This is a genomic window from Bradyrhizobium iriomotense (assembly GCF_018130765.1).
GTDB classification, from domain to species: domain Bacteria; phylum Pseudomonadota; class Alphaproteobacteria; order Rhizobiales; family Xanthobacteraceae; genus Bradyrhizobium; species Bradyrhizobium iriomotense_A.
Genome location: NZ_JAFCJZ010000022.1, coordinates 1 through 111,164, shown reverse-complemented (window position 1 = coordinate 111,164; position 111,164 = coordinate 1). Strand labels below are relative to the sequence as shown.

The 111,164-nt window shown below is 64.9% G+C and carries 112 protein-coding genes and 2 pseudogenes (1 of these 114 running past the window's edge); 43 read left to right on the top strand and 71 right to left on the bottom strand.

Features of this window, described 5'->3' with window-relative positions:
* Window positions 1–796, top strand: partial view of a carbohydrate ABC transporter permease gene (locus tag JQ635_RS30625; RefSeq protein ID WP_246929963.1) — the 3' portion only. The gene continues 47 nt to the left of window position 1, outside the view; only the last 796 of its 843 coding nucleotides appear in the window; the start codon falls outside the window, past its left edge; its stop codon occupies window positions 794–796.
* A 5-nt stretch (window positions 797–801) separates the two neighbouring features.
* Here JQ635_RS30625 and JQ635_RS30620 read toward each other — a convergent pair whose 3' ends face one another.
* Entirely contained in the window at window positions 802–1,695 is an 894-nt protein-coding gene (locus tag JQ635_RS30620; protein WP_211413514.1) for a LysR family transcriptional regulator, read from the bottom strand.
* A 361-nt stretch (window positions 1,696–2,056) separates the two neighbouring features.
* Between JQ635_RS30620 and JQ635_RS30615 the strand changes: the two genes are divergently transcribed.
* Both JQ635_RS30615 and JQ635_RS30610 read left to right on the top strand, forming a co-directional pair.
* On the top strand, window positions 2,057–3,064 hold the full coding sequence (locus JQ635_RS30615; protein ID WP_211413513.1) for an alpha/beta fold hydrolase: 1,008 nt from the start codon (window positions 2,057–2,059) through the stop codon (window positions 3,062–3,064).
* A gap of 149 nt (window positions 3,065–3,213) precedes the next feature.
* Window positions 3,214–4,569, top strand: a complete 1,356-nt coding sequence (locus JQ635_RS30610; protein ID WP_211413512.1) for an esterase-like activity of phytase family protein — start codon at window positions 3,214–3,216, stop codon at window positions 4,567–4,569.
* Window positions 4,570–4,783: 214 nt separating this feature from the next.
* Here the strand turns inward: JQ635_RS30610 and JQ635_RS30605 are convergent, their stop codons facing one another.
* From JQ635_RS30605 to JQ635_RS30580, 6 genes are all read right to left on the bottom strand, one after another.
* Window positions 4,784–5,617 carry an energy transducer TonB family protein gene (locus tag JQ635_RS30605; protein ID WP_211413511.1) on the bottom strand — a complete coding sequence of 278 codons (834 nt, stop codon included), beginning with the start codon at window positions 5,615–5,617 and terminating at the stop codon, window positions 4,784–4,786.
* Window positions 5,617–6,063 carry a TonB system transport protein ExbD gene (gene exbD / locus JQ635_RS30600; protein WP_211413510.1) on the bottom strand — a complete coding sequence of 149 codons (447 nt, stop codon included), beginning with the start codon at window positions 6,061–6,063 and terminating at the stop codon, window positions 5,617–5,619. Before exbD ends, JQ635_RS30605 begins: the two co-directional genes overlap by 1 nt.
* Before the next feature lie 3 nt (window positions 6,064–6,066).
* On the bottom strand, window positions 6,067–6,843 hold the full coding sequence (gene exbB, locus JQ635_RS30595) for a tonB-system energizer ExbB (protein WP_211413509.1): 777 nt from the start codon (window positions 6,841–6,843) through the stop codon (window positions 6,067–6,069).
* A 25-nt stretch (window positions 6,844–6,868) separates the two neighbouring features.
* Window positions 6,869–7,372 carry a heme utilization cystosolic carrier protein HutX gene (gene hutX / locus JQ635_RS30590; protein ID WP_211413508.1) on the bottom strand — a complete coding sequence of 168 codons (504 nt, stop codon included), beginning with the start codon at window positions 7,370–7,372 and terminating at the stop codon, window positions 6,869–6,871.
* 21 nt (window positions 7,373–7,393) lie between these two features.
* A complete protein-coding gene (locus JQ635_RS30585) occupies window positions 7,394–7,729 on the bottom strand; it encodes an antibiotic biosynthesis monooxygenase family protein (protein WP_211413507.1) in 336 nt (111 codons plus the stop codon).
* 98 nt (window positions 7,730–7,827) lie between these two features.
* Window positions 7,828–10,170, bottom strand: a complete 2,343-nt coding sequence (locus JQ635_RS30580; RefSeq protein ID WP_211413506.1) for a TonB-dependent hemoglobin/transferrin/lactoferrin family receptor — start codon at window positions 10,168–10,170, stop codon at window positions 7,828–7,830.
* A 261-nt stretch (window positions 10,171–10,431) separates the two neighbouring features.
* Here JQ635_RS30580 and JQ635_RS39080 point away from each other — a divergent pair.
* The 4 genes and pseudogenes from JQ635_RS39080 to JQ635_RS30560 all read left to right on the top strand — a co-directional run.
* A pseudogene (locus JQ635_RS39080) lies at window positions 10,432–10,635 on the top strand (hemin uptake protein HemP); the annotation flags it as partial.
* Window positions 10,636–10,645: 10 nt separating this feature from the next.
* Entirely contained in the window at window positions 10,646–11,596 is a 951-nt protein-coding gene (locus JQ635_RS30570) for a heme/hemin ABC transporter substrate-binding protein (RefSeq protein WP_211413505.1), read from the top strand.
* Window positions 11,593–12,684 carry a FecCD family ABC transporter permease gene (locus JQ635_RS30565; RefSeq protein WP_211413504.1) on the top strand — a complete coding sequence of 364 codons (1,092 nt, stop codon included), beginning with the start codon at window positions 11,593–11,595 and terminating at the stop codon, window positions 12,682–12,684. Before JQ635_RS30570 ends, JQ635_RS30565 begins: the two co-directional genes overlap by 4 nt.
* Window positions 12,681–13,481, top strand: coding sequence for a heme ABC transporter ATP-binding protein (locus tag JQ635_RS30560; protein WP_211413503.1), 801 nt, complete (start codon window positions 12,681–12,683; stop codon window positions 13,479–13,481). Before JQ635_RS30565 ends, JQ635_RS30560 begins: the two co-directional genes overlap by 4 nt.
* 167 nt (window positions 13,482–13,648) lie before the next feature.
* Here JQ635_RS30560 and JQ635_RS30555 read toward each other — a convergent pair whose 3' ends face one another.
* Both JQ635_RS30555 and JQ635_RS30550 read right to left on the bottom strand, forming a co-directional pair.
* Entirely contained in the window at window positions 13,649–15,325 is a 1,677-nt protein-coding gene (locus tag JQ635_RS30555) for a mucoidy inhibitor MuiA family protein (protein ID WP_211413502.1), read from the bottom strand.
* A 171-nt stretch (window positions 15,326–15,496) separates the two neighbouring features.
* Window positions 15,497–16,117, bottom strand: coding sequence for a response regulator transcription factor (locus tag JQ635_RS30550; protein ID WP_211413501.1), 621 nt, complete (start codon window positions 16,115–16,117; stop codon window positions 15,497–15,499).
* Window positions 16,118–16,317: 200 nt separating this feature from the next.
* Here JQ635_RS30550 and JQ635_RS30545 point away from each other — a divergent pair, with 200 nt between their 5' ends.
* Window positions 16,318–17,355, top strand: a complete 1,038-nt coding sequence (locus JQ635_RS30545; protein ID WP_211413500.1) for an AraC family transcriptional regulator — start codon at window positions 16,318–16,320, stop codon at window positions 17,353–17,355.
* 8 nt (window positions 17,356–17,363) lie between these two features.
* Here JQ635_RS30545 and JQ635_RS30540 read toward each other — a convergent pair whose 3' ends face one another.
* Both JQ635_RS30540 and JQ635_RS30535 read right to left on the bottom strand, forming a co-directional pair.
* Complete coding sequence (locus JQ635_RS30540) at window positions 17,364–17,681, bottom strand: antibiotic biosynthesis monooxygenase family protein (RefSeq protein ID WP_211413499.1); 318 nt, start codon at window positions 17,679–17,681, stop codon at window positions 17,364–17,366.
* A 105-nt stretch (window positions 17,682–17,786) separates the two neighbouring features.
* Window positions 17,787–18,998, bottom strand: coding sequence for an NnrS family protein (locus JQ635_RS30535; protein WP_211413498.1), 1,212 nt, complete (start codon window positions 18,996–18,998; stop codon window positions 17,787–17,789).
* A gap of 129 nt (window positions 18,999–19,127) precedes the next feature.
* Between JQ635_RS30535 and JQ635_RS30530 the strand changes: the two genes are divergently transcribed.
* On the top strand, window positions 19,128–19,838 hold the full coding sequence (locus JQ635_RS30530) for a Crp/Fnr family transcriptional regulator (protein ID WP_211413497.1): 711 nt from the start codon (window positions 19,128–19,130) through the stop codon (window positions 19,836–19,838).
* Window positions 19,839–19,944: 106 nt separating this feature from the next.
* On the opposite strand, the gene JQ635_RS30525 is transcribed toward JQ635_RS30530, so the two are convergent.
* Both JQ635_RS30525 and hemN read right to left on the bottom strand, forming a co-directional pair.
* Complete coding sequence (locus JQ635_RS30525) at window positions 19,945–20,142, bottom strand: DUF1858 domain-containing protein (RefSeq protein ID WP_011089822.1); 198 nt, start codon at window positions 20,140–20,142, stop codon at window positions 19,945–19,947.
* Between the two features lie 265 nt (window positions 20,143–20,407).
* Complete coding sequence (gene hemN / locus JQ635_RS30520; protein WP_211413496.1) at window positions 20,408–21,760, bottom strand: oxygen-independent coproporphyrinogen III oxidase; 1,353 nt, start codon at window positions 21,758–21,760, stop codon at window positions 20,408–20,410.
* 159 nt (window positions 21,761–21,919) lie between these two features.
* Between hemN and JQ635_RS30515 the strand changes: the two genes are divergently transcribed.
* The 3 genes from JQ635_RS30515 (at window position 21,920) to JQ635_RS30505 (ending at window position 24,389) form a co-directional block, all read left to right on the top strand.
* Window positions 21,920–22,126, top strand: a complete 207-nt coding sequence (locus JQ635_RS30515; protein WP_211413495.1) for a hypothetical protein — start codon at window positions 21,920–21,922, stop codon at window positions 22,124–22,126.
* Between the two features lie 239 nt (window positions 22,127–22,365).
* Window positions 22,366–23,460 (top strand): copper-containing nitrite reductase, encoded by a 1,095-nt coding sequence (gene nirK / locus JQ635_RS30510; protein WP_211413494.1) that lies wholly within the window; start codon window positions 22,366–22,368, stop codon window positions 23,458–23,460.
* 53 nt (window positions 23,461–23,513) lie between these two features.
* The gene (locus JQ635_RS30505; protein WP_211413493.1) at window positions 23,514–24,389 is read left to right on the top strand and encodes an SUMF1/EgtB/PvdO family nonheme iron enzyme; all 876 of its coding nucleotides are present in this window, start codon (window positions 23,514–23,516) and stop codon (window positions 24,387–24,389) included.
* 91 nt (window positions 24,390–24,480) lie between these two features.
* Here JQ635_RS30505 and JQ635_RS30500 read toward each other — a convergent pair whose 3' ends face one another.
* From JQ635_RS30500 to JQ635_RS30490, 3 genes are all read right to left on the bottom strand, one after another.
* Entirely contained in the window at window positions 24,481–25,116 is a 636-nt protein-coding gene (locus tag JQ635_RS30500) for a GNAT family N-acetyltransferase (protein ID WP_211413492.1), read from the bottom strand.
* Window positions 25,117–25,137: 21 nt separating this feature from the next.
* Window positions 25,138–25,788: a 3-oxoacid CoA-transferase subunit B gene (locus JQ635_RS30495; RefSeq protein ID WP_211413491.1), complete on the bottom strand. Its 651-nt coding sequence runs from the start codon at window positions 25,786–25,788 to the stop codon at window positions 25,138–25,140.
* A gap of 68 nt (window positions 25,789–25,856) precedes the next feature.
* Window positions 25,857–26,564, bottom strand: coding sequence for a CoA transferase subunit A (locus JQ635_RS30490; protein WP_080139270.1), 708 nt, complete (start codon window positions 26,562–26,564; stop codon window positions 25,857–25,859).
* Between the two features lie 356 nt (window positions 26,565–26,920).
* Here JQ635_RS30490 and JQ635_RS30485 point away from each other — a divergent pair, with 356 nt between their 5' ends.
* From JQ635_RS30485 to JQ635_RS30465, 5 genes are all read left to right on the top strand, one after another.
* Complete coding sequence (locus JQ635_RS30485) at window positions 26,921–28,849, top strand: AsmA family protein (protein ID WP_211413552.1); 1,929 nt, start codon at window positions 26,921–26,923, stop codon at window positions 28,847–28,849.
* Between the two features lie 221 nt (window positions 28,850–29,070).
* On the top strand, window positions 29,071–30,456 hold the full coding sequence (locus JQ635_RS30480; RefSeq protein WP_211413490.1) for an ABC transporter substrate-binding protein: 1,386 nt from the start codon (window positions 29,071–29,073) through the stop codon (window positions 30,454–30,456).
* A gap of 97 nt (window positions 30,457–30,553) precedes the next feature.
* Complete coding sequence (locus JQ635_RS30475; protein WP_211413489.1) at window positions 30,554–31,426, top strand: carbohydrate ABC transporter permease; 873 nt, start codon at window positions 30,554–30,556, stop codon at window positions 31,424–31,426.
* Entirely contained in the window at window positions 31,423–32,274 is an 852-nt protein-coding gene (locus tag JQ635_RS30470; RefSeq protein WP_018641536.1) for a carbohydrate ABC transporter permease, read from the top strand. The genes JQ635_RS30475 and JQ635_RS30470 overlap by 4 nt, the downstream gene beginning before the upstream one ends.
* A 116-nt stretch (window positions 32,275–32,390) precedes the next feature.
* A complete protein-coding gene (locus JQ635_RS30465; protein WP_211413488.1) occupies window positions 32,391–33,383 on the top strand; it encodes a hypothetical protein in 993 nt (330 codons plus the stop codon).
* Here the strand turns inward: JQ635_RS30465 and JQ635_RS30460 are convergent, their stop codons facing one another.
* From JQ635_RS30460 to JQ635_RS30440, 5 genes are all read right to left on the bottom strand, one after another.
* Window positions 33,384–35,411 carry a methyl-accepting chemotaxis protein gene (locus tag JQ635_RS30460; protein ID WP_211413487.1) on the bottom strand — a complete coding sequence of 676 codons (2,028 nt, stop codon included), beginning with the start codon at window positions 35,409–35,411 and terminating at the stop codon, window positions 33,384–33,386. It abuts the gene before it with no gap.
* A 14-nt stretch (window positions 35,412–35,425) separates the two neighbouring features.
* On the bottom strand, window positions 35,426–36,409 hold the full coding sequence (locus JQ635_RS30455; protein ID WP_433996581.1) for a TRAP transporter substrate-binding protein: 984 nt from the start codon (window positions 36,407–36,409) through the stop codon (window positions 35,426–35,428).
* A gap of 98 nt (window positions 36,410–36,507) precedes the next feature.
* Window positions 36,508–37,320: an ABC transporter permease gene (locus JQ635_RS30450; RefSeq protein ID WP_211413486.1), complete on the bottom strand. Its 813-nt coding sequence runs from the start codon at window positions 37,318–37,320 to the stop codon at window positions 36,508–36,510.
* 4 nt (window positions 37,321–37,324) lie between these two features.
* Window positions 37,325–38,239, bottom strand: coding sequence for an ABC transporter permease (locus JQ635_RS30445; protein WP_211413485.1), 915 nt, complete (start codon window positions 38,237–38,239; stop codon window positions 37,325–37,327).
* On the bottom strand, window positions 38,236–39,408 hold the full coding sequence (locus JQ635_RS30440; protein ID WP_211413484.1) for an ABC transporter ATP-binding protein: 1,173 nt from the start codon (window positions 39,406–39,408) through the stop codon (window positions 38,236–38,238). The genes JQ635_RS30445 and JQ635_RS30440 overlap by 4 nt, the downstream gene beginning before the upstream one ends.
* Window positions 39,409–39,531: 123 nt before the next feature.
* Here JQ635_RS30440 and JQ635_RS30435 point away from each other — a divergent pair, with 123 nt between their 5' ends.
* Together JQ635_RS30435 and JQ635_RS30430 are read left to right on the top strand one after the other, a co-directional pair.
* Window positions 39,532–39,762 carry a hypothetical protein gene (locus tag JQ635_RS30435; protein ID WP_211413483.1) on the top strand — a complete coding sequence of 77 codons (231 nt, stop codon included), beginning with the start codon at window positions 39,532–39,534 and terminating at the stop codon, window positions 39,760–39,762.
* Window positions 39,759–40,061: a type II toxin-antitoxin system RelE/ParE family toxin gene (locus tag JQ635_RS30430; RefSeq protein ID WP_211413482.1), complete on the top strand. Its 303-nt coding sequence runs from the start codon at window positions 39,759–39,761 to the stop codon at window positions 40,059–40,061. Before JQ635_RS30435 ends, JQ635_RS30430 begins: the two co-directional genes overlap by 4 nt.
* Here JQ635_RS30430 and JQ635_RS30425 read toward each other — a convergent pair.
* On the bottom strand, window positions 40,058–41,518 hold the full coding sequence (locus JQ635_RS30425) for a glycerol-3-phosphate dehydrogenase (RefSeq protein WP_211413481.1): 1,461 nt from the start codon (window positions 41,516–41,518) through the stop codon (window positions 40,058–40,060). The two genes, JQ635_RS30430 and JQ635_RS30425, sit on opposite strands and share 4 nt — an antisense overlap.
* A 133-nt stretch (window positions 41,519–41,651) precedes the next feature.
* Window positions 41,652–44,339, bottom strand: coding sequence for a sensor domain-containing protein (locus JQ635_RS30420; RefSeq protein ID WP_211413480.1), 2,688 nt, complete (start codon window positions 44,337–44,339; stop codon window positions 41,652–41,654).
* 202 nt (window positions 44,340–44,541) lie between these two features.
* Between JQ635_RS30420 and JQ635_RS30415 the strand changes: the two genes are divergently transcribed.
* Entirely contained in the window at window positions 44,542–45,645 is a 1,104-nt protein-coding gene (locus JQ635_RS30415) for an NAD(P)/FAD-dependent oxidoreductase (protein WP_211413479.1), read from the top strand.
* Window positions 45,646–45,758: 113 nt separating this feature from the next.
* On the opposite strand, the gene JQ635_RS30410 is transcribed toward JQ635_RS30415, so the two are convergent.
* Window positions 45,759–45,938: a YdcH family protein gene (locus JQ635_RS30410; RefSeq protein ID WP_211413478.1), complete on the bottom strand. Its 180-nt coding sequence runs from the start codon at window positions 45,936–45,938 to the stop codon at window positions 45,759–45,761.
* Between the two features lie 329 nt (window positions 45,939–46,267).
* On the opposite strand from JQ635_RS30410, the gene JQ635_RS30405 reads away from it, so the two are divergent.
* From JQ635_RS30405 to JQ635_RS30395, 3 genes are all read left to right on the top strand, one after another.
* On the top strand, window positions 46,268–46,474 hold the full coding sequence (locus JQ635_RS30405; RefSeq protein WP_018641547.1) for a YdcH family protein: 207 nt from the start codon (window positions 46,268–46,270) through the stop codon (window positions 46,472–46,474).
* Window positions 46,475–46,642: 168 nt separating this feature from the next.
* The gene (locus JQ635_RS30400; RefSeq protein ID WP_018641548.1) at window positions 46,643–46,861 is read left to right on the top strand and encodes a hypothetical protein; all 219 of its coding nucleotides are present in this window, start codon (window positions 46,643–46,645) and stop codon (window positions 46,859–46,861) included.
* Between the two features lie 144 nt (window positions 46,862–47,005).
* A complete protein-coding gene (locus JQ635_RS30395; protein WP_018641549.1) occupies window positions 47,006–47,257 on the top strand; it encodes a hypothetical protein in 252 nt (83 codons plus the stop codon).
* A 2-nt stretch (window positions 47,258–47,259) separates the two neighbouring features.
* Here JQ635_RS30395 and JQ635_RS30390 read toward each other — a convergent pair whose 3' ends face one another.
* The gene (locus JQ635_RS30390) at window positions 47,260–47,961 is read right to left on the bottom strand and encodes a GGDEF domain-containing protein (protein WP_211413477.1); all 702 of its coding nucleotides are present in this window, start codon (window positions 47,959–47,961) and stop codon (window positions 47,260–47,262) included.
* 142 nt (window positions 47,962–48,103) lie between these two features.
* On the opposite strand from JQ635_RS30390, the gene purE reads away from it, so the two are divergent.
* Entirely contained in the window at window positions 48,104–48,592 is a 489-nt protein-coding gene (gene purE, locus JQ635_RS30385; RefSeq protein ID WP_211413476.1) for a 5-(carboxyamino)imidazole ribonucleotide mutase, read from the top strand.
* Window positions 48,589–49,695: a 5-(carboxyamino)imidazole ribonucleotide synthase gene (locus JQ635_RS30380; RefSeq protein WP_211413475.1), complete on the top strand. Its 1,107-nt coding sequence runs from the start codon at window positions 48,589–48,591 to the stop codon at window positions 49,693–49,695. Before purE ends, JQ635_RS30380 begins: the two co-directional genes overlap by 4 nt.
* A gap of 35 nt (window positions 49,696–49,730) precedes the next feature.
* Here JQ635_RS30380 and aqpZ read toward each other — a convergent pair whose 3' ends face one another.
* The gene (gene aqpZ / locus JQ635_RS30375) at window positions 49,731–50,453 is read right to left on the bottom strand and encodes an aquaporin Z (RefSeq protein ID WP_211413474.1); all 723 of its coding nucleotides are present in this window, start codon (window positions 50,451–50,453) and stop codon (window positions 49,731–49,733) included.
* 260 nt (window positions 50,454–50,713) lie between these two features.
* Between aqpZ and rpsU the strand changes: the two genes are divergently transcribed.
* Together rpsU and JQ635_RS30365 are read left to right on the top strand one after the other, a co-directional pair.
* Complete coding sequence (gene rpsU, locus JQ635_RS30370) at window positions 50,714–51,010, top strand: 30S ribosomal protein S21 (RefSeq protein ID WP_027545547.1); 297 nt, start codon at window positions 50,714–50,716, stop codon at window positions 51,008–51,010.
* 126 nt (window positions 51,011–51,136) lie between these two features.
* Window positions 51,137–51,787, top strand: coding sequence for a tetratricopeptide repeat protein (locus JQ635_RS30365; RefSeq protein WP_211413473.1), 651 nt, complete (start codon window positions 51,137–51,139; stop codon window positions 51,785–51,787).
* A gap of 43 nt (window positions 51,788–51,830) precedes the next feature.
* Here the strand turns inward: JQ635_RS30365 and JQ635_RS30360 are convergent, their stop codons facing one another.
* From JQ635_RS30360 to JQ635_RS30300, 13 genes are all read right to left on the bottom strand, one after another.
* Window positions 51,831–52,742, bottom strand: coding sequence for a hypothetical protein (locus JQ635_RS30360; protein ID WP_211413472.1), 912 nt, complete (start codon window positions 52,740–52,742; stop codon window positions 51,831–51,833).
* An 88-nt stretch (window positions 52,743–52,830) separates the two neighbouring features.
* On the bottom strand, window positions 52,831–53,115 hold the full coding sequence (locus JQ635_RS30355) for a cupin domain-containing protein (protein ID WP_211413471.1): 285 nt from the start codon (window positions 53,113–53,115) through the stop codon (window positions 52,831–52,833).
* Between the two features lie 91 nt (window positions 53,116–53,206).
* On the bottom strand, window positions 53,207–54,304 hold the full coding sequence (locus tag JQ635_RS30350) for a calcium:proton antiporter (RefSeq protein ID WP_211413470.1): 1,098 nt from the start codon (window positions 54,302–54,304) through the stop codon (window positions 53,207–53,209).
* 49 nt (window positions 54,305–54,353) lie between these two features.
* Window positions 54,354–55,832, bottom strand: coding sequence for a sodium:proton antiporter (locus JQ635_RS30345; protein WP_211413469.1), 1,479 nt, complete (start codon window positions 55,830–55,832; stop codon window positions 54,354–54,356).
* Window positions 55,786–56,583: an alpha/beta hydrolase gene (locus tag JQ635_RS30340; RefSeq protein WP_211413468.1), complete on the bottom strand. Its 798-nt coding sequence runs from the start codon at window positions 56,581–56,583 to the stop codon at window positions 55,786–55,788. The genes JQ635_RS30345 and JQ635_RS30340 overlap by 47 nt, the downstream gene beginning before the upstream one ends.
* Window positions 56,584–56,605: 22 nt before the next feature.
* Window positions 56,606–56,776, bottom strand: coding sequence for a hypothetical protein (locus JQ635_RS30335; protein WP_211413467.1), 171 nt, complete (start codon window positions 56,774–56,776; stop codon window positions 56,606–56,608).
* A gap of 13 nt (window positions 56,777–56,789) precedes the next feature.
* Window positions 56,790–58,190 carry an NAD(P)(+) transhydrogenase (Re/Si-specific) subunit beta gene (locus tag JQ635_RS30330; RefSeq protein ID WP_211413466.1) on the bottom strand — a complete coding sequence of 467 codons (1,401 nt, stop codon included), beginning with the start codon at window positions 58,188–58,190 and terminating at the stop codon, window positions 56,790–56,792.
* Window positions 58,191–58,229: 39 nt separating this feature from the next.
* Window positions 58,230–58,547 (bottom strand): proton-translocating transhydrogenase family protein, encoded by a 318-nt coding sequence (locus JQ635_RS30325; protein ID WP_014492434.1) that lies wholly within the window; start codon window positions 58,545–58,547, stop codon window positions 58,230–58,232.
* 11 nt (window positions 58,548–58,558) lie between these two features.
* Window positions 58,559–59,686 carry a Re/Si-specific NAD(P)(+) transhydrogenase subunit alpha gene (locus JQ635_RS30320; protein ID WP_211413465.1) on the bottom strand — a complete coding sequence of 376 codons (1,128 nt, stop codon included), beginning with the start codon at window positions 59,684–59,686 and terminating at the stop codon, window positions 58,559–58,561.
* A gap of 138 nt (window positions 59,687–59,824) precedes the next feature.
* A complete protein-coding gene (locus tag JQ635_RS30315; protein WP_008136857.1) occupies window positions 59,825–59,977 on the bottom strand; it encodes an aa3-type cytochrome c oxidase subunit IV in 153 nt (50 codons plus the stop codon).
* A gap of 97 nt (window positions 59,978–60,074) precedes the next feature.
* A complete protein-coding gene (locus tag JQ635_RS30310; protein WP_211413464.1) occupies window positions 60,075–60,461 on the bottom strand; it encodes a type II toxin-antitoxin system death-on-curing family toxin in 387 nt (128 codons plus the stop codon).
* Window positions 60,458–60,724: an AbrB/MazE/SpoVT family DNA-binding domain-containing protein gene (locus JQ635_RS30305; protein ID WP_211413463.1), complete on the bottom strand. Its 267-nt coding sequence runs from the start codon at window positions 60,722–60,724 to the stop codon at window positions 60,458–60,460. The genes JQ635_RS30310 and JQ635_RS30305 overlap by 4 nt, the downstream gene beginning before the upstream one ends.
* 77 nt (window positions 60,725–60,801) lie before the next feature.
* Window positions 60,802–62,694 carry a M3 family oligoendopeptidase gene (locus JQ635_RS30300; RefSeq protein WP_211413462.1) on the bottom strand — a complete coding sequence of 631 codons (1,893 nt, stop codon included), beginning with the start codon at window positions 62,692–62,694 and terminating at the stop codon, window positions 60,802–60,804.
* Between the two features lie 127 nt (window positions 62,695–62,821).
* Between JQ635_RS30300 and JQ635_RS30295 the strand changes: the two genes are divergently transcribed.
* The 3 genes from JQ635_RS30295 (at window position 62,822) to JQ635_RS30285 (ending at window position 68,755) form a co-directional block, all read left to right on the top strand.
* Complete coding sequence (locus JQ635_RS30295; protein ID WP_211413461.1) at window positions 62,822–64,318, top strand: sigma-54-dependent transcriptional regulator; 1,497 nt, start codon at window positions 62,822–62,824, stop codon at window positions 64,316–64,318.
* Window positions 64,319–64,667: 349 nt separating this feature from the next.
* The gene (locus tag JQ635_RS30290) at window positions 64,668–66,860 is read left to right on the top strand and encodes a L,D-transpeptidase family protein (RefSeq protein WP_211413460.1); all 2,193 of its coding nucleotides are present in this window, start codon (window positions 64,668–64,670) and stop codon (window positions 66,858–66,860) included.
* Between the two features lie 272 nt (window positions 66,861–67,132).
* Window positions 67,133–68,755 carry a DUF882 domain-containing protein gene (locus JQ635_RS30285; protein ID WP_211413459.1) on the top strand — a complete coding sequence of 541 codons (1,623 nt, stop codon included), beginning with the start codon at window positions 67,133–67,135 and terminating at the stop codon, window positions 68,753–68,755.
* Window positions 68,756–68,878: 123 nt separating this feature from the next.
* Here the strand turns inward: JQ635_RS30285 and JQ635_RS30280 are convergent, their stop codons facing one another.
* From JQ635_RS30280 to JQ635_RS30265, 4 genes are all read right to left on the bottom strand, one after another.
* Window positions 68,879–69,313 carry a DUF1801 domain-containing protein gene (locus tag JQ635_RS30280; RefSeq protein ID WP_211413458.1) on the bottom strand — a complete coding sequence of 145 codons (435 nt, stop codon included), beginning with the start codon at window positions 69,311–69,313 and terminating at the stop codon, window positions 68,879–68,881.
* 47 nt (window positions 69,314–69,360) lie between these two features.
* The gene (locus JQ635_RS30275; RefSeq protein WP_211413457.1) at window positions 69,361–71,127 is read right to left on the bottom strand and encodes an adenylate/guanylate cyclase domain-containing protein; all 1,767 of its coding nucleotides are present in this window, start codon (window positions 71,125–71,127) and stop codon (window positions 69,361–69,363) included.
* Between the two features lie 117 nt (window positions 71,128–71,244).
* Window positions 71,245–71,517 carry a DUF2312 domain-containing protein gene (locus JQ635_RS30270; RefSeq protein WP_097659825.1) on the bottom strand — a complete coding sequence of 91 codons (273 nt, stop codon included), beginning with the start codon at window positions 71,515–71,517 and terminating at the stop codon, window positions 71,245–71,247.
* A 198-nt stretch (window positions 71,518–71,715) separates the two neighbouring features.
* A complete protein-coding gene (locus JQ635_RS30265; protein ID WP_183244176.1) occupies window positions 71,716–72,021 on the bottom strand; it encodes a DUF1244 domain-containing protein in 306 nt (101 codons plus the stop codon).
* 167 nt (window positions 72,022–72,188) lie between these two features.
* On the opposite strand from JQ635_RS30265, the gene JQ635_RS30260 reads away from it, so the two are divergent.
* Entirely contained in the window at window positions 72,189–72,770 is a 582-nt protein-coding gene (locus JQ635_RS30260) for a DUF1036 domain-containing protein (RefSeq protein WP_211413456.1), read from the top strand.
* The gene (gene pyk / locus JQ635_RS30255; RefSeq protein ID WP_211413455.1) at window positions 72,767–74,203 is read left to right on the top strand and encodes a pyruvate kinase; all 1,437 of its coding nucleotides are present in this window, start codon (window positions 72,767–72,769) and stop codon (window positions 74,201–74,203) included. The genes JQ635_RS30260 and pyk overlap by 4 nt, the downstream gene beginning before the upstream one ends.
* A 150-nt stretch (window positions 74,204–74,353) precedes the next feature.
* Here pyk and JQ635_RS30250 read toward each other — a convergent pair whose 3' ends face one another.
* Window positions 74,354–75,034 carry a TetR/AcrR family transcriptional regulator gene (locus JQ635_RS30250; RefSeq protein ID WP_063694085.1) on the bottom strand — a complete coding sequence of 227 codons (681 nt, stop codon included), beginning with the start codon at window positions 75,032–75,034 and terminating at the stop codon, window positions 74,354–74,356.
* A gap of 325 nt (window positions 75,035–75,359) precedes the next feature.
* Between JQ635_RS30250 and JQ635_RS30245 the strand changes: the two genes are divergently transcribed.
* Window positions 75,360–76,343: a phosphatase PAP2 family protein gene (locus JQ635_RS30245; protein WP_211413454.1), complete on the top strand. Its 984-nt coding sequence runs from the start codon at window positions 75,360–75,362 to the stop codon at window positions 76,341–76,343.
* Between the two features lie 290 nt (window positions 76,344–76,633).
* Here the strand turns inward: JQ635_RS30245 and JQ635_RS30240 are convergent, their stop codons facing one another.
* Window positions 76,634–76,798: a Flp family type IVb pilin gene (locus JQ635_RS30240; RefSeq protein ID WP_018641576.1), complete on the bottom strand. Its 165-nt coding sequence runs from the start codon at window positions 76,796–76,798 to the stop codon at window positions 76,634–76,636.
* 290 nt (window positions 76,799–77,088) lie between these two features.
* On the opposite strand from JQ635_RS30240, the gene JQ635_RS30235 reads away from it, so the two are divergent.
* The gene (locus tag JQ635_RS30235; protein WP_211413453.1) at window positions 77,089–78,579 is read left to right on the top strand and encodes a hypothetical protein; all 1,491 of its coding nucleotides are present in this window, start codon (window positions 77,089–77,091) and stop codon (window positions 78,577–78,579) included.
* 99 nt (window positions 78,580–78,678) lie between these two features.
* Here JQ635_RS30235 and JQ635_RS30230 read toward each other — a convergent pair whose 3' ends face one another.
* Complete coding sequence (locus JQ635_RS30230) at window positions 78,679–79,608, bottom strand: hypothetical protein (protein WP_211413452.1); 930 nt, start codon at window positions 79,606–79,608, stop codon at window positions 78,679–78,681.
* Between the two features lie 608 nt (window positions 79,609–80,216).
* Entirely contained in the window at window positions 80,217–80,537 is a 321-nt protein-coding gene (locus tag JQ635_RS30225) for a BA14K family protein (protein ID WP_211413451.1), read from the bottom strand.
* A gap of 269 nt (window positions 80,538–80,806) precedes the next feature.
* Here JQ635_RS30225 and JQ635_RS30220 point away from each other — a divergent pair, with 269 nt between their 5' ends.
* A complete protein-coding gene (locus tag JQ635_RS30220; protein WP_211413450.1) occupies window positions 80,807–81,673 on the top strand; it encodes an alpha/beta fold hydrolase in 867 nt (288 codons plus the stop codon).
* A gap of 242 nt (window positions 81,674–81,915) precedes the next feature.
* On the opposite strand, the gene ftsH is transcribed toward JQ635_RS30220, so the two are convergent.
* The 10 genes from ftsH to tolQ all read right to left on the bottom strand — a co-directional run bounded on the left by ftsH (window position 81,916) and on the right by tolQ (window position 94,321).
* Window positions 81,916–83,841 (bottom strand): ATP-dependent zinc metalloprotease FtsH, encoded by a 1,926-nt coding sequence (gene ftsH, locus JQ635_RS30215; RefSeq protein WP_097659839.1) that lies wholly within the window; start codon window positions 83,839–83,841, stop codon window positions 81,916–81,918.
* A gap of 294 nt (window positions 83,842–84,135) precedes the next feature.
* Window positions 84,136–85,221 carry a tRNA lysidine(34) synthetase TilS gene (gene tilS / locus JQ635_RS30210; RefSeq protein WP_211413449.1) on the bottom strand — a complete coding sequence of 362 codons (1,086 nt, stop codon included), beginning with the start codon at window positions 85,219–85,221 and terminating at the stop codon, window positions 84,136–84,138.
* A gap of 64 nt (window positions 85,222–85,285) precedes the next feature.
* Window positions 85,286–86,347 (bottom strand): tol-pal system protein YbgF, encoded by a 1,062-nt coding sequence (gene ybgF, locus JQ635_RS30205; RefSeq protein ID WP_211413448.1) that lies wholly within the window; start codon window positions 86,345–86,347, stop codon window positions 85,286–85,288.
* A 189-nt stretch (window positions 86,348–86,536) separates the two neighbouring features.
* Window positions 86,537–87,025 carry a peptidoglycan-associated lipoprotein Pal gene (gene pal / locus JQ635_RS30200; RefSeq protein ID WP_024337630.1) on the bottom strand — a complete coding sequence of 163 codons (489 nt, stop codon included), beginning with the start codon at window positions 87,023–87,025 and terminating at the stop codon, window positions 86,537–86,539.
* A 251-nt stretch (window positions 87,026–87,276) separates the two neighbouring features.
* Entirely contained in the window at window positions 87,277–88,002 is a 726-nt protein-coding gene (locus JQ635_RS30195; RefSeq protein WP_211413447.1) for an N-acyl amino acid synthase FeeM domain-containing protein, read from the bottom strand.
* Between the two features lie 178 nt (window positions 88,003–88,180).
* The gene (locus tag JQ635_RS30190) at window positions 88,181–90,514 is read right to left on the bottom strand and encodes a putative bifunctional diguanylate cyclase/phosphodiesterase (RefSeq protein WP_211413446.1); all 2,334 of its coding nucleotides are present in this window, start codon (window positions 90,512–90,514) and stop codon (window positions 88,181–88,183) included.
* A gap of 236 nt (window positions 90,515–90,750) precedes the next feature.
* Entirely contained in the window at window positions 90,751–92,103 is a 1,353-nt protein-coding gene (gene tolB / locus JQ635_RS30185; RefSeq protein ID WP_211413550.1) for a Tol-Pal system beta propeller repeat protein TolB, read from the bottom strand.
* Window positions 92,104–92,144: 41 nt separating this feature from the next.
* Window positions 92,145–93,104, bottom strand: a complete 960-nt coding sequence (locus JQ635_RS30180; protein ID WP_211413445.1) for a protein TolA — start codon at window positions 93,102–93,104, stop codon at window positions 92,145–92,147.
* A 4-nt stretch (window positions 93,105–93,108) separates the two neighbouring features.
* Window positions 93,109–93,561, bottom strand: a complete 453-nt coding sequence (gene tolR, locus JQ635_RS30175) for a protein TolR (protein ID WP_027545581.1) — start codon at window positions 93,559–93,561, stop codon at window positions 93,109–93,111.
* Window positions 93,562–93,604: 43 nt separating this feature from the next.
* Window positions 93,605–94,321 (bottom strand): protein TolQ, encoded by a 717-nt coding sequence (gene tolQ / locus JQ635_RS30170; RefSeq protein WP_018641591.1) that lies wholly within the window; start codon window positions 94,319–94,321, stop codon window positions 93,605–93,607.
* Window positions 94,322–95,063: 742 nt separating this feature from the next.
* Here tolQ and ggt point away from each other — a divergent pair.
* Both ggt and JQ635_RS30160 read left to right on the top strand, forming a co-directional pair.
* Window positions 95,064–96,800 carry a gamma-glutamyltransferase gene (ggt, locus tag JQ635_RS30165; protein ID WP_211413444.1) on the top strand — a complete coding sequence of 579 codons (1,737 nt, stop codon included), beginning with the start codon at window positions 95,064–95,066 and terminating at the stop codon, window positions 96,798–96,800.
* A 274-nt stretch (window positions 96,801–97,074) separates the two neighbouring features.
* Window positions 97,075–97,362 carry a hypothetical protein gene (locus JQ635_RS30160; protein ID WP_211413443.1) on the top strand — a complete coding sequence of 96 codons (288 nt, stop codon included), beginning with the start codon at window positions 97,075–97,077 and terminating at the stop codon, window positions 97,360–97,362.
* A 24-nt stretch (window positions 97,363–97,386) separates the two neighbouring features.
* On the opposite strand, the gene JQ635_RS30155 is transcribed toward JQ635_RS30160, so the two are convergent.
* Together JQ635_RS30155 and JQ635_RS30150 are read right to left on the bottom strand one after the other, a co-directional pair.
* Window positions 97,387–98,097: an SDR family NAD(P)-dependent oxidoreductase gene (locus JQ635_RS30155; protein WP_211413442.1), complete on the bottom strand. Its 711-nt coding sequence runs from the start codon at window positions 98,095–98,097 to the stop codon at window positions 97,387–97,389.
* Window positions 98,098–98,121: 24 nt separating this feature from the next.
* A complete protein-coding gene (locus JQ635_RS30150) occupies window positions 98,122–98,889 on the bottom strand; it encodes a serine O-acetyltransferase (RefSeq protein ID WP_211413441.1) in 768 nt (255 codons plus the stop codon).
* A gap of 297 nt (window positions 98,890–99,186) precedes the next feature.
* Between JQ635_RS30150 and JQ635_RS30145 the strand changes: the two genes are divergently transcribed.
* On the top strand, window positions 99,187–100,350 hold the full coding sequence (locus JQ635_RS30145; protein WP_211413440.1) for an acyl-CoA desaturase: 1,164 nt from the start codon (window positions 99,187–99,189) through the stop codon (window positions 100,348–100,350).
* On the opposite strand, the gene JQ635_RS30140 is transcribed toward JQ635_RS30145, so the two are convergent.
* From JQ635_RS30140 to JQ635_RS30105, 8 genes and pseudogenes are all read right to left on the bottom strand, one after another.
* Window positions 100,337–100,492, bottom strand: a complete 156-nt coding sequence (locus JQ635_RS30140) for a hypothetical protein (RefSeq protein WP_211413439.1) — start codon at window positions 100,490–100,492, stop codon at window positions 100,337–100,339. The genes JQ635_RS30145 and JQ635_RS30140 overlap by 14 nt on opposite strands.
* Window positions 100,489–100,746, bottom strand: a complete 258-nt coding sequence (locus tag JQ635_RS30135; protein ID WP_211413438.1) for a hypothetical protein — start codon at window positions 100,744–100,746, stop codon at window positions 100,489–100,491. The genes JQ635_RS30140 and JQ635_RS30135 overlap by 4 nt, the downstream gene beginning before the upstream one ends.
* 66 nt (window positions 100,747–100,812) lie before the next feature.
* Window positions 100,813–100,980, bottom strand: a complete 168-nt coding sequence (locus tag JQ635_RS30130) for a hypothetical protein (protein WP_211413437.1) — start codon at window positions 100,978–100,980, stop codon at window positions 100,813–100,815.
* 194 nt (window positions 100,981–101,174) lie between these two features.
* Window positions 101,175–101,669: a DUF2852 domain-containing protein gene (locus JQ635_RS30125; RefSeq protein WP_211413436.1), complete on the bottom strand. Its 495-nt coding sequence runs from the start codon at window positions 101,667–101,669 to the stop codon at window positions 101,175–101,177.
* A gap of 121 nt (window positions 101,670–101,790) precedes the next feature.
* Complete coding sequence (locus tag JQ635_RS30120) at window positions 101,791–102,540, bottom strand: TetR/AcrR family transcriptional regulator (protein ID WP_211413435.1); 750 nt, start codon at window positions 102,538–102,540, stop codon at window positions 101,791–101,793.
* A gap of 127 nt (window positions 102,541–102,667) precedes the next feature.
* On the bottom strand, window positions 102,668–103,033 hold the full coding sequence (locus JQ635_RS30115; RefSeq protein WP_211413434.1) for a YciI family protein: 366 nt from the start codon (window positions 103,031–103,033) through the stop codon (window positions 102,668–102,670).
* A 55-nt stretch (window positions 103,034–103,088) separates the two neighbouring features.
* On the bottom strand, window positions 103,089–103,493 hold the full coding sequence (locus tag JQ635_RS30110) for a YciI family protein (RefSeq protein ID WP_211413433.1): 405 nt from the start codon (window positions 103,491–103,493) through the stop codon (window positions 103,089–103,091).
* A 124-nt stretch (window positions 103,494–103,617) separates the two neighbouring features.
* Window positions 103,618–103,982: pseudogene (locus JQ635_RS30105) on the bottom strand (nuclear transport factor 2 family protein).
* A 250-nt stretch (window positions 103,983–104,232) separates the two neighbouring features.
* Between JQ635_RS30105 and JQ635_RS30100 the strand changes: the two are divergent.
* From JQ635_RS30100 to JQ635_RS30085, 4 genes are all read left to right on the top strand, one after another.
* On the top strand, window positions 104,233–105,021 hold the full coding sequence (locus JQ635_RS30100; RefSeq protein ID WP_211413432.1) for an SDR family NAD(P)-dependent oxidoreductase: 789 nt from the start codon (window positions 104,233–104,235) through the stop codon (window positions 105,019–105,021).
* Between the two features lie 164 nt (window positions 105,022–105,185).
* The gene (locus JQ635_RS30095) at window positions 105,186–105,623 is read left to right on the top strand and encodes a hypothetical protein (protein ID WP_211413431.1); all 438 of its coding nucleotides are present in this window, start codon (window positions 105,186–105,188) and stop codon (window positions 105,621–105,623) included.
* A gap of 271 nt (window positions 105,624–105,894) precedes the next feature.
* Complete coding sequence (locus JQ635_RS30090; RefSeq protein WP_211413430.1) at window positions 105,895–106,239, top strand: hypothetical protein; 345 nt, start codon at window positions 105,895–105,897, stop codon at window positions 106,237–106,239.
* A gap of 427 nt (window positions 106,240–106,666) precedes the next feature.
* Window positions 106,667–107,017, top strand: coding sequence for a hypothetical protein (locus JQ635_RS30085; RefSeq protein ID WP_211413429.1), 351 nt, complete (start codon window positions 106,667–106,669; stop codon window positions 107,015–107,017).
* Window positions 107,018–107,123: 106 nt separating this feature from the next.
* On the opposite strand, the gene JQ635_RS30080 is transcribed toward JQ635_RS30085, so the two are convergent.
* The 4 genes from JQ635_RS30080 to JQ635_RS30065 all read right to left on the bottom strand — a co-directional run bounded on the left by JQ635_RS30080 (window position 107,124) and on the right by JQ635_RS30065 (window position 109,932).
* Window positions 107,124–107,537: a VOC family protein gene (locus JQ635_RS30080; RefSeq protein WP_211413428.1), complete on the bottom strand. Its 414-nt coding sequence runs from the start codon at window positions 107,535–107,537 to the stop codon at window positions 107,124–107,126.
* Between the two features lie 34 nt (window positions 107,538–107,571).
* Window positions 107,572–108,111: an SRPBCC family protein gene (locus JQ635_RS30075; protein ID WP_211413427.1), complete on the bottom strand. Its 540-nt coding sequence runs from the start codon at window positions 108,109–108,111 to the stop codon at window positions 107,572–107,574.
* 169 nt (window positions 108,112–108,280) lie between these two features.
* A complete protein-coding gene (locus JQ635_RS30070; RefSeq protein WP_211413426.1) occupies window positions 108,281–109,567 on the bottom strand; it encodes an RNA polymerase sigma factor in 1,287 nt (428 codons plus the stop codon).
* Window positions 109,564–109,932 carry a YciI family protein gene (locus JQ635_RS30065; protein WP_211413425.1) on the bottom strand — a complete coding sequence of 123 codons (369 nt, stop codon included), beginning with the start codon at window positions 109,930–109,932 and terminating at the stop codon, window positions 109,564–109,566. Before JQ635_RS30065 ends, JQ635_RS30070 begins: the two co-directional genes overlap by 4 nt.
* 144 nt (window positions 109,933–110,076) lie before the next feature.
* On the opposite strand from JQ635_RS30065, the gene JQ635_RS30060 reads away from it, so the two are divergent.
* Window positions 110,077–111,042, top strand: coding sequence for a 2-hydroxyacid dehydrogenase (locus JQ635_RS30060; protein WP_211413424.1), 966 nt, complete (start codon window positions 110,077–110,079; stop codon window positions 111,040–111,042).
* Window positions 111,043–111,164: the final 122 nt, after the last annotated feature.

Here is a 111,164-nt window from a genome sequence, read left to right as displayed (position 1 = left end):
GCTCGGCTGCTTCGTGCTGATCCTGCTGTTCCCGTTCTACTGGATGGCGATCACCTCGTTCAAGCCGAACGCGGAACTGATGAACTACAAAGACCACAATCCGTTCTGGATCTCCTCGCCGACGCTCGCCCACATCAAGCATCTGTTGTTCGACACCGCCTATCCACGCTGGCTCAAGACGACGATGCTCGTCGCGATCGGCTCGACCACGCTGTCGCTAATCGCGTCTACGCTGGCGGCCTACGCGATCGAACGCCTGCGTTTCCGCGGCAGTCCCTATGTCGGCCTCGGCATTTATCTGGCCTATCTCGTACCGCCGTCGATCCTGTTCATTCCGCTCGCCACCGTCGTGGTGCAGTTCGGCCTGTTCGACTCGCCGCTGGCGCTGATCCTGGTCTATCCGACCTTCCTGGTGCCGTTCTGCACCTGGCTCCTGATCGGCTATTTCAAGTCGATCCCCTACGAGCTCGAGGAATGCGCGCTGGTCGACGGCGCCACGCGGCTCCAGATCCTGCGCCGGATCACGCTGCCGCTGGCGGTGCCCGGCCTGATCTCGGCCGGCATCTTCTCCTTCACGCTGTCCTGGAACGAGTTCATCTACGCACTCGCCTTCATCCAGAGCGGCGCCAACAAGACCGTGCCGGTCGCGATCCTGACCGAGCTCGTCACCGGCGACGTCTACCAATGGGGTGCGCTGATGGCGGGCTCGCTGCTCGGCTCGCTGCCGGTCGCGATCTTCTACTCGCTGTTCGTGGACTATTACGTGTCCTCGCTCACCGGCGCGGTGAAGGAGTAACAGAACTAGGCAAGCCGAGCCTTGAGGCGCGGGGTGGCCCAATCCAGAAAGGCGCGGAGCTTGAGCGGCGCAGGCTTTCGCTCTGCATAGACGAAATGCACCGGCCAGGGCTCCTGCTCGAATTCCTCCAGCATGAGGACAACCTTGCCGGCACGCCGCGCGTCCTCCATCTTGTAGGACATCACGCGCGCGATGCCGGCACCTGCGACGGCAGCTTCGACCGCGGCCTCCGAATCGCTCACCGTCAATCTCGATCGTATCGGCACCGTGACTTCGCTGCCGTCCATGACGAACTTCCAGCTCTTCTGCGCCGCATGGCTGTCGACGCCGATACAATCGTGCGAAGCGAGATCGGCGGGCTCGTTCGGATGCCCCCGCTTCGCGAGGTATCCGGGACTGGCGCAGAGCACGAACCGGACCGAGCCAACCCGGGTCGCGATCAGGTTGCTGTCCGGCAGACTGCCGATCCGAATCGACACATCGATATTCTCGTCGACGGTGTTGACGATGCGGTCGGTGAGGACGAGCCGCAGCGCGATCTCGGGATAAGCCTCCATGAACTCGAGCGCGATCGGCAGAAGGTGCATGTGGCCCAGTCCCCACGGCGACGTGACCGCGAGATCGCCCCTCGGACTTCTGTACTCGCCGGAGACCTCCCTCTCGGCATCGTCCACCTGCTCGATGATCCGCTTGCAGGCCTCGATATAGGATCGCCCCGCATCGGTCAGCGTCATCTGGCGCGACGACCTCTGAAACAGCTGGGCGTTCAGCCGCGCCTCCAGCTCGGCAACCGTTCGGCTGACTGTTGCGACCGGCATATGGAGGCGCCGGGAGGCTGCCGAGAAGCTTCCTGTATCATTGACGGCGATGATCACCGACATCGCCTCCAGCCGGTCCATCAGACGCGTCTTTCCGTAACCTGAGAAGTAGCTTCTCGATCATATGGACTGATCCCGCCGGTCGCAATCGGTTACCCGAAGCTTGCTGCGGATTTGGAATGGGACGGCTGGAAGCTTGCCTGGAAAACGATCAACCGACGAATGCCGGACAGCATTCGGCTGCTCGCAATTGCGGCACCTCGGCCTGACGCGCGAAGGCAGCGTGGAATTGGATCTGCCTTCGGCATCCCCTGGCGCACCGACCACAAGCCCGCCGATCACACGGCCGCCGGCTGCATTGACAGCCGTCATCGCAGAATCCAGCGCCGGGCTCGCGGCGACCGACGAATACAATTATCACCGATTTGACTGGGAGATCGACATGACCACCGAGAACATCACACGCCCATCAGCCGGCCTCGATCGCCGACACCTCATCCTTGGCCTATCCGGAGTTGCCGTTGCTGCGGCTGCGCCGGCTGCCGCGGCAAAGCCGCAACGCGATCGCTCCGAAAGCGGCGGCGGCTATCCGGTCACGTACCATCGGACCAAGACCGTCGACGGCATCAAGATCTTCTATCGCGAAGCCGGGCCGAAGGATGCGCCCGTGGTGCTGCTGCTGCACGGTTTTCCGACCTCCTCCCACATGTTCCGCAACCTGATTCCGGCTCTGGCGGATCGGTATCACGTGATCGCTCCCGATTATCCCGGCTACGGCCAGAGCGACATGCCGCCGCGGGCGTCATTCAAGTACACGTTCGATCGCTTCGGCGAGCTCGTCGACGGCCTGCTCGACCAGCTCGGCGTCAAGCGCTACGCGATGTATGTCATGGATTACGGTGCCCCGGTCGGCTGGCGGCTAGCGCTGAAGCATCCCGAGCGCATCAGCGGCCTCATCGTTCAGAACGGCAACGCCTACGATGAAGGATTGAAGGAGTTCTGGAATCCGATCAAGCAATACTGGGCCGACGGCTCCGACGCGAGCCGTCAGGCGCTGATGAAGCTGTTGACGCTGGAGACGACTAAATTTCAGTACACCGACGGCATGTCGGACGCGAGCCGGATCTCGCCCGACAACTGGATCCATGATCAGGCGCTGCTGGACCGGCCGGGCAACAACGACGTTCAGCTCGACATGTTCTACGACTATCGAACCAATTTGCCGCTGTATCCGGCGGTGCAGGCCTACTTCCGCAAGCACAAGCCGCCGACGCTGATCGTCTGGGGCAAGAACGATTTCATCTTTCCCGCCGACGGTGCCCATCCCTACAAGCGCGACCTGCCCCAGGTGGAATTTCATCTGATCAACTCCGGTCATTTCCTGCTCGAGGACAGGTTCGACGAGGTCACTCCCCTGATCCGCGATTTCCTGGCCCGCAAGATCGCCTAACCTTGTCGGATTTCGCGAGGTCGCCGCGCCGGCGGCTACCCTCGCGAGATTCGATCGGGGGCGGGAGAGAGCTGCGGCGTTTGGCCCGGTTTCACAAAACTGCAATAGGCCATCCGCATAACGCGTGCATCCGCCAACAGGAGACGCACATGCGCGCGACTTTTCTCAGCACCGTCGCAACGATCATTCTCACCGCGAGCACCGCGCTCGCGCAGAGCGAGGGCGAATTCCCGGCCAAGCTCGCCGGCCACGTGGTGATGCCGGCCGCCACCTTCATCGACGCGCCGGCGGATGCGCCCGCCGATCTCAAGACCTCGGGCAAGTACACGACCGGCAAGCGCATCGACGCGCTCGGCACCGTCATGGGCAAGTCCTATGAGCGTCCGACCGGCGTGTCGCTGCCGTTCAAGGGCCAGCCGCTGCAGGGCCATTCCGGCATCAAGCACATGCCCGACGGCAGCTACTGGGTGATCACCGACAACGGCATGGGCGCGCGCGCCAACTCGCCGGATTCGATGCTGTATCTCAACCGCTACAAGATGGACTGGGCGAACGGCAAGATCGAGCGCCTGGAGACCGTCTTCCTGCACGATCCCGACAGACGCGTCCCCTTCCGCATCGTGCATGAGGACACCCAGAAGCGTTACCTCACCGGCTCGGACTTCGACACCGAGGGCTTCCAGATCATCGGTGATGTCTTCTGGATCGGTGACGAGTTCGGCCCCTACATCCTGAAGGCCGACAAGACGGGAAAAATCCTCGGCGTGTTCGAGACGGTTGCCGACGGCAAGCCGGTGCGCTCGCCGGACAACTGGGCGGTGGCTACCCCGGGTGCCCCGGGCGCGACCTACACCAACGTCAATCTCCGCCGCTCCAAGGGCTATGAGGGCTTCGCCGCGTCGAAGGACGGAAAATTCCTCTACGGCCTGCTCGAGGGGCCGCTGTGGGATGCCGACAAGAAGGATTGGGAGAAGGTCGACGGCAAGGAAGCCTCCCGCATCCTCGAATTCGACGTCGCTGCCGAGAAGTTCACCGGCCGCTACTGGCAATATGTGTTCGAGCAGAACGGCAACGCCATCGGCGACTTCAACATGATCGATCAGGCCTCCGGCCTCATCATCGAGCGCGACAATGGCGAAGGCACCGCCGACAAGGCCTGCCCGCAAGGCCAGCGCGGCGAGAACTGCTTTCCTGATCTCGCCAAGTTCAAGCGCATCTACAAGATCGAGCTGACGGACGCCAATGTCGGCAAGCCCGTGCGCAAGATCGGCTATATCGACCTGATGAAGATCAGGGATCCCGACAAGAAGGCGAGGAAGCCGCTCAATGACGGTGTCTACACCTTCCCGTTCTTCACCATCGAGAACGTCGACCGCGTCGACGACACCCACATCATCGTCGGCAACGACAACAACCTGCCGTTCTCCTCCAGCCGCGATCCCAACAAGGCCGATGACGACGAGTTCATGCTGCTCGAAGTCGCGGACTTCCTGAAGGCGAAGTAAGACGACGCTCTCTCTTCTCCCTCTCCCCGCTCTTACGGGGGCGCGACGAGCTTCGCTCGCGCTGAGAGGGTTGGGGTGAGGGGCTGCTTCAACGATCACGGTAAGAGACGGACTCGCGGAGAGTCCCCCTCACCCGGATTGCGCTGGACGATGCTCCGCATCGCCAGGTGCAATCCGACCTCTCCCCGCAAGCGGGGCGAGGTGAAGAAGGCCGCTACCGGATCGAGAACGAGACCGGCACGGTGAAGCTCATCGTGGCATGCGTGATGTCGGGTGGAAACGCCGGAAAGGGCTGCGCCCGGCGGACCATCGCCATGGTCTCGGCGTCGAGTGCCGAATAGCCGGACGAACCGGCAAGACGGCTGCCGAGAACCTGCCCGCTGCGACTGAGTGTGAAGCTCAGCCGCGCGACGCCGTTCTCGCCGGCGGCTTTCGAGGCCGGCGGATATTGCTTGAAGCGCTGCAGATGCGCCGCCACCATCTGGTTATAGGACGCGATCGCTGCCGCCGATGCGCCCGCGCTCACGGCCGATGCGGCCGGAGCCTGCCGCTCCGCGCGCGCCGAGGCCGTGGTGCGTGGGGCCGGCGTCGTGTGGCTCGGCTTCTTCGCCTCGGGACGAACCACCTTCGGCTTGACCGGCTCGGGCCTGGTTTCGGCGACGACCTTGGCGGGCTCCGCCTCCGCCTGCTTCAGCTTCTGCTCGGGCGGCGCAACGACCTCCGGCTTGTCCTGCGGGGGCGTGGGCGCAATGGTCTCGTCGACTGCCTGCGGCGCCGCCTGATCCGGCGGCGAGGCGTCCGCCTGCTCCATCACCGGCCCCGGCGCGAGGTCGAGCGGCGTCGATTGCGGCGCCGAGGTGACCGGGGACATGTCGACCATGATCGCCGGCAGGCTGACGCCCTGCTCCGGCTGCGTCCTGAGCCAGCTCATCGCAAGCAGCGCAGCGGCAACATGCAACGCCATGATCACGCCCGCCGATACGCCCCAGCGCGCGGTTTCACGCTCGCCAATTGGCTCGTGCAGGGCAAACGCGTTCGCGGCGGCCATCAGCTGCGTCCGTCGAGGCCGACGAGAGCGACCTTGAGATAGCCGGCGTTGCGCAGGGTGTTCATCACCTCCATCAGGTCGCCATAGGAGACAGCCTTGTCGGCGCGGAGATAGATGCGCTCGTCCTTGCGACCCTTGGTGGCAGCATCGAGCGAGGTGCTGAGCGCATCGCGACCTATGACGTCCTCGCCGACAGCAATCGAGAGGTCCGGCTTCACGGTGACGAAGACCGGCTTGTCCGGCCGCGGCGCCGGCTCGGCGGCAGTTGCCGGCAACTCGACGCCGATGTCGACGGTGGCGAGTGGGGCTGCCACCATGAAGATGATCAGCAGCACCAGCATCACGTCGATGAACGGCGTGACGTTGATCTCATGGGTGACGTCGAGATCGTCAAGGTCGCCGCGCTTGCGCGGCGATCCGGTGCGTGCGCCGAGCTTCGCAGCCATGGCCTACTCCGCCGCCCGCGCCAGGCGGAACTCCCTGTGATCACGCTGCCGGCTGACCAGCAGCATCAGCTGCGCCGAGGCGTCGCCGAGCAGCGCCCGATAGTTGGCGATACCGCGGACGAGATGATTGTAGATCACCACCGCGGGAATCGCGGCGACGAGGCCGAGCGCGGTGGCAAGCAGCGCCTCCGCAATGCCGGGCGCGACCACGGCGAGGCTCGTGGTGTGGCTCTCGGAGATGCCGATGAACGAGTTCATGATGCCCCAGACCGTGCCGAACAGGCCGACGAAGGGTGCGGTGGCGCCGATGGTCGCGAGCACGCCGGTGCCGCGCGCGATCTGCCGGGACATCGCCGCCTCAACCCGCTCCAGCCGCAGCGCCACCCGCTCCTGAAGACCGTCATCGATGATGCCGCCGGAGAGCTCCGCCTCCTTCGCGCAGGACTGGATGAGCTGGGCGACGGCATCGTGTGCGTCTCCAGTCCGCTCCGCCGCCTCCGCCAGCTTCATCCGCCCCTCGAGCGCCCGCGTCCGCTGCACGGCGAGCGCGCTCTTGCGGCGCAGCTCGATGGTCTTGGCGAGCCACACCGTCCACGTCACCAGCGAGGCGATGGCGAGCCCGACCATCACCGCCTTCACGACGTTGTCGGCACCGAGAAACATGCCCCAGGGCGACAGATTGCGCGGCAGCAACGCCTCATCGATGGCGAAGGCCGGCGCCGGTGCGAGCGCCAGCGCGATGGTTAGGATCACGTGCCGAAGCCTGGACCTGCTTTGCATCCTGATCTCCCGACAGAAAAAGAAGCTACGCCGCGATCCGGTCTGCGAGCTGACGGAACCGCTCCAGCTGGTCGCTGCGCAGCGCGCGAGTCTCGTCGCGACCGACGAACACCTTGAACATGATGCCGCCGTCGGCATTGACGAAGGCGATGAAGGCCGAGGTCTTGCCCATGAGGGGCCGCTCGACGAACGCAACGGCCGCGCAACGCTCGTGGCGGAGATGACCGTGCAATCCCTTGGGCTGCATCAGGTTGAAATAGCCGCGGCCGATCTCGCCCGCCGGCACTGCCCCGGTGAACTCGAAGATCGCGTCATCGGTGTGGACGATCAGCGTCACCTCGCCCCATTCCGCGATGTCCTGCATGGCGGCGGCGAAATGCTCGCCGCCTCCGACGCGCACCATGGACGACGGCAGCGCCTCGATCACCGCGCGCGGCGTAACCTTGCGCTCGCGCGCAACGTCCTCGATCACTGCACCGGGATTGTCGGCCATATGCGCTCTGAGATCGGCGAGATCCTTGCTCAGCATGCCTGGTCCTCCGCTAGCCGCTCAGGCAGCCGCGCTCGCCTTGCGCTCGGTCATGATGACCTCGAAGCCTTCGAACTTGGGGTGGCCGAGATAGAGGCTTTCGCCGGTCTTGTTGTCGGCGCGCGCATGCGCGCGGCGGAATTCGTCTGAGCGGGTCCAGGCCTCGAAGGCCGCCTTGTCGACCCACACCGTGTGCGAGGAATACAGCGTGTGGTCCTCGGCGACCGGCCCTTTGAGCAGATGGAATTCGACGAAGCCCGCCATGCTGCCGAGATAGGATTCGCGGGTGCGCCAGACAGTCTCGAAAGCCGCTTCCGAGCCGAGCTTCACCTGGAAACGATTCATTGCGATGAACATAAAAGTCTCTCCTTGCTATCAAGACGAAAACGCGCCGAAGCCGCGCTGGAGCATCAGCGCGGCCCGGCGGAAGTTATGGTGTTGCGGCGCCTTCCGGCTTACGCACCTCCGAAGTGGATCTTCATGCCGGCCTTGTAGACCCGGCCCGGTCCCGGGCTCGTCCACAGCACGTCGTTCTGCGACGTGCCGTCGGTCGAATTGCCGGGAATGGCGTAAGGCCGGTAGTACTGGTTCAGGAGATTGTCGATCGAGGCCGAGAACACGATATCCCTGGTCGCGTTGTAGGTCAGGTACAGGTTGACCAGGTCGTACCCGGTCGACGGGATATAGTTGGCGGGCACGTCGTTGTTCGGACCGTACGAGGCCCACTGCGCCGACAGGATCAGGGTGCGATCGAGCAGGCGGACACCGCCGGTCGTGACGACCTTGGTCGGGGTGATGGTCGCGAGCCCGATATTGGTCTGGACGTTCTTGCCCTTGATGTAGTGACCGGCGACGCCGATGAACCAGTCGCCGGCATCGTACATCGTCTCCGCCTCGAAACCCTCGATGCGGGCCTGTGCGATGTTCTGGTACTGGTAGAACTGGCTGAACGAGCCGAACGGCGGCACCGGGACCGGCGCCGAGGCGACGAGATCGATGTAGTCGGAGACGTCGTTGCGGAACAGGTTGATCTTGCCGCGGAACGAGTCGTTTGCGCTGAAGATGTTGTCGTACTTCAGATTGAAGCCGACTTCCTTGTTCTTGCCGACCTCGGGACGAAGGTTGGGGTTGGGCAGGAAGCAGAACAGGCCTGTCGTGCCATCCGGGCAGTTGAAGAAAGCAGGGCTGCCGCCAGTCGCATGCGCACCATTGATCACGGTCTCCGTGATCGACGGGGCGCGATAGCCTTCGGCATAGCTGACATAGGGCTGGAAGCCCGGGACCGGCGTGACACCGAGGGTTATCTTCGGCGAGAAGCGGTCGCCGCCCGTATTCGTCGTGCCCGACTGCAGATTGTAGCGGTCATAACGGATCGCGCTGACCGCCTCGAACCAGGTGCTGTAATTCTGCTTCAACTGAACGAAGCCGCCGGAAACAGTGCGGATACCGCTCGGCGTCGTGATGTTGGAATTGCCCCGGCTGTCGGTCGTGATCACGTCGTCCTGGAACGCATCGACCCCGTAGGTCACGGCATTGCGCCAGTCGCCGACATTGAAGCGCGTGGTGTTGTTGGCGTCGAAGCCGACGGTATTGAGCGTATAACCACGCTTGTCGCCGACGCAGCCGGAGATGTTGTTGCCGACATTGCCGGTGCCGCAATAGGCCGCGCCCGATGTCGAATAGTGATAGGTCTTGGTCTGGTCGTTGTCGACGCGATTGCCGTAGACCGACACGTGCGAGTCGAACAGATTGTCGCTCGGCAGCGAGTAGTTCCAGGTCAGCGTGCCGGTGTAGTTCTTGGCGTCGGACGCATAGACCGATGAGCCCTGATAGAGCGCGCGCTGTGCCGCGGTTGCCACCGGGCCGCGATTGAGCTGGCCGATATCGTATTGATAGTCCTGGAACACGGCGCCGAACTTGACCTCGTGACCGAGGGCCGGCCGCACCGTGAGCTTCATCAGCCCGGCCTCGACCTGGTTGCCGGTGTTGCCGATCTCGGTGCCGTTGCCGTCCTTGTAATTACCTTGCGTGCGGTAGACCGCGCCGCCGAAGATATCGACGTCGGGCGTGGCACGCACGCCGCCGAACACCGAGCCGAGGCCGCGATTGTTGTTGGTGCCGTAGGTGCCCGAGAGATCGACGCCCCAGCGCTCGCCGGGACGCAGCACGTCGTTGATGTCCTTGGTGCGGAACGAGACCAGGCCGCCGATCGCGCCGGAGCCATAGATGTTGGCGGTCGGACCGCGCACCACGTCGACGCCGCCGATCAATTCAGGATCGAGGAAGAACGAGCCGTTGGCGTTGTGGCCGGTGCGCTGGTAGTTCTGCCGCGCGCCGTCGACGACGACAGCGACGCGGCCGAAATCCTGCAAGCCGCGGATGTTGATGACCGTCGCGGGATCGTCACCGCGCTCCTGGAACGACACGCCGGGCACGGCATAGAAGATGTCCGACAGCCGGTTGGGCTGGAGCCCCTGGATCTGGTCGAGCGAAATCGAGCTGACGGGCGCGAGTGCATCGATCGCACGCTCCTTGGTCTTGGTTGCGGCGACCGTGATGGTGTCGAGCACCTGAACAGGCGCGGTGCTGCCCGCCTGGGCGCGGGCGTTCAGGGTTTCAGGCGTCGCTTGCTGTGCGGCTTGCGGCTTGGCCTGCTTGCGCTTGGCCTGCTTCGGTGACGCGTTTTCGGCCTGCGGCGATGCGGTCTGCGCAAAGCCGCTTGCCGGCATCACTGCCGCAATTGAAACCACCGACGCGCCCAAAATCAGGGCGCGCGAATACCTAGCCCCGTCAGCCATATCAGCCCCAGCCTGCACTTCACTTTAATTTTGTTGTCGTCTGGCTGGCGTGCGCCGCACGACGCGGCGACTGGCTGGCTGAATTTCTCAAGGCGCGGACATGCCGCCCGCTGCCATATTTGGTTACGTGGCAACACTCTGACGGTCAATGACCGCAGGTTGCAGTTTATATCAATTGTAAATTGCCGCCGTTGGAATGCGCCTGACGCCGCCTATACAAGCAGGCAGCCTCTGAATTTACGAAAGCGCATCACACCCATTATGTCGGCAACATCAGGAGACAATAGCGGCGATGCGGCAGGGCCGGCACAAGGTCCTTCTGCAACAACGAGAACTCTCACCATGCGCGGAAGCCGGATCGACAGCCGCGAGCTGTTTGCGCATGAGCGCGAGATCATCATCGCTCATGGCGAGGACAGCTATCGCCTTCGACTGACCTCGCAAAACAAGCTGATCCTGACGGAAGTAACCTGCAATGACATTTTGTCGCACCCTCGCAAACCTCGTGCTATCAGGCACCATCGCGCTTGCGTCCAGCGCGCATGCCGCCGGCATCACGGTCCATGATGCGCGCAATCGCGACGTCACTGTTGCCGACTTTGCCCGCACGGTCTCGATCGGCGGCGCCATCACCGAGATCCTCTACGCGCTCGGGCTGGAAAGCAGGCTGGTCGGCGTCGACACCACGAGCCTTTATCCCGCGGCGGCGCTGCACGACAAACCCAATGTCGGCTACATGCGCCAGATCTCGGCCGAGGGCGTGCTCGGTCTCAACCCGACGCTGATCCTGGCGATCCAGGGCTCGGGCCCGCGCGAGACCATGGACGTGCTGGAGACGGCGAAGGTGCCGCTGGTGCTGGTGCCAGAGACCTTCTCCGAGGACGGCCTGATCGAGAAGATCAAGCTGGTCGGCCATGCCATGGGTGTCGATGCGCGCGCCGAATGCCTCAGCGCCGCCGTCGGTGCCGATCTCGCCCAGCTCCGCGCGCTGCGCACCAAGGTGACGAGGCCGGTGCGCGTGATGTTCGTGATGTCGCTCCAGAACGGGCGCGCCATGGTGGCCGGCCACAAGACCGCAGCCGACGAGATCATCCAGCTTGCCGGCGCGGCCAACGCCGTCGGCGATTACGACGGCTACAAGGTCATCGGCGACGAGGCGATCGTGGCCGCAAAGCCGGACGTCGTGCTGTCGATCGAGCGCGGCAAGGATTCGCTGCAGGCCGATGCAGTCTACACGCATCCCGGCTTTGCGCTGACCCCGGTCGCGGCCAGCAAGAGCTTCATCACGATGGACGGGCTCTATCTGCTCGGCTTCGGGCCGCGCACGGCCGCGGCGGCGCGCGATCTCTCGGTCAAGCTGTATCCGGCCTTGGCCGATGGCGGCGCATTCACGTCGGCTCTGTCGGCGGCGAATTGCCGGCAATGAGCGTGGCGATCGGGACCGAGGCACGGAGCCTGCGGCGAAGCGCAGGGCGGCGGTCCGCATCGTTCGCGATCCCCCTTCTGCTTGCGGCACTGGTCGCCACCGCCGTCGTCGCCCTTACGGTCGGCGCAGCCGGCATTCCCCTCTCCCGGCTGCCTGCTGCGCTCGGCTTCACCGGCAACACGACCGCCGATGCCATGACGGTGCGTGACCAGCTCGTGCTGTGGTCGATCCGCATCCCCCGCATTGCCGCGACCGCGATGGTCGGCGGGCTGTTGGCGGCGGCCGGCGCGATCATGCAGGGGCTGTTCCGCAATCCGCTCGCCGACCCCGCTCTCGTCGGCGTCTCCAGCGGCGGCGCGCTCGCCGCCGCGAGCGCGATCGTCTTCACGGATTCACGCTTCGGCGGGGCGCTGCACTTCCTCCAGACCGAGCTGTTGCCGCTCGCCGCCTTCGCGGGCTCGCTGGCAACGACCGCCATTCTCTACGGCATCTCCAGCCGCTCGGGACGGACCTCGATCGCGATCTTCCTGCTTGCCGGCGTCGCCATCACCGCGATCGCCAACGCCGGCATCGGGCTCTTGGTGTTCATCGCCGACGACCGTCAGCTCCGCGACATCACGTTCTGGATGCTCGGCTCGATGAGCGGCGCGACCTGGACCAAGGCCGCCGTGCTCGCGCCGGTCCTTGTTATCGGACTCGCAGCTTGCGCCTTCATCGCCCGCGGTCTCGATCTGCTGGTGCTCGGCGAGGCCGACGCCTTCCACGGCGGGGTCGATGTCGAGCGCCTGAAGCGAATCTCGATCGTCATGGTCTCCGCCATGACCGGCGTTGCCGTGTCGATCAGCGGCGTGATCGGCTTCGTCGGCATCGTCGTGCCGCATCTGCTGCGGCTCGTCATCGGGCCCGCGCATCGCCTGCTGCTTCCGGCTTCCGTGCTGCTCGGCGCGATCCTGATGGTTGGCGCCGACACGCTGGCGCGCACCATCGTGACGCCCGCGGAAATGCCGATCGGCATTTTGACCGCCGCCGTGGGCGCGCCGGTCTTCCTCGGCATCCTGCTGCGGCAGCGCGGGCTGGCCGCGCTATGAGCACAGTGATCGAGGCGACATCTCTTAGCAAGCGCGCCGGCCGCGCCACGCTGCTCAACGGCGTCGGCCTGACGGTTGCGGCCGGCGAGATGGTCGCCATCATCGGCCCGAACGGCGCCGGCAAGTCGACGCTGCTGCGGCTGCTCTCCGGCGACCTCCGTCCGAGCCAGGGCGAGGTGTGGCTGAAGCAGCGCGACATCAAAAGCTACACGCCGCGCGAGCTTGCCGCGCGCCGCGCGATGCTGTCCCAGCATATCAACGTCACCTTCCCCTTCACGGTCGAGGAAATCGTGCTGATGGGCGCCGGCGAGCGCAGCCCACACGAGGCAGGCCGGCTTGTCGACGCCGCGCTGGACGAGGTGGGCCTGGCGCATTTCCGCGAACGGCAATTGCCGACGCTGTCGGGCGGCGAGCAGCAGCGCGCCCATTTCGCCCGCGTGCTGGTGCAGCTCGCCTGCGGCGAAGCCGAGCGTGGACCCGGGCTTTTGCTGCTGGACGAGCCGACCTCGAGCCTCGACCTGCGCCACCAGATCGACCTCGTCGAAGCCGCGCGCCGCCGTGCGGCCGGCGGCACCGCCGTCGTCGCGATCCTGCACGACCTCAATCTCGCGATCCGCTTCGCCGACCGGCTGGTCGTGCTGAGCGGCGGCAGGCTCGCCGTCGACGGCCCGCGCGCGGAAGTCGTCACCCGCGAGATCATCCGCGATATCTTCGAAATCGACGCCGTCGTCCATCAGGCCGACGGCGTGCCGTATGTGCTGCCGCAGTCGATGCGGGCGGTTGAGACCGGAATTTAGCCAGCACTGCTTCTGCGAAGGCGGCGCGCTCCCTCCCCCGCTTGCGGGGGAGGGGTGGGGAGAGGGTGTCGCCGCAACGGGACAATCCCCTAGAGGAAAGAGCCCTCACCCCAGCCCTCTCCCGCAAGCGGGAGAGGGAGCGCACTTCCCTTGTGGCGCGACCGGCCCTACCCCGCCGGCACAATCACCATGCTCTTGTCCTTCGGCCAGCGGATGCGCCAGGCGAAGTTGATGTCCCGGGCTTCACCCGGCTTGGCGTCGAACGACCATTCCAGCACGCCGCGCTTGTCGCGGATGTTGCTGGCGGTCGGCTGCGTGCTCGACGGCAGCATCTCGACGACGATGTCCTCGTTCTCGCTGACCGGCAGCTGGTCCTCGATCGCAACCTTGATCGGGAAGTCGTGGCCGTTGCGGATCGTGGTCTTGAACGAACGCTCGTCGGTCTTCGACGTCGTGACCAAGAGGCCCGCCGAGCCTTCGTTGCGCTTGAGCACGGCGCGCTCGATCTTGATCTTGTCGTCGGCACCGAAGCCGAGCCGCACGATGTCGTCCTTGGCCGAGGCAGAAATCTTGCCGCGGCCGACGAAGACGCCGTCGCGATAGATCGCGACCTTGCCCGGCAACAGCGTGGTGTCGTCGGTCTGCTTGAAGCTGGCTTCGAGGAAGGCGGTGGGATCCATCACCGGTGCCGCGCGCACCGCGAGATCGGCGGGCACGCTCATCGAGGCGATGCGCAAGCTCTTGGCGCCCTCGGCGGCGCCGAGGCTGACGCGGCCGGGGATTTTGAACGTCGCCTGGAAGTCGCCGATCTCGGCAACGGCCTGCTGCTCGTCGGCGCGCTCGCGCAGCTCACCCGCCTCGGCGGCCTTGGACATGGGCTCGTACGAGCGCTGCCGAACAATTGGCGCAGGCCGCGCCAGATCCGAGGCCGTGCCGAGCGCCATGGGCCTCGGCGGTTGCGGATATTGCGCGACCAACGAGTTCAGCTCCGGCGCGCTGCCGCCTCGGCTGATGCGGACGGTGGAGACGCCCAGCGTCACGTTCGACCAGTCCTCGCCAGTCGATTGCGTGATCTCGGCGCGGCGGACCAGCTCGAGCTGCGGCTTGCGGTCCTTGGCGCCGGTGTCGAGCCGGGCGTCATAGAGCGGCAGCCAGCGCGCATTGCGCACATTATAAGTCACCCGCAGCGTCGCCTTGGTCGCGGCGGTCGCCGCGATGTCCATGCGGACCTCGAGCTTGCTCGGCGGCTTGGCCTTGCGTTCGACATCGAGCTGGGCGATCTGCCGGTCGATCTCGCGCATCTTGCGCGTGGCGTCACGGATTGCGGTATCGGCGCTCGAAATTTCCTCGCCGACAGCAGCAAAGGCCGTGCGCCATTCGGCAATCGGCCGCGCCTCGCCCTTCTCGCCGATGCCCACGGGGGACGCTTCCGCAAAATGCTCCGCAAACTTGCGCCGTGCATTGGCCGAGTCGATCGCGCCCTGCAGGTCGGCGCGCTGGTCGTTCAGCGCCTCGATGCGCTTGTCCAGCTCGGGCAGATTGACCGGCGCAGCACGCGGCGGCCGCGCGTCAATCGTGCCGATGGTGAGTTTTGTGCCCCCCTCCCCCTCGACGCGGATGGAGGACGTATCGAGACCGAGCGGAAAGTCCTTGGCCACCAGCGTCGAGTCACCGGACGGCAAATCGACCGTGATGACGCGGGTGACGGTGGCGCCATCGGGGTAAACGGTGACGGTGTCGATCGCCGAATTGGCGTCCAGATCGGCGGCCCATGACGGCGACGACGCCGCCATGGTCACAAGAACCAGGCTCGTCGTTGCCAAACATCTTGCGGTGATGCGCATAAAGTCCCTCCTGCCGTATCGCCGCGCCGCCAGCCGGACGCGCGATCAAAATGCCTCGCCAACATGGTTGGACGCGGCAGCGAAGGAACTGGTTCGATTGGGGTTTCCGTGGGGCGCCGCTGCGGCGGCACCATGGCCACGGAACGTATCATCGCCCCGCGGCGGAGGCCGTCAAACCTGAGCGGGCGAGCCCTGGCCGAAGATGCGGCGGAGCAGATCGGTCACGTTCTTGGCGCCGGCCTTCTTCAGGATGCTGGCGCGGTAGCCTTCGACCGTCCTTGCGCTCAGATGCATGCGGCGGGCGATCTCCTTGTTGGTGAGACCGGCGGCAAGATGCTCGAGCACGTCGCCTTCGCGCCCGGTCAGGGGCTCGCAGCCGGGCAGCCAACGCTGCCGGTTCGCGCCGGGCTGCGCGACCTCGTCGATGGCGGCATCGATCCGGCCAACAATGTCGTGGGTGCGGAACGGCTTCTCGATGAAGTCGGTCGCGCCGCTCTTGATCGCGTCGACCGCCATGGCGATGCTGCCGTTCGCCGACGTCACCAGGACCGGCGCCATGCAATTCTCCTCGCGCAGCCGCTTGAGCACGTCGAGGGCCGAGCGATCCGGCGGCATCTCCAGCAGCACACAGGCCGGCATCCGCGCCTTGGCCTCCGAGAGCAGGGACGCCCCGTCGGCGAAGCAGATCACGTTATAGGCGCTCTGTTGGAGCGCGATGGAAAGTTGTTCGCGGGAGGCGGCGTCAGTGTCGATGACGAATACCTCGCCCTTGGAAAGCATGTTTCCCGGCATATCCCGATCCAGCAATGTCTTGGTCAAATGGTCCGAGACGGCCGGGGGCCCCGTCGCGCCCCGCCGTCATACGCACGGCATTCACGCCCGTGCTTCGGTTTCCCTTATGTATGTTCCATCCTGTTCCCGGATTTGACGGATCGGGACAGAAACTTTACATTTCGGGACATCTGCGGGAATGGCTGACAGGAACGGTTCGCATGACCGACCTCATTCGCAGCGCAGGCTTGAGCTATTACCCGGAGGTCGCCCGGTCAGTTGGGCTCGACCCCAGGCAGATGATGCGCAAGGTCAGGCTGCCGCTGGCCGTGCTGGATAAGCCCGATACGCCGATTGCAGTGACCAGCCTGCGCCGTCTGCTCGAATTGTCGGCAGAGGCGTCGGGTGCCGAAGATTTTGGCCTGCGCCTCGCCGAGCGCGGCGGGCTCACCAATTTCGGCGCGGTTGGCCTGATCGTGCGCGAACAAGCGACCGTCGGTGAAGCCATCAAAGCGTTCTCGCGCTTCATCCATGTCCATCACGACGGCATGAAGCTCGACGTCACCAGCGACAAGCAGACGGTGAAAGTCACGCTGCACCTGCGCGGCCGGCAGCCGACCGCGCCGCGGCAATCGATCGATATGGCGCTCGGCAGCGTTCACCGCATCATCCAGTCGCTGTTCGGCAGCGATTGGCGGCCGCAGGAAGTACGCCTGCACTATCCGCCACCGCACGATCGCAAGCGCTACCGCGACTTCTTCGGCTGCCGGGTGACCTTCAATGCGGATGACGATTCGATCCTGCTGTCGGCGCACGACATGGAGCGCCGCATCCCGAGCGCGCATCCCCTCATCGCCAATTACCTGCGCAAGCGGATCGAGGCGATCGAAACGCGGCCGGCAAGCTGGGAGGAGAAGGTCGACGAAGTCGTGCGGACCCTGCTCGCCAGCGGCGATTGCACGGTCGAGCGCGTGGCCGAGCATCTCGCCTGCACTCGCCGCACCATCCATCGCCACCTCGCTGCATCAGGCACCAGCTTCTCGGCCATCCTCGACGCGCAGCGCGCCGATCTCGTGATCCAGCTGATCGACGATCCCGACCGGCCGCTGGCCGATATCGCCGCGCAGCTCGGCTTCTCCGCGCAAAGCGCGATGGCGCGGTGGTTCCGTGGTCGCTTCGGCTGCACCATCACCGCATGGCGCAAGGGCATGCGGCCGCTGGCAAAGCCGGACACCGTCCCCTCGGCGACTGCGGCCTAGCACTCAAATCATGCGTGCTCGAAGGGGCCGACCTCGCGGATGACCTTGCAAATCTGCAGGAGGCCGCTGGCATAGAATTCGGCATGCCCCCGTTTCATCGCCTCGATATGTTCCGGATGAGTGCGCCAGGCTTCGAGTGCCGCCTCGGACGCAAAGCGAAACACGGTCAGCTCCTCGCCATCGTCGGCCTTGAACGACTTGATCGACAGAAAGCCCGGAAGACTGCTGACAATGTTGTACATGCGCCCGCCCAGTCGATCGTATTCCTCAAGCGAGACGCCATCTCGCAAATTCAGGCCGCCAATCACAACGACTTCGCCGATCATTTTCGATCCATTCCTCAATCGCGTTTCCACGCCAGGCTGACAGCAGGCGTACCTCGACTGATAGTTTCGGATCGATGACGGCACTTGTTACGCCGGCACCATAATTTAGCGTGCCGGGGCCGGCACGCCCATGATGGCGAGCGCGCGCCAGCGGCTGCCGGCGAGCAGCGGGCCGAATGCGACGGCAAAGCCGAGGAATGCCGCAACCCAGCCGAAGGCCGCGACGTGCAGCAGCACGTCGCTATGCGCGGGCACGACCACTGCGCAGACCCGCGCCAGCGCCGCGACCACGATCGCGACATAGATGGCTTGCGTCGCCGGGGACGCCGTCAGCGCCTGCCCGGTGTGACCGAGGCTCGCACGCGTCATCACCGCGAGCGTCATGGTTCCGGCCGCGCCGGCCATCCAGGCATGAATGCCGGCGCTCGGCGGCAGTTCGCCGAAGGCGGCCAGGGCATTCAGGATGAAGCCGAATGGCACGAAGACGTAACCGACATGCAGGATCAGCAGCAGCCGCTCGCGCGTGGTGCGGTCGCCGGCCCAGCGTGCAAGCCGAACCAGATGCAGCACGCCGACCACGGCCATCACAGCGCCGGTGATCATGTTCAGCGGTGCCACGATCCACGCGATCAGCGCCAGCGCGCTCAATCCGATCACCACGCCGTCAAAACGTCCGAACGGCACCGGCAGGCGTCCGGGATTGAACTTGACCAGCCAGTTGCGGGTGAAGCTCGGAATGATGCGGCCGCCAATCAGCGCGATCAGCAGCATCACGACACTGACGCCGACGCGGATGCTGACATCGGCCGCGCCTTGGTAATGCGCTTCGAGATGGAAGCCGACATTGCCGGCCAGCAGCATGAGCACCAGCACCACCACCGGCAGGTTGCGCCAGTTGCCGCCCGCGATGATCTCGCGCGTCGCAGCGGCGACGACCAGCGCCAGGAAGGCCGCGTCGATGCCAAGCGCGAAGGCCCATCCGATATCGGCCGACAAGGTCACTGCAAGGCGTCCGGCCAGCCAGACCACCAGCAGCGCGCCGAGCGAGGTCCCCTGGATCGGCAGCCGCCCGGTCCAGTTCGGGATCGCCGTGAACAGGAACCCGGTGATGACAGCCGGCAGGAAGCCGTAGAGCATCTCGTGGACGTGCCAGTCGCGGGGCGCGAAGGCTGAGGTCACCGACAATTCACCGTAGAATATCGGCAGCCAGGCCAGAATCGACAGCCCGGCCTGGATCGCGGCGAGCAGGAAAAAGGGCCGAAAACTGTTCGCAAACAGCGGCCAGCCCGCAAAATTGCGGGATCGGGCGCCAGCCATGGGGCAACTCCTGTCAATTCAGACTGTTGCTTGGAAAAATACTGCCGTCCCGGGCGGCCGGTTTTGCGCTATCGCAAATTGCAGGACGATTGCAGGTGCCATCACACTCCGGAGCGCCAAGGAGGCAGAATGGCCAAGGTCGACACATCGCTGGTTGCGCATTTGCCGCTGTTTGCCGGGGTCACGCCGGAAGCCCTGGACGAGATCCTGCGCGAGGCCCGTTCGGCGCGCTACCCGAAGAACACCGCCATCTTCGAGCAGGGCGCAGACGCGCAGTCGTTCTTCCTGCTGCTGCACGGCCATGTCCGCGCGGCCAAGACCACCCCGACCGGCGAGCAGATCGTGGTGCGCTATGTCGCCCCCGGCGAGACGTTCGGGCTCGCGATGGCGATCGGCGCCGCGCGCTATCCCGCAACCGCGATGGCGGTCGACGACAGCGTGGTGCTGATCTGGCCGACCTCGGCCTGGCCGCGGCTGGTCGAGCGGTTTCCCTCGCTCGCCGCCAATACGCTGCAGACCGTCGGCACGCGGCTGCAGGAGAGCCACACCCGCATCCTGGAAATGTCGACCCAGCAGGTCGAGCAGCGCATTGCTCATGCGCTGCTGCGCCTCGCCAAACAGTCCGGCAAGAAGCTCGACCAGGGTATCGAGATCGACTTCCCGATCAGCCGCCAGGACATTGCGCAGATGACCGGCACCACGCTGCACACCGTGAGCCGCATTCTCAGCGGCTGGGAGAGCCAGGGTCTCGTCGAGAGCGGCCGTCAGCGCATCATCCTGCGCGAACCGCACAAGATCGTCGTGCTGGCGGAACGGACTCCCGACAGCGGCGCGGCGTGAGCGCCGCTCCGCTGTCTCAAGATAGGGGTGAGGGCGCTTCCGCTTACGGCAGAAGCTCAACCCTCACCCGGGAATCCGCACGCGCCCGCGCGAACTCCGGATCGTCTCACGCCGGCACGCAGTCGCAGAGTGCGGCGAGGAATTTGTCGCGGTCGATGCCGTGCTCGCGGCAGGCGTCTTCCACCGTGTGGAAGGTTGCGATCGGGCAGCCGACGCAGGCCAGCCTGAAAGCAAGAAACACGCGGATCGTGTGCGGCGCCGTGCGCATGATGTCATCGACCAGATCGTCGGATCCAAAAGGCATGGACAACTCCGTTCCGAAACGACGATAGCGGAGCGGACGTCGGTTTCTTTGTTGGAGCGCAAGCTGTTGCCAGTTCCTCAGCGCGTCATTCCGGGCGCGCGCAGCGCGAGCCCGGAATCCATCGTGCGACGGATGACGTACAGAAATGGATTCCGGGCTCGCGCCATCCAAGTCGGCTATTGCCGACTTGGATCTTCAAATTTGCCGAGCCCGGGTAAACCCGAGTTCGGGTGGCGCGCCCCGGAATGACAAAAAGAGCGAGTGTCTACACCGCCCTGCTGTGCAGCTGCTTTCCCGGATCCAGATGCGCGTCGAACGCGGCGGCGACGCTGCGGACCAGGAAGCGCGAGTCGTTCGCGACTGCGAGGCGGTCGCCGTCCAGCCTGACGACGCCGTCCGAGATCAGCGGCTCCAGACGCGACGCCGATTTCAGCATCGCGCCGGCCTCGACTCCATGGCGCGCGCAGATGTCGCCGAGATCGGCGCTGAACTCGCACATGATGCGCTCGATGATGTCGGCGCGCAGCCGGTCGTCGTCGGTGAGCCCGTAGCCCTTGGCGGTGGCGAGGCGGCCGCTGGTGATGCTTTGCGCATAGGCGCCGATCTGCACCTCGTTCTGCACATAGCCTTGCGGCAAGTGCCCGATGGCGCTGGCGCCGAAGCCGAGCAGAACCTCACCCTTGTCGGTGGTATAGCCCTGGAAATTGCGCCGCAGGGTCCGGTCCTCGAAGGCCACGGCCATGGCGTCGTCGGGTCGGGCGAAATGATCGAGCCCGATCTGGACGTAACCGGCCTCCTTCAGCGCATTGGCGATCGCGCAGGCCTGGTCGTGACGCGCAAGGCCGTCGGGCAGCACCGCCTCGTTGATCATGCGCTGATGCTTCTTGAAAGCCGGCACGTGCGCATAGCCGAACACCGAGAAGCGGTCGGGCGCGAGCGCGAGGCTGCGCCGCACCGTGTCCAGGCACGAGGCGACGGTCTGATGCGGCAGCCCGTAGATCAGGTCGAAATTGACTCCTGCGATGCCCGCACGCCGGAGCATCTCGACGACGGACGCCGTCTGCTCAAAACTCTGCACGCGATTGATCGCGCGCTGCACGACGGGATCGAAACTCTGCACCCCCAGGCTGGCGCGGTTGACGCCGGAGAGCCGCATGGCCTCGACCATGTCGGCGGTCAGCGTTCTCGGGTCGATCTCGACCGCGATCTCCGCCGACGGCAGCACGAAGAACGCCTGGCGCATCGCCGCCATCAACTCGGCAAAGGCCTCCGGCGCCATGATCGTCGGCGTCCCGCCGCCGAAATGGATATGCTCGACCTTGATGCGGCGGCCGATGGTTTCGGCGACCTGCGCGATCTCGCTGCGCAGCGTCCGCTGGTACGCCGCGATCAGCTCGTCGCGGCGCACGATCTGGGTATGGCAACCGCAATACCAGCACATCTCGCGGCAGAACGGCACGTGCAGATAGAGCGACGCGCTGGCTCCCGAGGGAAGCTCGGACAGCCACCGGGCATAGGTATCGGCGCCAATGGCCGGCGAGAAGTGCGGCGCGGTCGGATAGCTCGTGTAGCGCGGCAGTCTCTCTTCGCCATAGCTCGCTGCGAGATCGAATCTCATATCTTACCCATTCGTAAATCAATGCCGCGGTGTGGCGCGGCAAATCCTGGATGGCATTAGATTACCCGTTTCCGGACGAGCGACCTTGCGCTCGCTCAAAGTTCGGGCGCCGGATTTGGCCGATGATGACGTTTAATCATCGCTCCCTGGAGATAGGCCATGGCGTCGTTTGCGCTCGATCTCGTTCTCTGGCTCGCCGACATTCGCGGCCATATCCCGCGCTTCGACGATTTCCGTCCAGTCCCTGTTGCGCCCGCAACCGGTGCCGGCCACCTCGCACGGGTCCTGGCGCTCATGGCTGCCGTCTTCGCCGCGCTGTCGCTCGCGGTCTGGGGCACGGTCTGGGTGGCGATACACCTGCTCTGATCGGGTGCATCCATCCGTTCGCGAACGAATGCAGCTGAACATGCGAACGATTTGCCGCTTGCGCGGCTGACTCAGCGCGACATCATATCCCTCGCATCATCGATGCGGCTTCGGCGCACCTCTTAAGGGATTTGCCGGAGGCGAATCCGGCAGAAGCTTGTCGCAGCGCAAACACTCTTGCCGCAACAGGCGCACACTGCATCCGTCATCAAGACCATTTCAGATGAAGGATGCTTCCAATGTTCACCCGCAGAGCCGCATTGATCAGCGCCGCCGCGACCGCCCTGATGCTGGCGACACCTGCCCTGGCTGCCGACGATCTCAAACTGCCGCGTCAAAAGGTCGAGCTGGTTGCTCCGCCGTTCGTGCACGCGCACGAGCAGGCAACCAAGCAGGGCCCCAAGATCATCGAGTTCAAGCTCACGATCGAGGAGAAGAAGGTCGTCATCGACGAGAAGGGCACCACCTTCCAGGCGATGACCTTCAACGGCTCGATGCCGGGCCCGCTGATGGTCGTGCATGAGGGCGACTACGTCGAGACGACGCTGGTCAATCCTGCGACCAACACCATGCCGCACAACATCGACTTCCATTCCGCGACCGGTGCGCTCGGCGGCGGCGCGCTCACCCTGATCAATCCCGGCGAGCAGGTCGTGCTGCGCTGGAAGGCGACCAAGACCGGCGTGTTCGTCTATCACTGCGCGCCGGGCGGCCCGATGATCCCCTGGCACGTCGTCTCCGGCATGAACGGCGCCGTGATGGTGCTGCCGCGCGAGGGACTAAACGACGGTAAGGGCCACGCGCTGAAGTATGATAAGGTCTACTATATCGGCGAGCAGGACATGTACGTGCCGCGCGACGAGAAGGGCAACTTCAAGTCCTACGACTCGCCGGGCGAGGCGTTCACCGAGACCGAAGAGGTGATGAAGAAGCTGACGCCCTCCCACGTCGTGTTCAACGGCAAGGTCGGCGCACTCACCGGCAAGAACGCGCTGACCGCCAATGTCGGCGAGAACGTGCTGATCGTGCACTCGCAGGCCAATCGCGACAGCCGTCCGCACCTGATCGGCGGCCATGGCGACTATGTCTGGGAGACCGGCAAGTTCGGCAATGCGCCCGAGGTCGGGCTCGAGACCTGGTTCATCCGGGGCGGCTCGGCGGGAGCTGCGTTGTACAAATTCCAACAGCCCGGCATCTACGCCTATGTCACGCACAACCTGATCGAGGCCGCCGATCTCGGCGCCACCGCGCACTTCAAGGTCGAAGGCAAGTGGAACGACGATCTGATGATGCAGGTGAAGGCGCCTGCGGAAATACCGGCCGCCACCAACTAGACACGACAAGGGGCCGGCGAACAACCGGCCCCTTCTTCTTTCGGGGAACGACCATGCTGATCGCATTCAAGCTGAAACTGGCGCTCGCCTGCGCGGCCGGACTTGCGGGACCGCTGGCCGTTGCGCCTCTGGTTTCCGAGATGAGGACGCAGGGCGCGCAAGGCGAGCCCGCGATCATCGAAATCGCTGCCGGCAGCTTCTCCTATCGCGAGGCCGGCGATTTCACCCGTGCCGGGAAGCAGGCCGAAGCACCGCTGCGCGCATTGCGCTTCGACAGGCCGCTTCACATCATGCGCGAGCAGGTCTCCTCCTCCGACTATCAGCTCTGCGTGCAGGACGGCGCATGCCGCGCTCTCGACCGCGACGTCATGGTCGCGCCCGACCGCCCTGTCGTGCAGGTGAACTGGCACGACGCCGAGGCCTATGCCGGCTGGCTCTCACGCAAGACCGGCAAGCACTACCGCCTGCCGAGCGACGAGGAATGGGCATTCGCCGCAGGCGCCCGGTTTAGGGATGACGGCGTGGCAGTGGACGCAGACGATCCCTCAAAACGCTGGATCAGCCGCTATGAGCGTGAGTCCGAGCGCGACCTCTCCGACACGACGGCCTATCCGTTCGGCAAGTTCGGCGTGAACGAGCACGGCATCGAGGATCTCGCCGGCAATGTCTGGGAGTGGACTTCGACCTGCTTTGTGCGCTCGCGGACCGACGAGGCCGGCAAGGCCGGCCGGCCGACCGTGAATTGCGGCGTGCGCATCGCGGAAGGCGCGCACCGCGCCTATGTCACCGACTTCATCCGCGACGCCCGCGCCGGCGGCTGCGCGCAGGGCGTGCCGCCCGCCAATCTCGGCTTCCGCCTGGTGCGGGAGGAGCGGACGTGGATGGCGAACGTGTCGGCGCGCTGGGGCAAGGTGTGGGTGAGGTCGTAGCCAAGACCAAGGGCCATGTAGCCCGGGTGAGCGAAGCGACACCCTGGAAAGTAGACCCGCATGTCGCTTCGCTCATGCGGGCTACAGCATATCACATCGCGCGCGCAAACATGCGAAAACCCGGCGCGCCGATGATCGCCTCGAAGGCAGGATCGCGCTTCTCTTCCGCAAAGGCAAAACCGGCCTTGGCATAGGCGCGCTCGGCGGGCTCGTTGCCGATCAGGAACGATATCGTCGCCCGTTTGAATCCGGCCGCCCGCCCCTGATCCAGCGCGTGCGCGAGCAGTGCCTGCACGAGACCACGGCCGCCATAGGCTGGATCGGTCGCGACATGCTCGATCATCCAGTCGCCCTCGCCGCCCTGAACCCAGCAGCCGCGCGTGTAGGTGCCGCGTCGGCGGATGGCGTCGAGCTCTGACGCAGCGAGCCCGGTTTCGGCTGCGACTTCCTCGAGCGCGCGCCAGGCCGCGGGACCGGTGCCGGCCGCAGGCACGGCGCAGAGCGCCGCGCCCGGCTCACCCTCGACCTCTGCGATCCAGAACTGCGAGATGTGCCACATCGACACCGCGCGCGCTGTTGCGACGCGCGCGATGAAGTCCAGGCACTGGGCTTCGGGCCAGGCGAGCGCAACGTCAAACCAGCCGCGCGGCCGGTAACCGCGCATCGATCGCAGGATAGTCTTGGCGATGAAGCCCACGTCTTCGGGACGCGCAGACCGTATCGTCATGCGCGCCCCATTCCCGAAGCCTTACGTATTCTTCAGCGCGACGCGGAATTCGGCTTCGGTCTTGGACTTGACCTCGTCGAGCGTGACACCGTCGGCGAGTTCGATCAGGGCCATGCCGCCGTCGCCGTGCTTGTCGATGGTGAAGACGGCAAGATCGGTGACGACCATGTCGACCACGCGCTCGCCGGTCAGCGGCAGGTTGCACTTCTTCAGGAGCTTGGCGCCGTCCTTGGCCGAATGCTCCATCACCACCACGACGCGCTTGACGCCGGCGACGAGATCCATCGCGCCGCCCATGCCCTTGACCATCTTGCCGGGGATCATCCAGTTGGCGAGGTCGCCGTTCTGGGCCACCTGCATCGCGCCGAGGATCGACAGATCCATGTGGCCGCCGCGGATCATGCCGAAGGAATCCGCGCTCGAGAAATACGAGGTCGAGGGCAGCTCGCTGACGGTCTGCTTGCCGGCGTTGATCAGGTCCGCGTCCACCTCGTCCTCATAGGGGAACGGGCCCATGCCGAGCATGCCGTTCTCGCTCTGCAAGGAGACGTCCATGCCGTCGGGGATGAAGTTCGAGACCAGCGTCGGAATGCCGATGCCGAGATTGACGTAGTAGCCGTCACGCAATTCCTTTGCGGCGCGCGCAGCCATCTGTTCACGGGTCCAGGCCATTGTTGAGCTCCAGTCGATTCTCTAGCGGCGCATGATCTGATCGGAAAACCGGTGTCCACTTTTCCGGATCATGCGCTCGGGCGCGGGCGGGTGTTGCGGAATTCGATGCGCTTCTTGGCCGTGCCGACCTCGACGATGCGCTTCACGAAGATGCCGGGCGTATGGATGTGGTCGGGATTGAGTTCACCGGCCGGAACCAGATGCTCGACCTCGGCCACCGTGATCTTGGCGGCGGTCGCCATCATCGGGTTAAAGTTGCGCGCGGTCTTGCGATAGATGAGGTTGCCGGCGGTGTCGCCCTTCCAGGCGTGGACGATGGCGAGGTCGGCGAACAGGCCGCGCTCCATCAGGTACTTCTCGCCGTCGAACTCCTTCACTTCCTTGCCTTCGGCAATCAGCGTGCCGACGCCGGTCTTGGTGTAGAAGGCCGGGATGCCGGCGCCGCCGGCGCGGATGCGCTCGGCCAGCGTGCCCTGCGGGTTGAATTCGAGTTCCAGCTCGCCAGCGAGGAATTGCTGGGCGAACAGCTTGTTCTCGCCCACATAGGACGAGATCATCTTCTTGATCTGCCGGGTTTCCAGGAGGCGGCTGAGCCCGATGCCGTCGACGCCGGCATTGTTGGAGACGACCGTCAGCCCCTTGACGCCGGAATCGCGGATTGCGTCCGACAGCTCCTCGGCAATGCCGCAGAGGCCGAAGCCCCCCGACATGATCATCATGTTGTCCTTCAGAATGCCGTCGAGCGCCGACTTGGCGTCGGGATAGACCTTGTTCATGCAAAAAACCTCGACTGAACCTTCGGCTTGCAGCCGTCGCGCCTTATTGGCGGCGATTATTAGGCGAAATCCTCCAAAGCCGTCAATGATACGGGGGTTCTCGGCTCCGCGGAGCGGTGGTAGAAGCTGCCCACGCCGTGGGCAGAACCGCCCGCGGCCTTGAAAGCGACAAGAAAACCCATCAAGTTGCGGCACTTAACGCAACAGGACTTGTAACCTAACAAGACTTGTAACCTGACAAAACTTGTAGCCTAACAAACCCTGTAGCCTAACAAACCTTGGGCGTGGGGCGCGCAGGTCTCCCGGCCCGCCCTTCTGGATCCAACAACCAACCCGATCAGGACATGCCATTGACCATGGCCCAAGGAATGAAGCGCCTCGGGACGCCGATCGCGGCGCTGCTCGGCGTCGCGCTGATCGCCCTGATCGCGACCTCATGGCTCATCAACCGCGACGCGCTGCGCAAGGCCGTGGAGGCGCAGATCCGCGACGTCACGGGCCTTGAGCTCAATGTCGCGGGCAGCATCGACATTTCGGTGCTGCCGGCGAGCTACATCTCCTTCCATGACGTCGGCCTGAAGGGTGGCGGCACCAGCGATCCCGCGCTCCACGTCGACGTGCTCACCGCCAATCTGCGGCTGCTGCCGCTGCTGCTGCAGCGGTTCGAGATCGCCGACCTGACGCTGCTCAGGCCGCGCATCCATATCAGCCTCAAGCCGGACGGCGAGAGCAACTGGACGCCCTTCATCCAGACCATTGCGCGCACCATGAAGCCCGGGGCCGACAACCAGGTGTCGTTCTCCGAGATCAGGATCCAGGACGGCGTACTCAATTACGAGGACGCCGCAACCCACGCCACCGAGAAGTTCGAGGACATCGACCTGTCGCTGGCCTGGCCGTCGATCTCGCGCTCCTTTGCCGCGACGGGACAGTTCGACTGGCGCGGCGAGCGCGTCGACGGCTCGATCAGCTTTTCCGATTTCGTCGCCGCCCTCTCCGGCGACCGGTCCGGCCTGAAGGCGCGGATCGCCAGCGCGCCGCTCAAGCTTGCCTTCGACGGCAGCGTCGCCAACCGCACCAGCCCGATGATGGAGGGCACCCTCACCATCGACAGCCCGTCCTTGCGCAACGCGCTGCGCTGGACCGGACAGCCACAGCCGGCCAGCGGCGGCTTCGGCCGCTTCGCGCTGAAAGCGCGCGCCAATGTGGTGGGCGCCTCGATCGCGCTCACCAATGTCAATGTCGAGCTCGACGGCAACACCGCCGAGGGCGTCATGACCTACGCCAATAACGGCCGGCAGACGCTGCAGGCGACGCTCGCCGCCGACGCGCTCGACTTCACACCTTATATCTCGACCTTCCGCCTGCTCGCGAGCGGCGCCCGCGACTGGAACAGGCAGCTGTTCGATCTCAACGGGCTGTCGACCACCGACCTCGACATGCGCCTGTCGGCGGCGCGGCTGACCGTCGGACCGACGAAGCTCGGCCGCACCGCGATCGGCGCCAATTTGCGCAACGGCACGCTGGCGCTCTCGGTCGGCGAAGCCCAGGTCTATGGCGGCATCGCCAAGGGCTCGTTCGGCATCGCGCGCGCCGACAGCGTCGCCGACATCAAGGCGCAGTTTCAATTCACCGACGTCGACCTGCAGGCCTGCGCCACCGAGCTGTTCGGCCTCAACAAGCTGTCCGGCCGCGGCAACATCAACGTCTCCCTCCTTGCCTCCGGCTCGAGCCCGTTCGGCCTCGTGCAGTCGCTCGACGGCAGCGCCACTGTCACCGGGCATGACGGCGCCATCGCGGGCTTCAACGCCGAGCAGCTCCTGAAGCGGCTGGAGCGGCGGCCGCTGTCGGGCGGCGGCAATTTCCGCAGCGGCTCGACCCCTTACGACAAGCTCACCATCGCGGTGAAATTCTCCGACGGCATCGCCACCGCCGAAGACATCCGCGTCGAAGGGCCCGCGGCGAAGATCACGCTCACCGGCACCGCATCGGTGCCGACGCGCGAATACGACATGAAGGGCGTGGCGAGCCTCAACAGTGCGTCGGGCTTCGAATTGCCCTTCGTGGTGCAGGGGCCCTGGGATGATCCCCTGATCTTCCCCGATCCGGAAAGCCTGATCCGCCGCTCGCCGGCTTCTGCCCCCCTGCTCGACATGCTCAAGGACCGCAAGGGCAGCGATGCCGTGCGCTCCGCGATCGAGCGCATCACCGGCGCAGGCAAGCGTCCCGCACCGGCGGAATCGCCGACGGCGGAGAACGCCAAGGAAGGCGCGAAGTCGAACTAAGGTGAAGTCCAACTGAGGACGGCGATCATCACGCGCAGGCCGACCATCACGAATTGATCCGGCTGAATTGATGCGGCGATTGGATCGATGCCTGCATTGTGCATCTCCTCGGACCCGACACCCTACGACCTGGGTCCGACAAGATGCGTTGATCGCGCTACCATCCTGCGCTAGTGTTTTTTTGACCGGTTAAAAACACCGGCCGTTTGAGGGAGAAAAACGTGAGATCCAAGGTTATTGGCGCAGTGTCACTGGCGGTCGCTGCGGTTGGGCTGTTCGCGGTCACCGCACCTGCCTTTGCACAGCAGAAGACGATTACGGTCTGGTGGGGCAAGGGCTTCTATCGCTCCGAAGACGACGCGCTGATCGATACGATCAAGAAATTCGAAGCCAAGACCGGCATCAAGGTCGAATTGTCGCAATACGCGATCCAGGACATGATTCCGAAGACGGTGGCAGCCCTCGATGCCGGCACCGTGCCCGATGTGGCCTATTCCGATTCCTATGACGTGCAGGCCCAGGGCAAGTGGGCCTATGAGGGCAAGCTCGAGGACCTCACGGACGTCATGCAGCCGATCAAGGACCGGTTCGTGCAGAACACGCTGGACGCCTCGATCCTCTATAACGACGTCACCAAGAAGAAGGCCTATTACGGCTTCCCGCTGAAGCAGCAGAGCATGCACGTCCAGATCTGGAACGACATGCTGGAGAAGGCCGGCTTCAAGCAGAGCGACATCCCGAACGACTGGACGGGCTACTGGACGTTCTGGTGCGACAAGGTGCAGCCGGCGATCCGCAAGGCCACCGGCCAGCGCATCTACGCCGTCGGCCAGCCGATGGGCGTGGAATCCACCGACGCCTTCCAGTCGTTCTACACCTTCATGGACGCCTACCACGTCAAGCTGGTCGACGACGACGGCAAGCTCCTGGTCGACGATCCCACGGTTCGCGAGAACCTGATCAAGGCGATGAAGGACTACACCGACACCTATATCAAGGGTTGCACGCCGCCCTCCTCGACGACCTGGAAGGACCCCGACAACAACGTCGCCTTCCACAACAAGACCATCGTGATGACCCACAACTTCACGATCTCGATCGCGGCGAAGTGGTTCGAGGACTCCCAGAACCAGGCCCTGACCCAGGAGCAGCGCGACGCCGGCAAGAAGGCCTATGAGCAGGACATCATCACGGCGTCCTTCCCGAAGGGGCCGGACGGCTCGACCATCCGCTACCGCTCCGACGTCAAGACCGGGCTGATCTTCACCGCGGCCAAGAACAAGGCCGAGGCCAAGCAGTTCATCAGCTTCCTGCTCCAGGAAGAGAACGTTCGTCCCTATATCGAGGGCGCTCTCGGCCGCTGGTTCCCGGTGACGAAGGAAAGCCAGGAAAGCCCGTTCTGGCAGGCTGACAAGCACCGCAAGGCCGTCTACGCGCAGTTCAAGGGCGGCACCGCGGCGTTCGACTTCACCAAGAACTGGAAGTTCACGATTCTGAACAACGAGAACGTCTGGGCCAAGGCGATGAACCGCGTCGTCAGCGAGAAGGTCCCCGTCGACAAGGCCGTCGACGAACTGATCGCCCGCATCAAGCAGGTCGCAGGCTAAGTGTTGCCCGCCCTCTCCCCGTTCTGACGGGGAGAGGTGAAACGCTAACACCGGCCGCCTCGTGCGGCCGGAAGTCCTTTTTAAAGAGTCCGAAAGAATGGCGATCACGCTCTCTGGCGATCAGGCACTCCCCGGCCCGCCCCTGTCGTCGCGGCTGACCCCGGCGCAGGTCTGGGGCATCATTCTGCTCGCGCCCTATCTGCTCGTTTTCCTTGCCTTCGTCGTCTATCCCGTCTGCTACGGGCTGTGGCTGGCGCGGGCTCCCGCGAACTATGTCGCGCTGTACAACGATCCGATCTTTGCGCGCGCTGCGGTCAACACGCTGATCTTCCTGGTCATTGGCATCAACATCAAGATGCTGATCGCGCTGCTCCTGTCCGGCTTCTTCGCGCAGCAGCGCACCTGGATCAAATGGCTCTCGGTGATCTTCATCCTGCCCTGGGCGGTGCCGTCGATCCCGACCATCCTGTCGGTGCGCTTCATGCTCAATCCCGAGTGGGGCGTCATCAACCACCTCATCTTCTCCTTCACCGGCGATGACGGCCCGAACTGGCTGAACGACCCGACCGTGGCGCTCAGCATGGCGATCGGCGTTCATATCTGGAAGTCGCTACCGTTCTGGACGCTGATCCTGATCACCGGACGCCTTGCGATCTCGCACGACCTGTTCGAGGCTGCCGAGGTGGACGGCGCGAGTTTGTGGCAGAAATTCCGCTACATCACCTGGCCGTCGATGCAGACGCTCTACGTGACCTGCACGCTGCTCTCGATGATCTGGACGCTGGGCGACTTCAACAGCGTCTACCTGCTCACCGGCGGTGGTCCGGCCGACCTCACCCACGTGCTGTCGACGCTCGGTATCCGCTATCTCCGGCTCGACCAGCTCTCGCTCGCGATGGCCTCCATCGTCTGCGCGATGCCGTTCGTCCTGCCGCTCGTGTACTTCATGATGAAACGGTTGTCGCGATGAAGCTTCCCTCTCTCCGTGACGTCGCGACGGAAGCGCGGCTGCTCCTGATCGGCATTCCCGTCTTCCTGTGGACGATGATCCCGATCTACCACATGTTCCTGTTCGCGATCTCGCCGAAGGAGGACGCGTTCTCGGGCAAGCTGTGGCCGGACCATCCGACGCTGCACAACTTCGAGATCGTGTTCAAGCAGCAGCATTACTTCCTGCGCGACTTCTACGTCCAGTTCTGGAATTCGACGCTGATCGCAGCGGCCGTCGGCGTGCTGACGCTGTTCATCGCTACGGCTGCGGCGTTCTCGATCTCGCGGCTGAAGGTGCCGGGCGGGCGCATGGTGCTGAATCTCGCGCTCTTCACCTATTTCATCCCCGCAGCGTTCCTCGCGGTGCCGATGTATCGCACCATGGGCAATTACGGCCTGCTCAACAATCACTGGTCGCTGATCCTGGCCATGGTGACGATCGCCAGCCCCTATGCGATCTGGGTGCTCAAGCAGGCTTCCGACAAGCTGCCGGTCGAGCTCGATGAAGCCGCGGTCATGGACGGCGCCACCACGCTGCAGATCTTCCGCCTGGTCTATCTGCCGCTGATGATGCCCTCGCTGGTCGCGATCGGCACCTATGCGGTGCTGCTGGCCTGGAACGAATATCTCTACGCGTTCCTGCTGCTCTCGAACGACCGTGAGATCACCCTCCCCGTCGCGCTCGGCAACTTCCTCGCCGCCGACGACTCGCCGTGGGAACTGCTCATGACCACCGGCTTCATCTACGCGCTGCCGCCGGCCGCGGTCTACTACGCCTTCCGCCGCTACATGGTGGGCGGGCTCACGGCGGGCGCGGTGAAGTCCTGACGCGAGAGGACGCGTCGGGTCGCCGCAAGCACAGCGCTTGAGCGACGACGCGAGCAATTGCGGGTTGTCTGCGCCTGCTCTAACCTCCGTGCCCCAATGTTCCGGGGCACGGCAGCATGCGCAGCAACGACGCGATCCATCTCGGCCTGATGCTGCTGGCGCTCGCGGCGGCCTATCTGGTGCCGTTCGAGCTGTTGCTGCTGGCCTATGTCGTGCTCGGCCCGGCACATTATTTCACCGAGATCTCCTGGCTGCATGATCGCAGCTACTATCTGCCTCACCGCGGGATTGCGGTGGTCCTGGCCATCGTCGCCGTGGTCGCGGCGCTGATCGACAACGCCTCGTGGTTCGGCTTCGCCATGTGGGGCGCGCTGGTCGTCTGCGCCATGCTGGCGGCGACCGCCACGGCGATCGAGAGCATGCTGCTGTTCATGGTGGCGATCGCCCTGTCCGCGATCATGTATTCGAGCGGATCGTCGCTCGCCGTCATCGGCATCCTGATTCCGACGCTCATCCACGTCTCGCTGTTCACGCTGATCTTCATGGTGCTCGGCGCCTATCGGTCCGGCAGCCGCGTGCAGGCTGGGCTGGTGGTGATCTACCTCGTCGCAATCGCCACGATCCTGCTGCTGCCACCGGCCGCCGAAATCCGGATCGCGAGCTTCGCCCGCGTCGGGCAGGATTATTTCGGCAATGTCGGCCCGGCACTTAGCCGGCTGTTCGGCGTGCCCGGCCTCGTGCTCGACACCAGGCTGACCAGCCTGCTCGCCTTCGTCTACACCTATCACTACCTCAACTGGTTCATCAAAGCCGACGTGATCCGCTGGACCGCGGTGCCGAAGGCGCGGCTGGCGGCGATGGCCGCCGCCAGCGCGGCGTCCACCGCGCTCTATTTCTACGACTATGCGTTCGGCTTCACCTTCCTGCTGGCGCTCAGCCTGATCCACATCCTGCTGGAGTTTCCGCTCAACAGCCTCGCGCTGCGCCAGCTCGGATCCGCCATCCAGGACACAGTGCGCGCACGCTACGCCGGGCCCGTCGCGGTCACCGCGACGCGGTCGCGCTCGACAGGCACAAAAGCCTCGAAACGAGCTCCCCGGTCGCGCTGATCACCCCGCCTTGCGCACGGTCTGCAGGAATTCCGCGACGTCCTTCTTGAGCGCGCGTGCCTGATCCTGCAAGGCCGAGGCGGCCGTCAGTGCGGCTTCGGCACCGGCATCGGTCTCGCCGGCCACGGTGCGGACGGCGCCGACCTGGTCGGTCACCGCCGCTGTCCCGTTCGCGGCCTGCTCGACATTGCGCGCGATCTCGCTGGTTGCTGCTCCCTGCTCCTCGACGGCTGAGGCAATCGTCGTCGCGATCTCCGTCATCTCGGCGATGGTTCTGCCGATCTGGCCGATCGCAGCAACCGACTGTCCGGTCGAGCCCTGGATCTCGGCGACGAGCCCTGCGATCTCCTCGGTGGCGCGCCCAGTCTGGGTTGCGAGGCTCTTCACCTCGTTGGCGACCACGGCAAAACCCTTGCCGGCATCGCCGGCCCGCGCGGATTCGATCGTGGCGTTGAGCGCAAGGAGGTTGGTCTGGCTCGCGATCGCCTGGATCAGCTGGACCACCGTACCGATCCGCTCGGCTGAATCCGACAGCGCCCGCATCAGCGCTTCGGTCCGTGAGGCCTCCTCCTTGGCCTGATCCGATACCGATACGGAGCGCGCGACCTGGCTGGAAATTTCCTTGATCGAGGCGGCGAGCTGATGCGTCGCGGCCGCAACGGTCTGCACATTCGAGGACGCCTGGGCCGACGTCGCGGCGACCTGCTCGGCAAGCGAGCGCCCGCGCTCGGCGACGCGGGCGAGGCTTCCGGCGCTCTGTCCCATCTCCTCGGCGCGGCTTGAGACGCCGCCAATGACGCCCTCCATGCCGCGATCGAAGCGGTCGGCGAGCTGCGTCATCATCGCCGCGCGTTCCGTCTCGGCCGCGGCGCGCTGCGCGGCAGACTCCTGCTCCATGCGCCGGACGGTCTGCGCGTTCTGACGGAACACCTCGACGGCGCCGGCCATGTGACCAATTTCGTCGCCGCGCCCGCCGCCCGGGATCGCCTCATCGAGCTCACCCGCCGCGAGGCTCTGCATGCGCAAAGTCATCTGGCCGATGGGGCGCGACACGCTGCGTCCAATCAGCCAGGCCAGCAATGCGCCGAGAACGAGCGCGAACGCGGCCACCGTAAACACGAGATTGCGGGTTTGCTCGACCGATCCAGCCGTCAGCCGGCTCTGCTCGGTGCGCGTGGCGCCAAGGGCCCGGCTGATCTCGGCCGCCTTGGCGTCGATCGCGCTGCTGGATTTGACGAGATCGGCCTGCGCCTTGCGCAGTTCGCCCATCGCGGCTGACAGCTGCGTCAGCGTCGCCGATTGATCGGCGAGCACCTTCTTCAGAGCCGCGATCAGATTCTTCAGTCGCGGCGCCTCGACATCGGCGATCTCTGCCTCGCTATCGGCCACCGCGGCCAGCGCATAGCCGATCGTCATCCCGGCATCGTCGGCGTCGACCTGCGCCTGGGTGATGGTGAAACGCAGCACCGAGACGCGCATCGCATCCACCGTCCCGGCCAGGCGCAGCGGCTGGAGCAGACGGTCGGGCTGGTTGGCAAGCGCGACATTGATCGCGCCGACGTCGAGGCCTGCCGAGGCGCCGAGGGCCTCGCTCTTGGTGCTTGCGGTGCGCAGACGATCGACGGCGGCGGCGACCGCCGTGAAGGATTTTCGGTAGGTCCCGAGCGCATCCACCAGCGCGCTGCGACCGGCGGCAATCGCCGGCAGGCGGGCGAATTGCTGATCGACCTGATCGAAGGTCTGGCCAAAGCCGTCGATCGCCTTCATGGCGCTATCGCGGTCGCCGATATTGCGCGTGCGGATGAATTTCTCGACGGTGACATTCGACGAGAGCAGCGCTGCGTGCACCCTCGCCATGCCGGCATCGCCATCGGCGCTGGTGACAAGCTCTCCGACGGTGCCACCGATCTCGGACAGCCGCATGACGGCAAGCAGCGCCAGCACGCAGAGGAAACCCAGGACCAGCGCGAAGCCGCCGAAGATGCGCGGGCGGATGCCGATGCGCGACAGAAGCAATGACAGGTTCATGATGTTTCCCGCGATTACGGCGTAGCCCGGATCCGGGCGAGCAGATCCTTGCCGAAGCGCTTCTCGAATTCGGGCTCCAGCGGCTTCACGGCATCGATGAAGGGTTGGCGATCAACCTTCTCGATGATCTCCATGCCGGCCTTGCGCAGCTCCTCGAGCTTCTTTGTCTCCTCCGCGACGCCACTCTGCCAGGTCGCCTCCGCACCAGCCTTGGCTGCGGCGATGATGGCGGCCTGGTCGGCGGGCTTCAGGGCCTGGAACACCTCGCGATTGGCGACGAAAGCGATCGGTGCGAAGAAATGCCCGGTCAGGCTAGCGTATTTCTGCACCTCCTCGAGATGGCTGGTGGCAATCGTCATGACAGGGTTCTCCTGCCCGTCGATGCGGCCATCCTTCAGCGCGGAGTACACCTGCGTAAACTCCATCGGCACGACCTCGGCGCCCAGCGCCTTGAAGGTCATCTGATAGACCTCGTTGGGCAGGACGCGGATCTTCAGGCCGCGGAGGTCCGCGGGAGAATGAATCGGCCGCTTCGAGTTGGTGACGTTGCGAAAGCCCTGCTTGCCGATCGCGAGCAGCACCAGCCCCTTGTCGGCGAAATGCTTGGCGAACAGCGCGCCGACCGGCCCCTCTGCAACCGCCTTGGCTTGCGCAGCATCGCGGAACAGGAACGGCACGTCGAATACGCCGAATTCCGGAACGGTGGAGCTGACGACCGAGCCCGACAGCGTCGCCATGTCGACCACACCACTGCGCATCGCGGCAAGGATCGCCGTCTCGCTGCCCAGCGCGTTGCCAGAGCGTTCATCGAGGATGATGCGGCCCTGTGCGAGCTCGGCGAGCTTGCGGCGAAATTCGTCGGAGCCGATCTGCTGAGGCGACTGCGGCGAGCCATTGTACAGCAGCGACACCATCTGCGTCGCACCGGCCGACGGTCGAACAGCAAGACAGAGTAACGCCAGAACAGTGCTGGCCACACCAATATAAAGCCGCTTCATCGCCCCTCTTCCCCAAGCGAGGCGACGATAGCCAGATAAGCTATATGAATTGTTAACTATGTCGGGTGCCTAAGCACCATACATGGCATGTCGGACGACTACAGCGGCGCCGCGCTCTCGCCCTGCGAACTCGACAGTTTTGAGGCCAGCGAGGCGATGACGATCACGACCGCGATCAGGGCGATCACCAGCGTGCAGATCGCGTTGATCTCGGGCTTCACCCCGAGCCGCACCTCCGAATAGATCCGGATCGGCAGTGTCGCCGAGCCGGGGCCGGTGGTGAAGCTCGCGATCACGAGATCGTCGAGCGACAGCGTGAAGGCCAGCATCCAGCCGGCGACGATCGCGGGCGCGATCAGCGGCAGGGTGACGGCGACGAAGGCGCGGACGGGGTCGCAGCCGAGGTCCATCGCCGCCTCCTCCAACGAGCGGTCGAGCGAGCCGAGACGGGACTGCACGACCACGGCGACGAAGCACATCGTCAGTGTGGTGTGGGCGATCGTCACCGTCCAGAAGCCGCGCTCGGCGTTCAGCGCAACGAACAACAGCAACAGCGACAAGCCCGTGATCACCTCCGGCATCACCAGCGGCGCATAGAGCATGCCGGAGAACAGGGTGCGGCCGCGGAACCGCTCGCCGCGCGACAGCGCCACCGCTGCGAGCGTGCCGAGCAGCGTGGCGATGGTCGCGGAGGAGACCGCGACTCGCAGGCTCATCCAGACCGCCTCGATCATGGCGCGGTCGTTGAAGAGTTCGCGATACCAGCGCAGCGACCAGCCGCCCCACACCGTCACCAGCCGCGAGGCGTTGAAGGAGTAGAGAACGAGAATGAGGATCGGCAGGTAAAGGAATGCCAGCCCCAGCGCCAGCGAGGCGATGTTGAAGCGGGACAGGCGGGAGACCTTGCGCATCGCCCTACCTTCCCTGTTCGAGTTGCCGCTTCTGCAGCCGCTCGTACAGCAGCAGCGGCACCAGCAGCACCACCAGCAGCACGATGGCCGCGGCGGAGGCGACCGGCCAGTCCTTGTTGGTGAAGAATTCGAGCCACAGGGTCTGGCCGATCATCAGCGAATTGGAGCCGGCCAAGAGATCGGGGATCACAAACTCGCCGACGATGGGGATGAAGCACAGCAGCACGCCGGCACCGACGCCGGGCAGCGACAGCGGAAAGGTCACGAGCCAGAACACCTGCCAGGGCGGCGCGCCGAGATCAGAGGCCGCCTCCTCCAGCACCGGCTCCATCTTGGCGAGCGTCGCGTAGAGCGGCAGGATCATGAACGGCAGGTAGGAATAGACGATACCGAGATACATTGCAGTGTCGGTGGAGAGCCACACCACGGGCTGGCTGACCAGATGCAGCGCCAGCAGGATCTGGTTGAGCAGGCCGTCGTGCTGGAGGATGTTGATCCAGGCATAGATGCGGATCAGGAACGAGGTCCAGAACGGCACGATCACCAGCACCATCGCCACCGCTTGCCAGCGTTTTGGCAAGCGCGCCATGCCATAGGCGATGGGATAGCCGATCAGGAGCAGCAGCGCAGTGGCCGTCACTGCGACGGTAAGGCTGCGGACATAGGCGAACACATAGATGTCGTCGGAGCCGAGCAGTTTGAAATTGTCGATCGAGAGCGCTGCAAAGGCCGCCTTGAGCGCGTCCCATCCTGCAGCCAGATCGAACACCGGCTCGTAAGGCGGCTGCGCGATCGCGGTCTGCGACAGGCTGATCTTGAGCACGAAGGCGAACGGCACCAGGAAGAACAGCCCCATCCAGACGTAGGGTGCAATCGCAGCGAAGCGCGCCGGTCGCGCGAAGATACGGCGGGAGCTCATGACGGCAGCACCACGCAATCGTCGGGCGTGAACCAGGCGACGACATGCTGGTTCAGGCTGTAGGCGTCGACGTCGATGCGTGCGCTGTTGGCCACGGAGGCCTGCAGCATCCCGCCGGTATCGAGCTTCACCTTGTAGGTGGTGGTGCCGCCGAGATAGCAGATGTCGGCGATGACGCCGTCGAGGGTGTTGATCGCCGTCTCGCGACCGGCCTCGCTCGCGGGAGCGCGGCGCGAGAGCTTGACCTTCTCGGGGCGGATCGCCACTGAAAATCTTCCCGCGCCGACCGGCTCGCGCGGCTCGGCCACCACCAGCGCACCCGCGTCACGCGTGCCAATGACCAGACGATGACCGTCGCGCAATTTGGACTCGCCGTCGAACAGATTGATGTCGCCGACGAACTCCGCGATCCAGCGCGAGCGCGGTGCCTCGTAGAGTTCGCGGGGGCTCGCGACCTGGGCGAGCTTGCCTGATTTCATCACCCCGATCCGGCTCGCCATCGTCATCGCCTCCTCCTGGTCGTGGGTGACGATGATGAAGGTCATGCCGAGCCGGCGCTGCAGCTCCATCAGCTCGCCTTGCGTGTTTTCGCGCAACTTCTTGTCCAGCGCGGCAAGCGGCTCGTCGAGCAGCAGGAGCTGCGGCCGGCGCGCCAGAGCGCGCGCCAGCGCCACGCGCTGGCGCTGGCCGCCGGAGAGCTGGTCGGGCTTGCGCTTTTCCAGCCCTTCGAGCTTCACCAGCGCGACCATTTCCGCAACGCGCGTGGCGATGTCGGCGCGCGCCATGCCGGCACGCTTCAGGCCGAAGGCGATGTTGTCGCGCACCGACAGATGCGGAAACAGCGCGTAATTCTGGAACATCATGTTGATCGGACGCTCATGCGGCAGCGCCTGCGCGATATCCTTGCCGCCGAGCAGAATGCGTCCCTCGTCCGGCGCCTCGAAGCCGGCGAGCATGCGCAGCAGCGTGGTCTTGCCGCAGCCGCTGGGACCCAGCAGCGCAAAGAACTCGCCGGCCTTGATGTCGAGCGACACGCCGTCCACGGCCCGGAACGTCCCAAAGGCCTTGGCGACGCCCTCGATGCGCAACAGCGGTCCCCCCGCCGCGGGATATGCATCTCCGCCAGCCGCTTCAGCCGCGACGTCCGTTCCGGGTAACTCTTCCGCCATAGTCCCTGCCAACCCCGATTCCGCCGCACGCTAGCGGCCGATTGGCCTTTGCTCAACCGGTTCGGGGAAGATCGTCGCAATTTGGCCTTCATGCGCGGCATCAAAGGGCGTATGATTCACGACATGACCAAGCTGCTGGATCAAGCCCTGGAGATCGCGCGCAGTCTGCCCTCGGACGCGCAGGACGATATTGCCCGGATCGTACTTCAGCTCGCAGGCGCCGATGCGACGCCCCTAGTCGTCCTATCGGATGATGAAAGATCAGCAATTGCCGCATCCAAGGCGGCGGCTAAACGTGGGGAATTCGCAACCGAGGCTCAAGTCCGAGCGACTTGGGCCAAACACGGCCTGTGAATATTCGCTACACGCTTCCGGCGCTCGCCGACCTCGATTCCATTCTGACCTACATTGCTGAAGCGTCTCCTCAGGGAGCGGCACGCGTCCAAAAGCGCATTCAGGACGTTATCGGTCTGCTGCTCGCACATCCCGAGATCGGTCTACGAACTGACGATCCGGATATCCGGAGATTGACTACAACGCCCTACCCGTTTCTCGTCTTTTACGAGATCGGGGCTCAGGAGATCATCATCCATGCTATCCGCCATGGGGCTCGCGATCCCGGAGGGATGCCGGGTGCGCGAGATCCCGACTAGCTCACATTCGCCATGAACGCGGCCAGCGCGTCACGGTCCGCCGCAGGCATTGTCAGGCCGAGCTTGGAGCGGCGCCACAAGACATCGTCCGGAAAGCGCGCCCATTCGTGGGTCATCAGGTAGCGCACCTCCGCGCCGGTCAGCTGGGGTCCGAAGGCCGGACCGAGCTCCTGACGGCTCTTGGCCTCGCCGAGCACCGCCGGCAATCGCGAGCCATAGGCGGCAACCAGGCGCTGGGCCTCTGGCTCCGACAGAAAGCGCCAGCGGTCGCGCGCGAGGTCGACCTCGGTGTCGAAACGGTCCCAGGCGAAGTCTCCACCTGGTAACGCCGCGCCGGCGGTGCAGGGCGGCGACATCGGATAGAACGGGGTCAGCTTCGTCACCGCCCGTTCCGCACGGAGGCGCGACGTGGTGACGTCGCCGCCGAACATCGTGAGCAGCGGCGCCTTGCGCCGGCGCGCATGGAACAGCGTCGTGCCCTCGCGCCCGCGCGCGGACGCCAGCGCCAGGTTGACGCCGGAGACGGTGCGGACCACGTCGGTCGGGGCAATGCGTTCGCGGAAATAGCGGCTGGCGGCCTCGCAGAGATAGCTGATGTCGGCGCCGGGCATCGCGACGATGGCGGGATCGCCGGTGAAAGCATGGGTGACCGTCCCGATCAGCGTGAAGTCGCGCTCGAACGGCCGGGCGAAGATCAGCCGCCCGTCATTGTGCTGGAAGACGTAGACGTTTTCAGAATCGAACAGCCGCGGCACGACGATCTGGCTCATCTGCATGGCCACCATCGCCGGCTGCGGCTGCCGCAGCACGGTGTCCGCGACCATCGAGGTCCAGGCGCCGGTGGCGTTGGCCAGCGCCCGCGCCGTGACGATACGGCGATAGCCGCGATCGACCACAGCGAGCCGCCAGGTATCGGTTCGATCGGCACGGACGCAGCGCGCCCCGGTCCGGATCGCAGCGCCACGTTCGGCGGCATCCAGCGCCGTCAGCACGACCAGGCGGGAATCGTCGACGACGCAGTCGGTATATTCGAAGGCCATGCCGAAGGGACGTTTCAGTGCGTTGCCGACCGGATGATGCGTGATGTCGAGGGTCGCAGACGGCGGCAAGCCGCCCCGGTTCGTGAGGCCGTCATAGACATACAGGCCGGCGCGCAAGAGCCATGGCGGACGCTCCTCGGAATGGGCGGGGATCACGAAGCGCATCGGCCGGACCAGGTGCGGCGCGATCCGGAGCCAGATCCGGCGCTCGGCGAGCGCCCGGCGCACCCGCCAGAAGCCACGGCGCTCCAGCACCGAAAGGTCGCCGTGAATCAGCCGCGGTGTCGCCGACGACGCAGCGCCGGCGAGATCACCCTGCTCGAACAGAATCACGCGCAAGCCGCGGCCAGCCGCATCGCGCGCAAGGCTGACACCGTTCAGGCCGCCGCCGATGATCGCAAGATCGTAATCCGACATGAAACCGTCGAGAGGGAGCGAAGCTCACCATCCCTAGAGCCATTTCCGTTCCGATGAAATCGGAACGGCTCCAGATTTTTGTTTCGTCGCGTTTTCTTCGCGCGAACGGCTATCCGCTTCGCCCAGAAGCGCTCTAGCCGGTCTTGAGCGCAAGCTCCATGGCTTCAGCACGGCCGACGAGATCGGCATATTTGCCGATCGGCAAGGGCTTGCCGAGCAGATAGCCCTGCACGCCGTCGCAGCCCTCCTTGGCGAGGAAGCCAAGCTGCTCGACCGTTTCGACGCCTTCCGCGATGATCGACATTTCGAGGCCGTGGCCGAGATCGATCACGGCACGGACGATCGCCGCCGATTGCGGGTTGCGACCGAGGTTGATGATGAAGGCGCGGTCGATCTTGATCTTGTCGAACGGGAACGCCTGGAGATAGCTCAGCGAGGAATAGCCGCTGCCGAAATCGTCCATCGAGATGCGCACGCCCAGCGCCTTCAGCCGGCGCAGCAGCGCAAGGCCCCGGTCGAAATCCTCGATCAGCACGCCTTCGGTGATCTCGAGCTCGAGCCGGCCGGGCGCAAGGCCCGTCTCGATCAGGATCGAATGGACGAGGCCAACCACGTCGCCGTGCATGAACTGCGCCGGCGACAAATTGACCGCGACCTGGAGCGGCTTCGGCCAGGACGCCGCCTCGCGGCAGGCCTCACGCAGGATCCACTCGCCCATCTCGACGATCAGGCCGCTCTCCTCGGCGATCGGGATGAATTCGGCCGGCGAGACCTGGCCGCGCACCGGATGCTGCCAGCGCGCCAGCGCCTCGAAGCCGATGATCTCGCTCTCGGCGACGCTGTGGCCCGCGGCTCCCTGCGGCTGGAAGGCGAGCGAGAGCTCGCCGTTCTTGATCGCCATCGAGAGGTCCTGGTGCAGCACGCGGCGATCGCGGATCTGCTGGTCCATCTCCGGCTGGTAGAGGCTGATCGTGCCGCGCGATTTCTGCTTGGCGCGGAACAGCGCCGCGCCGGCATTGGCGAGCAGCGAGGCGCCATCGGCCCCGTTGTGCGGGAAGATCGACATGCCGGTGGTGACGCCGGCGCGGACCGGCCGGCCGTCGATCTGGAACTCCTGCGCGACGGCTTCGCCGATCTGCTGCGCCAGTGCGAGACCCGATTCCGGCTGCTTGCCGTCGATGATCAGGCCGAACTCGTCGCCGGACAGGCGCGCCACCACGCCGCCTCGGGCGGAGTCCTGGAGCCGCTGGGCCACCTCGATCAGGAGCTTGTCGCCGAGCGCATGGCCGAAGACGTCGTTGACCTCCTTGAGCCCGTCGAGGTCGACGCAGAGCACGGCGAACTCCTCGCCGGTGCCTTCGCAGGCCTCGATCATCTGGGTCAGCGCCTGCAGGAAGGCGGCGCGGTTCGGCAGATCGGTGAGACCGTCATGATAGGCCATGTGCGCCATGCGCGACTCGGTCTGCCGGCGGTCGGTGACGTCTTCATGGGTCTTGATCAGATATTGCGGCTCGCCGGCATCGCTGAGCACCGTGGCGCGGCGGGTCAGGAACAGCCGCAGGCCGTCCTTGGTGGAGATCGGATGCTCCTCGGTGATCATCCCGCGTTTCTTGATCGCTGCCTCGTCGCGCGCGATGATCAGCTTGGCTTCCTTGGGATTGAAGATGTCGGACGCGGTCAGGCCCGTGGCTTCCTCGCGCCGGCGGTTGAGGATCGTCTCGGCGCTGCGGTTGGCGAGCAGATAGCGGCCGTCCTTGACCTGCTCCACGATCAGCGCGACCGGAATATTGTCGACCACGAGCTCGAGGAATTTCTTGGTGCTTTCCAGCTCCTGCGACAGCGATCGGCGGTCGGTGATGTCCTCGAACACCAGCAGCAGGAATTCGGGCCTGTTGCTCTCGTTGCGGACCACGATCCGGATCGAGGCGACCATACGCCGCTCGCCGCCGCGGTCGACCTCGAATTCATTGCGGAACTGACCATCCGGCGCCTCCAGCGCCGCCCGGTCGGCCGCCTCGATGCTCGCCGCCGAGCTCGGTGCAAACAGCTCCCGCGCATTCCTGCCGACGGCGCAGTCCCGCGACAGTCCCCAGAACCGCTCATAGGCGCTGTTCGCGAAGATGTAGCAACCGTCGTCGATGTTCTTGGCGGCCACGCAGGCCGGCACATGGTCAAGCACCGATTCCAGGAATTGCTTGGTGGAGGCGAGCTGCCGCGACAGCTTGCGCTGCTCGCTGACGTCGAGATGAGTCGCGACCGATCCGCCGTTCGGCAGGATGAAATATTTCACCAGGATGGCGCGGCCATCAGGCAGTTCCGTGATCAGGCCGTTGAGGCTCGCGGCCTTCTCGTAGAACTCGTCGTCGGAAGCACCGCCAAGCACGCCGCGCTTGCGTCGCAGATCGAGGAGTTCGTGGCCGTTCATGTCGACCCAGAGATCCGACCGCGACAGGCCGTAGATGTCGAGATAGCGGTCGTTGCAGAAGATGATGCGCCGCTGCGCATCCGTCATGACCACGCCCTGGTTGAGATTGTTCATGGCGGAGGAGACGAAGGCATTGCGCCGCAATTGTAACCGCCTCGTCCGACGCAGCGCCGAATGGACCCACAACGCGACGGCGGCCAGGAACGCGCAGACGACGATTCCCGCGATCAGGACTTCCCAAATCAGGTTGGGATCGAGCTGGCCGAGATAGCTCGGCGGGGCGAGGCTGTCCGACAGCGCAAAGGCGCGCGCAGGCGCGACCGCGCCGGCCAGGCACAGGACGGCCTGCACAGCAATCGGAAGCGTGCCGCCCACGTGCCAGTTCTTCTCAGCCATCAGCCACCCGCGATTTCAACGTCGGATTGTCTGGCCTCTCCGGTTTGGATCGGGTAAACGCCTGTACGCGCAACAGAAAAATGTGACGCCAAACACGGCAATTGCCCTGACATGATAAATGCTTCCTTAACGGAAACCGGCCCCGCGGCCTCGTTCCCGGGACCAACGCCACCGGCGCTTCCAGCGGACGTCCTGCACAACCATGGATAAGGTCGACTGCATTGTCATCGGAGCCGGCGTGGTCGGGCTTGCGGTGGCCCGGAAGCTCGCCCAGGCCGGGCGCGAGGTCATCGTGCTCGAGGAGGCCGAGGCCATCGGCACCATCACCTCCTCGCGCAACAGCGAGGTGATCCATGCCGGCATCTACTACCGCGCCGGAAGCTGGATGGCGCGGATGTGCGTCAGTGGCAAGCACGCGCTCTACCGCTACTGCGGCGAGCGCGGCATCCCCCACAAGAATTGCGGCAAGCTGATCGTCGCGACCAACGCGAAGGAAACCGAGAAGCTACAATCGATCAAGGCGCACGCCGAGGCCAACGGCGTGCTCGACATGCAGCTGCTCACGGGCGAGGCCGCACGCGCGCTGGAGCCGGCCCTCGCCTGTGACGCCGCGCTGCTCTCGCCCTCGACCGGCATCATCGACAGCCACGCCTACATGCTCTCGCTGCGCGGCGAGGCCGAGGAAGCCGGCGCGGCCTTCGCGTTTCATACCCCGCTGATCCGCGCCAAGGCGGCGGCCGGCGTGATCGAGGTCGAGGCTGGTGGCGAGGCGCCGATGACGCTGCAATGCAGCCTCCTCGTCAACGCTGCGGGCCTCTCGGCGACGACGGTCGCGCGCAATATCGATGGCATGCCGCTGGACCGGATTCCGCCGGCCTATCTCGCCAAGGGAAACTACTTCAGCTGCAACGCCAAAGCGCCATTCTCGCGCCTGATCTATCCAGTGCCCGAGCCCGGCGGATTAGGGGTGCATCTGACGCTGGACATGGCGGGGCAGGCGCGTTTCGGGCCCGACGTCGAATGGATCGAGACGATCAACTACGAAGTCGATCCGTCACGCGCCGAGCGCTTCTACCCGGCGATCCGCAAATACTGGCCGACGCTGCCCGACGGCGCGTTGATGCCGAGTTATTCAGGCATCCGCCCGAAGATCGTGCCGCCGGCCGTCGCCACGCAGGATTTCTTGATGCAGGGCCCGCGCGACCATGGCGTCGCGGGTCTGATCAACCTGTTCGGAATCGAATCGCCGGGACTGACGTCCTCGCTCGCGATCGCCGATCACGTCGCCGAGCTCGCAGACATCTAGGCCACGCGCAACGATGATTGCGCGGGGTCTCGCACCTTGCAGCAGGGATGAGCGCAAAGGCTCTCATCCCTGCCTGAAAGGGTACGATCAACTCAACACTGTTACGGGGGTTACTAGTGGAGCGTATCGCCTTGCTTCAGACGCTCGATCTGGTCCTTGACCATCAACTTCCGGCGCTTCAACTCAACAATTTGCAGGTCGTCTGTTGAAAGGTGCACGAGAGCATCGTGCAATTCGTTTTCGAGAAGTTTGTGTTTCCGCTCCAATTCAACAAGATGTGCCTGAATTGTCATTCGAAACCTCCTCGGTAGGGGTTAACCTCAGGATTCGATCCGGACGGCGAAGTCTACATCACCGATTCGTTCTGTCGATGGGTATCCGTCGTCGCCGCGTCATTTTTGAAAATTCATATGTAATGAAGCGTGAGTACGGAACCGCGCGGGAAAAATCCATGATATCAATGCGATTGCGCAGCCCCGCCGCGAACCGTCGAAATATCTTGCGAGAGATCGGTGAGCGACGGCCCGAGATCGCTTGCGGTCACGCCGCGCAAGGACGATAATTTCCACAGGGCATCCACAGCCTTAATCTCACGCCTATCGGTTTTTCGGCCACCGCAGACATGACCCATGAAGACGAGCGTGAACTCGAAGCCGAGCTCACCCGGTTGCAGCAGGAACACCGAGATCTCGATGCGGCGATCGATGCACTGCATCAATCGCCCGCCCCCGATCTGTTGCGGCTCCAGCGGTTGAAGAAACGCAAGCTGTTGTTGCGCGACCGCATCGCGTTCATCGAAGACCAGATCACGCCCGACATCATCGCCTGATCGCGTTTAGCGCTGCCGTGACGCCTCCTCGCGTCTGAATCAGCTTGACTCGAAAAGAACAAAATAGGAACATTCCTGCGCCCGACGCCCCCAGGAAACGTCCAAGGGAAACGCCCAAGAAAAACTCCCAAGAAAAACCCCCAAGGAAAACTCACAAGGACAACGCAGATGCCCGCACCCGCCCTCTTGGACAACAGCCATTATGAACAGGCCTGCGATCAGGCGATCGCGATGTGCGACGGCAATCTGCGCAGCACCATCAAGGCGCTGATCATGGCCAACGAGTATCTGGAGGCGGAGCTGGAAGAATTGCAGGCGGCGATTTCCGCCGGCTGCATTCCCGAAACCACGCGCAGCAAGGTGCGGAGCAAGAGCAGCGCCGCCTAAAGCGCGATGAGATTGGGATGAATCGTCATCGCGCTTTAGGTTATTGTTTGAGCATGATCTTTTCGGAAAACCGCTGCGCACTTTGCGCTAACGCGGCCCTTCGGGTCCGGATCATGCTTTGACTTTCAACGTTGGAGCAACGCCATGTCGGATGTGACCTACTACGTTGCAATGCCCTTTTTGATCGATGCCGACGGATCACCCGTCGCAGGCGCGGCGGAGGAGTGTCAGTCCTCGTCGGCAGCACTGCGGCGCGCCGAGATTCTGGCGCGCGGCGCCGGCCATATCGGCGCGGTCGCGTTCAGCCGCAGCGGCGATCCCATGACCGGCGAATTCGGCGACGCAACACTGCTGCGCAAATTCGGCAACGTGCCGGAAGATCTCGCCACACTGTAGGATCAGTTGCTGACGAGCCTGATCCGCGGCTCGTGCCGGCGGCGCGCCTTGCGCACATACATGGCGGCATCGGCCTCTTCCAGGGCGCGGCCTGCATCGGAGTGCGGACCGAGCAAGGCGACACCGGCAGAGGCGCCCGCCGTCACCTGCCGCCCGCGGAAGTCGAAGGACAATTCGTCGATCGCCTGCTCGAAGGTCGCGGCCTTCGCCTTGGCATCGGTCTCGTTGAGATTCCAGAGCAGCAGCGCGAACTCGTCGCCGCCGAGCCGGCCGACCACGTCGGAGGCGCGGACCTGCCGCGTCAGCGTCGCGGCAATCGCCTTGAGCACCTCGTCGCCGGCGGCATGGCCGAAGGAATCGTTGATCGGCTTCAGCCGGTCAACATCGAGCACGATCAGCGCACCGCTGGCGCGATACCGCTTCATGTAGGCAATGGCGCGCGTGAGCTCGCGCTCGAAGCCGCGCCGGTTCGGAATCTCGAGCAGGAAGTCGGTATCGGCAGCGGCCTCGAGTTCCGAGACCCGCAGCAGGGCCGCCTTGAGCTTGCTCCGCAGGCCACGGATGGTCGCCTTGCTGTCATCGGCAGCCGGCGCTCTGCGCGAGGCCGGCCTGGCCGGGCGGTTCGAGACGGCTTTGGATCGGCTGCCGCTGGTTTTCCGGCCCTTTTTGGCCTTCGCAGCGTTCGCCCTTTTTGTTTTCTTCATGGGCATCCTGCTCAATGAAGGCTTGCGGGGATTCACCAAGACAGGATAGTGCATTCCCTTCTCCTTGCCACCGCCTTGCGAGCCGCCGGCCGGAACCGTTAATCTGGCCTATGTTTCTGTTTTCCCGAGCACAATTGACGTCATGACCGCGCCGATCGCCATCATCATGGGAAGCCAGTCGGATTGGGACACGATGCGGCATGCCGCCGAGACGCTCGATGCGCTCGGCGTCGCCGCCGAGACCCGCATCGTTTCGGCCCACCGGACCCCGGACCGGCTGTTTGCCTTCGCCAAGGGCGCCAAGGCGGCGGGTTACAAGGTCATCATCGCCGGCGCCGGCGGCGCTGCGCATCTGCCGGGCATGGCGGCGGCGCTGACGGAACTCCCGGTGTTCGGCGTTCCCGTCGAATCGAAGACGCTCAAGGGTGTCGATTCGCTCTATTCGATCGTGCAGATGCCGGCGGGGATCCCGGTCGGCACCCTCGCCATCGGCAAGGCCGGCGCGATCAACGCAGCGCTGCTTGCAGCCGCCGTGCTGGCATTGTCCGACCCGGCCCTGTCCGGCCGCCTCGCCGCCTGGCGCAAGGCGCAGACCGACGCGGTTGCCGAGCGTCCGGAGGACAAGGCGTGACTGACGCAAAGCAGGTGAAGCTGAAGCCCGGCGACACCATCGGAATCCTCGGCGGCGGACAATTGGGGAGGATGCTGGCGATGGCTGCGGCGCGGCTCGGCCTGCGCTGCCAGGTGTTCTCGCCCGATCCGGACTCCCCGGCCTTCGACGTCGTGCTGAACGCGACCTGCGCGGAATATGCCGACGTCGAAGCGCTGGAGCTGTTCGCGAGCGACGTCGACGTCATCACCTACGAATTCGAGAACGTGCCGGCGGCCGCCGCGATGGTGCTGGACGCGCGCCGCCCGGTGCTGCCCAACCGCAAGATCCTCGAGACCACCCAGGACCGGCTCGCCGAGAAGGATTTTGTGACGAAGCTCGGCATCGGCACTGCAACCTATGCTGACGTCACCTCCGTCACCTCGCTGCGCGAGGCGATCCTGAGGATCGGCCTCCCGGCGGTGCTGAAGACCCGCCGCTTCGGCTATGACGGCAAGGGCCAGGCCATCATCCGCGAGGGCGACGACATCGCCAAGGTGTGGACCAGCCTCGCCACCAAATCGGCGATCCTGGAAGCCTTCATCCCGTACGAGCGCGAGATCTCCGTGATCGCCGCGCGCTCGGCCACGGGCCAGGTCGAGTGCTTCGACGTGACCGAGAACGAGCACCGCGACCACATCCTGAAAGTGTCGCGCGCGCCCGCGCCGATCCCGGACGCGCTCGCGGATGAGGCGCGCAACGTCGCGAGCAAGATCGCGACTGCGCTCGACTATGTCGGCGTGCTGGCGGTGGAGATGTTCGTGCTTGCCAACGGCACCGGACCGAAGGTGCTGGTCAACGAGATCGCCCCGCGCGTGCACAATTCCGGGCACTGGACGCTGGACGGCGCCTCCGTCTCGCAGTTCGAGCAGCACATCCGCGCCATTGCCGGCTGGCCGCTCGGCAAGCCGGTGCGTCACGGCGAGATCGTCACCATGACCAATCTGATCGGCGACGAGATCAACGACTACGACAAGTGGCTGACCGTCCCGGGCGCCACGGTGCACATCTATGGCAAGGGCGTGCCGCGCCCCGGCCGCAAGATGGGCCATGTCACCGAAGTTCGGCCCGCCAGGGACAAGTGAGGGACCGCAGCGGAGGCTGCGATCCCGTTCGCGGATTACGCCGTCTTCGCGCCAGCGACGACGCCTGAGGGCTCCTCGCTGAGCCAGCGATAGATCACCCCGCCGAGCGCACCGCCGATCAGCGGCGCAACCCAGAACAGCCAGAGCTGCGCCAGCGCCCAGCCGCCGACGAACAGCGCGGGGCCGGTGCTGCGCGCAGGGTTCACCGACGTGTTGGTGACGGGAATGCTGACGAGATGGATCATCACCAGCGCGAGCCCGATCGCGAGCGGTGCGAAACCCGCGGGCGCGCGGCCGTGGGTCGCGCCCATGATGATGAACAGGAACATCATGGTCATCACCACCTCGGTGATGAAGCACACGATCATGCTGTATTGGCCGGGCGAATGAGCATCGTAACCGTTGGACGCGAAGCCCTTGGTGACGTCGAAGCCGGGGGCGCCGCTGGCGATAACGTAGAGCAGCGCAGCCGCAACAATCGCACCGACGACCTGCGCGACGATATAGGGCAGGATCTGTCCGGTTGGGAATCGGCCACCCGCAGCAAGGCCGACCGTGACCGCCGGATTGAGATGGCAGCCCGAGATGTGGCCGATCGCGTAGGCCATCGTGACGACGCTCAGGCCGAAAGCCAGGGACACGCCGACCAGACCGATTCCGACCTGCGGGAAGCCGGCCGCGATCACCGCGCTGCCACAACCTGCGAATGTGAGCCAGAAGGTGCCGATGGCCTCGGCAGCATATTTTTTCATATCCATTGTCGTCCCCTCATTTCAAAGTTTCCGGAACAAGCTCCGGTCGCGGCCCCGCCAAAGGCGCCAAACCACCCAAATCGGGGCCACACAGGGGCATTTTCGCCTCATTTAATGGCTGAACTTGGCCCGAAAACCCGCTTGGCCGGTGGACATCTGGGGTTTTGTCTGATACATCCGCGCGCTCAAGGTTAAGGGCGTCGGGCTTTTTGCCATCCCCTTTGACCTACCAGAATTCAAATCCGATCCACTGAAGAGGATGCCGCGTGCAGGTTCTCGTTCGCGATAACAATGTCGATCAAGCCCTCAAGGCGCTGAAGAAGAAGATGCAGCGCGAGGGAATTTTCCGCGAGATGAAGCTCCGCGGTCACTACGAAAAGCCCTCCGAGAAGAAGGCCCGCGAAAAGGCCGAGGCCGTGCGCCGCGCGCGCAAGCTGGCCCGCAAGAAGCTGCAGCGCGAAGGCCTGCTGCCGATGAAGCCGAAGCCGGTGTTCGGCGCCGGCCCCGGTGGCGAGCGTGGTGGTCGTGGCGGCCCGGGTGCAGGTCCGCGCGGACCGCGCTGATCCTTCCGGATTTACCAGACTTCAGTTTTCGATGACGCGGGCCCAGAGCCCGCGTTATTATTTTGTAGCGGTGCCTTTCTGGGACGGGGCACTTACCGATGCGGCACGAGCGCGAGCGAACCGTAGATGGCCTCCCCTATCCCCGAGCGCCGCTTGGCGCGACGACGCCTGATCTGGCGCCAGCCGCTCACGCTGACTTTGATGGGAATTGCGCTGTGCGGCTGCTCCTTCGACCTGGGATCCTTGATGCCGGAGAAGGAGAAGCCGCAGGAGGCGCCCAAGACCGTGGCAGCCCCAGAGAGCGCGGTCAGCGCCGGCAGCGTCACCGAAGCCCAGGCCCACACGGCAAAGGCGCAGTCCCTCGCCAAGTCAGGCGAGACCGCGGCCGCGCTCGACGAGTTCAATCGCGCCGTCGGGCTCGATCCCTACAATGCGCAGGCGCTCTATGGCCGCGCGCTGATCTACCAGGGCAACAACCAGCACGATTTCGCCGTCGCCGATTTCAGCGCGGCGAACGGGCTCAACCCGCAAAAGGCCGAGCCGCTGCTCGGCCGCGCCATCAGCTATCTCGCCCTCGGCAAGGTCAAGGAAGCCGCGGCCGACCTGGATGAAGCCTCCGAGGCCGATCCGCACAATGCCCAGGTCTGGACCGCGCGCGGACAGGCCTATGAGCGGCTCGGCGACCGGGCCAAGGCGGCGGCGTCCTACAACAAGGCGGTTGCCCTGCGTCCACGCGACGATGCCGCCCGCAGCGGCCTCGCCCGCGTCGGCGGCTGACAAGCGGTTATACTTCGCTCGAAAACGCTCTGAGCCACCCGCCTTAATCGGGGGTGGAGCTCTTCGGCAGGACGGAGTGGAACATCGACTTCATGCCCGACAGCATCTCGTCCGCGACGTTGGTCTTCTTCGGCCGGGGCATGGTCGCGCCGGCATCGGCACGCAGGTCGAGCGGCGGCGCGATCACCGGCACCGGAATGTCCGCCGGCGGCGTGATCCGATTCGGGTCGTCGTTGCCGACCGAGGCCGTATAGGACGGCTGCGAACCGGCATTGCCATACGACTCGGGGGAGGGCGTGGACACCGTGATCGGCGGCGGCAGCGGACGGACCGCGGACGGCTCCGTCGTAACGACACGCGGGGCCTCGGGGACGCGGGTGGCTTCGCGCACCGCGGGCTCGGGGGTCCGCTCGGCCGGCCTGGTCTCGGCGGCTTTGGCTTCGGCAGCCTTTTCAGCAGCCTTGCCCTCAGGCGACTTGCGGAGACGCTCGATGGCGGCGCGCGCCAGATCGTTGGCGTCGGGGATCGCAGCTGGGGACGCGGCGGCCGGCGCGGAACTGGCCTCCACCACCGGGGCGGTGGCTGCCGGGGTCGACTTCGCGGCTGCCTTCTCGCGCGCCGCGGGGCGGCCGTGCGAGGCGGTGTCGGCGGGAGCTGTGTCCGCAGCCTTGGTCTCAGGCTTGTCGGCAGGCTTCTCGGCCGCAGCCTTGTCCGTCACACTCTTCTCGGAGACGCTCTTCTCGGAAACGCCCTTGGCCTTGACGCCGGGCGCGGGAAGGTTGGCGGTGTCCGTCGGCTTGGCGTCCTTGCCGGCCTCGGCAGGCGCTACCACGGCCGCAGGGGTGTCGGCCGCCGGCTTGGCGTTGATGTAGTGGTTAACGATGTACGCCCCGATGATCGTCGCGAGCACCGAGGGGAAGATATCCATCGAGATTTTAGCGAGGTATTTCAGCATTTCTCGGCCACTCCCCGCGCGACCAGATGCGGGAACTTTGGGGCATTGTAAGGGATCAACTGCGACGGATCGATGGCAAAGGGCAACCCTACGCCTTCAGCTCGATCTCAAGGAACACGATCTCAGTTGAGGTTTCGTTAAGTACGTCGTGCTGGACGCCAGCCTTGCGGAAGTAGGATTTTCCGGCCGCAAGCTGCGCCTTGGACCGCTCGCCATTGGGCGCCACGATGGTCATTTCGCCGGCGACGACGGGAACAATCACATAGTCCATCCCATGGGTGTGGTGCCCGGTCGCGCTGCCCGGGGCGAGCCGCCATTCGGTCACCCGGACCTGCTCGTTGTCGATCTGAACTTCGGACTTGGCGGCAAGCATCGGAACTCTCCTCACAGCATGATCCGGAAAAGTGTGGAGCGGTTTCCCGGAAAGATCATGCCCATACAATAGCCTGAAGCGCGACGGCGCTTCAGGGCACGAAAACCATGAACACGTAGACGGCAAATACCACCATATGGACCAGGCCGAACAGGACATTGGTCCTGCCTGTGCCGAAGGTCAGCATGCTCAGGAAGAAGGTCAGGAGCAAAAGGACGCTGCCCTGGGCGCTGAGGCCGAGCTCGAGCTCCTTGTCGAGCGCATAGGTGGCGACCCCGACGGCCGGGATTGTCAGCCCGATGGTCGCCAGCGACGAGCCGAGCGCAAGGTTGATGCTCTTCTGGAGGTCGTTCTTGCGCGCCGCCGACACGGCCGCGACGCCTTCCGGCATCAGGATCAGGAGCGCGACCAGAAGTCCGGCAAAGGCGGGCGGCGCGCCGATCCTGACCGCGACGGCATCGACCACCAGCGAGAACTTCTTGGCCAGCAGCACGACCGCCAGCAGTGCAACAAGCAGCAGCACGACGCTGACCATGAACATCCTGCCCGACAGATGCGCCTCCCCGCCCCCGCCGCCCGCCCGCTCATGGACGAAGTAATCCTTGTGCAGGACGGTCTGGGTGTAGAGGAACACCGCGTAAAGCGCGAGCGTGACCACATCGACGAAGCCGAGCTGAACGGACGAATAGACCGGTCCCGGCGTGGTGGTCGTGTAGTTCGGCATGATCAGCGTGATGGTCGCGAGCGCGAACAGGACGCTGAGATAGACGTTGGCGCCTGAGAGCTGAAAGCCCTGCTCGCGATAGCGCAGGCCGCCGATGAAAATGCAGAGCCCGACGAGGCCGTTGCAGACGATCATGACCACCGCGAACACCGTGTCGCGCGCAAGTTCCGGCGCCGGCTTTTCGCCCAGCATGATCGTGGTGATCAGCGCCACCTCGATGATGGTCACCGAGAGCGTCAGCACCAGCGTGCCATAGGGTTCGCCGACCCGTTCGGCGATCACTTCGGCATGATGAACGGCGGCGAACACCGTGCCGAACAGGATGACCAGAAGGATGATCGCGAAGACGAGACCGGCCAGCGACAGCGTGAAGACGTAATCCGTCACGCTGACGGCCGCGAACAACAGCACGGCCAGCGCCGGGAAGATCCAGGCCGACCGGGGCATCGGACTATGCGCGCTCATCCACCAGCTCCAGTTGTGAAGCCGAGCAGTAGCAAATCGGCCGGCAGATTCAATGCCAGTGCAGGATCGGCGCGACCGGCAGGTAGGTCAGCAGCAGGAACAGCGGGATCAGCACCGCGCCTGCGCGCAAGAGATAGCCGAAGAAGCTCGGCATCTCGATGCCGTTCTCGCTAGCGATACTGCTCACCATGAAGTTCGGCGCATTGCCGATATAGGTGAGCGCGCCCATGTAGACCGCGCCCATGGAGATGGAGGCGAGCGTGCCCGACATGGCATGCATCAGCACTTGCGGGTCCCCGCCGGCCAGTTCGAAGAACAACAGATAGGTCGGCGCATTGTCGAGAAATGCCGACATCAGGCCGGTGCACCAGAAATAGGCTGCCTCGCGCGGCGTGCCGTCCGGCGCCGTCACGGCCGACAGCAGCCAGGCGAAGGCGCCGTGATGGCCGGCATTGAGCATGGCAATGACCGGAATGATGGCGACGAAGATGCCCGCGAACAGCTTTGCGACCTCGCGGATCGGCTCCCAGGTGAAGCCGTTGGCCTGCCTGTGCTCGTCCGGCGTCAGCCACACCGACAGCGCCGCGATCGCCAGCAGCGCCACGTTGCGGGCGAGGTCTTCCAGCTCCAGCTTCGTTCCGAGAATATCGAAGGCGATGCCGGGCTTCCACATCGCCGAGGCCAGCAGACTGGCGACGATGGCTGCAATCAGCACCAGGTTGACGAGGCCGCGGATCCGCACCGGCTTCCCAGGACCCGCGCCGCCGAGAGGCGGCTCGCTCCTGAAACGCCAGACGTCGACGGCGACGAAGATGACGAGCAGCAGCCCGGCAACGAGCATCGTCTGCAGCCAGATGTTCCGCGTGGTCCAGAAGAAGTCGACGCCGTGCAGGAAGCCGACGAACAGCGGGGGATCGCCGAGCGGGCTCAGCGCGCCGCCGACATTGGCGACCAGGATAATGAAGAAGATGACGACATGGGCATTGTGGCGCCGCGGTCGGTTGGCGCGGATCAGGGGGCGGATCAGGATCATCGCCGCCCCGGTGGTGCCGACGACGCTCGCCATCAGCGTGCCGAGCGCGAGGATACCGGTATTCGCCGCCGGCGTCCCCTTGATGTCGCCCGTGACGAGGATGCCGCCGGCCACGACATAGAGCGAGAACAGCAGCACGATGAAGCCGAGATATTCGGCGAGCATGGCGTGGACCAGCGCCGCCAGCGTCGCCATGCCCCCTGCGAACAACACGAGCGAGCCGAGCGCCAGCAGCGACCACGCCGCGGCGATCTTGCCGTAGTGATGGTGCCAGAATTTTGCGAACAGCAGCGGCCCGAGCGCAATCGAGAACAACAGGCCGGCAAAGGGCAGCGCATACGGCCAGCGCATCGCCGCGCCATCGATCCCCGCCGCCGCCCATGCGGGCTGCGGCAACAGTGACAGTGGCGCGGCGACGACCACGCAGCCCCGCCAGGTCGCAAACCGTCTAGGAAGCAATGAAGCGCCTCGCTGTCCCGATCGCGCCGAACGCATCGAGATTCTCGTGTCCGCCGCCCGCAAAGCGAACGAACTGCTTCGGTTCATGCGCGAGCGCGAACAGACGCTCTCCGAACACGATCGAAATGGCAAGGTCATTGGTGCCATGCATCACCAAGAGCGGCACCGTGACGCGCGCAATCCGCTGGTCGGAGCGAAACTGATCGCGCATCAGGAGGCGGACCGGAACGAAGCGGAACGCAGCGGCAGCGACATCGACCGTCGAGGTGTACGGTGCCTCCAGGATCAACTTGCCGACGGGATGCTCGGAGGCGATGGCGACCGCAACGCCGGTCCCGAGCGAAAAGCCCCAGGCGACGATTCGTTCCGCGGCATAGCGCGCCGTCGTGAAGGCGTAGGCGGAAGCGGCATCGCGCAGCAGCCCCTCCTCGCTCGGCGCGCCGCTCGAGCCGGCATAGCCGCGATAGGACAGAGCCACGAGACCGGTCCCATCCGCGGTCATCTCCTTGAAGCGGCTGACGCCGCCGGCAAGAAAATCGCCGTTGCCCGGGAAATAGAGGATGACCGGACGGCCGGGCTTGGCCGGCACGTGCCAGAGGATGACCTTCTCGTCATCCGACGTGGTCAGGACATGCTCTTCCGCCTCGGGCAGACCTGCGGCACCCGGCGCAGTGCGGCCGACGGGCGGGATCGGAAACAGCATCTCGCGCTGCCTCACGTACAGCACGACGAGACCGGCGAAATAGACGGTCACGAGCAGGATGGCGATCCACTTGACGATGGTCATGACGAGGCGGCTGGTCTCCGCCTCAAGGCTTGCGCCTGCTCCGCAGCAATTTCATGACGTCGGGCTGGATGCTGGCAGGAACGTCGCGGCAGCCGCACGCCACCTTGTGAGCGGCGTGCCAGGCGATGCGCTGCTCGCGCGTCGCCTTGGGCGGCATGGGATGGGACCGGTGCCAATCCTTGTTGATGGCCACGGTCCCTCCCGCGTTACATCGCCTTGACGATGTTCTCGGTGACCTTCTTGGCGTCGCCGAGCAGCATCATGGTGTTGTCCCGGTAGAACAGCGGATTGTCGATGCCGGCATAGCCCGAAGCCAGCGAGCGCTTGATGAACATCACGGTACCGGCCTTCCAGACCTGGAGCACCGGCATGCCGTAGATCGGCGAGGTCTTGTCCTCTTCGGCGGCCGGGTTGGTGACGTCGTTGGCGCCGATCACGAAGGCGATGTCGGCCTGCGCGAATTCGGAGTTGATGTCCTCGAGCTCGAACACCTCGTCATAGGGCACGTTGGCTTCGGCGAGCAGCACGTTCATGTGGCCGGGCATGCGGCCCGCGACGGGGTGAATAGCGTACTTCACCTCGACGCCTTCCTTCTTCAGGATGTCGGCCATCTCGCGCAGCGCGTGCTGGGCCTGTGCCACCGCCATGCCGTAGCCGGGCACGATGATGACCTTGGAGGCGTTCTTCATGATGAAGGCGGCATCGTCGGCCGAGCCGAGCTTGGCGGGCTTCTGTTCGCCCGAGCCACCACCGCCGGCTGCGGCGGTCTCGCCGCCGAAGCCGCCGAGGATGACCGAGATGAAGGACCGGTTCATCGCGTGGCACATGATGTAGGACAGGATCGCACCCGACGAGCCGACCAGCGCGCCGGTGATGATCAGCGCGGAATTGCCGAGCGTGAAGCCGATGCCGGCCGCAGCCCAGCCCGAGTAGGAGTTCAGCATCGAGATCACGACCGGCATGTCGGCGCCGCCGATCGGGATGATCATGAGCACGCCGAGCAGAAGCGCCAGGATGACGTTCAGCCAGAAGAACACGGCGCTGCCGGTGACGACGAGGCCGACGATGCAGGCGACCAGCGCCACCGCGAGCACGACGTTGATCACATGGCGGGCCGGCAGGATGATCGGAGCGCCGCTCATCCGCGCCGACAGCTTGAGGAATGCGATCACCGAGCCGGTGAAGGTCAGCGCGCCGATGGCGACGCCGAGCGACATTTCGACCAGGCTCTGGGTGTGAATATTGCCGGGCGTACCGATGTCGAAAGCCTCGGGCGCGTAGAATGCGCCAGCGGCGACCAGCACCGCGGCCATGCCGACCAGCGAGTGGAAGGCGGCGACCAGCTCCGGCATCGACGTCATCGGCACGCGGCGGGCGATCACCGCGCCGATCGCAGCGCCGATCGCGATGCCGACGATCACCAGCACCCAGGCGAGGCCGTCCGCCGGCGGATGGTTGGCAAGCGTGGTGGCGACCGCGATCGCCATGCCGATCATGCCGAACAGATTGCCCTGGCGCGACGAAGCCGGGCTCGACAACCCGCGCAGCGACAGGATGAACAGCACTCCCGCCACGAGATACAGAAATGCAGAGAGGTTGGCGCTCATCTCAGGTCCCCATTGATCCCATCAGCCCGAGGTGGCCGCTTACTTCGACTTCTTCTTGTACATCGCCAGCATGCGCTGGGTGACAAGGAAGCCGCCGAAGATGTTGATGCAGGCAAAGATCAGCGCAACGAAGCCGAAGGCGCGCGCCCAGCCCGAGCCGCTCGAAACATTGGCGACGCCGCCGGCAAGCAGCGCGCCGACCACGATCACCGAGGAGATCGCGTTGGTCACGCTCATCAGCGGCGTGTGCAGCGCCGGCGTCACCGACCACACCACGAAATAGCCGACGAAGACGGCGAGTACGAAGATCGACAGCCGGAAGATGAAGGGGTCGACGACCTGTGCAGCATGCTCCATGACGGATCTCCTTACGCCTTCGGCTGGAAGTTCGGGTGGACGACGGCGCCGTCCTTGGTCAGCGCCGTGGCCTTGACCAGCTCGTCGTCCCAATTCACGGCGAGCTTCTTCTCCTTCTTGTCGACCATGGTCTCGATGAAGGAGAACAGATTGCGCGCATAGAGGCTGGAAGCCGAGGCCGCGACGCGGCCGGCGACGTTGGTGTAGCCGACGATCTTGATGCCATCGAGGTCGACGACCTCGCCGGCCTTGGCGCCTTCGACATTGCCGCCGCGCTCGACCGCGAGATCGACCAGCACCGAGCCCGGCTTCATCGACCTGACCATTTCAGCGCTGACGAGCTTCGGCGCCGGCCGGCCCGGGATCAACGCCGTGGTGATCACGATGTCCTGCTTCTTGATGTGCTCGGCGGTGAGCGCGGCCTGCTTGGCCTGGTATTCTTTGGACATTTCCTTGGCGTAGCCGCCGGCGGTCTGCGCGTTCTTGAACTCCTCGTCCTCGACGGCGAGGAACTTTGCGCCGAGCGACTCGACCTGTTCCTTCGTCGCGGGCCGGACGTCGGTCGCGGTGACGACGGCGCCGAGGCGGCGCGCGGTCGCGATCGCCTGGAGGCCGGCGACGCCGACGCCCATCACGAACACCTTGGCGGCAGGCACGGTGCCGGCTGCGGTCATCATCATCGGAAAGGCGCGGCCGAACGCCTCGGCGCCCTCGATCACGGCGCGGTAGCCGGCGAGGTTGGCCTGCGAGGACAGCACGTCCATCACCTGCGCCCGGGTGATGCGCGGCATCAGTTCCATCGCGAAGGCGGAGACGCCGGCATCGGCCATCGTCTTCAGCGCGGCCTCGTTGCCGTAAGGGTCCATGATGGCGATGACGAGCGCGCCGCGCTTGTATTGCGCAAGCTCGGAGGCCTCGGGGCGCTTCACCTTGATGATGATGTCGGCGTCCTTGAGCGCATCGGCGCTGACGGTGGCACCCACGGCGGTGAATTCGGAATCCGGCAGACCCGACTTGAGGCCGGCACCCGGCTCGACGGCAATCTCGGCGCCCAGCGCCTTGAACTTCTTCACCGTATCAGGCGAAGCGGCGACACGCGGCTCCGACGGATCGATTTCCTTGGCAACGGCGATCTTCATAGGCCCTCCGGCGACGCGGGAAAAAGCGCGCACGCGAACTTAGCGTCACTCCCGCAACGTTGGATACCGGTTTTGGCACCGGTTTGAATGCAAATTTTATGAGCACCGACGACGCTGGCGGTGCAACAAGGCGATGGATCAGGTGAGGAAGATCGCCATCAGGATCACGATGAGCGCGACCGAGGCCGTGCCGTATTTCACCAGCTTGATGAAGCCCTCATAGGTCTGCTCGTGGGCAACGTAGTCGTTGCCGTCGGCAGTGGTGTACGCCACTTCGCTATGGTCAGCCATGGATTGTCCCCAGTCGAAAGTCGAATTCTCGGGCTGGGATACCTGAAAGATTTAGACAGGGCAACGGCACTCGGCAGCGGTTTTCCGCCAAATCAGGTCATTTGGAATCCCAATTGTCGCGGATCCAGCGCGTCAGGCCCTCCTCGCTGACTTCGCCGGCGGCAAGGGAGAGGATGATGGCTGCCGCCTCTGCCTCGGGCACAACGAAGTCGACGCCGTTGACACCAAGGAAAGTGTACAGCGCCAGCAGAGACGTGCGTTTGTTGCCGTCGACGAAGGGATGGTTGCGCGCAATACCGAAGGCGTACGCTGCCGCCAATTCAGGAAGATCGGCGTTCTCGTAAGACCATTTGTTTCTGGGCCGATCGAGCGCGGATTCGAGCATGCCTTCGTCCCGAAGGCCGCTTGCACCACCATGAATCGCCAGCTGTTCGTCGTGGATCGCAATGATGATCCGGCGCGTCAGCCAGAACGGCTCGCTCATTTGGCAAGCTCGGCGAGGGCGTTGTGATAACGCTTCATTCCTCGCCGTGCGATTTCCATCGCTTTTTCGAAGTCGGGATCATGCGGCGTCAACAAGACGCCACCGTCCGCTTGCTCGACCGGAAACAGCTTGTCGCCCTCTTTGAGATTCAGGCGAGCTGCGAGCTCCTTCGGCAGGATAACGCCGATGGAATTGCCGATCTTGCGCACCTGAAGCACGGTGGAGTCGCTCTTCAGGTCCTTGGGGTCCGCATTCTCGTTCATGGCCGCACCTCGTTATACATCTGTATAACATCCAGCGCACGGACGTTCAACAAATGTTTTACGAGACGCCTGCCGCCTCAGACCATTGCCTCCAGCTCGTCGATCATCCCGGCGATGACCGAGAGACCGCCGTCCCAGAACTTGGGATCCTTGGCATCTAACCCGAACGGCCGCAGCAGCTCGGAATAGTGCTTGGTTCCGCCGGCGGCGAGCATGTCGAGATAGCGCTCGGCAAAGCCTTCCGCCGCGTTCTCGTAGACGGCGTAGAGCGAGTTCACGAGGCAATCGCCGAAGGCGTAGGCGTAGACGTAGAACGGCGAATGGATGAAGTGCGGGATGTACATCCAGTAGTTCTCGTAGCCGGCCTTGATCTCGATCGCGGGCCCCAGGCTCTCGCCCTGCACCGACAGCCAGATCTCGCCGAGCCGCGTCGCGGTGAGCTCGCCATTCTTGCGCTCGGTATGGACCGCGCGCTCGAACGAATAGAACGCGATCTGCCGCACCACGGTGTTGATCATGTCCTCGACCTTGCCGGCGAGCAGCGCCTGGCGCTGCTTCGGGCTCTTGGTCTGCGCGAGCAGCCGCTGGAAGGTCAGCATCTCGCCGAACACGCTCGCGGTCTCCGCCAGCGTCAGCGGCGTCGGCGCCATCAGCGCGCCGTTCTTCGCCGCCAGCACCTGGTGCACGCCATGGCCGAGTTCATGGGCGAGCGTCATCACGTCGCGCGGCTTGCCCTGGTAGTTCATCAGCACGTAAGGGTGCGCCGACGGCGTGGTCGGATGCGAGAATGCGCCCGGCACCTTGCCCGGACGCACCGGCGCATCGATCCAGCGATCGGTGAAGAAGCGCTCGGCGATGTCGGCCATTTTCGGCGAGAAGCCACGATAGGCCGTCAGCACCATGTTGCGCGCATCGGGCCAGCCGATGATGTCGGTCGCCGCAAACGGCAGCCGCGCATTGCGATCCCAATAGGCCAGCCGCTTCTTGCCGAACCACTTCGCCTTCAGCGCGTAATAGCGATGCGACAGCTTCGGATAGGCGGCGCGCACGGATGCGACCAGCGCATCCACGACCTCGCGCTCGACGCGATTGTTCAGATGGCGGGAATCCGCGACGTCCTTGAAACCGCGCCAGCGGTCGGAGATGTCCTTGTCCTTGGCAAGCGTGTTGGTGATCAGCGCGAAGGTGCGCTCATTGGCCTTGAAGGTTTTTGCCAGCGCTTCGGCCGCTGCCTTGCGCTTGGCACCGTCGCGGTCCTGCAAAAGATTCAGCGTCGGCTCGATCGCGAGCTCCTTGGCCCCGACCTTGAAGCGCAAGCCCGAGATGGTCTGGTCGAACAGGCGATTGAAGGCGGAATAGCCCGTCTGCGCTTTCTCCAGGAAGAGCTGCTCGAGCTTGTCGTCGAGCTGGTACGGCTTCTCCTTGCGCAGATCCTCGATCCACGGACGGTAATACGCCAGCTCCGGAGCCTGCATCGCGCGGGTCAAAATATCGTCATCGATACGGTTGAGCTCGAGCGCAAAGAACAGAAGATGGGTGGACGCCGCCGTCAGGCGTTCGGACACATCGCCGTAAAACTTTGAAATCTTGGGATCAACGCTGTCGCCGGCATGGACGAGACCGGCATAGGAGCCGAGACGGCCGGCGAGATCGTCGATCGCCTCATAGCGTCGCACGGCCTCCGCGAGCCATTTTCCGCCATCTTCGTTTGCTGTCCCTGTCGCGAGCTTGCCCTTGTAGTCGGTCTCGAACGCGACGCAATCGGCATCCATCTTCTCGAGATCGCGCGCCACTTCCGGCGCATCGATCCCGGAATAGAGATCGGCGAGGTTCCACTCCGGAAGCTTGCCGGTCTTGCTCGCAGCTCTGGAGGGCTTTGCCTTGGCGGCGGATTTCTTGACGACGGATGTCTTGGTGGCAGGCTTGCGGAGGGCAGACTTTTTGAGAGCAGGCTTGGAGCGCGAATTCATTGTGTGGGAAACCTGTGTTCAACAATCGCGACGGCGGGCGGGGGCATCAAGGTTTAAGAGTGCGTTAATCGGCTTCGGCCAGAGTGCCCCGATTCGAGACAGATAGTTGTAGCGTGCGGGGAACACCATGGCTGCCAGTATTTTGATCGTCGACGACGACGCAGTAGCCCGCCGGCTGGTCGAGAACATGGTGCAGAAATGCGGCTATGACACGATCGTCGTGGAGTCCGGCGACGCCGCGATCGCCGCCCTCACCGCCCCCGACGCGCCTGCCATCGACGGCGTCATCCTCGATCTCGTGATGCCCGGCCTCGATGGCATGGGCGTGCTGGCGAAAATCCGCGAAGCGGGCCTCTCCGTACCCGTCATCGTGCAGACCGCCCATGGCGGCATCGACAATGTGATCTCGGCGATGCGCGCGGGCGCCGCCGATTTCGTGGTCAAGCCGGTCGGCATGGAGCGGCTCCAGGTCAGCTTGCGCAATGCGCTCAACACCTCTGCGCTCAAAGGCGAATTGCAGCGCATCCGTCACAGCCGCGAAGGACGGCTGACCTTCTCCGACATCATCACCCGCGCCGAGGCGATGGCACCCGTCATGCGCGCCGCGCAGAAGGCGGCGAATTCCTCTATCCCCGTGCTGATCGAAGGCGAGTCCGGCGTCGGCAAGGAGATGTTCGCGCGCGCCATCCACGGCAGCGGCGAGCGCAAGGCAAAGCCCTTCGTCGCGGTCAATTGCGGCGCGATCCCCGACAACCTCGTCGAGTCCATCCTGTTCGGCCACGAGAAGGGCGCCTTCACCGGCGCCACCGAACGCCACACCGGCAAGTTCGTCGAGGCCCATGGCGGCACGCTGTTCCTGGACGAGGTCAGCGAGCTGCCGCTGACCGCGCAGGTCAAGCTGCTGCGCGCGCTGCAGGAAGGCGCGGTCGAGGCGGTCGGCGGCCGCAAGCCCGTCAAGGTCGACGTCCGCATCGTCTCCGCAACCAACCGCAAGCTGCTGGAGCGGGTGAAGCAGGGCCACTTCCGCGAAGACCTGTTCTATCGCCTGCACGTGCTGCCGCTGACGATCCCCTCGCTGCGCGCCCGGCGCGAGGACATTCCGCATCTGCTCCGGCACTTCCTGGCGCGCTTTGCCGCCGAGGAGAACCGCTCCATCACCGGCATCAGCGGCGAGGCCGTGGCGCATCTCGCCCAGCTCGACTGGCCCGGCAACATCCGCCAGCTCGAGAACGCGGTCTACCGCGCCGTGGTGATGAGCGACGGCGACCAGCTCGGCCTTGCCGACTTTCCCCTGCTTACCGCCCAGCCGCATCCCGCGACGGAAATTCCGACCGCACCGCTGATGCTGGAGCCGATCGCAGCGCCTTCGCTGGTGTCGGGTAGTGACATACCAATCGCACCGCTGCCCCTGGCGGGAAGCCTGTCGATGCTGACCCCGACCGGGGATGTCCGCCCGCTGGAGGACATGGAGAACGAGATCATCCGTTTCGCGATCTCGCATTATCGCGGACAGATGTCGGAAGTCGCCCGCCGCCTCAAAATCGGCCGGTCGACCCTCTACCGGAAACTCGACGAAGCCGGGGTTCCCGGCCATGGCGGGAAAAGCGGCGAGGAGACGCACTGAGCCTCATGCGAACGGAGGTTCGCGCGAGACTTGGAAGCGACCGTAAGCCGTTCGCATGACGGCAAAATTCGACTGCGACTTGAACCGTGACTTGGAAGTGACAGACAGAGGGAAAAGCGCGTGCTGCAAGCGCACAATCCGTTGCCAAGAGGCTCCCTTGAAGTCAGTTTGTCGTGAGTTGTCCCGGGTAGCGCTGGCTGCAAAATCGGGGCCTGTATATCGTCTGGCGTAGGGAATCGTTGCGTGCAGGCGTGCGACTTTCGAGAGGCCGGCGCGATTTAGCCGAAGCTCAATTAGGCGATAACGAAGCTGTTCCACGAGGGACAGTTCACCCGAGGGGTGTGACACAATGCGTGACTGTTTGAACCACCGTGCAGGCTTTGACCGTGTCTTGATGACGGTCGCGGCAACCTTCCTCACGGTGTCCGCCGGCTCGGCGCTGGCGCAGGATCAGGCGCGCAGCAGCGCTGCCGAGCTCGCGATCGAAGCCGCGATCCCGCGCCCCGAGCCCGCCAACGTTCCGCCCCCGACCGCTTCCGACATCAAGCTCGACACCACCGCCACGGTGCAGGATCCGGCAAAGGAAACGACCAAGGAGCCCGTCAAGGCGGACGCAGCGCCCGCGCCGGACAAGGTCGAGACCAAGCCGTCAGACGTCGCCACCACGCCCGCGCCCGAGGCGCCGAAGAGCGAGACGGCGAAGACCGAACCTGCAAAGACCGAACCCGCCAAGGCTGACACCGCGACCGCCCCGCCGTCCGCGCCCGCGGCGCCTGCCGCTGCTGCGGCTCCGGCCGCCGAGCCGGTCAAGGCTGCCAGCAACGTTCCCGCCGCCGACCAGCCGGTCGCGGACAAGCTCAAGGACATCATCGGCGCCAAGACCTCGCGCCATTTCGACCGCAAGAACGAGCGCGCGGCGATCGAGAAGTTTTATGGCACCCGCGACTTCGCGCCGGTGTGGACGCAGGGCGGCAGCCTGACTGCTGCGGCCAAGGGCGTGATCGCGCGGCTCAAGGATGCCGCCTCCGACGGTCTCAATCCCGCCGACTATCCGGTGCCGGATTTCGCCGCCGCCACGACGCCCGACGCGCTCGCCGACGCCGAGCTGAAGCTGACCGCCAGCATGTTCGACTATGCGCGCCAGGCGCAGAGCGGCCGCATGCACTGGTCGCAGGTCAGCGCCGACATCCTCTATCCCGAGCATCCGGTCGATCCGAGCGAGGTGCTCGCCAAGGTCACGACCGCGACGGATGCCTCCGCGGCGCTCGACAGCTACAATCCGCCGCAGAAGCTCTACAAGGAGCTGAAGGCCAAGCTCGCGGAGCTCCGCGGCCAGGGCAGCGGCCCGGTGATCGAGATCGCCGACGGTCCGGCGCTGAAATACACGCCCGCCGGCAAAAAGCAGGCTGAGATCGTCGTCGAAGATCCGCGCGTGCCGCAGCTGCGCGCCAAGCTCGGCATCACCGAGAACGCCAGCGACACCCGCTACGACGCTGCGGTCGCCGAGGCCGTGCGCAAATTCCAGAACGGCGCCGAGATGAAGGCGACCGGCATCCTCGACGACAAGACCGTCAAGGCGATCAACACGCCGAAGCGTGACAGGCAGATCGACACCGTGCTGGTGAACATGGAGCGCTGGCGCTGGCTGCCGCGCGACCTCGGCGTGCCCGCGCTGGGCGATGCCTATGTCATCCTCAACATTCCCGACTACACGCTGAAGGTGATGCAGCGCGGCCAGCAGGTCTGGACCACCCGCGTCGTCACCGGCAAGCCGGGCCAGCACGCCACCCCGCTGCTGACCGAGACGATGAAGTACATCACGGTCAATCCGACCTGGAACGTGCCGCCGTCGATCGTCTACAACGAATATCTGCCGGCGCTTCAGCAGGACCCGACCGTGCTCCAGCGCATGGGCCTGAAGCTCGAGCAGAACCGCGACGGCTCGGTGCACATCTCGCAGCCGCCCGGCGAAGCCAACGCGCTCGGCCGCATCCGCTTCAACTTCCCGAACAAGTTCCTGGTCTATCAGCACGACACGCCGGACAAGAACCTGTTCGCCAGGGAAGATCGCGCGTTCAGCCATGGCTGCATGCGCGTGCAGAACCCGGATCAGTACGCCTCCGTGCTGCTCAACATCGCCATGCCGAACGAGAAGTACACGCCCGAGCGCGTGCGCAGCATGTACGGCAAGAGCGAGATCGACCTGAAATTCCCCACCCCGATCCCGGTCAACATCACCTACCAGACCGCGTTCGTGGACGATGCCGGCAAGCTGCAATTCCGCAAGGACGTCTATGGCCGCGACGCGACCATGCTCAACATCCTGAAGAACGGCCGCGGCAAGGACCTCGAGAACGTCGTCGCCCACTCCCAGCCGAGCTATTCGCGCCCGGCCACGACGCTGCCCTCGGGCGTGGCGGTGGCCAACAATGGCGGCGGCTTCGGCTCTTCGGGTCCGAACTTCTTCGAGCGGCTGTTCGGGGCGCCGACCCCGCCGCCGGCTCCGGTCGGCCGCCGGCCGCAGCGGGTGTTTACCCGCTGAGGCCCGCCCGGCGTCTCATCTCCTGAAATTCTGCAATGAAATCAGCGCCCCCGTCGCTAGGATGGGGGCGCTTAACGTTAACCATCCTCCAACCCGCCCTCCGGCAGCGGGCGTTTTTTTGCCACAGTCAACGGTTTAGGATCGTATCCTGACTTGGTTTGGGGGCGGGAAGGTCAACCTCAAATTAACCTTCTCGCTTTAAGAAAGCGTTCACCCTCTTTCGCGCGCTAACGGGGTTGGCGGGAGAGTCCATTTGAACGCTCGTCGACTGGGTGGGCTCATACGTGCTGACTGGTCTTGCACGCCAATTTGCTGTGCTGTCGTTGTCCCATGCGGGAGTGAAGGTCGGATCCAGGATCGGCCTCGCTTCCGTATTGCTGCTGGCTGCCGCAGGTTCAGTCCATAACGCCGCCGCGCTGAACGAGACCAAGACCCTCTCCTTCCACCACACCCATTCCGGCGAAGACCTCACCGTCACCTTCAAGCGCGACGGGCGCTATGACGAAGCCGCGCTGAAGCAACTCAACCACTTCCTGCGCGACTGGCGCACCCAGGACGAGACGGTCATGGACCGTCACCTCTTCGACATCCTCTGGGAAGTCTATCGCGACGTCGACGGCAAGCAGCCGATCCAGATCATCTCCTCCTATCGCTCCCCCGCCACCAACGCCATGCTCCGCCGCCGCTCCTCCGGTGTGGCACGCTTCAGCCAGCACATGCTGGGCCATGCGATGGACTTCTACATTCCGGGCGTGGCGCTGGAGCAGATCCGCTTCGCCGGCCTGCGCCTGCAGCGCGGCGGCGTCGGCTTCTATCCGACCTCGGGCTCGCCCTTCGTGCACCTGGATACCGGCAGCATCCGGCACTGGCCGCGCATGACGCATGACCAGCTCGCCCGCGTCTTCCCGGACGGGAAGACGGTGCATCTGCCGACCGACGGCACGCCGCTGAAGGGCTATGAGCTGGCCAAAGCCGAGATCGAGCGCCGCGGCAGCGGCGATGACGGCGCCAGCAAGCCGAACTTCTTTGCCGCCCTGTTCAAGAGCAAGTCAGCGCCGACAGCCGCCAGCAGCGACGAGGATGACGAGGGCGCGCCGGCCCCGGCCGCGAAGTCGTCCACGCCGACCGTGGTCGCCGCCGCAGCCAAGCCGGCCGATCCGGTGCCGACGCCGCGCGCCAAGCCGCAGATCGCAGCCACCCTCCAGCTCGCCTCGGCCGATGCGCAGCTCGTCGCGCCGCCCAAGCCGAAGCCCGCGCCCGTGGCTGACAAGCCTGCCGCGAAATCTGCCGAGGCCAAGCCGGAGACCCCGGCCGACATCATCAATGCCCGCGGCTTCTGGGATACCCCCGCCACGCCGCAGCAGGCGACGCCGGCGCAGGTCGCGGCGCTGAAGGCCCGCCAGGCGCTTGCCTCAGCGACCGATCCGCAACCGACCGCGAGCGTGTCCAGCGCAACTCTTCAGGCGCTGGCCTACGCGCCTGCCGCCTCCCCGGTCGACCGCACCAATGTCGTCGCCGCCTCCGCGCCGATCCCGCGCTCTGCCCGTCCCGGCGCCCGCGGCGTAGCAGCCGCCACCGAGATCAACAGCGTGGTCGGCAAGAGCGTCGACGGCATGGTCGCGACCGCAACCCGCCTGTCCGCGGCCAAGAGCGAGAGCATCTGGCTCAAGATCGTGATGCTGTCGCCGAGCGCCAGCCGTGCGATGTCGGTCACGCTGATGGGCGAGCTCGATACGGCGGCGCTGCGCGGCTATTTCGTCAAGCCGCAGACGGTGATCGCGATGAGCTTCACCGACGATCCGATGCGGGGCCTGTCCTGCGACAGTTTCTCGGGCAGCGCGACGGCGAAGCTCGAGACGACGTCCTTCGTCATGCGCACGGCGGCGCTGCGCTGAGACTGGTAGCCCTCCTTCTAACCACGATCTCAGCCTCGTAACCCGGATGAGCGCAGCGACATCCGGGAAAGTGGCGCGCGCTGAGACATCCCGGATATCGCTTCGCTCATCCGGGCTACAGGTTCACTGCTTCGATTTCGCTTTCCCGCCCCGCTGGTCCAGATGATAGGTCAGCGCCAGCGACAGACAGACCGTGAGCTCCCGCTTCGGCAATTTGCCCGCCACCGGCAGCAGCAACGCCCTGGTCTGCCGATACTCGAATTGATCTGGAAAGCGCTCGCGAAAGGTGTCGACCAGCGTCGTCCTGCAGTTGAACAGAATGGCGGCGTGATCGGAATCCTTCAGGCGGCCAAGCCTGATCGTTGAGCCGCTGCCCGTCTCTTCGGTCAGATAGGCGGGCTCGCCCCATTTCAGGGTTTCGCTGAGCCGGCCGACCTCCTCATGCGCCGCGGCGGTCGCAAAGATCAGATCGCGCACCTGAAGGAGCCGCTTGCGCATCGGTGCCGGAAAGGCGTCGAAGGCCCGGCTCACCTCGCGCGGCAATGTCGGCTCGGTCACAGTCTCACTCTCGATGCATCGGCAATCGGTCTCCGCTATGCGCCAGATCAAGCCGGCAGGCCTGCCCGGAGAAGGCCTGCCTCATAGCGCTGACGATCGACGTCCCGCTTATAATGCTGGGTCGAAAGATGATTGGCCACCGAAAATGCCGGCTCGCGCTTGAGCACTTCGGCCGCGTGCGCGCCGGCAGCCACTGCATTGCCCATCTGCGCGAAGATCCCGGCAAGGAATGCATGATGGGTGTGATCGGGGCGTGATATCCTCGAGAAGGCTTCAGCGGCTTCGGCGTATTTCTCGGCACAGTAATAGGCGCGCCCGAGATGGCTCCAGAATCGTTCCGGATGATACGGGTTGAGCCGCATCGCCTTCTTGATCCAGTCGATGCCCTCCTCCGGCCTCCCCAGCCAGGTCAGCAATTCGCCCTGCTGCACCACCACGAGGTCATAGTTCGGGTTGAGCGCGAGCGCACGCTCCTGATGGTAGGTGGCCTTGTCATGGTCGTCGCGATTGAGATTGAGTGCCGCGAGGATGCGGTGGACGTCGCTGTCATTGTCGTCGAGGCCCAGCGCGGTTTCCAGCTCTGAAGCCACCTGCTGGAAGGTGGCGTCGCGATCAGCGCACCAGTTATAGACCCAAGTCTGGCCCAGGACGCACGCCTTCCACGCATGCGCGTGAGCATAGTTCGCGTCGAGTTCGAGCGCCCGATCGAGCAGGAGTTGCGCCCGCGCATTGTCTTCGCGATTGGAGCGATGGTGCAAGATCTTCGCGGCCAGCACGCATTCATAGGCCGCCATGTTGTCCGTCGGCTTGCGGTTCGCCCGATCGTGCGTCGCCGCCTCGACGCGGCCGGGCAACGTGGCGGCAATCGCCCGGGTCATCTCGTCCTGGATGGCGAAGATGTCCTTGAGCTCGCCGTCATAGCGCTCGGCCCAAATATGCCGATCCGTCTCCGCATCGATCAGCTGGACGGTGACGCGGACGCGATCCCCGGCCTTTCGCACGCTTCCCTCGATGACGTAGTCGACACCGAATTCGCGGCCGACGTCCTGCACCTTGACGGACTTTCCCTTGTAAACGAAGGCCGAGTTGCGCGAGATCACCAGCAGGTCGTGGAAGCGTGAAAGCTCCGTAATGATGTCCTCGGTCAAACCGTCCGCAAAGAACTCCTGTTCCGGATCGCCGCTCATGTTGGCGAAGGGCAGCACGGCGATTGACGGCTTCTTCGACTTGCCAGTCGCCTTTGCACCGGCCGTCGTGCCGGCCGGCGCGCTTGCCGGCCCATCTTCCAATCGAATCCGGTAGACGCGGATGGAACGCGCGATGTTCTTGACGCTCTGCTCGCCGATGTCTTCGAATGCGACGCCCTCGAGACGCTGGCCCAGTTGGTCACGCACCGCGCTGGAGATGCAGATGCCTCCTGGCTCGGCCAGTGCCTCCAACCGTGCCGCGACGTTGACACCGTCGCCGAAAATGTCGTTCTGATCGACGATCACGTCGCCCAGGTTGATTCCGATGCGGAATTGTATCCATCGCGGCGGCGGGACATCGGCGTTGCGACGCCCCATCCGGCTCTGAATTTCGGCAGCGCACAGCACTGCGTCGACGACGCTATGAAATTCGACGAGCATGCCGTCGCCCGTCGTCTTGATGATGCGGCCGTGATTCTTGGCAATCGCCGGATCGATGAGCTCGATCCGGTGGGTCTTGAGGCGCGCAAGCGTGCCACCCTCGTCGACCTCCATCAGCCGACTAAAGCCGACCATGTCAGCCGCGAGGACCGCGGCGAGCCTGCGCTCTGGTCCAGGCACATCCATAGCTCGGTCCCTTCGCCGAGCATTCTAGCAGACGAGCGGATTTTGCCCAAGCGCAGGCCGTCCGCAAATTGCGGCCCGACGAGCTACTCTTACGGGTGAGGCGCGGTCCTGTCGCCTTCAGAGCATCCCCAGCGCCTGCATGTAGGTCTCGAGAATGGTCTCGGCCTCGGCGCGCTCGTTCGGGTCCTGCTTGCGCAGGCGCACGATGGTGCGCAGCGCCTTGACGTCATAGCCGTTGCCCTTGCTCTCGGCATAGACGTCACGGATGTCGTCGGAGATCGCCTTCTTCTCTTCCTCCAGCCGCTCGATGCGCTCGATGATGGACTTGAGCTGGTCCTTGGCAAATTTCGTCGCGGGCTCGTCGTCGCGGACGGCGGCGGTGGTGGCCATCTTGGTACTCCAAATGGAACTGGCAAAACGAGGTGACGCCGGCATCCCTCACCGCGCGTGCTGGATAGACCCTTAAGCGTTAGCGCCCCCCGCGTTCAAGCAAGCATCGCGCTCGTCCACAGCGCGCCCACACCTTCCTGCGGGGGTGCAAAGAAAGCTGTTGTGTGATGCGACTCAGGCGATGCGTGCCGGGGCCGTTCAGTGCCCGTGGGGATGGACCTTCTTCATCGCCTCGAGCTGCTCCGGCGTGGCCGTGCCCTGGTACTTCGCCTTCCAGGTCTCGTAAGGCATGCCGTAGACGGCCTCCCGGCTCTCGTCCTTGCTCAAGGCGACGCCCTGGGCGTCCGCAGCGTCCTTCAGCCAGTTGGACAGGCAGTTGCGGCAGAAGCCGGCCAGATTCATCAGGTCGATGTTCTGGACGTCCGTCCGGCTCCGCAGATGATCGACCAAGCGCCGGAAAGCGGCCGCCTCGAGCTCCGTTCTGGTTTTGTCGTCGATTGCCATAGCTGGATCCCTCGGCTGGCCCTTAGACATCGTCACCCTTACGGGATCAGGTGGGGTCCTGTCACAGATTTTGCCATATCGCGGTGCAAACGGGCCAAAGCCCGGCTTTAGGGCAGTTCCCCGGCCCTACGCCAAATCGTCAATGATCTGGTATAGCTTCCGCAACAATGATTGCCGAATCTCCCCGCCTCCCCCTTCGCCTGCTCGCCCGGTTGGTCCCGGTGCTGGCGGTCGCCCTGCTGTGCCTCTGGAGCAGCCCGGCCTCCGCCGATTTCCGCCTCTGCAACAACACCTCGAGCCGGGTCGGCATTGCGCTCGGCTACAAGGACGCCGAGGGCTGGACCACGGAGGGCTGGTGGAACATCTCGTCCCGCTCCTGCGAGACGCTGCTGCGGGGCACGCTGGTCGCCCGCTATTACTACATCTACGCCATCGACTATGACCGCGGCGGCGAATGGTCGGGCCAGGCCTTCATGTGCTCGCGCGACAAGGAGTTCACCATCCGCGGCACCGAGGACTGCCTGGCACGCGGCTATGACCGCACCGGCTATTTCGAGGTCGATACCGGCGAGCAGCGCGCCTGGACGGTGCAGCTGACCGACGCCAACGAACAGCCGGCGCAGCAGCGCGTGCCTGGCCTGCCCGGACCGGTTGGCCCGGGCGGCGTTCCGGGTTTGCCCAATGGCCCGCCCGGTGCTACGCCCCCGGGCTCGCCCGGCCTGCCACCCCCTTCCGGAAATAAGCCATGAGGCGTCTTCGCCGTATCAAGATTCTCGCGACCCTGGGACCCGCCTCTTCAGACCTCGCGATGATCCGCCGCCTGTTCGAGGCCGGCGCCGACCTGTTCCGCATCAACATGAGCCACACCCCGCATGACAAGATGCGGGAGCTGGTGGCGACGATCCGCAATGTCGAGAGCAGCTACGGCCGGCCGATCGGCATCCTGGTCGACCTCCAGGGCCCCAAGCTCCGGCTCGGCGCCTTCGCGGAAGGCGCGGTCCAGCTTCAGAACGGGCAGACCTTTACCCTCGATTCCGACAAGGCGCCCGGCGATGCCACGCGCGTCCACCTCCCGCATCCAGAGATTCTGGCTGCGCTCCGGCCCGGCCATGCGCTGCTGCTCGACGACGGCAAGGTCCGGCTGATCGCGGAGGAGACCTCCAAGGAGCACGCGGTGACGCGCGTCGTGGTCGGCGGCCGCATGTCCGACCGCAAGGGCGTCAGCCTGCCCGACACCGACCTGGCGGTCTCGGCGATGACGGCGAAGGACCGCGCCGACCTCGAGGCGGCCCTCGTCACCGGCGTCGACTGGATCGCGCTGTCCTTCGTGCAGCGCGCCGACGACGTGATCGAGGCCAAGAAGATGATCCGCGGCCGCGCCGCCGTGATGGCGAAGATCGAGAAGCCGCAGGCGATCGATCGCCTCGCCGACATCATCGAGGCCTCCGACGCGCTGATGGTGGCGCGCGGCGACCTCGGCGTCGAGCTGCCGCTGGAGCGCGTGCCGAGCCTGCAGAAGCAGATGACGCGGATGGCGCGCCGCGCCGGCAAGCCGGTGGTGATCGCGACCCAGATGCTGGAATCGATGATCCAGTCGCCGGTGCCGACGCGCGCCGAGGTCTCCGACGTCGCCACCGCCGTCTATGAAGGCGCCGACGCCATCATGCTGTCGGCGGAATCGGCGGCCGGCAAATTCCCGGTCGAGGCGGTCTCGACCATGAACCGCATCGGCGAGGAGGTCGAGCGCGACCCGACCTATCGCTCGGTGATCACGGCGCAACGGCCGGACCCGGAATCGACAGTAGGCGATGCGATCGCGGACGCCGCGCGCGTGATCGCCGAGACGCTCGACCTGCCTGCCCTGATCTGCTGGACCAGCTCGGGCTCCACCGCCGTGCGCGTGGCGCGCGAGCGGCCGAAGCCGCCGGTGGTGGCGATCACGCCGAACATCACCGCCGGCCGCCGGCTCGCCGTCGTCTGGGGCGTGCATTGCGTGGTGGCGGAAGACGCGCGCGACCAGGACGACATGGTGAACCGCGCCGGCCAGATCGCCTTCCGGGACGGTTTCGTCCGCGCCGGCCAGCGCGTGATCATCGTCGCCGGCGTGCCGCTCGGCATCCCCGGCACCACCAACATGGTGCGCATCGCCTCGGTCGGCCCCGAGGGCGACGCGAACATCTAGGTCCGCCAAAGCGGCCAAACAAAAAAGTCGGAAAACAACCCCATGCACAGTAGCCGGCCGGCCCGGCGGACTTGCAGGCGTTTCACGAAAAGGCACGCTCAGGCAATGGCCTGAGCACGATCAGCGCGCGACCTCTGTCGCGGCGCGATTTTACGCCCCAACCAGCGCTTTCGTCGTCGGCAGCAGCGTCTGCTGGACCACGAGGCCACGGGCGCGGGCGTCCATGACGCCGACGGCGCGCAGCGCCAGCAGCGTCACGGTCTGCACCGCATCGCGCATCTTGACGGGATCTTCGAGATTGTCGGGCGCGAGCGGCCCGACGAGCGCCTCATGCAGCGCCCCCAGCAGCGCAGTGGCGGCAAGGGCGGTATCCTGCGCCGGCAAATGACCGGCACGTACGGCCGCGTCGATCCGGCTGGCGATCTCGCCGGCGATCTCGCGCCGGCTGGCGAGGCGCGAGGCGCTGACGTCGACATCGACCGGCTCGGCCAGGATGCCCCAAGCCAGCCGCCGCTGCGACAGGGTATGGACCGCCACCGTGGTGACCGCCGCGGCCAGCGCTGAGGACGGGCCTGGCGCGGCATCGGCCGCCCGGCGGATCGCCGCGAGCTCGTCACGGGAGACCTCGGCGATCAGTTCGGAGATCAGCTCAGCCTTGGAGGGGAAGTAACGGTAGACCGTGCCGGCCGCGACATTGGCCCGGACCGCGACCGGCGCGATCTGCACCGCCGCCATCCCGCCTTCCGCCGCCGCCTCCCGCGCCGCCGCCAGTATCGCACTGCGCCGGGCCGCAAGGCGCTTAACCACTTGATGCGTCCGCCGATAAACCATGGCGCGCTTCCTGTCCCACACACGCCGTCCGCACGCCCCGCGGCCGAACGCTTCGTCACGCAATTCGCTGCAAATCGCCCCGCAAGGACTGAACAACTATTCAGGAAGGAACACAAGATGCATTTGCGTCAAGCGACACGCCAAAGCCGCGGGCGACAACTGCGCGAAGTGCGAGAGCCGGTTGATAGACGGCTAACCACGATTGTTACCTCCATCTTAAAGCAGGTCCGCGACCTTACCGCGGACTGCGATGCTAAAGTTTACGCATGATCTTTTCGGAAAACCGCTTCGCACTTTTCCGGATCATGCTTTCGCTCGGTGCAGCATGCTCGATTCGGACGCCCGAACCGCCTGGCGGCTCTTCAACCTGAACTGGCTTCCCATCGTTGCCATGGGCAGCCTGCTGGCGATTGGCCTCCCCGCAACTGGTCTGAGCCTCGAGCCCGTCGCCTACAGCATCACGGTGGCCATCGCGGCCATCCTGGTCGGCGTCGCCTGTGGCCACCGCATCGCCAAGGGCGAGCTTGCCGATCCGAAGCTGGTGTTCTCGCTTGGCACGATCGGACAGGTCATTCTCACCTGCGCCATCGTCGGACCGCTGAGCTATGTCGCGGGCAAGCTGAACTGGCCGCTCCAGGACGAGGCGCTGCTGGCGATCGACCGCGCGCTCGGCCTCGATCCCGAACCGATCGCGCGCTTCATCAACGACCATCCGTGGCTGGCGGACGTCCTGGCCCGCGGCTACGGGCTGATCAAATGGCCGCTGCTCGGCGTTCCCGTCGTGCTGACGCTGACGGCACGTTATGTGCGGTTGCAGGTGTTCATGCTCGCGATGAGCCTCGCGCTCGCGATCACCATTGCGATCTCCGCAATGGTGCCGGCGATCGGCACCTATTACGGGCTGCAATTACCGGCCGCGCATTTCCCCGAGATCAACACCGCAGTCTATGCCGGTCAGCTGCGCGACATCCTCGCACTGCGCGACGGCAGCCTGCACGAGTTGCGGCTGTTCTTCCTCTCCGGCATCGTCTCGTTTCCGAGCTTTCACGCCGCCTCCGCCGTGCTCTACATGTGGGCGCTGTGGCCGGTGCGCGGCATCGGCGGCATCGCGGCGGCTCTCAACCTGCTGATGATCGCGGCGACGCCGGCGATCGGCGCGCATTACCTCATCGACGTCGCCGGCGGCATCGCCCTCGCCGCAGCGTCGATCTGGGTGACGAAGTCTTGCGTTGAACGGCTCGGCCGCACGACGCCTGCGTCCGCCGCACCCGCGCTACCGCCGGTCTGGCAGCCCAGCCTCGCGGAATAGCAGGGCACTCGTCGCCGTCACAAGCACGCTGCCGTAGGGTAGGCAAAGGCGCACAGCGCCGTGCCCACCATCTCTCCGCAACCGAGATCGAAGTGCTGCGCTCGCAATGATGTTGTGGGCGCGACGTGCCCTATCATCTGCAGTTGGTGGGCACGCTGCGCTTTGCCCACCCTACGATTTCCGCGATTGACGCGGCTGCTACGGACTCTCGCTCTGAAGGATGAGCGGCCGCCCAAAAGAAAAGAGCCCCGTCGAAGACGAGGCTCTCAGAATTCCCAGGTCGTTCGGCCTTACTTGAGGCTGGACGAGATCGAGCCGAACTTGGTGTTCAGCGTGCTGCCGAGGTTGTTGACGACGGTGATGATCGCCAGCGCGATGCCGGCGGCGATCAGGCCGTATTCGATCGCGGTGGCGCCGGATTCATCCTTCACGAAACGCGCAACGAGGTTCTTCATAGAGTGCTCCCAAAAAAGTACACAAGGCTACAAGTGGTCTGGTCTCTTCGGCTTCCCAGCGCCGCCCGACCATGGAACCGAACCTAGAGGCAAAGAATTGCGCCGCAGTTAATCCGACTGCGGAAACAAACAGCGGTTTGCGAGTATTCGCCGATGGTAAATCGAAATTGAAAACAATCCGTTAAATTGTAACGGCGTCACACAGCCGACGCGGTTTACCCGAAGTTATGACCGCCGTGCTCCAATGCCGCTCGCCAATCCGACAAAAACAAGCAGGACGACGAGGCGGCATGTCCCTTTCCTTCGTGAACAGCTTCGCGGTGCAGAACCGCGCGCGTGCGCTGGTGCCGCTCTGCGTCGGAGCGGGCGCCTATCTCTTCTTCCTCTGTGTCGGCGATACGCTGCTTCAGGACTCCGACTCGTTCTGGCAGATCAAGATCGGGCAATGGATCCTCGATCACCACGCCCTCCCCTACACCGACTTCTATTCGTTCACGCGGCACGGGGCGCCCTGGGTTTCGACCTCATGGCTGTCACAGGTCGCGTTCGCGCTCTCCTATACGCAATGGGGCTGGGCCGGCCCGGTGATCCTCACTGCGGTCGCGGTCGCATTGTCGGCAGCGATCCTCGTCTATCTGCTCGACGCGCATCTGGAGATGCCGCGCTCGGTGCTGTTCGCGATGCTGGCGGTCGTGCTGTCGCTGCATCACATCCTGGCGCGGCCGCACATGCTGGCGCTGCCCGTGATGATCGCATGGGTCGGCATGCTGATGGCGGCAGCCGATCGCAAGGGCACGCCATCATGGTACTGGCTGCCGCTGATGTCGCTGTGGGCGAGCCTGCATGGCGGCTTCGTGCTGGGGCTTGCGCTGATCGGGCCAATGTCGTTCGTGGCGCTCTGGGGCATTGAGTCCAATAAGCAGGTCCGGCGGCTGCTGCGCTGGTTCCTGTTCGGCGTTGCGGCCCTCGCCGCGAGCTGCGTCACGCCCTATGGCTGGCGCACGTTGCTGGGTGCGACCAACATCCTCAATCTCGGCGAACTGTTGACGGTCATTTCCGAATGGTCGCCGGCCAACTTCGCAACCTTCACCGCGTTCGAAGGCGCGCTGCTCGGCCTGATCGCGCTCGGGCTCTATCGCGGCCTGACGCTGTCGCCGCCGCGCATCCTGCTCATCCTGCTGCTGACCTGGATGGCGCTCAGCCATGTCCGGAGCATCGAGGCCTTTGCCTTCCTGGTCCCGCTGGTGCTGGCCAAGCCGCTCGGCGAGAAATCGTCCCTGCAGCAAGCCGATGCGCAGGCAGGCGAGAGCTGGCCTGCCCGGTACGTAACGGCAACCGGCGCGTTGATGATCGTGGCCGCGAGCTGGACTTCGACCTCGATCTTCATGTCGCATCACCGCTTCAACTTCACGATGGACCAGACACCGGTTGCGGCGACTGATCTGCTCGAAAAGCGTGGGGCGCAGCGCATCTTCAACGCCTACAGGTTCGGCGGTTATCTGATCGGGCGCGACATCCCGGTCTTCGTCGACGGCCGTGCCGAGCTCTATGGCGAGAAGTTCGTGATGGACTTCTTCAAGGCGACCGAGGGCAAAAAACCCGAGCTCCTGCCCCGCCTGCTCGAGGAGTACAAGATCGACGCGACGCTGCTCGCCGCCGATGCGCCGGGCCCCCAGATCCTCGATCACCTCAAGGGCTGGAAGCGGATCTATGCGGACAATATCGCGGTGGTCCATGTAAGGGACGATGCGGACGGCGCGGCTGCGGCGGCCCCGAAATAAGGACATTTCTTCAGGCGAACGACCGCTGGAATCCCCTTCGGCTGGCGGAGTTGCCTCGCGGACTCTCCGATCACGGCAGCGCCGTCCGATTTCCTTCGCCTAGTATTTCGACCAATGCGTCAACTTCATCTTGTCGCTGGAGTAAAAAAACGTGCTCTCCAGGTGATCCATCCCCCGGTTCTTCACGACCATCGTCACGTTGAAATCGCAACGCCGATCATTCAAGCTGCGAGCCAGCGTAAAGCAGTGCTGGTCGACGATCTGCTTTTCGGGCCCATCGATGTTTGCAGCCGCCAGGATCGCGGTGCGCCCGTGCGTACGATCGAACTTCACGCATCGGTACTCATCCTCGTCGAATCTAAAGCAGGCCGTCCCTCCTGCCGTCCGGATTTTCTGACCGACCTGTGCTTCGCGACCCAGTCCTTGCGTCAGATGCCAGGCGACCACCTCGATCGCGTCATCGTCCGGCACTTTCCTGGACTCCCCGGCAAGCCGCGGCCGGCTGGCCGATCCAAGTCCGAATGTCGAGCCGAGCTGAACGAGCCTCGCCTCGCCCTCCTTCATTTTTCTCGCGGCTTCTCCCAGGATGTCCGCCGAGGATGAGGAGCACAAATCGTTTGCGGTCCGAATCAGCTTGTCGGCTTCTGAAAAGCCCACGTTGAGGGGATCTACCCCGCGATCCTTCACCGCGATCCACGTGTCGCCACGATAGACCGAGAGGTAGTTGGCGCTGGCCCATTGTCGGGCGATACCGTTCAGGGCAACAAATTCGCCGCCGGCCTCCGCGATTCCCAGGAACGGATAATCCGCGGCGCAGATGACATTGCCACGCACGCGAATGTCCCTAAAGAGGCCTTGCTCGACTCGAATCGCGGTGACCCGAAGAGGTGCCGCAGGCGAGGCTTGCTTCTCACTTCCTTCGACCGGCTGCGAGGGCTCCGTCCTCGACGCCGAGGGAGCGATCGATGGAGCCGAGGGCGCGTTATCATTCGCCGAGGCGCCAGAATGATCGATGGCGTAGCGGATCAATCCTGTCGCGACCAGGACGGCCAGGACAACGGGCGCAAAGAGTTTGCCGGAGCCACTCGCTCCACGGCCTGTTCGGTACATTCGGGAATTTCAACAGACGGAAGGGATACTTGATTACTTGCGAACAGGCTTAGTCGGCCGACGTCCGCACCGTCAATACGACCAATTGAGGCCACGTCGCCAACCGGCACACGGGGCCGAAACTAACTTTTGTTAATGAAACCGATCTCGCTTGATCATCAATTTCCCGTCTGCAACTGGCCAAAGCGCTCCCAGGTCTTGCCGTTGAAGCGCATGAACTGCATCTATGCCCTCGCAAAGCGCATCGGTTTCCCCTCCTCTCTTGTCCCGCGCGGTCACGCCGCACCTTCATTTAAGGAGAGCATGCCATGATATCGGGGCGGACTCCGATCACTATCGAACCGGGACCCGTAGGGCGAGCAAAGCGACTCGCCGTAGCTCGAAGAGCGAGCGCGGAAGCGTGCCCACCGCATCTGTCGCGACCGCGAGGGCACGGCGGCACGGCACAGGGGCGCCTTTTGCCCACCCTGCGGTCTGCCGGCCCTCCGCTCAGAATGCCCACTTGAGCCGGTGATTTGCGCTTTGCATCACCTGCAAGGATGACGGTTGCCGTCGAAGCCCAGGTAGGTGCCGCTTGCCGGGTCGAAGGAACGATAGCGCTCGGCGCAAGACCGCGAGCCATCCGCGCGAGCCACAACGTTGTCCACGCCTTGCGCAGGAGCTGCGCCGTCCGGCAGTTCGAGGCCCAGCCGGCCTGCCGGCGTCAGCGTGCCATTCAGGTTGCGATTGGGGTTCTCCGCCTCGTACGTATCCGGATGGCTGCTCGCAAAGCCGGATTGCGCGTAAGCGCTGGTTGCGGTCAGGACCGACAACAAAGCCACGGCAGCGAAAGTCTTGAATCCAGTCATGGTCGATCTCCATCATGGCCGGTGCATCGTGCGGCCAGTGTGGTGGGAAGTGGATCGACATGGTGCGCCGGACAAGCCCGCCGTGCGGCGAGGCGCAATCTCACCGTTCAAATGCAGAAAGAGTCGTTTGTTTGCGGAACGCGGCGAATGATCCATTTTCACGGGCAGCAACCTCCGCCGTCTTCACGTCTCGGTGCGACGCTGCCTCGAGACTGACGCGCCGGCGTCGCAATGCGCTAATATCCGACGATCGAACAGGAAGGCGCATCATGATGTTTCGCAATCTCTTCGCCGCGCTTCTCGTCGCGGTCTCGATCAATGCAGCGCATGCGGCGCCGCGATGGCTGAACTTGCCGCCGACGCCGACCTTGCCCAGGGCGGCGCAGAGCGGCCTGGCGCCGGTCAACGGCATCAAGGTCTGGTACGCGACGTTCGGCCGGGGTGAGCCCGTGCTGTTGCTGCATGGCGGTCTCGCCAACGCCAACTATTGGGGCCACCAGGTCCGCGCGCTGCAACGGCATTATCAGGTCATCGTCATGGAAAGCCGCGGACACGGGCGCAGCAGCCGCAACGGGGAGCCCTATGGCTACGATCTGATGGCCTCGGACGTGGTCGGACTGCTCGACCATCTCAAGATCAGGAAGGCGGCGATCGTCGGCTGGAGCGACGGCGCGATCATCGGTCTCGACATCGCCATGAAGCATCCGGAGCGGGTGAGCAGGCTGTTCGCCTTCGCGGCGAACTCGGATCCATCAGGCGTTGCCGACATCGCCTCGAGCGAGGTCTTCAATGCCTACATCGCGCGGGCGGGCGAAGAGTACAAGCGCCTCTCGCCGACGCCGACGCAGTACAAGGGCTTCGTCGACGAGATCACCAAGATGTGGGAGAGCCAGCCGAAATGGACGGCCTCGGACCTCGCGGCGATCAAGGTGCCGACCTGGATCGTGGATGGCGACCACGACGAGGCGATCAAGCGCGAGAACACCGAGTTCATGGCGGCGAACATTCCGGGCGCCGGTTTGCTGATCCAGCCGGAGGTCAGCCACTTCTCGTTCCTGCAGGATCCGGAGCAGTTCAACGACGATGTGCTGCGTTTTCTGGGGCGGCGCGATACGCCGAAGGCTCCGGCGAAGTAGTGGAAGCTCTGGTGTCCCGGACGCGCTGCAACGCGTAAGCGTTGCTGCGCAGAGCCGGGACCCAGAAGGCGGCGCGGAAGGATGCGGAGACGTGGGCCCCGGCTCTGCAGCGCACCACGTCGCCAAGGCGACGCGCTGCGCTGCGTCCGGGGCACGAGAGCTCACTCGCAAGCGCACGTTCGAGCCAACAAAAAAACGCGGCGTTGCCGCCGCGTTTTTGGATCTCATCTGTCGCTTCGCGATCAGGCCTGCGGCTGGGGCTCCAGGCCGGGATCGGCATCGGGCCGCGGGCGCGGCGACTTGCCGGCCGGAGGCACGGCGGAGGCGCGCGGGGTGGTCGGCTCGAGCACGGACTCGCGGTTCGGCTTCTTGCCCTTGAGCAGGTCGACGATCTCGTCGCCGGAGAGCGTCTCGAACTCGAGCAGGCCCTTGGCGAGTGCTTCGAGGTCGGCGTGCTTCTCGGTGAGGATGCGGGTCGCTTCCTTGTAGCCTTCCTCGACCAGACGGCGGATCTCGGAGTCGATCTTCTGGACGGTCGCTTCAGAGGCGTTCTGCGTGCGCGAGACCGACATGCCGAGGAAGACCTCGTCCTGGTTCTCGCCGTAGGAGACGGTGCCGAGCTCTTCCGACAGACCCCAGCGCGTCACCATCATCCGGGCGAGGCGCGTGGCCTGCTCGATGTCGGAGGCCGCACCCGAGGTCACCTTCTCGCGGCCGAAGATCAGCTCTTCGGCGACGCGGCCGCCCATCATGATGGCGAGGCGCGAGGTCATCTGCTCCAGCGACATCGACAGCTTGTCGCGCTCGGGCAGCTGCATGACCATGCCAAGTGCACGGCCGCGCGGAATGATGGTCGCCTTGTGGATCGGGTCGGTCGCGGGCACGTTGAGGCCGACGATGGCATGGCCGCCCTCGTGATAGGCCGTCAGCAGCTTCTCTTCCTCGGTCATGACGAGCGACTTGCGCTCGGCGCCCATCATCACCTTGTCCTTGGCCTCCTCGAACTCGGCCTGCGTCACCATCCGCTTATTACGGCGGGCGGCGGTCAGGGCAGCCTCGTTGACGAGGTTCATCAAGTCGGCGCCGGAGAAGCCCGGGGTGCCGCGCGCGATGGTCTTGAGGTTGATATCGGGGGCCAGCGGCACCTTGCGGACGTGGACCTTGAGGATCTGCTCGCGGCCGACGACGTCGGGGTTGGGCACCACGACCTGGCGGTCGAAGCGGCCCGGACGCAGCAGCGCGGGATCGAGCACGTCGGGACGGTTGGTCGCGGCGATCAGGATCACGCCCTCGTTGGCCTCGAAGCCGTCCATCTCGACCAGCAACTGGTTCAGAGTCTGCTCGCGCTCGTCATTGCCGCCGCCGAGACCGGCGCCACGGTGACGACCGACGGCATCGATTTCGTCGATGAAGATGATGCAGGGCGCGTTCTTCTTGGCCTGCTCGAACATGTCGCGGACGCGGCTGGCGCCGACGCCGACGAACATCTCGACGAAGTCCGAACCCGAAATGGTGAAGAACGGCACGTTGGCTTCGCCCGCGACCGCACGCGCGATCAGGGTCTTACCGGTGCCGGGAGGGCCGACCAGCAGCACGCCGCGCGGAATACGGCCGCCTAGGCGCTGGAATTTGCCGGGGTCGCGCAGGAATTCGACGATCTCCTGCAGATCCTGCTTGGCTTCGTCGACACCGGCGACGTCCTCGAAGGTGACGCGGCCATGCGCCTCAGTCAGCATCTTCGCGCGCGACTTGCCAAAGCCCATCGCCTTGCCGGCGCCGCCCTGCATCTGCCGGGACAGGAAGATCCAGACGCCGATCAGCGCGATGAAGGGCAGCCAGGAGACCAGCAGCGAGACGAACCAGGGCACGTTGTCGCCCGGCGGCTTCGCGGTGATCTGGACCTTGCTGTCATAGAGGCGCTTGACCAGCGTCGGGTCGTTCGGCGCATAGGTCTGGAAGCTGGAGCCGTTGGTGAAGGTGCCGTGGATGTCCGGCCCCTGGATCACGACGTCGCGCACATTGCCGCGGTCAACTTCGCTCAGGAGCTGGGAGAAGGCGATGTCCTGCGAGGAGGCGCGCTGACCCGGATTCTGGAAGAGCGTGAACAACGCCAACAGCAACAAGACAATGATGACCCAGAGGGCGAAGTTGCGCAGATTGGCGTTCATCGATCTTCCTTCGTGGTCGCGCGGATCGCGGCCCTGATCCTTCAGGAGTTACTCGACCCAGTTACTTCGATCCAGTTACTTGGGCAATTCGAGGAAATCCCCAAGGAATCCCCATCGTTAGACCAATACAATTTAGGTGCCGACCCGGTCGCTGCCAAGGGAACGAGATGGGACTATTTAGCCCATCTTAGAGCGATTCCCGCTGAAATAATGGCGCTAGAGGCCGGGTTTTTCCTGCCTGGTTAAGGTGTCCTGACGGCATGCAGCGGAGGCGGCCGGTGTCATGATCCGCCCTCATCCGCCCTTCAAGTCCCCTTTCAGGTTTCCTTGGGACCGCCGCGCCGGCGCAGGCGCGATGTGGATACGCCCGCCGGCAAGGCTGATCGAGGCTCCCGCAAGGGTCTGCTTCAGGACCGGACGGCCATTTGCGGCTGCGCGGGGGCCTGCAGCCATGGCCTGATCGAGCGCGGACAACAGGGTTTCGACCTTGCCGAGTTCCGCCGGACCTTCATGGCCGAGGGCGTTGATGGCCCGCTGCAGGAGCCGCAGGCGGACCTCCTCGGGCAGGAGGGCAAAGGCGGTCCCGTCGAAACTTCGCACGCCCGGCCCATGCGGCGCATCGTCGCGATCCATCAAGCGGAGGAAGCGCTCGGCACCGTCAGTCAGCACCTCGACCGCCGCATTGGCGCGCGCCAGCCGCCCCGCGAGCCGCGCCAGGTTCCTGGCGTCGCCGCCCTCGGCTGCGAGCTGCGGCAGCAGCGCCCGCAGCCGCGGCCGGGTGAAGGCGGTGTCGCGGTTGGTGGGATCGTCGGCGAAGCCGATTCTGGCCCGCTTCAAGGTCGCCACGAGCTGCGACTTCGGAATGTCGAGCAGCGGACGCGCCACCACGATGCCGTCGCGTTCCGTCAGCTGTGCCATCGCCGACAGTCCCGCAAGCCCGCTGCCGCGAAGCATGCGCATCAACAGCGTCTCGGCCTGGTCGTCGCGGGTGTGGGCGGTCAGCACATGGCTCGCGCCGGCGTCGCGCGCGGCCTGCGCCAGCAGGCGGTAGCGCGCCTCGCGCGCGGCCGCGGGCAATCCCGTCTTCGGCTTGGCGCCGCGCCAGCGCAGGGTCCGGTGCGCAAGGCCGAGCTCGGCCGCGAGCCGCTTGACCTCGCGCGCCTCGCGCGCCGCCTCCGGCCGCAAGCCATGATCGACGGTGACGACGGTGAGACGCGGGCCGCGCGAGAGGCTGCGCTGCCAGCGTGCCGCGAGCCACATCAGCGCGACGGAGTCGGGCCCGCCGGAGACCGCGAGCACCAGGGCCGGCGCGCCCCTGAGGCCGGCGAAGAGCTGCTTCGCCGCGCGCGCCGAGATCGGTGAATTGTCGTCGTCTGACATGACGCTGCAATCGTCCGCGGATGGACCGACTGTTTAGCGCAACGCCGTCCGCCTTGTCAGCGGATCAGCACTTCACCCGCTTCTGCTCGCGGTCGACCGCGGCTTTGACGCCGGCGGAGGCGCGCGGATATTTGCGGCCGATCTCGCCGAAGGCGGCGCAGGCGGCTTCCTTCTCCTTCAGCGCGGCGAGCGACTGACCGAGCCGCAGCAGCGCATCCGGCGCCTTGGCCGATTTGTCGTATTTGGTGGTGACGGCGAGGAAGGCTTCGGCGGAATCGCGATATTGCTGGCGCTGGAAATAGCTCTCGCCGAGCCAGTATTGCGCATCGCCGAGCAGCGGGTCGTTGGGATATTTCTGCGCGAAATTCTTCATGGTCTGCTCGGCCAGCGCATAGTCCTTGCGCTGCATGTAGCCGATGCCGAGGTCGAACTCGTCGCGCGGCGTCGCCGAGGGCGGCAGCGTAGTCAGGCCAGCACCGCCGCCTGCGGGCGGATAGCCGGGCTGGGCCGCGGGCGGCACGCCTTGCTGATAGCGCGGGCTGGTATTGGCGAGATCGAGTGGGTCGCCGGCATTGCGTCCGCCGGGCGCGCCGGCTCCCGCCGGCATCGGCTGCTGTCCGCCGCCGAGCGCGCGCGGCGCGCCGGGCGCGTTCGGATTCTGGTTCGGATCGAAGGCATCGCCGCGGCGGCGCGTGCCGGGGGCGCCGGGCGCCGGCTGCTCCTGAACGATCGGCGCCGCGGGAGCAGCGACCTGCGGCTGCTCGTAGCTCGGCTGCACGGCCTGCTGCTGCTGGCGATAAGCGGGCGCTGCTTGAGAGGGCGAGATTTGCGCCGGCGGCACGGTCGCGACGCCGGGCTGGACCGGCTGCTGTCCGGGCTGCTGTCCTGGCGCTCCTTGCGCGCCGCCCTCGAGTGCGCGCAGGCGCTCCTCGAGCTGCCGGTTGCGGTATTGCAGCTCCTCGTTCTGGCCGGTCAGCTGGCGCAGCTGGTTCTCCAGCCGCTCGATCCGCATCTCGGGGTCATCGTCGGTCTGAGCCAAGATCGATTGAGCCAGGACGGGCGCGCACAAGGAGAGCAGCGCGGCGGTCGCCACGGAGCCGGTAAGAACCTTAAATCTGGATGACATCTTGCCCTGACGACGAAAGCGAAATGGCCTGCGACGGAACCTTTGACGCGCCACACATTGAAGTGGAGTACGCCAAAAATGTGACTGCTACAAAGGGGTTTCTGTCACAGATCGCTGAAACGAAACCGGCGCCCGTGAGGGCGCCGGCATGATCTATTCCCGGAGATGAACGGCGCCTGACTGAAAGCGTCAGGAGCTCGCGTTCAGCACGGTGACGGCGCGGCGGTTCTGCGACCAGCAGGAGATGTCGTTACAGACGGCGACCGGCCGCTCCTTGCCGTAGGAGATCGTGCGCATGCGGTTCGGATCGATGCCGCGCGAGGCGAGGAACGAGCGCACCGACTGGGCGCGGCGCGCGCCGAGCGCGATGTTGTATTCGCGGGTGCCACGCTCGTCGGCATGACCTTCGATGGTGAAGGAGTAGCGCGGATAGCTCTGGAGCCACTGCGCCTGCTTCTCGAGGGTCACGATCGCCTGCGGGGTCAGATCGGTCTGGTCGCTTTCGAAGAACACGCGGTCGCCCACGTTGACGACGAAGTCCTGCTGGCTGCCGGGCGTTGCCGCATTGGCCATCGCATCCGTCGCAGCATTCTTGTTGGCGCAGGCGCCCATCGACAGCGCGACGGCAAGCACCGCGGCCAGCTTCAATCCCTGGAGGATACGCATAGGATGTTTCATTCCGGAGCCTCCACGCTCACGTTAGTCCACTGCTGTCCGGTCTACAGGGGGTTGGTTAAGCGAACGTTCCGTCAACCTTGACGGAACCTTGCCTCAGCCGGTCAAATGCCCCCAACCAGCGAAAAGCAACCGTCATGGTTAATGGGTTGTAAATGTGGCGCGAGGGTGAAGGCAAGCCGCGTTAACCGGCAAAATCACTGGCTTTGCTTGAATTTTGGGCCTGAGGCCCCGGCGTTGCGGATAGCCTTCAGTCAGGCGTGAACGGCGTCCGCCACCAGCACCCGCCGCTGCGGGACCTGGCGCTGGCCGCCGCGTCCGAACAGCATGCGCCGCTCGAAGGCGGTGGAGCGCATGATCGGATAGCGCTCGAACACCTTCTTGCGGAAGGTCGGGAAGTCCGCCGCCATCAGTCCGAACGGCTTGGTGAGACCGGGGACCAGCCGCGGCTCGGCAATGGTCTCGTGCAGGAACACCCGACGGTAGAAGGCCTGATGCTCCGGGCGCACGATCGCAAGGCCGAGATCGGCATGGAAATGCTCACAGGCCATGTAGGCGAGCCGGGTCGTCAGATAGGGCAATTCCGGGACGCGCCTCACCTGATCGGGATCGGCGACGAAGCGGGTCGGATCGATCATGACCTCGCCGCGATCGAGCCGCGGCAGCAGGATGTCGGGAAAGACATCGGCCGAGGTGGACTGGCGCCATTCCGAGGTCAGCACGCTGATGCGCACCGAGCTGCAGAGCTTGCCCCGGAGATAGACGCCGAAGGTCCAAGCGTTCGGCAGTTCGTCGTACTGGTCGGTGACGCGCGCGTCCGGAGATTCCTTGACGGCGCCCTCCCGCAGATAGGCGCGATAGCGGAGATTGTAGATCTCCTCCTTCTCCGCGGCCGTTTCCGCAAGATGATAATCGACGTCAGTCAGGAGCTCGGCACCCCGTCCAACAGCCGAAATGATCGCTCTGGCTGAGGACTGCATTCCAACTCCTTACCCGCCACCGCTCGAACATTCGCACGGGACAACTTCCACGCGCGTGATGATTTATTAACAGCTTCTTAACAATGAAGCAAAGCAATCGAAGTGTTAGGGTTAACCCCCCGTATCACTACGGTACCCGGCAACAGTCTGAAACGACGGGAGATTTCGAGAAGCGGAATCAGGCGAAGGAGCGCGAGCCCACGACCTGGAGCAGGCTCTCGCCGCGCCGTCCATGCGAGGCGTTGAGGAGCTGGCGCATCCGCACGGCAGGCACCGGACGGCTGAACAGATAGCCTTGCGCCTCGGACACGGTGCCGTCGGCGCTGATCAGCTCGAGCTGCTCGTTGGTCTCGATGCCCTCGACCACGACCGCCATGCCGAGGTCGGCCGACAGCCGCGCCACGCCGCGCAGCAGCGTCAGCGGCCGGTCGGTATCGATTCCTTCCAGGAAGGAGCGGTCGATCTTCACCTTCTGCATCGGGAAATTATGCAGGTAGCTGAGGCTCGAATAGCCGGTGCCGAAATCGTCGAGCGAGATGCGCACGCCGAGCGCATGAAGCTGCGACAGGATATCGTGGGTGAGCTGGGTGTTGCGCAGCAGCGAGGACTCGGTGATCTCGATCTCCAGGCGATGCGCCGGAAGCCCTGAGACCTCCAGCGCGTAGCGGATCTCGCTCAGCACGTCGCGCTGATGGAATTGCTGCGGCGAGAAGTTGACGGCGACGCTGACGCCCTCCGGCCACTTCATGCATTCCATGCAGGCGCGGCGCAGGATCCAGCGGCCGAGATCGACGATCAAGCCCATGTCCTCGGCGACCGGAATGATGTCGACCGGCGACACCGTGCCGCGCACCGGATGATTCCAGCGCAGCAGCGCCTCGCAGGTCGTGATCTTGCCGGACTTCAGATTGACCAGCGGCTGGTAGAACAGCTCAAACTCCTCATTGGCGAGCGCCTTGCGCAGGTCGAGCTCGAGGATGCGGCGCGCCTCGACGGTCGCTGCCATCTCATCGCGGAAGAAGCAGAAGGTGCCGCGGCCGTCGGCCTTGGCGCGGTACAGCGCCATGTCGGCGTTCTTGAGCAGGGTGTCGGCGCTGACCTTGCCATCCGGCGAGGTCAGCGCGATGCCGACGCTGGCGCCGATCTCGACCAGGTGATTGTCGATGCGGTAGCGCTCGCTCAACCGCTCGACGATGCGGCGTGCGAGGCTTGCGGCATCCTCGGCCGAAGAGATGTTCTGCTGGAACACGACGAACTCGTCGCCGCCGAAGCGGGCGACGAAATCCTCAGGCCGCAGCATCTCGCGGAGGCGGTTGGCAACCGCGCACAGGAGCTGGTCGCCGCAGGGATGGCCGAGCGTGTCGTTGACCTGCTTGAACTGGTCGAGGTCGACGAACAGCAGCGCCGAGAGCCGTTCGGCGTTGTGTGCATTGGCCAGCAGCCGCTCGATCTCGTCGCGGAAAGAGACCCGGTTGGGCAGCGCGGTGAGCTCGTCATAGCGGGCGAGATGGCTGATGCGGGCTTCGGCGTTGGTGCGTTCGGTGATGTCTTCGAGCAGCAGAACGGTGCCGCCGCCGGTCATCGGCTGGAACGTCCAGGCCAGCGTGCGGCCGCGCGACGAGTCCGGATCAGCGGTGACGATCTCGCAGATCCGCGCATGCGCGATCTCGGCCAGGATCTGGTTGCCACTCTCCGCCGAGATGGAGCCCGCGGCGATGCAGGCCGAGACGATGTCGGCCGCGGTGACGCCGCGCTTGACCAGGTCCTCTGGCAGGTCCATCAGCTGGCCGAAGCGATGGTTCATCACCGCAAGGCGCCCGTCAGCGCGAAACATGCACAGGCCGTGCGGCATGTTGTTGAGCGCGGTGTCGAACTGGCTCGCCAACGCGGATTCGCGGAAGCTCGACGTCAGCGCCTTGACGAAGATCGCATGCAGGCTGAGGTTGATGTTCTTCAAGCCGATGAAGAAGAACATCAGCAGGATCGCAAGACCGACGTGGTATGGGCCGCCGTGCAGCAGCAGCCCGAGCGACATCGGACCGCAGGCGAGCGCGACGTGCCACTGGATCACCCGGGGCTGGCCGTAATTGCGGGCGGCGCCGCCGGCGGTGTAGCCGATGCCGATGGCGACAGCGAGCATGTCGGCCACCGGATCCTCGTTGTTGTAGATGACGACGAAGGCCCACACGCCGAGCACAGCCGCATAGCTGAGCGCGCCGATCCAGTAGCGCGGCTCCAGATGCTTGGCTTCTTCGAACGACAGCGGGTGCGCACGGTTCTCGTATCCGCGCATCTGGAACGCGCGCGCGGTGCCGATGGCGATCAGCAGAAATGCGAGCGGCCACAGCCAGACGTCGCCGGTCTTCAGCGCAGTCATGACCGCGGCCACGGCCGCGGAGGCCGAGCCCAGGAAGATCGCCCAGAAATTCTGCACCATAGAGTTGATGAGAGCGGCGTAGAGTATCGGCTCCAGCTCGTCTCGATCGCTCTGCTTCTGGTCGGCCAGCTGCATTGGCTAATTACGCGTCCTGTTTAGAGCGTACTTTTACCCAGCCCAGGTGAAGCCTTTCTGAGGGAACATCGTTAAAGTCGAGTTGTTTTTCGGCAATTGCGAATCCGATTCTGCTGAAATATCAAGCAACTAGGCAAGCGTTGCCGAGCACAAGGTGAAGGAAAGCTTGCTTTCCCCACCGAACGCGAAAAAATCGGCGCTTTTTTTCGGAAACATCGCGCGTGTGAACGCGCGATTTATTGGCCAGCAGTCGAGGACAATAGCGGCGACCATGCCGGGTCGGAGGCGAAGCCCGGCGTCGGCACCTTCAGCTCGTTGCGGCCGGAAATGTCGACGGAGTACAGCGACGGTCCGCCATTGCCGCCGGGATCGCGGAAGAACATCAGCACGCGACCGTTCGGCGAGAAGGTCGGGCCCTCGTTGTGGAAGCCGGAGGTGAGCAGACGCTCGCCGCTGCCATCAGGCTTCATGACGCCGATCGAGAACTGCCCGCCGCCCTGCCGGGTGAAGGCGATGTAATCGCCCTTCGGCGACCACACCGGCGTCGAATAGCTGGCGTTGGTGTCGTCCTTGGAGAAGGAGATGCGCTGCGCCTGTCCTCCGCCCGCGCCCATCACATAGATCTGCGACCTGCCGCCACGATCGGATTCGAAGCAGATGCGGGTCCCGTCCGGCGAGTAAGACGGCGACGTGTCGATGGCCGGCGTGTCGGTGAGGCGCGTGGTCGAGCGCGAGCGCAGATCCATCACGAACAGGTTGGAATTGCCGCCTTGCTGCAGGCTCATGATGACGCGCTGGCCATCCGGCGAGAAGCGCGGCGCGAAGGTCATGCCGGGGAAATTGCCGACGATCTCGCGCTGGCCGGTCTCGATGTTGAAGAGATAGACCTTCGGATCGCCCTGGCCGAACTCCATGTAGGTGATCTCTTGCGAGTTCGGCGAGAAGCGCGGCGTCAGCACGAGGTCGGAGCCGCGGGTCAGATAGCGCACATTGGCGCCGTCCTGGTCCATCATCGCAAGCCGCTTGACGCGGCGCTCCTTCGGCCCGGTCTCGTCGACGAACACGACGCGGCTGTCGAAATAGCCCTTCTCGCCGGTCATGCGCTCGTAGATCTGGTCGGAAATGATGTGGGCGATGCGGCGCCAATATTCCGGCGAGGTGAAATATTGCTGTCCCGCGAGCTGCTGGCCGGTGACGACGTCCCACAGGCGGAATTCGGCCTTGAGGCGACCGTCCGGCTGCCGCGTCATCCGTCCGGTGACGACCGCCTGCGCGTTGATGGTCTTCCAGTTCTCGAATTGCGGCGCGGCGTCGATGTTGCTGATGCGCTCGATGAAGGCGGCCTGGTCGATCGGGGAAAACAGGCCCGAGCGCTTCAGATTGTTGGTGATGACCTGCGTGACGCCATTGCCAACATCGCCGTCGGACGGCGAGCCCGGCACGAAGTTGGTGATCGCGATCGGAATCGGCCGAAACTCCGTGGGATCGATGCGGAGCCGCCCCTGCTGCGGCTGCTGGGCGAATGCCCGTCCGCCCCCGAGCATCGCGAGCGTCGACCCGGTCAGTGTCATGAAGCAGCGGCGGTTCATCGATCGAGCGTCATTCATTGCAAAATTCTTTTGTTCGGATGTCACAACATGTCTTTCAGGCCGAAAGTCATGGGGATGAGCTTCCAGCTCTCGTACTGCTGCTTCGGCATGAAGGAATAGACTTGGCACTGCACGATGGCGCGCTTGGCGCTCTCGGCCACCGCCTGGGCGATCGACCGCGACGGTCCCCTCACCGCGACGACGATGGGCTCGGATGCGAGCGATCCATCGATCTTCATGGGAATGTCGATGTCGGCTTCGTATTGATCGGCGTCCTGCCCGTTATAGGTGGGCGTGAAGCAGCGCTTGACGGCACCCTGGAATGCGCCGCGCCAGGTCGCGACGTTGTTTGCGGCAGTCCCGGTCGCCGCTCCCAGCGACGCCGACGCATTCAGCGCCGAGCCGGTCTGCTCGTGCCGGGTCGCGGCGCGCTTGTCGAGATCGCGCTGGATCTGCGCGGGATCGAAGCTGCGCTCCTTCGGCTTCGGCTGCTGCTGCGGCTGCACCGCCGCGACCTTCTGCTCGACCGGCTTCGGCGGCGGCTTCTTGGTGTCCATCTTCTTCTGGAGCTCGGCGATCGGATCTTCCTTGGCCGGATCAGGCTTCTTTTCCTGCGGCTTCGGCTCTTCCTTCGGCTTGGCCTCGGCGACGGGCTTCGGCGGCTCGGGCTTCTTCTCGACCGGCTTCTCCACGGGTTTCGGTGGCGGCTCGGGGGTCGAGTTGGTCTTGATCAGCTCTTTCTTCTCGGTGACCTTGCCGACGGCGTCTTCCTCGGGCTTCGCTTCCGCGATCTTCTCGACCTTTGGCTTGGGCTGTTTCTTGTCACCGGTCTTCTGCCCCGCCATCATCTGCGCGAGCTGATCGGTGGAGATGATGTCGACCGGAAGCGACTCCTCCGGCGCGATGTAGGCCTTGCTGCTAAAGGTGACGAGGCCCCATCCCAGCACGAGGACGTGGAGAGCAATCGACGCAACGAGTGTCTTGTCGACGTTCACCTTCACCGGCCTAGGACCCCTGATCCGCTTCCGTGACGAGGGCGAGCTTCTTGAATCCGGCGCCGGACAACAGGCCCATCACCCTGGCCACCGTGCCGTAATCCGCCTTCTTGTCGGCGCGCAGATAGATGCGCTCCTCGAGCCCGCCGCGTGCGTCCGTGATCGCCTTCAGCTTCGGCACCAGCTCGTTGATCGCGACCTCGGCGTCGTTGATGAAGACTTTGCCCTTGATGTCGACCGACATCTGCAGCGGCTTCTGGTCGTTGTTCTCGAGGCTCTTGGCCTGGGTCTGGGGCAGGTCGAGCGGTACGCCGACCGTCAGCATCGGCGCCGACACCATGAAGATGATGAGCAGCACCAGCATCACGTCGACCATCGGCGTGACGTTGATCTCGGCCACGACGGGCTTGCGCCGGCCACGGCGCCCGCCGCCGCCGGACGAACTCGCAACGTTCATGGCCATGATCGCGTGCCCAAATTGCCCTTCACACTATACATGCCGTCCGTCAGCCCCGCTCGTCGATCTGACGGGACAAGATGGCTGAAAATTCATCAGCGAAGCCCTCGAGCCGCTGGGCCTGCCGGTTCACCTCGGAAGTGAACTTATTGTAGAAAATAGTGGCAGGAATGGCGGCGATAAGGCCGACGGCGGTCGCAAACAGCGCCTCGGCAATACCGGGGGCCACCACCGCCAGGGAGGTATTTTTCGACGCCGCAATCGACTGGAAGCTCGACATGATGCCCCAGACCGTGCCGAACAGGCCGACGAAGGGGCCGGCGGAGCCGACGGTGGCGAGCACCAGGAGGCGGCGTTCCAGCCGCTCGACCTCGCGGGCGATCGAGACGTTCATGACCTTGTCGATCCGCATCTGCAGCCCCGCGACCGAGCGGGCATGGCTCTCGAAGGAGCGCTTCCACTCCCGCATCGCCGCCACGAAACAGGCTGCCATGGAATGCGTCGGCTTGGCCGAAAGGGTGCGATAGAGCTCCTCGATCGACTCGCCGGACCAGAAGGCCTGCTCGAACCGGTCCATCGAGCGGCGGGTGCGGGCAAACAGGAAGATCTTGTCGATGGCGATCGCCCAGACCCAGACCGAGCAGGACAGAAGTCCCAGCATCACCGCTTTCACGATCCAGTGAGCCTGCCAGAACAGCGCGATCAGCGACACGTCCGCGGAAGCGGCAACCGGGAGGGCTGACTGAGCCACGTCGGCCGGATTCATAAGCGATATCCTCTCAAGGCGATCTTCAACCTCATGTCCCGGCTGCAAATGACTGCCGGTTCCCCAACCGCCGCGCCAACCGCGCGGCCGGCAAGCCCGCTCAAAGCCTTGTCTTTCTGGGGTGCAGGGCTCGTCCAAAGCCGGCCGCCTGCATTCCCTGCCAAGATGTCAAAACTAAGGGGCCTCGACCCCAGGCCTTGACTTCGGGCTCCGGGCACGCCTGTCCGCCCTTACCAGAGCCCGCCGATGGTTAATGCGGGGTTACCGGGGGCGAATTTGGCTGCGGGAAAGGTAGGCGGCGCAGGGGGATGGGGGCTTTGCGGCGGCCGGAGGCGCTGCACGGCGTTGCCAGAGGCGGAAGCTGCCAGCTCCGAGCAAGGTCGGTTCCCTCCCCCCTTGCGGGGGAGGGTTAGGGAGATGGGTGCCACACGGGGATTCTCACCGTGATCAAGAAATCGGATACGCAACGAGCACCATTTCCTGGGCACCCCTCTCCCCCGCCCTCCCCCGCAAGGCCCCGCAAGGGGGGAGGGAGCGCAGTGTGCAGGGCAGCACCACTGCGCCCCTTCACCGATAGAGGGGATGGGTTTCCTCCTTCCCCGGCTCATGACATGGCAGAGCGCAGCGGGGCGCGGGGCTCCATCGCGCGTCACCTCGTCCCCCCTCAGCCGGCGCGAGCTGATAGGGTCCGTTCGCGGACAACAACGTGCCGGCATCACCGGCCAGCCCTAAGGAACTCCCCATGCCGAAACCACAAACAAATGCGCGGTGGATGACCGCCGCGGTCGTATCGATCTGCCTCGTCACATTCAGCCCCGCGCGCGCGGCATCGGTTGCGCCGGTCGCCTCGGAAAACGGCATGGTCGTGTCCGCGCAGCATCTGGCGACACAGGTGGGCGTCGAGGTGCTCAAGCGCGGCGGCAATGCCGTCGATGCTGCCGTGGCCGTCGGCTATGCCCTTGCCGTCGTCTATCCGGCGGCCGGCAATCTCGGCGGTGGCGGCTTCATGACGATTCAGGTCGCCGACGGCCGCAAAACCTTCCTCGATTTCCGCGAGACGGCCCCCAAGGGGGCGACGGCCAATATGTATCTCGACAAGGACGGCAACGTCATCAAGGGCATCTCGACCAAGGGGCATCTGGCCGTGGGCGTGCCGGGGTCCGTCTCGGGCATGGAATATGCGCGCGAAAAATACGGCACCATGAAGCGCGCCGATTTGCTCGCTCCCGCGATCCAGCTCGCCGAACAGGGATTTGTGCTCGACCAGGGCGACATCGACCTGCTGCGCACGGCAACCAACGATTTCAAGGACGATCCAGCATCCAGCGCCATCTTCCTCAACAACGGCCAGCCATTCGGTGTGGGCGACAGGCTGGTGCAATCCGAGCTGGCGAAAACCCTGCGCGAGATCAGCAGCAAGGGCACCGACGGCTTTTATAAGGGCTGGGTCGGCGGCGCCATCGTGGCATCCAGCCAGGCCGGCAAAGGCCTGCTGACGCAGGACGACCTCGACGGCTACAAGACGCGCGAGCTCGCACCTGTCGAATGTGACTATCGCGGCTATCACGTGGTTTCCGCGCCGCCGCCGAGCTCGGGCGGCGTCATCATCTGCGAAATCCTGAATATCCTGGAAGGCTATCCGCTCAAGGAGCTGGGCTATCACTCCGCAGCTGCCATGCACGTGCAGATCGAAGCGATGCGGCACGCTTACGTGGACCGCAACAGCTATCTCGGCGATCCCGACTTCGTGAAGAATCCGCTCGACCGCCTGCTCGACAGGGCTTACGCGGCCAAGATCCGCGCCGTGATCGACCCGAACAAGGCCGGCATCTCCAAGGACATCAAGCCGGGCGTCGCGCCGCACGAGGGCAGCAACACCACGCACTATTCAATCGCGGACAAGGACGGCAACGCCGTGTCCGTCACCTACACGCTGAACGACTGGTTCGGCGCCAAGGTCACGGCTGCGAAGACCGGCGTGCTGCTCAATGATGAAATGGATGACTTCACCGCCAAGGTTGGCGTTCCGAACCTGTATGGCCTGGTGCAGGGTGAGGCCAACGCCATCGCGCCCGGCAAGCGGCCGCTCTCCTCGATGAGCCCGACCATCGTCAGCAAGGACGGCAAACCGGTGATGGTGGTGGGCACGCCCGGCGGCAGCCGCATCATCACCGCCGTGCTGCAAACCATGATCAACGCCATCGACTACGGCATGAACGCGCAGGAAGCCGTCGACATGCCGCGCATCCACCAGCAGTGGCTGCCTGACCTGACCAATGTCGAGAACTACGCGCTGTCGCCGGACACGCAGAAGATTCTGGAGAGCATGGGCCACAAATTCGGCCCGCCGCAGCCGGCCAACCATCTGGCCGTCATCATCGTGGGCGCGCCTTCGCTTGGCGGCAAGCCGGTCGGCAACAACCGCTACTATGGCGCCAACGATCCCCGCCGCAACACGGGGTTAGCCGACGGATATTGAGAGAACGCGTGGGGTGGTTAGCAAAGGACAGCGAAGGCATCGACGATGCCTTCGCTGCTGATGAGGGCGGCGCACAATGACGGGGTTCCCGCCAAGCTGAATAAGTCCCTATGCAGCCTGTGCCACGCGTGAGGGTTTGTTTCACCGGCCGATCGGCAACACACTCTATTGTCTTTGCCTGTAAGCCGCCGGACGATGCGGGAATGGGCCGCTGGTCAGACAACTGAAAATAGTTGCCGGCGAGTTGCCCGACGACCTCGTTCGGGAGATTCGCATGGAACAGATTCTGATCAACCTCGTCTCGGGCGCGCTTGGTGGAATTGGTGCGGGCAAGTCTTCGCCGACATTTGATCTCGGAATGGCCGGAAACGTCATTTCAGGCCTGGTCGGTGGCGGAGTGCTCGGCCAGGTCATTACGTTGCTGCTTCCGTCCATCATGGCCGCAGCCCAATCTGGAAACTTGAGCGTTGGCGGCATCGTGTCACAAGTCGTCGCCGGCGGCGCCGGCGGGGCGATCCTCACTGCGATCGTCGGAGCCATCAAGAACAAGGCTGCCGCCTGAATCGGTGAGGCAAGGGACAAGGCCTCACCACTTCTCCTTCGAGGTCCGCACGTCGAGCTCGAACGACCAGGCGCGTTCGGGCTGGCGGTAGAGGAAGACAAAGCCGTCGACGATGCCTTCGATGTCGATCAGGCTATCCTCGCGCCCGGCAGCATCCGGAAAGCGCGAAAAGATCTTGTCGCCGGCAATCGCGCCGTCGACCACGACATGGCCGACATGGATGCCGTCGCCCGCATATTCCTTTGCCATCGCCTGCGCCAGCGTGCGCAGGCCCGCCTTGGACGAGTTGAAGGCCCCGTAGCCGGAGCGGCCGCGCAGCGATGCGCTGGCGCCGGTGAAGAGCAGCGTGCCTGACTTCTTCGGCACCATGCGGCGGACCGCCTCGCGGCCGAACAGGAATCCGCCGAAGCAGACGACGCGCCAGGCCTTTTCGAAATAGTCGGCGTCCATATCGATGATCTTGCCGGGCGTGTTGTTGCCGGCGTTGTAGATGGCGAGGTCAAGGTCTTCGCCGGCGGCATCGAACAGGGCGACGATGTCGCGCTCGCTGGTCGCGTCCGCGACGATGGGCACGGCCGCGCCGCCCGCTTTGGTGATGTCGTCTGCCACCGCCTGCAACGCGGACAGCGTCCGGCCCGCGACGATCACCTTGAGTCCGTCGGCCGCAAAACGCTTGCAGAGCCGGGCCCCGAGCCCGCGGTCCGGGCCGACGCCGATCACGATTGCCGTCTTCATGGGAGTCTCCGAAGAATGATGGGATCAGGCCACTGATGCCGGCTCGGGGCAGTTGGTCAATCGCGCGGGATTGCCGACCGCGGTGCAGCCGGCGGGAATGTCCGACGTCACCACCGTGCCGGCACCGATCTTGGCAAGATCGCCGATGCTGATGTCGCCGAGGATGGTCGCGCCGCCGCCGATGTAGACGCCGCGGCCGATGCGCGGCGAACGCGCCGGCAGCTCGCTGCGACGGCCGATGCTGACGTTCTGCAGGATGGTGACCTCGTCGCCGATGATGACGTTGGCGCCGATCACGATGCCCGTGGCGTGGTCGAGATAGACCGATGATCCGATGCTGGCGGCCGGGTGGATGCTGACCTGCAAGGCGTTCGAGGCCTCGTTCTGGAACAGCAGCGCCGCATCGATCTGGCCGCAATGCCACAGCCAGTGCGAGACGCGCCACGCCTGCAGCGCGACGTAGCCCTTGTAGTGCAGCAAGGGCGGCAGCAGCTCGGCGATGGCGGGATCGCGAAGCGCGATGGCCTGCAAGTCGCAGGCTGCGGTTTCGATCAGGTCCGGCTCGCCGTGAAAGGCATCGCGGGCAAAGGACGTGAAGCGCGCGCGCTCGGCCGTGCCGCTGCCAAGCCGCTGGCCGATCAGATCGGCGAGGGCCGCGGCAAAATCATCATGGGCGAGAATGGCGCCGGCAACGGCCTTGCCGAACACGGGATCGGCGGCGGCCGCGCGCTGCGCCTCGCCGCGAAGCTTCCGCCAGAGGCCGTCGCTCGCCAAGGTCGCAGCTTCCGCCATCGCCGCCTCCGGTGTTCTGACCCGTCCTGCTCAGGTGCCGAATATAGGGCGTGGGTGGCCGGCGCGCCACGCCGCCCCGCGCGACATGCCGCAGCTCCCCGTGAGGCTACGAGCTTGCATGCCAGGCACCCGCGACCATATAGTCCGTCGGCTATTCGGCCGACGCTGCGTTGGCCGGGGATGTACACGCAGAGCATCTCAAGCCCCCCGCGGTGGTCCGCCATCCGCGGGTTTTTCATACCCGGCGTCCTGCGCGGCCGATGCGAATTCCCTCCTCACCCAAGGTCACGCCAAGACATGTCGCCCAACGCGCCTGCCGACGACCACCATGACGACGTCATGTACCCCTCCGCCATACCGTTCGTGCTGGTCCATCTCGGCTGCTTCGCGGCCATCTGGTCGGGCGTCACCTGGGAGGCCGTCGCGATCTGCGGTGCACTCTACGTCGTGCGCATGTTCGGAATCGGGGCAGGCTACCACCGCTATTTCTCCCATCGGGCTTTTGCGACCGGCCGCGTGTTTCAATTCATCCTGGCCTGCCTCGCGCAGAGCAGCGCGCAGAAGAGCGTTCTGTGGTGGGCGGCCAAGCACCGGCACCATCATCTGCATTCCGATACCGAACTGGACGTGCATTCGCCGCGCCAACGCGGCTTCCTGTACAGCCATGTCGGCTGGATCTTTTATCGGGAGCACGACGAGACCGATCTCGTGAAGGTCGGCGATCTCACGGTCTATCCGGAGCTGATGTGGCTGCATCGGCTCGAGCTCCTGCCGGCCGTTGCGCTTGCAGTGCTCTGCTTCGCAGGTGCGGGGTGGTCGGGTCTGGTGGTCGGTTTCCTGTGGAGCACGGTGCTGGTCTATCACGCGACCTTCTGCATCAACTCCCTCGCCCATGTGCATGGACGCAAGCGCTACGTGACAGGCGACGATTCCCGCAACAACTGGCTGCTGGCGTTACTCACTCTCGGTGAGGGCTGGCACAACAATCACCACGCCTATCAGAGCAGCGTACGGCAAGGCTTCCGCTGGTGGGAAGTGGACGTGACCTATTACGTGCTGAAGGTGCTGTCCTGGTTCGGCGTGGTCTGGAACATGAAGGCGCCGCCCGAGCTGGTGCTGCGCAACGAGCAGCCGCTCGGCTCGCGCGTCATCAATCGGGCGGCCCGCCAGCTCGCCGGACGGTTCGACGCTCACGCGCTGGCGCACGCGATCTCGTCGGCGCTGCACCGTGCTGATCTCGCCCAGCTGCAACTACCGACGCTGCACGACATCTTCAATCGCGCTCACGAAGGCGTCGATGCGCTGACGCATCTGCACCTGCCGAAGATCCCGACCCGCGACGAGTTTCTCACCGAGGCCAGGGCGATGTTCGCGCGAACCCGGTCGCTCAACGAGATCGTGGACCACGCCTACGAGCACTTCTTGACGTCGGTTCGCGCGCAGCTCGTCACGGTGCGCTGAACTTTTCGGTGCCGCCGGGACGCGTCCCCTCGCACGCGCGACCCGGCCGCGCCTGCTTGTGCAGGCCGAGCGCATAAAGCCAGCCGCCCGCCGCGACGAGGATCGGCAGCACGAAGAGCGCGACATCGCGAAGCAGGATCATGGTGTGAGGCTCCCCTTCGCAAACGAGATTGCCCGACCGAGCGCGAGCCACGCGAACCAATAGAGATAGAGGCTCAGGAAGACCTTCCAGGATTCGCCGACCTGCCAGTGCGGATAGAGCTCCACTTGCGTCGGCCACTTATTGAGGAATGCGATCGCCATCGGAATCAGGCCGCCGAACCGCCCGAACAGCGCCGTCGCGCGCTCGAGCAGTGCAATGCACTGGTTGATCTGTTTGCGTTCGGCCTCGGTCATGGTCGGCCCTGTTGGCGCTGCGGAAGGCGCTGTCAGAGCTTGGTCGGGCCTGGCGCGGATCGGGTTCTACCGATCCTGCACATGTACGTGATCGACGCCGCAGAGCGAGCGTCCGCCGGCACAGAGCCGGAAATGGCAATCGGAATCGCGCGCGCAGCTGCCATAGACAACGCCGATATAGCCCAGCACCGCGAAGGCGGTCACGCCAAGCAGCAGGCGGGTGGTGAGGTCCATGGTGCGTGTCATCCGGACATGAGCTGCGCGGTGGAGTGAATGGTGCGCCAAGTCTTGGTGTCGGATTGTCGGCGGCTGGTTCGCGTCTGCCAAAACCAAACCGCCCGCCTGCGGGTTGCGCAGACGGGCGGCTCGGGGCCATCAGGACTTTGGGGGCATGCGCCTGAAGGCTTTGAGAGGTGCGAACCGTCAGATCAGCCTTGCTGCTGGTCGGTCGGCGGCGGGGTCGGACGCGTCTTGTGCTGCGCCATGAACTGGTCGAACTCTTCCTTGTCCTTGGCGTGACGCAGACGGGTCAGGAAATCCTTGAACTCGCGCTGCTCTTCCTCGAGCCGCTGCAGCGTCTCGCTGCGGTATTCGTCGAAGGCGCGGTTGCCGGAGGACGGCGGGCCGAAGCCAAAGCCGAAGCCGCGGCGCTCCATGCGGTCGCGCATGCGGTCCATCTTGTACTGCATCTTTTCCATCTTGTTCTGCCAGCGATCCTGGTGGCTCCAGCACGACATTCTTCTGCTCCCGAGTGTGAAAAAGAGAAGGGCAAGTCCGATCGGCCACCAGATGATGAAGCCGAGAATGGTCACGGCGATCCAGCCGGGATGCCAGGGCGTGTCGAGCATGCGGGGACGCTCGTACTGTTGTTGGTATTGGTCCGAAGGGCCGCGCCATCGATTGACATCAGCGGTGTAGGCCATTTCCCATCTCCATCACGGCACCAGCGCCGTTGTGAATGTAAATAACATTTACATAGCTAGACCATCCCGCGATTTTGTCAAGCTGGCCGCCTGACAGGGCCGCGGAATTATTTGCGCAATTTTATTTCGGCTTGCCCCAAGGACCACCTGGAGTGCCGCCCGGCGGCACACCAGAACCGGAGGAGGCCTCCGGTGGCACCGGCGGCGGTTCGGCGCCCTTGGCCGGCGGTCGGCGATCGGTCGGGAAGCCGAGCCCGCGCAGATAGATCAGCACCTCGGCCTCCAGCAGCTCGTCCGGCGACATCGGCAGCTTCCGCCGCGCGGCATCGCCCCGCGAGAACAGCGAGGCCACGCCGTGCGCCATCGACCAGATGTGCAGCGCCATCATCATAGCCGGCGGGCGCGGCGTGCCGGGCGGGGCCAGTGCCGCAAGCCGCTCGGCCGCGGCGCGGATGATGTTGAAAGCGCGTTCGCTGGCGGCCTGCAGCGCCGGATTGGCATCGACCGGCAGGCCGGATTCGAACATCGCGTTGTAGAACGCCGGCTCCTCGCGGGCGAAAGCGAGATAGGCCTTGCCGACGCGCTCGAACGCCGTGACCGTATCGGGCCGGCCGTCGTCCCAGGCCGCGGTGAGGCGCGCCTCGAACTGCTCGAAGCCGCGCTGGGCGATCGAGGACAAGAGTTCGTCGCGATCGCGGAAATGCCGGTAGGGCGCCGCCGCGCTGACGCCGGCCATGCGCGCGGCATCGGCAAAGGTGAAGCCGGCCGCGCCCTTCTCGGCGATCAGCCCGAGGGCGGCCTGCAACAGCGCTTCCTTCAGATTACCGTGGTGATAGCCGCGCTCGGCGCGGCGCTCCTTGCGCCAGCTCATGTGAACGGCTTTTACATGAGCCGGGCGTGAAGGTCACTAGCGCAGGTCGGGTTTGATTAACTCCGTATTCTCCGCAGTCATTCCGGGGCGGCTCAAAGAGCCGAACCCGGAATGACGATCAGTGAGCCTACATCTGCGGAATCGGCAGCACGGGCATGACCTCGATCGCCTCGCCCGGGAAGATCGCAAAATGCGGATGGTTCTCGAACAGTTTTGCAGCCTCCTCCTGCGAGGCGGCCCGCACCACCGTGAAGCCGGTCAGCGCGTTGCTGATCTCGGTGATGCCCTTGCCGTCGATCCTGCGGGTCTTGCCGAGCGGCCCCCCAATCTCGACGATGACGTCCTTGTGCTTCTCGACCCAGCCGTGCCAGGCGGCCATGCCCTCGCGCTCTTTGGCCTTCCGCTCCGCCTCGGGCATCGCGTGCCAGGCCTTCATTTTTTCGCCGCTCATGCTGCCGAGATAGACGACGAGGAATTTGTGTTCGGTGCTCATGGATATCTCCTTCGGTTGATTGGCTGGATGGAAAATCGGGTAGCGGCAGTCTCGTCTACGTCTTGAGGTTCTCGAAGCCGGCGGCGGCCGCGTGTACCTCCGGCGGAAAATCGCTCATCTCCTGCACCTGGCGGATCTCGATGATTTCGTTCGGCGAGGCCGGGCACTTCTTGGCCCAGGCGATCGCCTCGGCGCGCGAGGCGACCTCGATCATCCAGTAACCGCCCAGAACTTCCTTGGACTCAGCGAAGGGACCGTCGGTCACAACAGGCGCGCCGGTCGCGAACGAGACGCGCGCGCCCATCGAGGGCGGATGCAAGCCGTCCAGCGTGATCAGCACGCCGGCATCCTTCAGGGCCTCGTTGTAGCGCATCATCGCGGCGACGCGCTCGGGATCGAGTTGGACGTCCGCCGGCGCGCTCTCGTAGCCGAGCGGGATCATCAGCATCATGAATCGCATGGTGTTCCCTACTTTCACTGTCGGGAGAGCAGCGGCGGAGCCGCCCGCTCTCCCCTGCAAGACGAGCGAGATCCTACGGAACCGACAAGGCGACGAAAATTATTCGCAAGGTTATTGCACCGCGCTAGCGCGGCTGTGGCAGAAAACGGCCATCCTGCCGCGCCGCGCCGAAATAGACCTCTATGCGACGGACCTTGCCGCCGGCGAAGGTGAAGAACTCGGTGTTGCGAAAGCTCCTGCCATCCGTTGCCAGGCAGCAATAGGTGACAAAGGCCTCATCGCCCCGCACGAAAATCCGCTCGATGTCATGCCGCGCGATCCAGCCCGTGTCCCTCCAGCAGCGTTCGAAATAGGCCGCCTTGTCGAGGTCGTCGTCGAACGGACTGGTGAAGCGGAAGTCGTCGGCGAGCGCATCGCTCAACCGCTGCCGGTCATTGGCGAGATAGGCGCAAACAGGTTCCGGATCACGCGCTCATGGTCGTCAGGCATCGATCGTCTCCGCAGCAAGCATCCCTGTGGAAGACGATTCACAACCGGCCGCGCCGACAACGCCCGCGGACGCCTCGGCGGAACTGGCGTAGCTCGCCGATCCACTCTCTGTCCCCGTCATCCTTCGAGGGTCGCTGAAGACGCGGCCACCTCAGAGTGACGGAAATCTATTCTTGCCGGAACGAAAGCGAAGTAAAAGGCGCTGGCCGCCCGTGCGGCTTCCGTTTCCGCCAGAAGGACAGACCAGCCCATGCCGCAAGCCCCGCAAAAAGTCGCCCTCGTCACCGGAGCCGCGCGCGGCATCGGGCTTGCGACCGCGAAGAAGTTCCTTGGCGAGGGCTGGCGCGTGGCGCTGCTCGACATCGAGAGCGAGCTGCTCGGCCGCGCGGTCGCGGAGATCGGCCAGGACGAGGCGACGCTGGCGCTGACCTGCGACGTCTCCGACGCGGTGGCGGTCGGCGCCGCGATGGCGGCGATCGAACGGCGCTTCGGCCGGCTGGACGCGCTCGTCAACAATGCCGGCATCGCCGTGTTCGCGCCGCTGATGGAGACGTCGGATGCCGACTGGCGACGTGTGCTCGAGGTCAATCTCACCGGCCCGCTCCTCTGCACCAAGGCCGCGGTGCCCCTGATGCGCGACAGCGATGGCGGCGCCATCGTCAACATCACCTCGATCTCGGCGGTGCGCGCCTCGACGCTGCGCTCGGCCTACGGCACCAGCAAGGCTGGACTCGCCCATCTGACGAAACAGCTGGCGGTCGAGCTCGCCTCGCTCAACATCCGCGTCAACGCGGTCGCGCCCGGGCCGGTCGACACCGCGATGGCCAAGCAGGTGCACACCAAAGAGATCCGCGCCGATTATCACGACGCCATTCCGCTCAACCGCTACGGCCTGGAGGAGGAACTCGCTGAAGCGATCTATTTCCTGTGCTCGGAACGATCGAGCTACATCACCGGCCAAATTTTGGCCGTCGATGGCGGCTTCGATGCGGCCGGCATCGGTTTGCCGACGCTGCGCGGGCAAAGGCGGAACGGGTAGGACCTTGTAGGGTGGGTTAGCACTGCGGCTGCGCGAAGCGCGGCCGCCGGGCGTAACCCACCTCTTTTCACGCGGCGAGAAAGATGGTGGGTTACGCCAACGGACTGCGCTTCGCGCAGCCGTAGGGCTAACCCACCCTACGAAACCGAGTTGGTGGAGAGCTCATGCGGCGCATCATCTTTCTCAAAGTCCTGATGCTCGCATCCGCGCTCGTCGCCGCCACGCCCGCTGCCGCCGAAATCCGCATCATCCAGTCGCCTGGCGGACAGGTCGGGCCGTTCCTCGATCTGTTCGAGAAGGTGCGCGAAAGCGGCGAGCGCGTGGTGATCGACGGTCCCTGCCTCTCCGCCTGCACGCTGGTGCTGAGCATCGTGCCGGGCGAGCGCATCTGCGTCACCAAGCGCGCCGTGCTCGGCTTCCATGCCGCGCGTTCGATCGACCGGCGCGGGCGCATCTATGCCGAGCCGGAAGCATCCGAAGCGGTGCTGGCCGCCTATCCCGGCCCGGTGCGCGACTGGATCAGCCGCCGCGGCGGCCTCACTTCGCGGTTACTGCTGCTGAAGGGGCGCGATCTCGCCGCGATCTATCCGCGCTGCCGGTGACGCCAGGGCGGCGCGGGCGCCGTGTGACTGCGATCAGTCCGCCACTGTGCGGCGATTAGGCAGTTCCGCGAAAATCCCCCTCCGCAGCCCCTGAATCCGCTCAACCGCTTTGCAATGGCTGCACAATTTACGCGGTTTGCAGCGCTTCCCTGCGGTTTATGATTGAATTTGGCCAGACTGAGGCCGCGGCGGCGTCACATCTCAGCAGTGGTCACAGAGTAGTATGGTTTTGCCTTTTCAAGATTGCTCGTTTTCAAGCGGGTCGCACGTCATGCAACCCATCGATTTTCGCTACCGCCTGTCGGACCAGGGACGGATCGTCCTCGGTCGACTGAGCTCCGAGGAAACCGTCGAGTTCGAATTGCTGTCGCGTCGCGACCGCGAGGGCCTGATGGACCTCGCGTCCGAACTGCGGTTGCTCGAGCTCTATGTGAAATATTCCGGCTCGGGTGCAGACGCTGCGCTCGCGCCGTCGCTACCCGACCGGCACAGCGTGGAGCCGCCACGACCGAGGAGACCGACGTCCTCCCGGACGGCGCGACCGCGCAACTACATCGTCTCGATGCTTGTCATCGCAAGTGTCAGCTTCACGCTCATCGCATTGCTCGTGAGCTGACGGGCAAGCGCGCCGGCGACATTGCGCCAGTCACACGCTGCGTCGGTTCTAGAAGAACCTCTGGATCATCTGCGCCAGTTCCATGCTCGCGCAGATGAGCATACCCCAGAGTGCAAAGTTGATCTGTAGCGCCGCCGCCATCGGTCGCTCCCTTCCAAGTCACGCCCATCCCAGTTTGTAGAATTTATGAAGAAATGATTAGCGATTTTGACGCTGAGTTCACAGCCTATTATTGCGCCAGTTGTTGTGCGATGCGGGCCGCACCTCTCCACGAAGCAGCCTCACTGCGCTCGCAAAGTGATGCGAGAGCATGATTCCTTATTCGGCCATGCCGGCCACGTCGTTTCCCTTAAGTTCCATTTAACTGGCGCGATGCGATACTTCCCAAGCGGAATTTGCGCGTCGCGTACCGCTCCAAAGGCCCGGCATGATGCGACACTGCTTCTTCTTGCTCACTTTTTGCGCAGCGCTCTTGGGGTGCGCGGTCGCGCCGGCGCAGGAGCGTCGTCCGATCGCATGGGACGGCCTCGGCCAGAACCCGAATCGCTCTCACGTCACAAAGCGGCGCGCCGCCAGTCCCGCACCTGTGCAGGACAATCCCAATCAGGAGCGGGAAAGAGTGCTCACCACCTTGCGTCCGTACTCCGAGGCGTGGTGGGCAGTCCACGACGAGATCGAAGCGGAGAACGACAAGCGGCTCGGCACCAAGCTCGTGATCTGCCCGCGCTGCGTTCGGTCCTCGCCGCCTGGCGACGACGTGACCGGATCGATCCGGTGAGAGGCACACGAGTCGATCGGCGCATGACGTAACGGTCCCGGCCGCGCCCCTTGCTCGCAACAATCGAGAGAGGCGCGCCGCCGGGCGTGTCAGGCGACCGCCGCTGTCACATTCCCTCGGCCGGGCAGTTCACCATCCAGGGAATGCCGAACCTGTCGACGCACATGCCAAAACCCTTGGCCCAGAACGTCTTGCTGAAGGGCATGGTGACCGAGCCACCGTCGGCGAGCGCGTTGAACTTGCGCTCGGCGTCCGCAACATCCGCGATCGTCAGCGAGACCGAAAAACCCTGTGGTTTGTGAAAGTGCTCGCCCGGCGCATCGGAGGCCATCAAGACGCTACCGTCGGGCAACGACATCCGCGCATGCATGATCATCTTCTCGCGGCCGGGTGCAGCCGGCATGTCCGGCGGCGCTTCGGATGCACGCATCATCGCGTCGATCTTGCCGCCGAGAACCTTGGCGTAATAGGTGAACGCCGCTTCGCAAGTGTCCTGATAGAACAGATAGGGATTGAGCATCGTTTCTCTCCTCTTCTTCCCTGGGCAGTGAGGCTCATTGTTTCTCGGTGAGCTTCTTCAGGCTCACAAGGCCGGCCTCGAAATCCTTGCCGATCATGCTGTCCATGTTGATGAACACCTGCATCACCTTGGACATGAACGGGGCCGGACCGTACATCGCCCATGTGACCAGAGTAGTCTCGGCTTGCGGCACAAAAGTGAACTCGGCGGTGTTGTGGCCCTCGAAGGGCCGCTCGAAATCGAGCTTGATGCGGAGCTTTGACGGCGAGCTCGCCTCGAGGATCTCCATATGGCCGGCGCCGACATTGTTGTTGCCGTCCCAGGCATAGGTCGCGCCCTTTCCTGCCGCAGTTCCGGCAAAGGTTCGCTTCATCGCGGGATCGCGGTTCTCATAGGGCGACCAGGCGGCCCAGCGATGGAAATCGGCGACGTGTGGGTAGATCGCCTCGGCCGGCGCCTTCAAGGCGAGGCTGCGCTCGACGCGGAAGCTGTCGGGTTTTGTCAACGCGAAGACGAGGACGCCGGCGATGCCGACGGCGAGAACGATGGCGATGACGGCAATGGCTTTCAGCATGAATGGCTCCCTGGATACGGGATTAAGACGAAGGAGGATGGCCGGGGCCGACAAGAGGCGGAATTTTTTTGATCGTCATTCCGGGCACCCGAAGGGTGACCCGGAATCTCGAGATTCCGGGTTCGGTCCTGCGGACCGCCCCGGAATGACGATGTGGGGGGCACCGCGCCTACTTCACCTTCGCACTTTCCTTTGCCTTCGGCTGGCTGTCCCGGATCAGCCGGTCGAGATGCATGCGGATATGGGCGGCTTCCGCGGAGGTGTTGGCCAGCGCGATGGCGCGGTCGAAGGCGACGCGCGCCTCGTCATTGCGGCCGAGCTGCATCAGGAACGCGCCGCGCACGCCGTAGAAGTTGAAGTAATTGGCAAGCTTCGGCGCCAGCGGCTCGATCAGGTCGAGCGCAGCCTGCGGCCCGTGCACCTTGGAGACCGCGACGGCGCGGTTGAGCGTCACCACGGGCGAAGGCTGCATCACTTCGAGCGCGCCGTAGAGCAGGTCGATCTGGGCCCAGTCGGTCTCCTCCGGCGTTGCCGCGCGCGCATGCAGTGCGGCGATCGCGGCCTGGATCTGGTACGGCCCGCTGCGGCGATGGCGCATCGCCTTGTCGATCAGCGCGAGCCCCTCCGCGATCATGGTGCCGTTCCACAGCGAGCGGTCCTGGTCGTCCAGCAGGATCAGCGAGCCGTCCGCGGCAAAGCGCGCGGCGCTGCGTGCATGCTGCAACAGGATGAGCGCGGTGAGCCCCATGATTTCAGGCTCGCTCGGGAACAGCCGCAGCAGCAGCCGCGCCAGGCGGATCGCCTCCTCGCACAGCGGTGTGCGGATCGCCGCGGTGTCGCCGCTCGCCGAATAGCCCTCGTTGAAGATCAGGTAGATCATCGCCGCGACGCCCGCGAGCCGCTCGGAGCGCTCGATCGCACCCGGCGTCTCGAACGGCGTCCCGGCCTCGGCGACCTTCGCCTTGGCTCGCGTGATGCGCTGCTCCATCGCCGCGTCCGAGACCAGGAAGGCGCGGGCGATCTGCTTCACGGTGAGACCCGAGACGATGCGCAAGGCCAGTGCGATCTGCTGCGTCGCCGGCAGCTGCGGATGGCAGCAGATGAACATCAGCCGCAAGATGTCGTCGCGATAATGCGAGCCGTCGAGCCGCTCGGCCAGCGCGCCCTCGGCGTCGTCGAGGTCGGAGATCGCCTGGTCGTCTTCGGGCAGCGGCTGCTGCTTGCGGGTCCGGCGCACCTCGTCGATCGCAACGTTGCGACCGACCATGATCAGCCACGCCGCGGGATCGCGCGGCGGCCCGTTCTGCGGCCAGGTTTTCAGCGCGCGCAGGCAGGCGTTCTGGAAGGCTTCTTCGGCGGTGTCGAGATCGCGGAAATAGCGCAGCAGCGCGCCCACCGCCTGGGGTCGCGCCGAGGTCAGCGCAGTCTCGATCCAGGCGGTTTCGGTCTCGCTCACGTCAGGTTTCCTCCGGGCCGGAACACGCCGACGGGACGCACCTCATAGGCGCCGCCGGGATTGGCCGCGCCCAGCTCGCGCGCAACGTCGAGTGCATCGTCGAGGTTCTTGCAATCGACGATGTAGAAACCGAGCAATTGCTCCTTGGTCTCGGCATAGGGACCGTCGAGCACCAGCGGAGGGTCCTCCTTGCGCAGGGTCGCAGCCGCGGTGGTCGGCAACAGCCGCGCCACCGGCCCGAGCCGGCCCTGCCGGGTGAGCTTCTCCTGCACCACGGCGAGCTTCTTCATCACGGCCTCGTCCTGCTCCTTGCTCCAGGAGCCGACGAAGTCCTCATCGTGATAGCAAAGAATCGCATAAAGCATGGGCAGCGCCTTCCCCAACCTCTTGTTCTCTAGACGATCCAATATGCCCCGCCCCGACAGGGCTGCGGAAAAATTTTGCAAGAAAAATCCGGCAGATCGTGCCAAGGAGGGCCTTCAAAAGCGGAACCCGACGAGGCACTTCGAATGACCAAAGGCACACTGGCCGTCCTGATCAACAGCACGCAGCAGAACTGGCTGCCGGAGCGCTGGAAGGCCCGGTTCGATTCGGTCTGCGCCGGCCGCCCCGTGGTGCTGCTGCCCGATACCGGGCTCGATCCGGCTGAGGTGCACTATGCCGCCGTGTGGAAGCCGGTGCCGGGCGATCTCGGGTCGTTCCCCAATCTTCGTGCGATCTTCAATCTCGGCGCGGGCGTCGACGCCCTGATGGCGGACAAGAGCCTGCCCGACGTGCCGCTGGTTCGCGTCGCCGTGCCTGACCTGACCAACCGCATGACCGAATATGTCGTGCTGCACGTGCTGATGCACCACCGCCAGGAGCTGTATTTGCGGGATTCGCAGCGCGTGAAGCGCTGGGAGCCGAAATATCAGTGGCCGGCGAGCGCGGTCACGGTCGGCATGATGGGCCTGGGTACGCTTGGCGCCGATGCGGCCGACGTGCTGCGACGGTTCGGATTCCGTGTCGTCGGCTGGAGCCGCAGCCCGCGCACGATCGAGGGCGTCGAGTGTTTCCACGGCACTGCAGGCATGGACGCCTTCCTGCGCAAGACCGACATCCTCGTCAGCCTTTTACCCCTGACCCCGGACACGCACGGCATCCTCAACCGCGACGTCTTCACGAAGCTCAACCGCTCGGGACCGTTCGGAGCGCCCGTGGTCATCAATGCCGGCCGCGGCGGCCTGCAGAACGAGGCCGACATTCTCGCCTGCCTCGACGACGGCACGCTCGGCGCCGCCTCGCTCGACGTCTTCGTGCAGGAGCCGCAGCCGAAGGACAGCCGGTTCTGGACCCATCCCAAGGTGCTGCTGACCCCGCACAACGCCGCCGACACCGACGCGGACGCGATCTCGGCCTATGTCGCCGAGCAGATCGCTCGGTTCGAGGCGGGCGGCGCGTTGGAGAATGTGGTGGACCGGGTCAGGGGGTATTGAGGCTTTAGCTGGCTGGAAGACGCACGCGCGCGCCTCATGCTCGGTGTCGTCCCCGCGAAGGCGCTAGGGCATGCACGTATCTAGTGCGGCGGATTGACTCGGGTTGGCCACAGGGGATTCCA

Coding starts and splice junctions, on each gene's coding strand:
- JQ635_RS30620 (WP_211413514.1), bottom strand. CDS start 1,695: ATGGACCGGCTGGAGGCGATGTCGGTGATCATCGCCGTCAATGATACA.
- JQ635_RS30615 (WP_211413513.1), top strand. CDS start 2,057: ATGACCACCGAGAACATCACACGCCCATCAGCCGGCCTCGATCGCCGA.
- JQ635_RS30610 (WP_211413512.1), top strand. CDS start 3,214: ATGCGCGCGACTTTTCTCAGCACCGTCGCAACGATCATTCTCACCGCG.
- JQ635_RS30605 (WP_211413511.1), bottom strand. CDS start 5,617: ATGGCCGCCGCGAACGCGTTTGCCCTGCACGAGCCAATTGGCGAGCGT.
- exbD (WP_211413510.1), bottom strand. CDS start 6,063: ATGGCTGCGAAGCTCGGCGCACGCACCGGATCGCCGCGCAAGCGCGGC.
- exbB (WP_211413509.1), bottom strand. CDS start 6,843: ATGCAAAGCAGGTCCAGGCTTCGGCACGTGATCCTAACCATCGCGCTG.
- hutX (WP_211413508.1), bottom strand. CDS start 7,372: ATGCTGAGCAAGGATCTCGCCGATCTCAGAGCGCATATGGCCGACAAT.
- JQ635_RS30585 (WP_211413507.1), bottom strand. CDS start 7,729: ATGTTCATCGCAATGAATCGTTTCCAGGTGAAGCTCGGCTCGGAAGCG.
- JQ635_RS30580 (WP_211413506.1), bottom strand. CDS start 10,170: ATGGCTGACGGGGCTAGGTATTCGCGCGCCCTGATTTTGGGCGCGTCG.
- JQ635_RS30570 (WP_211413505.1), top strand. CDS start 10,646: ATGACATTTTGTCGCACCCTCGCAAACCTCGTGCTATCAGGCACCATC.
- JQ635_RS30565 (WP_211413504.1), top strand. CDS start 11,593: ATGAGCGTGGCGATCGGGACCGAGGCACGGAGCCTGCGGCGAAGCGCA.
- JQ635_RS30560 (WP_211413503.1), top strand. CDS start 12,681: ATGAGCACAGTGATCGAGGCGACATCTCTTAGCAAGCGCGCCGGCCGC.
- JQ635_RS30555 (WP_211413502.1), bottom strand. CDS start 15,325: ATGCGCATCACCGCAAGATGTTTGGCAACGACGAGCCTGGTTCTTGTG.
- JQ635_RS30550 (WP_211413501.1), bottom strand. CDS start 16,117: ATGCCGGGAAACATGCTTTCCAAGGGCGAGGTATTCGTCATCGACACT.
- JQ635_RS30545 (WP_211413500.1), top strand. CDS start 16,318: ATGACCGACCTCATTCGCAGCGCAGGCTTGAGCTATTACCCGGAGGTC.
- JQ635_RS30540 (WP_211413499.1), bottom strand. CDS start 17,681: ATGATCGGCGAAGTCGTTGTGATTGGCGGCCTGAATTTGCGAGATGGC.
- JQ635_RS30535 (WP_211413498.1), bottom strand. CDS start 18,998: ATGGCTGGCGCCCGATCCCGCAATTTTGCGGGCTGGCCGCTGTTTGCG.
- JQ635_RS30530 (WP_211413497.1), top strand. CDS start 19,128: ATGGCCAAGGTCGACACATCGCTGGTTGCGCATTTGCCGCTGTTTGCC.
- JQ635_RS30525 (WP_011089822.1), bottom strand. CDS start 20,142: ATGCCTTTTGGATCCGACGATCTGGTCGATGACATCATGCGCACGGCG.
- hemN (WP_211413496.1), bottom strand. CDS start 21,760: ATGAGATTCGATCTCGCAGCGAGCTATGGCGAAGAGAGACTGCCGCGC.
- JQ635_RS30515 (WP_211413495.1), top strand. CDS start 21,920: ATGGCGTCGTTTGCGCTCGATCTCGTTCTCTGGCTCGCCGACATTCGC.
- nirK (WP_211413494.1), top strand. CDS start 22,366: ATGTTCACCCGCAGAGCCGCATTGATCAGCGCCGCCGCGACCGCCCTG.
- JQ635_RS30505 (WP_211413493.1), top strand. CDS start 23,514: ATGCTGATCGCATTCAAGCTGAAACTGGCGCTCGCCTGCGCGGCCGGA.
- JQ635_RS30500 (WP_211413492.1), bottom strand. CDS start 25,116: ATGACGATACGGTCTGCGCGTCCCGAAGACGTGGGCTTCATCGCCAAG.
- JQ635_RS30495 (WP_211413491.1), bottom strand. CDS start 25,788: ATGGCCTGGACCCGTGAACAGATGGCTGCGCGCGCCGCAAAGGAATTG.
- JQ635_RS30490 (WP_080139270.1), bottom strand. CDS start 26,564: ATGAACAAGGTCTATCCCGACGCCAAGTCGGCGCTCGACGGCATTCTG.
- JQ635_RS30485 (WP_211413552.1), top strand. CDS start 26,921: ATGGCCCAAGGAATGAAGCGCCTCGGGACGCCGATCGCGGCGCTGCTC.
- JQ635_RS30475 (WP_211413489.1), top strand. CDS start 30,554: ATGGCGATCACGCTCTCTGGCGATCAGGCACTCCCCGGCCCGCCCCTG.
- JQ635_RS30470 (WP_018641536.1), top strand. CDS start 31,423: ATGAAGCTTCCCTCTCTCCGTGACGTCGCGACGGAAGCGCGGCTGCTC.
- JQ635_RS30465 (WP_211413488.1), top strand. CDS start 32,391: ATGCGCAGCAACGACGCGATCCATCTCGGCCTGATGCTGCTGGCGCTC.
- JQ635_RS30460 (WP_211413487.1), bottom strand. CDS start 35,411: ATGAACCTGTCATTGCTTCTGTCGCGCATCGGCATCCGCCCGCGCATC.
- JQ635_RS30455 (WP_433996581.1), bottom strand. CDS start 36,409: ATGAAGCGGCTTTATATTGGTGTGGCCAGCACTGTTCTGGCGTTACTC.
- JQ635_RS30450 (WP_211413486.1), bottom strand. CDS start 37,320: ATGCGCAAGGTCTCCCGCCTGTCCCGCTTCAACATCGCCTCGCTGGCG.
- JQ635_RS30445 (WP_211413485.1), bottom strand. CDS start 38,239: ATGAGCTCCCGCCGTATCTTCGCGCGACCGGCGCGCTTCGCTGCGATT.
- JQ635_RS30440 (WP_211413484.1), bottom strand. CDS start 39,408: ATGGCGGAAGAGTTACCCGGAACGGACGTCGCGGCTGAAGCGGCTGGC.
- JQ635_RS30435 (WP_211413483.1), top strand. CDS start 39,532: ATGACCAAGCTGCTGGATCAAGCCCTGGAGATCGCGCGCAGTCTGCCC.
- JQ635_RS30425 (WP_211413481.1), bottom strand. CDS start 41,518: ATGTCGGATTACGATCTTGCGATCATCGGCGGCGGCCTGAACGGTGTC.
- JQ635_RS30420 (WP_211413480.1), bottom strand. CDS start 44,339: ATGGCTGAGAAGAACTGGCACGTGGGCGGCACGCTTCCGATTGCTGTG.
- JQ635_RS30415 (WP_211413479.1), top strand. CDS start 44,542: ATGGATAAGGTCGACTGCATTGTCATCGGAGCCGGCGTGGTCGGGCTT.
- JQ635_RS30410 (WP_211413478.1), bottom strand. CDS start 45,938: ATGACAATTCAGGCACATCTTGTTGAATTGGAGCGGAAACACAAACTT.
- JQ635_RS30405 (WP_018641547.1), top strand. CDS start 46,268: ATGACCCATGAAGACGAGCGTGAACTCGAAGCCGAGCTCACCCGGTTG.
- JQ635_RS30400 (WP_018641548.1), top strand. CDS start 46,643: ATGCCCGCACCCGCCCTCTTGGACAACAGCCATTATGAACAGGCCTGC.
- JQ635_RS30395 (WP_018641549.1), top strand. CDS start 47,006: ATGTCGGATGTGACCTACTACGTTGCAATGCCCTTTTTGATCGATGCC.
- JQ635_RS30390 (WP_211413477.1), bottom strand. CDS start 47,961: ATGAAGAAAACAAAAAGGGCGAACGCTGCGAAGGCCAAAAAGGGCCGG.
- purE (WP_211413476.1), top strand. CDS start 48,104: ATGACCGCGCCGATCGCCATCATCATGGGAAGCCAGTCGGATTGGGAC.
- aqpZ (WP_211413474.1), bottom strand. CDS start 50,453: ATGGATATGAAAAAATATGCTGCCGAGGCCATCGGCACCTTCTGGCTC.
- JQ635_RS30365 (WP_211413473.1), top strand. CDS start 51,137: ATGGCCTCCCCTATCCCCGAGCGCCGCTTGGCGCGACGACGCCTGATC.
- JQ635_RS30360 (WP_211413472.1), bottom strand. CDS start 52,742: ATGCTGAAATACCTCGCTAAAATCTCGATGGATATCTTCCCCTCGGTG.
- JQ635_RS30355 (WP_211413471.1), bottom strand. CDS start 53,115: ATGCTTGCCGCCAAGTCCGAAGTTCAGATCGACAACGAGCAGGTCCGG.
- JQ635_RS30350 (WP_211413470.1), bottom strand. CDS start 54,304: ATGAGCGCGCATAGTCCGATGCCCCGGTCGGCCTGGATCTTCCCGGCG.
- JQ635_RS30345 (WP_211413469.1), bottom strand. CDS start 55,832: ATGCGTTCGGCGCGATCGGGACAGCGAGGCGCTTCATTGCTTCCTAGA.
- JQ635_RS30340 (WP_211413468.1), bottom strand. CDS start 56,583: ATGACCATCGTCAAGTGGATCGCCATCCTGCTCGTGACCGTCTATTTC.
- JQ635_RS30330 (WP_211413466.1), bottom strand. CDS start 58,190: ATGAGCGCCAACCTCTCTGCATTTCTGTATCTCGTGGCGGGAGTGCTG.
- JQ635_RS30325 (WP_014492434.1), bottom strand. CDS start 58,547: ATGGAGCATGCTGCACAGGTCGTCGACCCCTTCATCTTCCGGCTGTCG.
- JQ635_RS30320 (WP_211413465.1), bottom strand. CDS start 59,686: ATGAAGATCGCCGTTGCCAAGGAAATCGATCCGTCGGAGCCGCGTGTC.
- JQ635_RS30315 (WP_008136857.1), bottom strand. CDS start 59,977: ATGGCTGACCATAGCGAAGTGGCGTACACCACTGCCGACGGCAACGAC.
- JQ635_RS30310 (WP_211413464.1), bottom strand. CDS start 60,461: ATGAGCGAGCCGTTCTGGCTGACGCGCCGGATCATCATTGCGATCCAC.
- JQ635_RS30305 (WP_211413463.1), bottom strand. CDS start 60,724: ATGAACGAGAATGCGGACCCCAAGGACCTGAAGAGCGACTCCACCGTG.
- JQ635_RS30300 (WP_211413462.1), bottom strand. CDS start 62,694: ATGAATTCGCGCTCCAAGCCTGCTCTCAAAAAGTCTGCCCTCCGCAAG.
- JQ635_RS30295 (WP_211413461.1), top strand. CDS start 62,822: ATGGCTGCCAGTATTTTGATCGTCGACGACGACGCAGTAGCCCGCCGG.
- JQ635_RS30290 (WP_211413460.1), top strand. CDS start 64,668: ATGCGTGACTGTTTGAACCACCGTGCAGGCTTTGACCGTGTCTTGATG.
- JQ635_RS30275 (WP_211413457.1), bottom strand. CDS start 71,127: ATGGATGTGCCTGGACCAGAGCGCAGGCTCGCCGCGGTCCTCGCGGCT.
- JQ635_RS30270 (WP_097659825.1), bottom strand. CDS start 71,517: ATGGCCACCACCGCCGCCGTCCGCGACGACGAGCCCGCGACGAAATTT.
- JQ635_RS30265 (WP_183244176.1), bottom strand. CDS start 72,021: ATGGCAATCGACGACAAAACCAGAACGGAGCTCGAGGCGGCCGCTTTC.
- JQ635_RS30260 (WP_211413456.1), top strand. CDS start 72,189: ATGATTGCCGAATCTCCCCGCCTCCCCCTTCGCCTGCTCGCCCGGTTG.
- pyk (WP_211413455.1), top strand. CDS start 72,767: ATGAGGCGTCTTCGCCGTATCAAGATTCTCGCGACCCTGGGACCCGCC.
- JQ635_RS30250 (WP_063694085.1), bottom strand. CDS start 75,034: ATGGTTTATCGGCGGACGCATCAAGTGGTTAAGCGCCTTGCGGCCCGG.
- JQ635_RS30245 (WP_211413454.1), top strand. CDS start 75,360: ATGCTCGATTCGGACGCCCGAACCGCCTGGCGGCTCTTCAACCTGAAC.
- JQ635_RS30240 (WP_018641576.1), bottom strand. CDS start 76,798: ATGAAGAACCTCGTTGCGCGTTTCGTGAAGGATGAATCCGGCGCCACC.
- JQ635_RS30235 (WP_211413453.1), top strand. CDS start 77,089: ATGTCCCTTTCCTTCGTGAACAGCTTCGCGGTGCAGAACCGCGCGCGT.
- JQ635_RS30225 (WP_211413451.1), bottom strand. CDS start 80,537: ATGACTGGATTCAAGACTTTCGCTGCCGTGGCTTTGTTGTCGGTCCTG.
- JQ635_RS30220 (WP_211413450.1), top strand. CDS start 80,807: ATGATGTTTCGCAATCTCTTCGCCGCGCTTCTCGTCGCGGTCTCGATC.
- ftsH (WP_097659839.1), bottom strand. CDS start 83,841: ATGAACGCCAATCTGCGCAACTTCGCCCTCTGGGTCATCATTGTCTTG.
- tilS (WP_211413449.1), bottom strand. CDS start 85,221: ATGTCAGACGACGACAATTCACCGATCTCGGCGCGCGCGGCGAAGCAG.
- ybgF (WP_211413448.1), bottom strand. CDS start 86,347: ATGTCATCCAGATTTAAGGTTCTTACCGGCTCCGTGGCGACCGCCGCG.
- pal (WP_024337630.1), bottom strand. CDS start 87,025: ATGAAACATCCTATGCGTATCCTCCAGGGATTGAAGCTGGCCGCGGTG.
- JQ635_RS30195 (WP_211413447.1), bottom strand. CDS start 88,002: ATGCAGTCCTCAGCCAGAGCGATCATTTCGGCTGTTGGACGGGGTGCC.
- JQ635_RS30190 (WP_211413446.1), bottom strand. CDS start 90,514: ATGCAGCTGGCCGACCAGAAGCAGAGCGATCGAGACGAGCTGGAGCCG.
- tolB (WP_211413550.1), bottom strand. CDS start 92,103: ATGAACCGCCGCTGCTTCATGACACTGACCGGGTCGACGCTCGCGATG.
- tolR (WP_027545581.1), bottom strand. CDS start 93,561: ATGGCCATGAACGTTGCGAGTTCGTCCGGCGGCGGCGGGCGCCGTGGC.
- tolQ (WP_018641591.1), bottom strand. CDS start 94,321: ATGAATCCGGCCGACGTGGCTCAGTCAGCCCTCCCGGTTGCCGCTTCC.
- ggt (WP_211413444.1), top strand. CDS start 95,064: ATGCCGAAACCACAAACAAATGCGCGGTGGATGACCGCCGCGGTCGTA.
- JQ635_RS30160 (WP_211413443.1), top strand. CDS start 97,075: ATGGAACAGATTCTGATCAACCTCGTCTCGGGCGCGCTTGGTGGAATT.
- JQ635_RS30155 (WP_211413442.1), bottom strand. CDS start 98,097: ATGAAGACGGCAATCGTGATCGGCGTCGGCCCGGACCGCGGGCTCGGG.
- JQ635_RS30150 (WP_211413441.1), bottom strand. CDS start 98,889: ATGGCGGAAGCTGCGACCTTGGCGAGCGACGGCCTCTGGCGGAAGCTT.
- JQ635_RS30145 (WP_211413440.1), top strand. CDS start 99,187: ATGTCGCCCAACGCGCCTGCCGACGACCACCATGACGACGTCATGTAC.
- JQ635_RS30140 (WP_211413439.1), bottom strand. CDS start 100,492: ATGATCCTGCTTCGCGATGTCGCGCTCTTCGTGCTGCCGATCCTCGTC.
- JQ635_RS30135 (WP_211413438.1), bottom strand. CDS start 100,746: ATGACCGAGGCCGAACGCAAACAGATCAACCAGTGCATTGCACTGCTC.
- JQ635_RS30130 (WP_211413437.1), bottom strand. CDS start 100,980: ATGGACCTCACCACCCGCCTGCTGCTTGGCGTGACCGCCTTCGCGGTG.
- JQ635_RS30125 (WP_211413436.1), bottom strand. CDS start 101,669: ATGGCCTACACCGCTGATGTCAATCGATGGCGCGGCCCTTCGGACCAA.
- JQ635_RS30120 (WP_211413435.1), bottom strand. CDS start 102,540: ATGAGCTGGCGCAAGGAGCGCCGCGCCGAGCGCGGCTATCACCACGGT.
- JQ635_RS30115 (WP_211413434.1), bottom strand. CDS start 103,033: ATGAGCACCGAACACAAATTCCTCGTCGTCTATCTCGGCAGCATGAGC.
- JQ635_RS30110 (WP_211413433.1), bottom strand. CDS start 103,493: ATGCGATTCATGATGCTGATGATCCCGCTCGGCTACGAGAGCGCGCCG.
- JQ635_RS30100 (WP_211413432.1), top strand. CDS start 104,233: ATGCCGCAAGCCCCGCAAAAAGTCGCCCTCGTCACCGGAGCCGCGCGC.
- JQ635_RS30095 (WP_211413431.1), top strand. CDS start 105,186: ATGCGGCGCATCATCTTTCTCAAAGTCCTGATGCTCGCATCCGCGCTC.
- JQ635_RS30090 (WP_211413430.1), top strand. CDS start 105,895: ATGCAACCCATCGATTTTCGCTACCGCCTGTCGGACCAGGGACGGATC.
- JQ635_RS30085 (WP_211413429.1), top strand. CDS start 106,667: ATGATGCGACACTGCTTCTTCTTGCTCACTTTTTGCGCAGCGCTCTTG.
- JQ635_RS30080 (WP_211413428.1), bottom strand. CDS start 107,537: ATGCTCAATCCCTATCTGTTCTATCAGGACACTTGCGAAGCGGCGTTC.
- JQ635_RS30075 (WP_211413427.1), bottom strand. CDS start 108,111: ATGCTGAAAGCCATTGCCGTCATCGCCATCGTTCTCGCCGTCGGCATC.
- JQ635_RS30065 (WP_211413425.1), bottom strand. CDS start 109,932: ATGCTTTATGCGATTCTTTGCTATCACGATGAGGACTTCGTCGGCTCC.
- JQ635_RS30060 (WP_211413424.1), top strand. CDS start 110,077: ATGACCAAAGGCACACTGGCCGTCCTGATCAACAGCACGCAGCAGAAC.